At 67.1% G+C, this 113,164-nt stretch carries 108 protein-coding genes and 1 pseudogene (2 of these 109 only partly in view); 61 read left to right on the top strand and 48 right to left on the bottom strand.

Annotated features, from left to right (window positions below; all coding sequences use genetic code 11):
• The 9 genes from ABIC50_RS15450 to pilV form a co-directional block, all read left to right on the top strand.
• Nucleotides 1–108: the 3' portion of a toxin co-regulated pilus biosynthesis Q family protein gene (locus ABIC50_RS15450; protein ID WP_354165128.1), read on the top strand. The gene continues 1,104 nt to the left of window position 1, outside the view; only the last 108 of its 1,212 coding nucleotides appear in the window; its start codon lies beyond the left edge, outside the window; its stop codon occupies nt 106–108.
• Entirely contained in the window at nt 108–1,841 is a 1,734-nt protein-coding gene (gene pilN / locus ABIC50_RS15445) for a PilN family type IVB pilus formation outer membrane protein (RefSeq protein ID WP_165754144.1), read from the top strand. The genes ABIC50_RS15450 and pilN overlap by 1 nt, the downstream gene beginning before the upstream one ends.
• Before the next feature lie 25 nt (nt 1,842–1,866).
• The gene (pilO2, locus tag ABIC50_RS15440; protein WP_354165125.1) at nt 1,867–3,183 is read left to right on the top strand and encodes a type 4b pilus protein PilO2; all 1,317 of its coding nucleotides are present in this window, start codon (nt 1,867–1,869) and stop codon (nt 3,181–3,183) included.
• 115 nt (nt 3,184–3,298) lie between these two features.
• On the top strand, nt 3,299–3,760 hold the full coding sequence (pilP, locus tag ABIC50_RS15435; protein ID WP_354165122.1) for a type IV pilus biogenesis protein PilP: 462 nt from the start codon (nt 3,299–3,301) through the stop codon (nt 3,758–3,760).
• Between the two features lie 4 nt (nt 3,761–3,764).
• On the top strand, nt 3,765–5,549 hold the full coding sequence (locus ABIC50_RS15430) for a GspE/PulE family protein (RefSeq protein WP_354165119.1): 1,785 nt from the start codon (nt 3,765–3,767) through the stop codon (nt 5,547–5,549).
• The gene (locus ABIC50_RS15425) at nt 5,539–6,615 is read left to right on the top strand and encodes a type II secretion system F family protein (RefSeq protein ID WP_011660767.1); all 1,077 of its coding nucleotides are present in this window, start codon (nt 5,539–5,541) and stop codon (nt 6,613–6,615) included. Before ABIC50_RS15430 ends, ABIC50_RS15425 begins: the two co-directional genes overlap by 11 nt.
• A 114-nt stretch (nt 6,616–6,729) precedes the next feature.
• Entirely contained in the window at nt 6,730–7,284 is a 555-nt protein-coding gene (locus ABIC50_RS15420; protein WP_354165116.1) for a type 4 pilus major pilin, read from the top strand.
• A gap of 52 nt (nt 7,285–7,336) precedes the next feature.
• Nucleotides 7,337–7,816, top strand: a complete 480-nt coding sequence (gene pilM, locus ABIC50_RS15415; RefSeq protein ID WP_354165113.1) for a type IV pilus biogenesis protein PilM — start codon at nt 7,337–7,339, stop codon at nt 7,814–7,816.
• Complete coding sequence (pilV, locus tag ABIC50_RS15410; protein WP_354165110.1) at nt 7,809–9,506, top strand: shufflon system plasmid conjugative transfer pilus tip adhesin PilV; 1,698 nt, start codon at nt 7,809–7,811, stop codon at nt 9,504–9,506. Before pilM ends, pilV begins: the two co-directional genes overlap by 8 nt.
• Nucleotides 9,507–9,639: 133 nt before the next feature.
• Here the strand turns inward: pilV and ABIC50_RS15405 are convergent, their stop codons facing one another.
• Nucleotides 9,640–10,740, bottom strand: coding sequence for a type IV pilus twitching motility protein PilT (locus tag ABIC50_RS15405; RefSeq protein WP_006750710.1), 1,101 nt, complete (start codon nt 10,738–10,740; stop codon nt 9,640–9,642).
• Nucleotides 10,741–10,849: 109 nt separating this feature from the next.
• Here ABIC50_RS15405 and sctC point away from each other — a divergent pair, with 109 nt between their 5' ends.
• From sctC to ABIC50_RS15385, 4 genes are all read left to right on the top strand, one after another.
• Nucleotides 10,850–12,619, top strand: a complete 1,770-nt coding sequence (sctC, locus tag ABIC50_RS15400; RefSeq protein WP_354165107.1) for a type III secretion system outer membrane ring subunit SctC — start codon at nt 10,850–10,852, stop codon at nt 12,617–12,619.
• Between the two features lie 40 nt (nt 12,620–12,659).
• A complete protein-coding gene (locus ABIC50_RS15395) occupies nt 12,660–13,868 on the top strand; it encodes a sensor histidine kinase (protein ID WP_354165104.1) in 1,209 nt (402 codons plus the stop codon).
• 88 nt (nt 13,869–13,956) lie between these two features.
• Nucleotides 13,957–14,757, top strand: a complete 801-nt coding sequence (locus tag ABIC50_RS15390; protein WP_354165101.1) for a response regulator transcription factor — start codon at nt 13,957–13,959, stop codon at nt 14,755–14,757.
• The gene (locus ABIC50_RS15385; RefSeq protein WP_354165098.1) at nt 14,754–16,181 is read left to right on the top strand and encodes a type II/III secretion system family protein; all 1,428 of its coding nucleotides are present in this window, start codon (nt 14,754–14,756) and stop codon (nt 16,179–16,181) included. Before ABIC50_RS15390 ends, ABIC50_RS15385 begins: the two co-directional genes overlap by 4 nt.
• Before the next feature lie 131 nt (nt 16,182–16,312).
• On the opposite strand, the gene ABIC50_RS15380 is transcribed toward ABIC50_RS15385, so the two are convergent.
• The 11 genes from ABIC50_RS15380 to sctU form a co-directional block, all read right to left on the bottom strand.
• Complete coding sequence (locus tag ABIC50_RS15380; RefSeq protein WP_011660759.1) at nt 16,313–16,768, bottom strand: CesT family type III secretion system chaperone; 456 nt, start codon at nt 16,766–16,768, stop codon at nt 16,313–16,315.
• A 123-nt stretch (nt 16,769–16,891) separates the two neighbouring features.
• Nucleotides 16,892–17,101, bottom strand: a complete 210-nt coding sequence (locus ABIC50_RS15375; RefSeq protein ID WP_011660758.1) for a hypothetical protein — start codon at nt 17,099–17,101, stop codon at nt 16,892–16,894.
• Nucleotides 17,102–17,274: 173 nt separating this feature from the next.
• A complete protein-coding gene (locus ABIC50_RS15370) occupies nt 17,275–17,535 on the bottom strand; it encodes a hypothetical protein (protein WP_011660757.1) in 261 nt (86 codons plus the stop codon).
• A gap of 23 nt (nt 17,536–17,558) precedes the next feature.
• Nucleotides 17,559–18,689: an HrpD5 family protein gene (gene hrpD5, locus ABIC50_RS15365; RefSeq protein ID WP_354165096.1), complete on the bottom strand. Its 1,131-nt coding sequence runs from the start codon at nt 18,687–18,689 to the stop codon at nt 17,559–17,561.
• Between the two features lie 32 nt (nt 18,690–18,721).
• Nucleotides 18,722–19,930, bottom strand: coding sequence for a helicase (locus ABIC50_RS15360; protein WP_354165094.1), 1,209 nt, complete (start codon nt 19,928–19,930; stop codon nt 18,722–18,724).
• Nucleotides 19,927–20,190, bottom strand: coding sequence for a type III secretion system export apparatus subunit SctS (gene sctS / locus ABIC50_RS15355; protein ID WP_011660754.1), 264 nt, complete (start codon nt 20,188–20,190; stop codon nt 19,927–19,929). Before sctS ends, ABIC50_RS15360 begins: the two co-directional genes overlap by 4 nt.
• A 10-nt stretch (nt 20,191–20,200) precedes the next feature.
• Entirely contained in the window at nt 20,201–20,857 is a 657-nt protein-coding gene (gene sctR, locus ABIC50_RS15350) for a type III secretion system export apparatus subunit SctR (RefSeq protein ID WP_006750699.1), read from the bottom strand.
• A complete protein-coding gene (sctQ, locus tag ABIC50_RS15345) occupies nt 20,844–21,899 on the bottom strand; it encodes a type III secretion system cytoplasmic ring protein SctQ (protein ID WP_354165091.1) in 1,056 nt (351 codons plus the stop codon). Before sctQ ends, sctR begins: the two co-directional genes overlap by 14 nt.
• A 76-nt stretch (nt 21,900–21,975) precedes the next feature.
• Nucleotides 21,976–22,902, bottom strand: coding sequence for a type III secretion system protein SctP (gene sctP, locus ABIC50_RS15340; RefSeq protein ID WP_354165088.1), 927 nt, complete (start codon nt 22,900–22,902; stop codon nt 21,976–21,978).
• 16 nt (nt 22,903–22,918) lie between these two features.
• Nucleotides 22,919–24,895, bottom strand: a complete 1,977-nt coding sequence (locus ABIC50_RS15335; protein WP_354165085.1) for an FHIPEP family type III secretion protein — start codon at nt 24,893–24,895, stop codon at nt 22,919–22,921.
• Between the two features lie 5 nt (nt 24,896–24,900).
• The gene (gene sctU, locus ABIC50_RS15330) at nt 24,901–25,959 is read right to left on the bottom strand and encodes a type III secretion system export apparatus subunit SctU (protein ID WP_175735354.1); all 1,059 of its coding nucleotides are present in this window, start codon (nt 25,957–25,959) and stop codon (nt 24,901–24,903) included.
• Nucleotides 25,960–26,351: 392 nt separating this feature from the next.
• Here sctU and ABIC50_RS15325 point away from each other — a divergent pair, with 392 nt between their 5' ends.
• From ABIC50_RS15325 to ABIC50_RS15285, 9 genes are all read left to right on the top strand, one after another.
• Nucleotides 26,352–26,921, top strand: a complete 570-nt coding sequence (locus tag ABIC50_RS15325) for an HrpB1 family type III secretion system apparatus protein (protein ID WP_175708869.1) — start codon at nt 26,352–26,354, stop codon at nt 26,919–26,921.
• A 28-nt stretch (nt 26,922–26,949) separates the two neighbouring features.
• Entirely contained in the window at nt 26,950–27,348 is a 399-nt protein-coding gene (locus ABIC50_RS15320) for a serine kinase (RefSeq protein ID WP_175711891.1), read from the top strand.
• A gap of 182 nt (nt 27,349–27,530) precedes the next feature.
• Complete coding sequence (gene sctJ / locus ABIC50_RS15315; protein WP_354165082.1) at nt 27,531–28,325, top strand: type III secretion system inner membrane ring lipoprotein SctJ; 795 nt, start codon at nt 27,531–27,533, stop codon at nt 28,323–28,325.
• A 52-nt stretch (nt 28,326–28,377) separates the two neighbouring features.
• Nucleotides 28,378–29,136 carry a type III secretion protein HrpB4 gene (locus tag ABIC50_RS15310; protein WP_354165080.1) on the top strand — a complete coding sequence of 253 codons (759 nt, stop codon included), beginning with the start codon at nt 28,378–28,380 and terminating at the stop codon, nt 29,134–29,136.
• The gene (gene sctL, locus ABIC50_RS15305) at nt 29,130–30,137 is read left to right on the top strand and encodes a type III secretion system stator protein SctL (protein ID WP_354165289.1); all 1,008 of its coding nucleotides are present in this window, start codon (nt 29,130–29,132) and stop codon (nt 30,135–30,137) included. Before ABIC50_RS15310 ends, sctL begins: the two co-directional genes overlap by 7 nt.
• A 50-nt stretch (nt 30,138–30,187) precedes the next feature.
• Nucleotides 30,188–31,579 carry a type III secretion system ATPase SctN gene (sctN, locus tag ABIC50_RS15300; RefSeq protein ID WP_354165077.1) on the top strand — a complete coding sequence of 464 codons (1,392 nt, stop codon included), beginning with the start codon at nt 30,188–30,190 and terminating at the stop codon, nt 31,577–31,579.
• Between the two features lie 15 nt (nt 31,580–31,594).
• Nucleotides 31,595–32,080: a type III secretion system protein gene (locus ABIC50_RS15295; RefSeq protein WP_354165074.1), complete on the top strand. Its 486-nt coding sequence runs from the start codon at nt 31,595–31,597 to the stop codon at nt 32,078–32,080.
• Between the two features lie 51 nt (nt 32,081–32,131).
• Nucleotides 32,132–32,938, top strand: a complete 807-nt coding sequence (gene sctT, locus ABIC50_RS15290) for a type III secretion system export apparatus subunit SctT (RefSeq protein WP_175792679.1) — start codon at nt 32,132–32,134, stop codon at nt 32,936–32,938.
• A gap of 67 nt (nt 32,939–33,005) precedes the next feature.
• On the top strand, nt 33,006–33,395 hold the full coding sequence (locus tag ABIC50_RS15285; protein ID WP_175704419.1) for an HrpB1 family type III secretion system apparatus protein: 390 nt from the start codon (nt 33,006–33,008) through the stop codon (nt 33,393–33,395).
• A gap of 119 nt (nt 33,396–33,514) precedes the next feature.
• Here the strand turns inward: ABIC50_RS15285 and ABIC50_RS15280 are convergent, their stop codons facing one another.
• A complete protein-coding gene (locus tag ABIC50_RS15280; protein ID WP_006753468.1) occupies nt 33,515–34,423 on the bottom strand; it encodes a LysR family transcriptional regulator in 909 nt (302 codons plus the stop codon).
• 128 nt (nt 34,424–34,551) lie between these two features.
• Between ABIC50_RS15280 and ABIC50_RS15275 the strand changes: the two genes are divergently transcribed.
• The 17 genes from ABIC50_RS15275 (at nt 34,552) to ABIC50_RS15195 (ending at nt 56,534) form a co-directional block, all read left to right on the top strand.
• Nucleotides 34,552–35,439 carry an NAD(P)-dependent oxidoreductase gene (locus ABIC50_RS15275; RefSeq protein WP_354165286.1) on the top strand — a complete coding sequence of 296 codons (888 nt, stop codon included), beginning with the start codon at nt 34,552–34,554 and terminating at the stop codon, nt 35,437–35,439.
• A gap of 53 nt (nt 35,440–35,492) precedes the next feature.
• Nucleotides 35,493–37,010 (top strand): aldehyde dehydrogenase family protein, encoded by a 1,518-nt coding sequence (locus ABIC50_RS15270; RefSeq protein WP_354165071.1) that lies wholly within the window; start codon nt 35,493–35,495, stop codon nt 37,008–37,010.
• 48 nt (nt 37,011–37,058) lie between these two features.
• Entirely contained in the window at nt 37,059–38,393 is a 1,335-nt protein-coding gene (locus ABIC50_RS15265; protein ID WP_354165068.1) for a DUF3100 domain-containing protein, read from the top strand.
• 79 nt (nt 38,394–38,472) lie between these two features.
• Nucleotides 38,473–39,663, top strand: coding sequence for a M20 aminoacylase family protein (locus ABIC50_RS15260; protein ID WP_354165066.1), 1,191 nt, complete (start codon nt 38,473–38,475; stop codon nt 39,661–39,663).
• A 370-nt stretch (nt 39,664–40,033) separates the two neighbouring features.
• Nucleotides 40,034–42,205: a catalase/peroxidase HPI gene (gene katG / locus ABIC50_RS15255; protein ID WP_354165284.1), complete on the top strand. Its 2,172-nt coding sequence runs from the start codon at nt 40,034–40,036 to the stop codon at nt 42,203–42,205.
• Between the two features lie 57 nt (nt 42,206–42,262).
• A complete protein-coding gene (locus ABIC50_RS15250) occupies nt 42,263–42,721 on the top strand; it encodes a pseudoazurin (protein WP_354165064.1) in 459 nt (152 codons plus the stop codon).
• Between the two features lie 340 nt (nt 42,722–43,061).
• The gene (locus ABIC50_RS15245) at nt 43,062–43,922 is read left to right on the top strand and encodes a transporter substrate-binding domain-containing protein (RefSeq protein WP_041491764.1); all 861 of its coding nucleotides are present in this window, start codon (nt 43,062–43,064) and stop codon (nt 43,920–43,922) included.
• Nucleotides 43,923–44,014: 92 nt separating this feature from the next.
• Entirely contained in the window at nt 44,015–44,737 is a 723-nt protein-coding gene (locus ABIC50_RS15240; RefSeq protein WP_011660732.1) for an ABC transporter permease, read from the top strand.
• A gap of 12 nt (nt 44,738–44,749) precedes the next feature.
• On the top strand, nt 44,750–45,496 hold the full coding sequence (locus ABIC50_RS15235; protein ID WP_175664559.1) for an ABC transporter permease: 747 nt from the start codon (nt 44,750–44,752) through the stop codon (nt 45,494–45,496).
• A 28-nt stretch (nt 45,497–45,524) separates the two neighbouring features.
• Nucleotides 45,525–46,316 carry an ABC transporter ATP-binding protein gene (locus ABIC50_RS15230; protein ID WP_011660730.1) on the top strand — a complete coding sequence of 264 codons (792 nt, stop codon included), beginning with the start codon at nt 45,525–45,527 and terminating at the stop codon, nt 46,314–46,316.
• A gap of 7 nt (nt 46,317–46,323) precedes the next feature.
• A complete protein-coding gene (locus tag ABIC50_RS15225; RefSeq protein ID WP_354165061.1) occupies nt 46,324–47,817 on the top strand; it encodes an HAL/PAL/TAL family ammonia-lyase in 1,494 nt (497 codons plus the stop codon).
• 61 nt (nt 47,818–47,878) lie between these two features.
• Nucleotides 47,879–48,634, top strand: coding sequence for a histidine utilization transcriptional repressor HutC (gene hutC / locus ABIC50_RS15220; protein WP_229064609.1), 756 nt, complete (start codon nt 47,879–47,881; stop codon nt 48,632–48,634).
• Nucleotides 48,635–48,722: 88 nt separating this feature from the next.
• Complete coding sequence (locus ABIC50_RS15215) at nt 48,723–52,178, top strand: adenylate/guanylate cyclase domain-containing protein (RefSeq protein ID WP_354165058.1); 3,456 nt, start codon at nt 48,723–48,725, stop codon at nt 52,176–52,178.
• Nucleotides 52,179–52,254: 76 nt separating this feature from the next.
• Nucleotides 52,255–53,304 carry a patatin-like phospholipase family protein gene (locus ABIC50_RS15210; RefSeq protein WP_354165055.1) on the top strand — a complete coding sequence of 350 codons (1,050 nt, stop codon included), beginning with the start codon at nt 52,255–52,257 and terminating at the stop codon, nt 53,302–53,304.
• Nucleotides 53,305–53,441: 137 nt separating this feature from the next.
• Nucleotides 53,442–53,981, top strand: coding sequence for an HD domain-containing protein (locus tag ABIC50_RS15205; protein ID WP_354165281.1), 540 nt, complete (start codon nt 53,442–53,444; stop codon nt 53,979–53,981).
• Between the two features lie 148 nt (nt 53,982–54,129).
• Nucleotides 54,130–55,059, top strand: a complete 930-nt coding sequence (locus tag ABIC50_RS15200; RefSeq protein ID WP_012371999.1) for a hypothetical protein — start codon at nt 54,130–54,132, stop codon at nt 55,057–55,059.
• Nucleotides 55,059–56,534 (top strand): alginate export family protein, encoded by a 1,476-nt coding sequence (locus tag ABIC50_RS15195; RefSeq protein ID WP_354165052.1) that lies wholly within the window; start codon nt 55,059–55,061, stop codon nt 56,532–56,534. The genes ABIC50_RS15200 and ABIC50_RS15195 overlap by 1 nt, the downstream gene beginning before the upstream one ends.
• 18 nt (nt 56,535–56,552) lie before the next feature.
• Here ABIC50_RS15195 and ABIC50_RS15190 read toward each other — a convergent pair whose 3' ends face one another.
• A complete protein-coding gene (locus ABIC50_RS15190) occupies nt 56,553–57,458 on the bottom strand; it encodes a LysR family transcriptional regulator (RefSeq protein ID WP_105830922.1) in 906 nt (301 codons plus the stop codon).
• A gap of 194 nt (nt 57,459–57,652) precedes the next feature.
• On the opposite strand from ABIC50_RS15190, the gene ABIC50_RS15185 reads away from it, so the two are divergent.
• On the top strand, nt 57,653–58,642 hold the full coding sequence (locus ABIC50_RS15185; protein ID WP_471685659.1) for an MBL fold metallo-hydrolase: 990 nt from the start codon (nt 57,653–57,655) through the stop codon (nt 58,640–58,642).
• A 120-nt stretch (nt 58,643–58,762) separates the two neighbouring features.
• Here the strand turns inward: ABIC50_RS15185 and ABIC50_RS15180 are convergent, their stop codons facing one another.
• Nucleotides 58,763–59,671 carry an AraC family transcriptional regulator gene (locus ABIC50_RS15180; protein WP_175664565.1) on the bottom strand — a complete coding sequence of 303 codons (909 nt, stop codon included), beginning with the start codon at nt 59,669–59,671 and terminating at the stop codon, nt 58,763–58,765.
• A gap of 391 nt (nt 59,672–60,062) precedes the next feature.
• Between ABIC50_RS15180 and ABIC50_RS15175 the strand changes: the two genes are divergently transcribed.
• The 3 genes from ABIC50_RS15175 (at nt 60,063) to ABIC50_RS15165 (ending at nt 65,693) form a co-directional block, all read left to right on the top strand.
• Nucleotides 60,063–62,909: an ATP-binding protein gene (locus ABIC50_RS15175; RefSeq protein ID WP_354165049.1), complete on the top strand. Its 2,847-nt coding sequence runs from the start codon at nt 60,063–60,065 to the stop codon at nt 62,907–62,909.
• A 157-nt stretch (nt 62,910–63,066) separates the two neighbouring features.
• Entirely contained in the window at nt 63,067–64,947 is a 1,881-nt protein-coding gene (locus ABIC50_RS15170; protein WP_175670477.1) for an amidohydrolase, read from the top strand.
• 74 nt (nt 64,948–65,021) lie between these two features.
• Nucleotides 65,022–65,693, top strand: coding sequence for a phosphohydrolase (locus ABIC50_RS15165; RefSeq protein ID WP_175662456.1), 672 nt, complete (start codon nt 65,022–65,024; stop codon nt 65,691–65,693).
• 64 nt (nt 65,694–65,757) lie between these two features.
• Here ABIC50_RS15165 and ABIC50_RS15160 read toward each other — a convergent pair whose 3' ends face one another.
• The 7 genes from ABIC50_RS15160 to ABIC50_RS15130 all read right to left on the bottom strand — a co-directional run bounded on the left by ABIC50_RS15160 (nt 65,758) and on the right by ABIC50_RS15130 (nt 74,670).
• A complete protein-coding gene (locus ABIC50_RS15160; RefSeq protein WP_354165046.1) occupies nt 65,758–66,870 on the bottom strand; it encodes an alkene reductase in 1,113 nt (370 codons plus the stop codon).
• A 165-nt stretch (nt 66,871–67,035) separates the two neighbouring features.
• Nucleotides 67,036–68,253 (bottom strand): MFS transporter, encoded by a 1,218-nt coding sequence (locus ABIC50_RS15155; RefSeq protein WP_126223882.1) that lies wholly within the window; start codon nt 68,251–68,253, stop codon nt 67,036–67,038.
• 241 nt (nt 68,254–68,494) lie between these two features.
• A complete protein-coding gene (locus ABIC50_RS15150; RefSeq protein WP_011660714.1) occupies nt 68,495–69,412 on the bottom strand; it encodes a LysR family transcriptional regulator in 918 nt (305 codons plus the stop codon).
• A 67-nt stretch (nt 69,413–69,479) separates the two neighbouring features.
• Nucleotides 69,480–71,741 (bottom strand): xanthine dehydrogenase family protein molybdopterin-binding subunit, encoded by a 2,262-nt coding sequence (locus ABIC50_RS15145; RefSeq protein ID WP_354165044.1) that lies wholly within the window; start codon nt 71,739–71,741, stop codon nt 69,480–69,482.
• Complete coding sequence (locus ABIC50_RS15140; RefSeq protein WP_006760329.1) at nt 71,741–72,241, bottom strand: (2Fe-2S)-binding protein; 501 nt, start codon at nt 72,239–72,241, stop codon at nt 71,741–71,743. Before ABIC50_RS15140 ends, ABIC50_RS15145 begins: the two co-directional genes overlap by 1 nt.
• The gene (locus ABIC50_RS15135) at nt 72,238–73,518 is read right to left on the bottom strand and encodes a c-type cytochrome (RefSeq protein ID WP_354165041.1); all 1,281 of its coding nucleotides are present in this window, start codon (nt 73,516–73,518) and stop codon (nt 72,238–72,240) included. The genes ABIC50_RS15140 and ABIC50_RS15135 overlap by 4 nt, the downstream gene beginning before the upstream one ends.
• A 330-nt stretch (nt 73,519–73,848) precedes the next feature.
• Nucleotides 73,849–74,670, bottom strand: a complete 822-nt coding sequence (locus ABIC50_RS15130; RefSeq protein WP_354165276.1) for an alpha/beta fold hydrolase — start codon at nt 74,668–74,670, stop codon at nt 73,849–73,851.
• A 556-nt stretch (nt 74,671–75,226) separates the two neighbouring features.
• Here ABIC50_RS15130 and ABIC50_RS15125 point away from each other — a divergent pair.
• The 3 genes from ABIC50_RS15125 to ABIC50_RS15115 all read left to right on the top strand — a co-directional run bounded on the left by ABIC50_RS15125 (nt 75,227) and on the right by ABIC50_RS15115 (nt 78,682).
• Nucleotides 75,227–75,652, top strand: a complete 426-nt coding sequence (locus ABIC50_RS15125; RefSeq protein ID WP_354165038.1) for a DUF3331 domain-containing protein — start codon at nt 75,227–75,229, stop codon at nt 75,650–75,652.
• Between the two features lie 69 nt (nt 75,653–75,721).
• A complete protein-coding gene (locus tag ABIC50_RS15120; RefSeq protein ID WP_175697005.1) occupies nt 75,722–76,543 on the top strand; it encodes an alpha/beta fold hydrolase in 822 nt (273 codons plus the stop codon).
• Nucleotides 76,544–76,906: 363 nt separating this feature from the next.
• Entirely contained in the window at nt 76,907–78,682 is a 1,776-nt protein-coding gene (locus ABIC50_RS15115; RefSeq protein ID WP_354165035.1) for an ATP-binding protein, read from the top strand.
• 106 nt (nt 78,683–78,788) lie between these two features.
• On the opposite strand, the gene ABIC50_RS15110 is transcribed toward ABIC50_RS15115, so the two are convergent.
• The 3 genes from ABIC50_RS15110 to ABIC50_RS15100 form a co-directional block, all read right to left on the bottom strand.
• The gene (locus ABIC50_RS15110) at nt 78,789–79,697 is read right to left on the bottom strand and encodes a LysR family transcriptional regulator (RefSeq protein WP_011660706.1); all 909 of its coding nucleotides are present in this window, start codon (nt 79,695–79,697) and stop codon (nt 78,789–78,791) included.
• 75 nt (nt 79,698–79,772) lie between these two features.
• Complete coding sequence (locus ABIC50_RS15105; RefSeq protein ID WP_165754098.1) at nt 79,773–80,054, bottom strand: XapX domain-containing protein; 282 nt, start codon at nt 80,052–80,054, stop codon at nt 79,773–79,775.
• Between the two features lie 171 nt (nt 80,055–80,225).
• Entirely contained in the window at nt 80,226–80,363 is a 138-nt protein-coding gene (locus ABIC50_RS15100) for a hypothetical protein (RefSeq protein WP_166488193.1), read from the bottom strand.
• Between ABIC50_RS15100 and ABIC50_RS15095 the strand changes: the two genes are divergently transcribed.
• The 5 genes from ABIC50_RS15095 (at nt 80,362) to ABIC50_RS15075 (ending at nt 84,522) form a co-directional block, all read left to right on the top strand.
• Nucleotides 80,362–81,048: a hydrolase gene (locus ABIC50_RS15095; RefSeq protein ID WP_011656592.1), complete on the top strand. Its 687-nt coding sequence runs from the start codon at nt 80,362–80,364 to the stop codon at nt 81,046–81,048. The genes ABIC50_RS15100 and ABIC50_RS15095 overlap by 2 nt on opposite strands.
• Before the next feature lie 165 nt (nt 81,049–81,213).
• Nucleotides 81,214–81,381 carry a DUF1427 family protein gene (locus ABIC50_RS15090; RefSeq protein WP_011660704.1) on the top strand — a complete coding sequence of 56 codons (168 nt, stop codon included), beginning with the start codon at nt 81,214–81,216 and terminating at the stop codon, nt 81,379–81,381.
• A gap of 18 nt (nt 81,382–81,399) precedes the next feature.
• The gene (locus ABIC50_RS15085) at nt 81,400–83,292 is read left to right on the top strand and encodes an amidohydrolase (protein WP_354165032.1); all 1,893 of its coding nucleotides are present in this window, start codon (nt 81,400–81,402) and stop codon (nt 83,290–83,292) included.
• 1 nt (nt 83,293) lies between these two features.
• A complete protein-coding gene (locus ABIC50_RS15080) occupies nt 83,294–83,740 on the top strand; it encodes a DoxX family protein (protein WP_354165029.1) in 447 nt (148 codons plus the stop codon).
• An 89-nt stretch (nt 83,741–83,829) separates the two neighbouring features.
• Nucleotides 83,830–84,522 (top strand): YoaK family protein, encoded by a 693-nt coding sequence (locus ABIC50_RS15075; protein ID WP_354165028.1) that lies wholly within the window; start codon nt 83,830–83,832, stop codon nt 84,520–84,522.
• Between the two features lie 317 nt (nt 84,523–84,839).
• Here ABIC50_RS15075 and ABIC50_RS15070 read toward each other — a convergent pair whose 3' ends face one another.
• From ABIC50_RS15070 to ABIC50_RS15030, 9 genes are all read right to left on the bottom strand, one after another.
• Complete coding sequence (locus tag ABIC50_RS15070) at nt 84,840–85,124, bottom strand: hypothetical protein (protein ID WP_175670467.1); 285 nt, start codon at nt 85,122–85,124, stop codon at nt 84,840–84,842.
• 134 nt (nt 85,125–85,258) lie between these two features.
• The gene (locus ABIC50_RS15065) at nt 85,259–85,474 is read right to left on the bottom strand and encodes a hypothetical protein (protein WP_006759567.1); all 216 of its coding nucleotides are present in this window, start codon (nt 85,472–85,474) and stop codon (nt 85,259–85,261) included.
• Nucleotides 85,475–85,531: 57 nt separating this feature from the next.
• Nucleotides 85,532–85,873 (bottom strand): hypothetical protein, encoded by a 342-nt coding sequence (locus ABIC50_RS15060; protein ID WP_012371977.1) that lies wholly within the window; start codon nt 85,871–85,873, stop codon nt 85,532–85,534.
• Nucleotides 85,874–85,925: 52 nt separating this feature from the next.
• The gene (locus tag ABIC50_RS15055) at nt 85,926–86,132 is read right to left on the bottom strand and encodes a hypothetical protein (RefSeq protein ID WP_126223869.1); all 207 of its coding nucleotides are present in this window, start codon (nt 86,130–86,132) and stop codon (nt 85,926–85,928) included.
• 9 nt (nt 86,133–86,141) lie between these two features.
• Nucleotides 86,142–86,354, bottom strand: coding sequence for a 30S ribosomal protein S21 (gene rpsU, locus ABIC50_RS15050; RefSeq protein ID WP_006754722.1), 213 nt, complete (start codon nt 86,352–86,354; stop codon nt 86,142–86,144).
• Nucleotides 86,355–86,387: 33 nt separating this feature from the next.
• Nucleotides 86,388–86,597: a hypothetical protein gene (locus ABIC50_RS15045; RefSeq protein ID WP_041491858.1), complete on the bottom strand. Its 210-nt coding sequence runs from the start codon at nt 86,595–86,597 to the stop codon at nt 86,388–86,390.
• 46 nt (nt 86,598–86,643) lie between these two features.
• Nucleotides 86,644–86,928, bottom strand: coding sequence for a hypothetical protein (locus ABIC50_RS15040; RefSeq protein ID WP_011660698.1), 285 nt, complete (start codon nt 86,926–86,928; stop codon nt 86,644–86,646).
• 338 nt (nt 86,929–87,266) lie between these two features.
• Complete coding sequence (locus ABIC50_RS15035) at nt 87,267–87,422, bottom strand: hypothetical protein (RefSeq protein WP_012371974.1); 156 nt, start codon at nt 87,420–87,422, stop codon at nt 87,267–87,269.
• Between the two features lie 239 nt (nt 87,423–87,661).
• Nucleotides 87,662–87,865: a cold-shock protein gene (locus ABIC50_RS15030; protein ID WP_011660696.1), complete on the bottom strand. Its 204-nt coding sequence runs from the start codon at nt 87,863–87,865 to the stop codon at nt 87,662–87,664.
• Nucleotides 87,866–88,239: 374 nt separating this feature from the next.
• On the opposite strand from ABIC50_RS15030, the gene ABIC50_RS15025 reads away from it, so the two are divergent.
• Complete coding sequence (locus ABIC50_RS15025) at nt 88,240–88,575, top strand: hypothetical protein (protein WP_354165025.1); 336 nt, start codon at nt 88,240–88,242, stop codon at nt 88,573–88,575.
• Nucleotides 88,576–88,767: 192 nt separating this feature from the next.
• On the opposite strand, the gene gfa is transcribed toward ABIC50_RS15025, so the two are convergent.
• The 5 genes and pseudogenes from gfa to ABIC50_RS15000 form a co-directional block, all read right to left on the bottom strand.
• Nucleotides 88,768–89,343, bottom strand: a complete 576-nt coding sequence (gene gfa / locus ABIC50_RS15020; RefSeq protein ID WP_354165022.1) for an S-(hydroxymethyl)glutathione synthase — start codon at nt 89,341–89,343, stop codon at nt 88,768–88,770.
• 22 nt (nt 89,344–89,365) lie between these two features.
• A pseudogene (locus tag ABIC50_RS15015) lies at nt 89,366–89,524 on the bottom strand (S-(hydroxymethyl)glutathione dehydrogenase); the annotation flags it as partial.
• A gap of 390 nt (nt 89,525–89,914) precedes the next feature.
• Entirely contained in the window at nt 89,915–90,328 is a 414-nt protein-coding gene (locus ABIC50_RS15010) for a cupin domain-containing protein (protein ID WP_354165020.1), read from the bottom strand.
• A 4-nt stretch (nt 90,329–90,332) separates the two neighbouring features.
• A complete protein-coding gene (locus ABIC50_RS15005; RefSeq protein WP_229083188.1) occupies nt 90,333–90,812 on the bottom strand; it encodes a carboxymuconolactone decarboxylase family protein in 480 nt (159 codons plus the stop codon).
• Between the two features lie 179 nt (nt 90,813–90,991).
• Nucleotides 90,992–91,492 (bottom strand): Ohr family peroxiredoxin, encoded by a 501-nt coding sequence (locus tag ABIC50_RS15000; protein ID WP_011660691.1) that lies wholly within the window; start codon nt 91,490–91,492, stop codon nt 90,992–90,994.
• A 535-nt stretch (nt 91,493–92,027) separates the two neighbouring features.
• Between ABIC50_RS15000 and ABIC50_RS14995 the strand changes: the two genes are divergently transcribed.
• Nucleotides 92,028–93,581, top strand: coding sequence for a DHA2 family efflux MFS transporter permease subunit (locus ABIC50_RS14995; protein ID WP_354165017.1), 1,554 nt, complete (start codon nt 92,028–92,030; stop codon nt 93,579–93,581).
• 83 nt (nt 93,582–93,664) lie between these two features.
• Here ABIC50_RS14995 and ABIC50_RS14990 read toward each other — a convergent pair whose 3' ends face one another.
• Entirely contained in the window at nt 93,665–94,666 is a 1,002-nt protein-coding gene (locus tag ABIC50_RS14990; protein WP_175699001.1) for a bestrophin family protein, read from the bottom strand.
• Between the two features lie 120 nt (nt 94,667–94,786).
• Entirely contained in the window at nt 94,787–95,287 is a 501-nt protein-coding gene (locus tag ABIC50_RS14985) for an Ohr family peroxiredoxin (protein WP_011660687.1), read from the bottom strand.
• A 92-nt stretch (nt 95,288–95,379) separates the two neighbouring features.
• Here ABIC50_RS14985 and ABIC50_RS14980 point away from each other — a divergent pair, with 92 nt between their 5' ends.
• Nucleotides 95,380–96,432, top strand: coding sequence for an RNA-guided endonuclease InsQ/TnpB family protein (locus ABIC50_RS14980; protein ID WP_354165014.1), 1,053 nt, complete (start codon nt 95,380–95,382; stop codon nt 96,430–96,432).
• Between the two features lie 307 nt (nt 96,433–96,739).
• On the opposite strand, the gene pdxR is transcribed toward ABIC50_RS14980, so the two are convergent.
• Nucleotides 96,740–98,239, bottom strand: coding sequence for a MocR-like pyridoxine biosynthesis transcription factor PdxR (gene pdxR / locus ABIC50_RS14975; protein WP_175715017.1), 1,500 nt, complete (start codon nt 98,237–98,239; stop codon nt 96,740–96,742).
• Nucleotides 98,240–98,444: 205 nt separating this feature from the next.
• Here pdxR and ABIC50_RS14970 point away from each other — a divergent pair, with 205 nt between their 5' ends.
• From ABIC50_RS14970 to ABIC50_RS14955, 4 genes are all read left to right on the top strand, one after another.
• Nucleotides 98,445–99,188, top strand: coding sequence for an SDR family oxidoreductase (locus ABIC50_RS14970; RefSeq protein WP_175664585.1), 744 nt, complete (start codon nt 98,445–98,447; stop codon nt 99,186–99,188).
• Nucleotides 99,189–99,272: 84 nt separating this feature from the next.
• On the top strand, nt 99,273–100,310 hold the full coding sequence (locus tag ABIC50_RS14965; RefSeq protein ID WP_011660684.1) for a LysR family transcriptional regulator: 1,038 nt from the start codon (nt 99,273–99,275) through the stop codon (nt 100,308–100,310).
• A 307-nt stretch (nt 100,311–100,617) separates the two neighbouring features.
• Nucleotides 100,618–101,337: a response regulator transcription factor gene (locus ABIC50_RS14960; protein ID WP_011660683.1), complete on the top strand. Its 720-nt coding sequence runs from the start codon at nt 100,618–100,620 to the stop codon at nt 101,335–101,337.
• On the top strand, nt 101,337–102,830 hold the full coding sequence (locus tag ABIC50_RS14955) for a sensor histidine kinase (protein ID WP_354165011.1): 1,494 nt from the start codon (nt 101,337–101,339) through the stop codon (nt 102,828–102,830). Before ABIC50_RS14960 ends, ABIC50_RS14955 begins: the two co-directional genes overlap by 1 nt.
• Before the next feature lie 26 nt (nt 102,831–102,856).
• On the opposite strand, the gene ABIC50_RS14950 is transcribed toward ABIC50_RS14955, so the two are convergent.
• Entirely contained in the window at nt 102,857–103,957 is a 1,101-nt protein-coding gene (locus tag ABIC50_RS14950; protein ID WP_354165008.1) for an AraC family transcriptional regulator, read from the bottom strand.
• Between the two features lie 114 nt (nt 103,958–104,071).
• Here ABIC50_RS14950 and ABIC50_RS14945 point away from each other — a divergent pair, with 114 nt between their 5' ends.
• The 3 genes from ABIC50_RS14945 (at nt 104,072) to ABIC50_RS14935 (ending at nt 107,077) form a co-directional block, all read left to right on the top strand.
• A complete protein-coding gene (locus ABIC50_RS14945) occupies nt 104,072–104,212 on the top strand; it encodes a hypothetical protein (protein WP_164714696.1) in 141 nt (46 codons plus the stop codon).
• Between the two features lie 64 nt (nt 104,213–104,276).
• Nucleotides 104,277–105,911 (top strand): AMP-binding protein, encoded by a 1,635-nt coding sequence (locus ABIC50_RS14940; protein WP_354165005.1) that lies wholly within the window; start codon nt 104,277–104,279, stop codon nt 105,909–105,911.
• Nucleotides 105,911–107,077 (top strand): AraC family transcriptional regulator, encoded by a 1,167-nt coding sequence (locus ABIC50_RS14935; protein ID WP_354165002.1) that lies wholly within the window; start codon nt 105,911–105,913, stop codon nt 107,075–107,077. Before ABIC50_RS14940 ends, ABIC50_RS14935 begins: the two co-directional genes overlap by 1 nt.
• Nucleotides 107,078–107,234: 157 nt before the next feature.
• Here the strand turns inward: ABIC50_RS14935 and ABIC50_RS14930 are convergent, their stop codons facing one another.
• The 5 genes from ABIC50_RS14930 to ABIC50_RS14910 form a co-directional block, all read right to left on the bottom strand.
• Nucleotides 107,235–108,305: an NAD-dependent epimerase/dehydratase family protein gene (locus ABIC50_RS14930; protein ID WP_354164999.1), complete on the bottom strand. Its 1,071-nt coding sequence runs from the start codon at nt 108,303–108,305 to the stop codon at nt 107,235–107,237.
• A 109-nt stretch (nt 108,306–108,414) separates the two neighbouring features.
• Complete coding sequence (gene pntB / locus ABIC50_RS14925; protein WP_012371937.1) at nt 108,415–109,827, bottom strand: Re/Si-specific NAD(P)(+) transhydrogenase subunit beta; 1,413 nt, start codon at nt 109,825–109,827, stop codon at nt 108,415–108,417.
• A gap of 13 nt (nt 109,828–109,840) precedes the next feature.
• Nucleotides 109,841–111,442 (bottom strand): Re/Si-specific NAD(P)(+) transhydrogenase subunit alpha, encoded by a 1,602-nt coding sequence (locus tag ABIC50_RS14920; protein ID WP_354164996.1) that lies wholly within the window; start codon nt 111,440–111,442, stop codon nt 109,841–109,843.
• A gap of 548 nt (nt 111,443–111,990) precedes the next feature.
• Complete coding sequence (locus ABIC50_RS14915) at nt 111,991–112,581, bottom strand: dimethylsulfoniopropionate lyase (protein ID WP_354164994.1); 591 nt, start codon at nt 112,579–112,581, stop codon at nt 111,991–111,993.
• Nucleotides 112,582–112,816: 235 nt separating this feature from the next.
• Nucleotides 112,817–113,164 carry the final stretch of a pirin family protein gene (locus tag ABIC50_RS14910; protein ID WP_354164991.1) on the bottom strand. Its footprint extends 360 nt past the window's final position, so the window shows 348 of its 708 coding nt (coding positions 361–708); its start codon lies off the right edge, out of view — the gene reads right to left on this strand; its stop codon occupies nt 112,817–112,819.

The following is a 113,164-nucleotide window of genomic DNA, read 5'->3' as shown; positions in this document are numbered from 1 at the left end:
GCGCTGCGTCAGGTGACCAATGCGCTCGCCGGCTCGCAGGTGCCGATTCAGGTGGTCTTGTACCAGCGCAACCACGTCATGCGCGTCGTTCCCAAAGGAGCAAGTTGATGAGCGTCCTCCGTCGTCCTTTCGTCATCCTGGCCGCATGCCTGTCGCTGCTCGCGGGGTGCACCGGTCTCCTGGACAAGATCGAGCGCAGCTCGCAATCCGATACCGCGCGTGCGGGGCAATTGCTCGGCAAGCTCTCGAACGGCGATAACCGCGCGGTGCCGGGCAGTGACGACGTCGTCGTCAAGGACGAACTCTGGCTTTCGGGCAAGACGATCAAGATCGCGACGAAATCGACGCTGCCGAAGCTCTTCGACGAGCCGGCGAGCTTCGACGGCACGGTCGATTCGCTGCGCATGTTCGCCGATCGCATTTCGCGCCTCGCGCACCTGCCGGCCAAGGTTGCGCCGGGCACGAGCGAAGCGGCCGCGCGCGCGACGCAGACCGCGGTCGATACGGGGGGCGCCGGAGCCTATCCCGGCGTGCCGCCGCTGCCCCCCGGCCTGCTGCAGGGGCCCGCGCCGAGCACGAGCGCCGCGACGATGGCCGCGCGCGTGCCGAGCGTATCCTCGCCCGTGCGCATCGCGTATTCGCGCGGCACGCTGCGCGGGCTGCTCGACACGGCGTCGGCTCGCTTCGGCGTCTATTGGAAGTACGAGGACGGCGCGATCGTCTTCTTCTACACGGCCACGCGCGTCTATCAGGTCGTCGCCATTCCGGGCGACTCGAAGCTGGATACGAACGTCGTGAGCGGTGCGAGCAACAGCGGCGGCGCCTCGAGCAACAGCACGGGGGCCGCGGGCGGATCGGGCGCCGGCGGCGCGGGCATCGGCGGCGGAGGCGGCGGGACGTCCGGTTCGCCCTCCGTGTCGTCGGACAACACCGCGAATATCACGATGAACGCGCAGCTCTCGGTGTACAACGGCTTGCAGACGGCGATCAAGGCGATGCTCTCTCCGGCAGGCTCGGTCATCACGTCGCCAGCCACGGGCTCGATCGCGGTCACCGATACGCCCGATGTGCTCGAGCGCGTGGGCGAGTTCATGGAGCAGCAAAACCGCGTGCTCGCGCGGCAGGTGCTCATCAACGTGACGGTGCTCTCGGTCACGCTTTCCGCGGCGGACAGCTACGGCATCAACTGGCACGCGGTCTATCAGGCGCTCGGCACGCAGTTCGGCATCACTACCGCGTTCACGAGCATGATCCAGAACCCGAGCGAGCTCTCGGCCTCGGTCATCACACCGTCGAGCCGCGCGTCGAGCACGACGGCCGTCATCGATGCGCTTTCGACGCAGGGTACGGTGCACCGCAAGACCTCGGCCTCGATCACGACGCTCAACGATCAGCCCGTTCCCGTGCAGGTGGCCGAGCAGCAAGGCTATCTCGCGCAGATCTCGACGACCAACACCGTCAACATCGGCAGCCAGACGTCGCTCACGCCGGGCACGATCACGACCGGCTTCAACCTCACGGTGCTGCCGCACATCCTCGACGACGGCACGATCATGATGCAGTTCTACAGCAACATTTCGTCGCTCGTGAACCTTGTGCCGTTCGGCCCGGCGAACCAGCAGATCCAGCTGCCGACCGTCGATACGCGCAACTTCCTGCAGCGCATCGCCGTGAAGTCGGGGCAGACGCTCGTCATCAGCGGCTACGAGGGCATCACCGATCAGGATAACCGGCAAGGCGTCGGCCATCCGTCGAACTACGCGATGGGCGGGTTCAACGCGTCCGGCACGCGCGAGGTGATCGTCATCCTGCTCTCGCCGATCGCAATCAACGGCGCTTGAAGCGCGCTCGGGCACAGGATCCTTCATGGCGACGCAAGTCATCCAGATCGGCCGGCAGCGGTTCATATGCGGCCTTTTCTGGCAATCGCTGTCGCGCCGGCACGCGCTGCGCGCGGAGGCCGTGGAACTCGCCGCGCGCCTGAATTTCGATGCGATGGTGCTGCGTATCGACCGCACCTTCGCGGGCGCGGGTTTCGCGAGCACGCGCGAGGGCGCGCAACTGGGCTTGCCGTCGCTCGGCGCGCTCGTGTCGAAGACGATCGCGGCCGAAGGCGCGTTCTACGACGGACGCCAGCAGCCGGCGCCCAACTGGCTCGGTGCATTCCATCTGCCCGACGGGCGCTGGGCCTATTTCGCGGTGCGCGACGGCGCATTCCTGCCGAACGGCGATCGGATCGGTTCCAGCGAAGAAGTGTTCGAGCGGCTGCACAGCGATTACAGCCTCGGCGGCTGGAACGTCGTCATCGGCGATCCGCAGCTGGAAGTGCAGGGGTTCCACAACTTCTACGCGCGGCGCATCGAGGACATGATCCCGCGCCGGGGCGGCAAGCCGCATTTGCCGCGCTGGCTCAATCTGTCGCGTGTCTCGCGGCGCGCACCGCGGCGCGAGGTGCTGCTGGCCGCCGTCGCGATCGTGGTGGCGGCAGCGGTTGTGGCCGGCATCGTCGCGTACCGGCGCCACCGTTTGGAACTCGAGCGGCAGCAGGCGTTCGAGCGGATGCGCGCGGAGCTCGCGCTGCATCCGCCCAAGCCCGCGGCACCGCCCGAAGCCGCGCATCCGTGGGCCGGCGAGCCGCGGCCCGATGCGTTCGTTCGCGCGTGCGTCGATCACTTCACGCACATCGCGCCGGGCGGCTGGGAACTCGACGACTACGTTTGCCGCGCGTCGAACGTCAGCTACAGCTGGTCGCGGGACGGATCGAACGTGGCGATGCTGATGGCGGCGGAGCCGCGCGCGACGATCGACGGCAACGGCGAGCATGCGAGCTACGTGGAACCGCTGGCATTGCCTGCGGGGGGAGACGAAGTGATCGATGGCGTGCGCGGCGTGCGCTTGCGCATGCTTTCCGCGTTCCAGTTGCTGGGCATCGGCCTGACGTTCACGCTGCAGCCGGCAAGCGCGCCGCAGCGCAGCCTCGCTTCGCAAACGCTGGACCGGCTGCATCCGGGCGGCGGCCCGCCCCCGGCGCCGAGCTGGCAGACCTGGCGCATGTCGGCGCAACTGGGCGGCGTGCGGCCCGACAGCCTCATCAGGTATCTCGACGAGCCGGGCGTGCGCGTCGAGACGCTTTCATACAAATCCGGGCAGTGGACGCTCGACGGAGTGCTCTATGAGAAATGACGATGCATTGACTGTGCTGGTGCTCGCCTGCTGCTGTGCGTGGCCGTTGGCCGCGTCCGGCGCGGCCAGCGCCGCGGCTGCCACGGCCGCCGCGCCCGCTGAAGCGGCGCCGCGCATGAACGTCGTTCCGACACCGGCCGCCGTGCAGGCAGCCAACGAACTGATGCGGCTACAGGAGGAAACGATGGTCCTCAAGGCACAGCTGAAAAAGCTCGATGCGCAGGCGCAGGTGGCGGAGCGGCAAGAAGCGCTGCACCGGATGGGCAGTACCGTCTCCTCGTATTCGGACGTGTCGCTCGTGGCGACACAAGGGCTCGGCAAGAAGCTCAGCGCAACGGTGGCGACGAGCGACGGCGCGGAGTTCGACGTCGGGCCCGGCGATACGCTGCCCAACGGCATGCGCGTGGCGGCCGTTCGCCCGGGTGCGATCGTCCTCGCATCGCAAGACGGACGGCGCACGACGCTGACCGTCTCCGCGAGCGCGCGGCAGCAGCCCGCGCGCAACGTGGCGTCGACAGGCTCGCCCGGCGTGCCGCCGGTGCCGACGCTGCCTGCCTTGCCGATGCCTGCGAGGTGATGCCATGAGTTCGTCTCCGACACCTCCGGGCAAGACGCCCACAAGCGTGACGCCACTGATTCTCTCGCGCGCCGTGAAGCCGGTCGAAACCGATCCGTCTGTTACGCAGGGTCAGCCGGCGGCCGCGGCCGGGCCGGCTCTCGCGCCTGTTGCGCGGCCACGCGAGCCGGTGCTGAGCGCCGTGGCCGCTGCCGCCGCCGCTTCGGTGCAGCCCGCGCAAACAGCGTCGCAAAGCCAGCCGCCGGGGCAGGCGCTGCCGCTCGCCGCAGTGGCACGCCCGCTTTCCGACAGCGGCGAGTTCGCCGCGAGCGAGGAGGAGCGCAAGTTTCTCTGTCTGCTCGACGACGGCACGCTGCTCGTTGCCGAAGGGCACGAAATGAATCCGTTCGTGCTGTCGTACTGCGCGAGGCTCGAACGGCTCAATTGCCACTATACGACGCGGCTCGTGACACTCGATGCGATCAGACGCAGCTATCAGGGCCCGCGCCGCGACGGCAGTGCCGAGCGCATCGATCACACGCGGATGCAGGTCCTCGCGAAGAACCTGATCGCGCGGGCGTGCGACGAGCGTGCGTCGGATATCCATATCCGTGTGAACCGCTTCAGCACGGAGATTCTTTTTCGCATCCACAACGAACTCGTGCGCATTTCGGAGCAGACGCGCGAGTACGGCGAGCGGCTGCTCGCCACGCTTTATGCGGCGATGTCGAGCGTATCGGACAACACCTACAAGCCGAACGAACGCCAGGACGCGGCCATCGGCGATCGCGACAAGCTGCCGGACCGGCTTTTCGGCGTGCGGATCGCGACGGCGCCCACGAGCGTCGGCAGCGTCATGGTGCTGCGGCTGCTCTACAACGATGCGGGCGAGGCGACGGCCCTGACCGAGCTCGGCTTCACGGTGGCGCAGGCGAACGCGTTCGAGCTGCTCGCGCAGCAGCCGCACGGCATGAACATCATCAGCGGCCCGACCGGCTCGGGCAAATCCACGACGTTGCAGCGCGTGCTGACGAAGCAACTGTGCGAGATGGCCGGCTCGATCCACGTCATCACCGTGGAAGACCCGGTGGAGTACCCGATCGAGGGCGCCGTGCAGACGCCCGTCGTCAACGCGCCGACGGAAGAGGCGCGCTCGCTCGCGTTCGCCGCCGCGATCGCGAATGCGATGCGGCTCGATCCCGATACGATCATGATCGGCGAGGTGCGCGACCGCGCATCGGCGCAAAGCGCGTTGCGCGCCGCGATGACGGGCCATCAGGTCTGGACGACGGTGCACGCGAACGGCGCGCTCGCGATCGTGGACCGTCTCGTCGATCTCGGCTTGCCGATCGCGATGGTGACGGACGAATCGCTCGTCACGGGGCTCATCAGCCAGCGGCTCGTCAAGCTGCTGTGTCCGCACTGCTCGCGCCCGCTGGCCGAGGCGATGGCGCAGCTCGACATGGGGCTGGTCGCGCGCGTGAAGCGGGCCGTCGGCGCGCGGTTCGACGCGGTGCGCGTGGCCGGGCCCGGTTGCCCGCATTGCAAGAACGGCACGGTCGGCCGGACCGTGGTGGCCGAGATCGTGCGCACCGACGCGACGGTTTGCGAATTGCTGCGCGCCGGGCGCAAGCCCGACGCGCAGGCGTACTGGCTCAGCGAGCTCGCGGGGCAGACGGTCGCGCAGCACGCGCTCGAAAAAGTGGCGGCGGGCCTCATCGATCCGCGCATGGCGGAGCGCGTGGTCGGCCCGTTCATGCAGGGCAGCGGGGGGCGGCCGCAGCCGCTCGGAAGCGGCTATGGCACTTGAGCTCAACCGGCGCTGGGCGCGCCTGCAATTCACGACGCAGGCGCGCCTGCGGCTCTATCGCAAGATCGCGAAAATGCTCGCGAACGGTTTGCCGTTGCTCAAGATTCTCGAGGAGCTCGAGTTGCGTGCGTCGCACGAGGGCCGCAAGCCGAACGAGCCGCTGGCCTTGACGCTTGCGGACTGGCGCAGCGTCGTGCAAAACGGCGGCATGCTGGCCGAGGCGATGGCGTGGTGGGTGCCGCATACCGAGCAGATGATCGTCATGGCCGGCGAGCAGTCGGGACGCCTCGAGGCCGCGCTGCTGAACGTGTGCACCGTCGTGCAGTACAGCCGCCGGATCCGCACGGCCATCGTCGGCGGGTTGACCTACCCGTGCGTGATCGTGGCGATGACGATCGGGTACGTGTACCTGTTCGGCAAGCTCGTGATTCCGCGCTTCGCGTCGATCGTGAGCCCCGAGCGCTGGCACGGCGTGGCGAAGTCGCTCTACGAGCTGTCCCGGTTCGTGCAGGGCGGCATGATCTACTGCCTCGTGGTGCTCGCGATCCTCGTCGCGGCACTCTTTTACTCGATGCCGCGCTGGTCCGGCAACGTACGGGTCTGGCTCGACCGCTACCCGCCTTACTCGATCTATCGGCTCATTACGGGCTGCGGTTTTCTCGTCGCGTTTTCGTCGCTGCAGGCGGCGGGCTTCACGGTCGAACGCTCGCTCGCGCGGCTGGCCACCGATGCGAAGCCGTGGCTCAGGCAGCGAATCGACGACATGCTCTTCGGCGTGAAATCGGGGCTCAACGTCGGCGAGGCGATGAAGAACGCCGGCTACCGGTTTCCTTCCGAGGAGATCGTCGACGATCTGTGTGTGTATGCCGAATACAAGGGCTTCGCCGAGGCGCTGCACGCGATCGCCAGCGAATGGATGACCGACGGCGTGGAGACGATCGAGGCGCAGATGCGCGTGGTCAACGGCGCGGCGATCGTCGTGCTCGCGCTCGTGCTGTCGTGGCTCATCAGCGGCTTCTTCGGAATTCAGCAGGAAATTGCGGCTTTGGCTCGGAGTCTGCATTGAGCGTGCCGTGTAATGACGTGCAAGCGCAGTGCGGACGCAGTGCAAGCGAACGGGTGTTGAAAGCAGATGGCACATCTTTCTCTAGTGTCGATTGAGGAAACCAAGGAGAGCAACATGAATGTCAAGACCGTCGCATCGATTCGCGCAAGGGTGGGCAGCCGTAGGTCGCGGCGCACGCAACGTGGCGCCACCCTGCTCGAGGCGATCGCCTATCTCGGGATCGCCGCAATCGTCGTCATCGGTGCCATTGCGCTGCTGCGCGGCGCATTCGGCAGTGCTTCGTCGAATCAGACGGCCGAGCAGGTGACGGCCATCCAAACCGGCGTCAAGAAGCTGTATATGGGGCAGACCAACGGCTACACCGGGTTGACGACGACCGTCGCCATTGCCGCCGGCATCATCCCGACTACGCTCGTCATCGACACCGCGGCAAATACCGTCACCGATGCCTGGGGCGGCGCAGTAACCGTTACGGGAGCTGGCACCGGTACATTCACGATCGAATTCGATTCCGTGCCGACGGACGTATGCATCAACGCGGCATCTGCTGGCGGAACCTGGACAGCCGTCTCGATCGGCGGTTCGGTGCAAACCGTGCCGGTAACGCCCGCCGCCGCTCAGGCAGCGTGTGCCGGTGGTGCGAAGAAGATCATCTGGACCTCCGCCTGATCGAGGCCCGAGTATCGGCCTTCGCTCCGATTGACGCCACGAGCCGCCCGCCATGTTCCTGATCTGGATCGTCGCCGCCTTCGCGATGCTTACCGGTGCCTACGCGCTGCTCGGCGCCGAGGCGGCGCCGGCACCGCTCGCGCCGTCGGCGATGGCGCTCGCGGCGAACATGAGCGCCTACCGGCAGGCCGTGGTGGCCTTCGCGCGCGCCAACCCGTTGTTCGCCGGCAGCGTGCCGGCGGCGAGCCTCGCGCCCTACCTCGGGGCGACCGTTCCCAATCCGGTGTGGCGGAACTACGTTCAGCCCAATACCGGCTATGTGGGCAGCGTGGTCGTGGTCTATGCGGCGTCGGCGTCGGCCGCGGCCGCGGTCGACGGCATCGAGCAGATTGCGCAGGGCTCGGCGCTGGCCGGCGTGGCGCTTGGCGCCAACCTCGTGTCCCCCGGCAACCCGGCCGTGCCGCTGCCGGCCGCATTGGCGAACACGATCCCGAACGGCATGCCGGTATGGATGGCGCAAGCGTATGACTGAGCGCACCCGTACCCTTGCCCGCAACGGCATGCGGCGCCCCGGCCCCCGCGTGCGGCCGGCTCGCCGCATGTCCGGCTTCACGATGGTGGAGATGCTGGCCGTGCTTGCGCTCGCCGCATTGATGATGGCAGGCCTCGTCACGCTCACGAACTCGTCGCTCGACGATACGCGCGCGCAGCAGGCCGCGCTTTATCAGTCGCAGCTGACGGCGGCTGCCACGCGGCTCATTCAACAGAACTACACGGCGCTCGCGGCCCAGGCCACGACCACCTCGCCGGTGATCGCGAAAATGACCGGCTCGACGTATCAGCTGTCGACCTACCTGTCGAACGCGTTGAGCGGCACGAACCCGTATGGTCAGGCGCCGTGCCTGCTCGTCTACGCGGCTCCGGGCGGCGCCAACCCGGTGGCGTTGCAGGCGCTGCTCGTCACGGAGGGCGGCCGGATCATTCCCGATCCCGAACTCGGCTACATCGCGGCGAACGCCGGCCCGGGCGGCGGTTCGATCCAGGCGGCGAACAATGCGATCGGCGCGGCCATCGGCGCCTTCGGCACCTGGAAGATCGATGCGCCCAACCCGGCGAATACCTCCTGCACAAGCTCGAAAACGGGCACGGGACATCTGGCGAGCCTGATTTTCTACGACGGCACGCAGGCGCAGAACGTCGACTATCTGTACCGCGTGGCCGTGCCGGGCAATCCGCAGGCGAACACGATGCAAGTGCCGATCGTGCTCGCGCGGCAGATCGACTATGCCGCCTGCACGCAGCCCGGCGCCATCGCGGCCGACGCTTCGGGCAACGTCCTGAATTGCGATGGAACGCAGAACCTCTGGGTGCCGCAGGCGGCCTATCACTGGCGCGAACCGGTGGCCGACGAAGCGGCGCTCGGGGGCGTTGCCGCGCATCAGGGCGACGTGCGGCTCACCACCGCGACGAATCGGGCCTATGCGTACAACGGCGCCACATGGCAGGCGCTGGCGGTGGACGAAGCGGGCAATCTCGCGCTCGGCAACGCGCACAACGTCGGCGACCCATGCCCGCCCGCGCCGCAGAATTCGGCCATCGCCCCCGCGTCGGCGAGCACGACGCTCGTCTCCACCGATGCGAACGGGCGCGTGCTGTCGTGCCGCGGCGGCAAGTGGCAAACGCAAAGCGAAATCGAGCCGGCGTCATCGCTCACGGGCTGTCAGCTCGTGATGGCCAACCCGAACGGCGCGGGCGATTACTCGGCCTGCACGGGCCAGCCGGCGACGAACTTCCAATCGGGCGCCTATTCGTACAACGGCAGCAACGGTACGTACTCGTATACGTTCAGGACGACCGTCAACCTCACCAAGCCGGGGATCATCGTCGCGTCCACCTGGGCGCACTTGAACGACGGCATGTGCAACGGCCCCACCGGCAACCGGGCGCAGCTCTCGCAGAGCATCGACATCACCGACAGCGGCAACCACAACCTCGGGCATACGGAGAGCCAGACGCCGACGCTTCAGGACGATTCGGGCGGGATCAACAACGCGCTGTCCCAGGCGGGCACGCCTGGCACCTATACGATCGTCGTGACGACGAACTGGGCGACGTACGCCGGTATCACGACGCCGTGGGTTAGCAGCTTTTGCGGGGAGTCCGGCCAGATGGTCTGGAACACGCCCGTCGCGGCGGGCTGGACGATCAACTCCTACTACTGAGCGCCCAACCGTGAGCCCATCGACACCGCACACCTTCGCAGCACCGCCACGCACGGCGCGACCGGCGAAAGCGGCGAAAGCGGCGAAAGCGGCGAAAGCGGCGCCATTGCGCCGCCACCGTCTTCGCGCGGGCTCAGTGCGGCGCGAGCGTCTGCAGCATTTCGTGCAGCTCGAGCCGGTTGTAGGTCGCGCGCAGCACGTCGCGCGGCAGGCATTGCTGCTTCGATACGAGGCTGAAGAGGTGGTCGTTGAGCATGCGCGACATGTTGTCTTCCTTGCGCTTCATGAACTCGGCAAGGTACGGCAGCTTGCCCGGATCGGTCAGCAGGCCGCTGATCTGCTGATTGTTGTTGAAGAGCAGTTCGCTTGCGAGCACGAAGTTTTCGCCATCCTCCGTCGGCACGAGGCATTGGCAGATCACGCCGATGAGGCAGTTCGCGAGCGCGGCCGCATAGCGCTCGCGCTGCTCGGCCGGAAAAAACGACAGCAGCCGCGTGAGCGTGCCGATCGCGCTGCCCGTGTGCATCGTCGCGAGCACGAGGTGGCCCGATTCGCCGGCCTGCAGCGCCGTCTCCGCCGTCTCGGGGTCGCGCACCTCGCCCACCATGATGACGTCGGGTTTTTGCCGCAGCGCCTCGCGCAGGCCGGCCGAGAAGCTCGGCGTGTCGGTGGGCACTTGCCGCTGCGAGACGATCGACGTGCGGCCCTCGAGTTCGTATTCGATCGGCTCTTCGATCGTGACGATGTGGCTGTTGCGCGTGCGGTTGATGTGCTCGAGCAGCGACGCGATGGTCGTCGTCTTTCCCGAGCCGGTCGGGCCCGTCACGAGGATCAGCCCCTTGGCGCTGTCGATCATCGAGCGCACGTAGGCGGGCAGGCCGAGCTTGTCGAGCGCGAGCGGCTGCAGCGGCAGGCGGCGGATCGAGATGACGAGCTTGCGGCCGCCATTGGTGCGGTAGATGTTGCAGCGAAGGCGGCAGCGCGTCAGCACGAACGGGCGATCGATCGCGCCGTGCTGAAGCAGCGCCTCCCAGTCCGGTTCGATCGAGGCCAGCGTGGGCAGCATTTCGTCGTGGAGCACGGGCTCCTCGCCGACGGCGAGCCAGCCGCGCGGCGCCTTGATCATGATCGGCCGGTCCTGCTCGATATGGATGTCGGTGAAAGTCTGCCGCAGGTCGATCAATTCGAGAATCTCGCGCGTCAGGTCGCGACGTTCGTGACTCGGAACGTTCATCGTCAATGCCCTTCCTATGAAAGATAGTCGGAACTTACATGAAAACTTTGTCTATGTGTCGGAGAAGCACCGGGCGGCGCCGCGTACGTTTCATCGCAGGCAGCGCGTCATGAACTGGGCTCGCCGACTGGGCACCGTGGCCCTCGCCGCCGCGCTCGCATTCGGGGCGACGGCCCCCGTCGCCGAGGCGGCGGCCGTGCGCTGGAAGGCGTCGATCGTCGATTACGAAGCGCAGGGCAAGGACATCAAGGATGTGCTGCGCGACTTCGGCGCGAGCCAGGGCATCCCCACGCGCATCGCCGCCGACGTGAGCGGCACCGTGAGCGGCAAGTTCCATCTGCCGCCGCGGCGCTTTCTCGATACGCTCGCGGCGTCGTTCGGCTTCGTGTGGTACTACGACGGCGAAGTGCTCGACATCACGACGGCCGCCGAACTGCAGAGCACGCTCGTGAAGCTCGATTCGGCCGATACGGGCGCGCTGCGCGATGCGCTCGACCGCCTGCGCATCTCCGACGAGCGCTTTCCGATCGTCTACGACAGCGCGCAGGGCACGGCGCTCGTGAGCGGGCCGCCTCGCTACGTGCAGATGGTGACGAACGTGGCCTCGCGGCTCGACAACAACGCGGCGCATCGAAGCGGCACGCAGGTACGCGTCTTTCCGCTCTTTCACGCGTGGGCGCACGACCGCACGGTGCCCATCGACGGCCGGCAGGTCACGCTGCAGGGCGTGGTGGCCGTACTCAACGGCATCTACCACCCGCACATGGCCAAGGCCGCCGACAAGCGCGGCGAGGGCGAGGGCGGCCGCCCGGCGGGCGGTGTGAAGCGCAACACGCCGATCAACGACGTGAACGGCAATGCCTACAACGGCCCGTACATTCCGCCGCCGGTGCCGTCGGGCGCGGCCGGCAAGGGCATGTTCGCCGGGCTCACCGGGCAGCCTTCGCCGGCCGTGGCGGCGGCGGTGGGCGAGCCGCCGCCGCCGCAGAACACGAGCACGGCGCCGGCGAGCGACGATCAACTGCCCGTCATCGTCGCGGACCAGCGCACGAACTCCGTCGTGATTCGCGATACGGCCGACCGGATGGATCAGTACGGCAAACTGATCGATCGCCTCGACGTCAAACCGCAACTGATCGAGATCGAGGCGCACATCATCGAGATCGACGACGACGCGCTGCGTCAGCTCGGCGTCGACTGGACCGCGCACAACAGCCACATCGACGTGCAGACCGGTACCGGCACGCTCGGACAGAGCACCTACAACGGCACGCTCTCGCAGAACTTCGGCCAGACGGCGCTGGCGGGCAACGTGCTCGCGGCGGCAACGCCCGTGGGCGCATCGGTGGCCGCGGTGCTCGGCGACGCCGGCCGCTATCTGATGGCACGCATCTCGGCGCTGCAGGAGACGAAGGCCGCCAAGATCGACGCGAGCCCGAAGGTCGTCACGCTCAACAACATCGAGGCCGTGATGGACAACCAGACGCAGTTTTTCGTGCCGGTGTCGGGATACACGTCGGGCGACCTCTACAGCGTGTCGACGGGCATCTCGCTGCGTGTGCTGCCGATGGTCGTGGAGGAGGATGGGCGCACGCGCATCAAGCTCGACGTGGCGATTCAGGACGGCCAGCTCACCGATCGGACTGTCAGCAACCTGCCGGTGATCCAGAACAGCACGATCAACACGCAGGCGTTCATCGAGGAGGGACAGGCGCTGCTCATCGCCGGCTATCGCGCCGACAGCGCGACGATGGGCGTGACCGGGGTGCCCGGGCTCTCGAAGATTCCGTTGATCGGCGCGCTCTTCAGAACCGACAGCCGCCAGAAGAGCCACATGGAGCGGCTCTTCCTGCTGTCGCCGCGCGTCATCTCGCCGTGATTCACCGCAACCGCCCGCGCCGGGGAATGCAGGAGGCCATGTGAACGAATTCGATGCTCAGCCGCATTCGCTGCCCGGCGTGCAGCCCGGGCAGCAGCCCGAGCCGCGGCCCACTCAATCGGGCTTGCCCGCCGACGCATGCGGCGTGGGCGCCGCCGATCGCCGCCTGTCCGACGACGACGCGCGCCGCCTGCGCGGCACGCTGCACGGGCTGCCGTGCGGGGTGATCGTGCTCGATCGCGCGGGCGCGGTCGTTCACGCGAATGCGCGCGCGCTCGAGATGCTGGCGATGACGCTGCCCGCGGGCGTCGATTTCAGCGTGGCGCTGAGCGAGCGCTTCGAGATGACGGACGTGCCGCGGCTGCGCGATCTCGAAGCGGGCCGCGAGGTACGCGTGGACGATTCGACCTTCTGGATTCAGGCGGGCCCCGCCGGTGCATGCGCCGGTGCGGGGATGGGCGAATCCGTCATCGCCGTGACGGACGTGACGCCGTTCGCGCGCTCGCTCGACGAGCGGGCCATGTCGCTGCGCTTTTTGCTGCACGATCTGCGCTCGCCGCTCAATTCGATCAGCGCGCTCACGCAGCTCGATGCGAGCGACCCCGACGCGTTCGAGCGCTGCGGCGGCATGCAGCAGATCACCTCGCTCGCGCAGTACGTGCTCTCGCTCGGCGAGCAGTTCATCTTCTCGTCGGTGACCGAGCATTTGCAGGCGCGCGACTTCAAACGGTTCGATCTGCGCGCGACGCTGCGCCAGATCATCTCGCAGCTGGAGGTCACCGCCGTCTATTGCGGCGTCGCGCTACACTTGTGGCTGCCCGACAGCGCGCCGCTCTGGGTGAGCGGCATGCGCAACTTCGTGGCGCGCGCCGTCCAGAACGTCATCGACAATGCCGTTCGCGCGTCGCCGCGCGGCGAGGCGGTGACGGTGTCGGTCCGGCAGGCCGACGGTTTCGCCGAGGTGGTCGTCCACGATCGCGCGGGCGGGCTGCCGGGTCTCGTCGAGGGCGATCGACTGACCGACTTCGAGAAGCTCGGCAAGCGGACGGCAGCGGGCTTCGGTCTCGGGCTCAAGCTCGCCGTGCAGATCGTCGGCATGCACGGCGGCGCACTTTACGCCGAGCTCAACGGACAAGGCGGTACCATGTTCGTGCTGCGTCTGCCGTGCCTGAATCCGGTCGCCGTGAAGCCGCACGCGACATCGCTCGTCGATGCCGACCGCGCGTTGCGCGCGGCGGGCCGCGAGTGAGGTGTCAGAGCGCGGCCCGTATTCGTTTGGCACGCGTCGCGCGGACCGGGCGCCGGCTTCGCGCGGCCGTCAGAACCAAAGGTTCACAATGAAATCGCTTGCAGGCAAACCGGTACGCATTCTGTTCGTCGAGGACGACGTCGCGCATCACGCGCTCATCCATTCCTGGCTCAAGAGCGAGGGCTACCATATCGACGCTTTTCACAGCGGGCTCGACGCGCAGCAATTTCTCTCGGAGCAGTGGGCCGATCTCGCGATTCTCGACTGGGACCTGCCGGGCGTTTCCGGCGACAAGCTGCTGCAAAAGATCCGCAGCCGCTCGCAATCGATCATGCCCGTGATTTTTCAGACCGTGCACTCGGCGGAGTCCGACATCGTGCGCATACTCGATGCGGGTGCCGACGACTATCTCGTGAAGCCCTACGACAGGCAGGTGCTGCTCGCGCGCATGCGTGCCCTGCTGCGGCGCTTCGCGCCGATGAACGTGCAGGGCCGCAAGATGTTCGTCGACGACGAATGCGCGCTCGATCAGCAGGCGCGCTCGCTCGTGGTGGCGGGCGTCGCGCACAAGCTCGGCACCAAGGAGTTCGACATTCTCTGGCATCTCGCCCGGCACACGGGCGCCGTCGTGCTGAGGCAGGATCTGATGAGCGTGGTCTGGGGCTGGGATGCGGCCGTGCAAAGCCGCTCCGTCGACATGTACGTGAGCCGCCTGCGTGCGAGCCTGAAGGCGGCCGGCGTCGGCTGGACCGTGCAATCGGTCTATGCGACGGGTTACCGCCTGACCCTCAAGCCGGATGTGGATCAGTCGGGCGCCGGTGCGTCGGGTGCCGATGCGTCGGGCGCCGGTGCGTCGGGCGCCGGTGCGTCGCCGGAAGGCGCCGCATGAGCGTGGCACGAATGCGGGCGCTCGCGCGCGGCGCTGTCGCTGTCTTCGCCTGCGCGGCCGCCGTGCATGCGCAGGCGGCGAGCATGGAGTGGGCCGGCGGCCCCGGCGCCCGCTTCGTTTACGTAACGAACGGCGCGGGCCTCGCGGAGGTCCTGAATGCGTTCGCAGCGGGGCAGCACGTTGCCCTGCGCATCGACGGTCAGGTGGAGGGTGTCGTGAGCGGCCGCTTCGCCATGCCGCCGCAGCGCTTTCTCGATGTCATGAGCCGTTCGTACGGATTCGTCTGGTACTACGACGGTGCGGTCCTGCATGTGTCGCCCGCGAACGAGCAGGCGCATGTCGCCATCCGGCCTCACTTCCTTTCCGCGAAAGGGCTGCGTGCGTCTCTCGAGCAGGCAGGTCTTGCCGATACGCACTTCCCGCTGGCGGTGGATGCCGCCGCGCAAACGGTGAACGTGCGCGGGCCAGCGACCTACGTGGAGCGTATTCGTGCCGCGGCCGAGCGCTTCGAGCGCGACGCGCAAAAGCGCGTGCGTTTGTCCGTGCGGGTGTTTCGCCTGAATGCCGCGAATGCCGCCGACGAAACGCGCGTGGTCGATGGCCGCACGCTGGTCGTGCCCGGCGTGGCCACGCTCTTGCGGCGCCGTTTCGAGCGCCCGGCCGTGGCGAGCGGGACCGCCGTTTCCGATGCACCGCGGATCGTCGAGTTCGATGCGGCGTTGCCGGCGATCGAAGCGGATGCGACCACGAATTCCATCCTGATACGCGATCGCGCCGAGCGCATCGACGCCGACGGCGCGCTCGTCGCCAGCCTGGACGTGCGTGCGCAGCTCGTATCGGTCCAAACGTGGGTGGTGGATGTCGACGGCGACGCGCTCGACGCGTTGCGGCCCGCTCTGCCGCCGGCCATGGCCGATGGGGCAGGCGCGGCGCAGGCGACGGCGGACGCGCGCGAGCACCGCGATGCAGGTATCGCGCGCGACGGCGGCCGCGCGCTGCTCGCGCAGCTCAAGGCATTGGCCAGGAGCGGCCGCGCCGAAATCCAGGTGTCGCAAACGGCGCTGACGCACGACCGCTCGCCGGCCGTCATCGACCGCCACGAGGCACGTCTCGCACGCCGCGATGAGGATGACCGGCCCGATGACGGCGCCCGCGATCTCTGGCTGTCGATTGCACCGACGGTCGAAGGCGCCGCGTCGATGCCGCGTATCGGCTTGCGCGTGGAACTGGGGCGCCCCCGCGATGCGCGCGGCTATCGGGCCGTCGACGAAAGCCTGGCGCCGGGCGAGTGCCTCGTCATCGAGGGACCGGCGCGGCACAGCGGCGATGTCGCGCGTCGCGCGGACGATACCGATTCCGGCGGTGCGGGAGAGGGGGGCATGCGCCGCCACCTCGTCTTGCTGATACCGCGCGTGGCGGCATAGCGCCGATCGGGCGAGCGCCCGCGAGGGCGTGAGTGTGAAGCGACGTGCCGTGTCCGAACGGATGCGACGGCTGGCCAGGCATCGATGCGCGGATGCGCCCGTTGCCTGACGCGCGCTTGCGCTCACCGGGCTTACGCCCGTAGCCACATGAAATTGCCCGACGCGATGCCCTCGAACATTTCGTCGGGCGATTCGAGGATGTTGTTTTGCCAGTAGCGGCCGTGTTCGGCGTAGTGCGAGAAGAGATCGGCGAGATAATCGCCGGTGATCGTCGGGCCCATCGGCAGATGGACGAGCAGCACGACGTTGCCCGTATCGGATTCGAGGCACAGTTGCGCCTGGTCGTGCGCGTAGACGAGCAGGTTGGCCTCGAGCATGAGCCGGAAAACGACGAGCGACCGGCCGGGTGTGACGGCGCCGTAATGAAAGCTGACATAGACCGAATCGGGATCGGTCTCGTGGTGGTCGAGATGGACGTCGAACCCTTCGATCTCGAGCGTTTGCGTCTCGACGACATACTCGGCGTCGGGTAGCCCGACCACCGCGCAAACCTCGTGAATCAACTCGACGAAACGTTCCCTGCTCATGGGCGGCAATCTCCGGCGAAAGTATGGCGGCCCGGTTGCAAAAAAGCGGGGGCACGTAGCCGGAAAGCCGGGCTTTCCGCTTTCGTGCCCCTCGCGCAAACGGACTGCGGCAAGGCGAGTGGCTTACTGGCCCTTCGCGGCGTCGGCGATGTTCTTCGCGCCGTTGTTGCCGACGGACGCGAGCGCCGACGTTTCCTGCTGCTGCATGTTGATCTGCATGGCGGCCATCGTCATGGCGTTGTTCTGGTTGGCCATGGCCTGCATCTGGCCGACCATGTCGGCGTTTTGTGCACCAGCTTGCGAGACGCCCGAGCTTCCGATCGATGAAGACATGATGTATTCCCCTTAACAAGAAAGTGATGGAAAAAGCACTGCTATTGGTTGATGCCTGATGCTTCGGTAAAAGGCCCTTGGCCGTGGTGGCCGCCGGTCCGGACCGGCTGACGCGCAGCCGGATGCTGCAACTGCAAACTGTTTAACCGTCTTCCGTATCGCCGCGGATCCCGTCAAAGCGCCGCGCCACGGGCGCTGTGGCGCTCCTGCAGCGTGAGCACGATGCGGCGCGCCGCGATCATCCCGCGATAGAGCTTTTGCAGATCGAGCCGCTCGCGCTCGTCGGCCGCGGACTGCGTGGCCGTACTGATCCGGCGCGCGGTTTCGTCGAAGGCCGCCGCGATGCGCGCGACCCGTTGCGCGCCGTCGGGCGCCGAGAGCGTGGCATCCAGCGCGTTCAGATCCTGCGCGATGGGAAGCAATGCGTCGTACATGTCGGTTCCTTTGGTGGTCGAGGTCAATTGTTTGCTTCGTCCTTGCTGCCCGCGAACAGATGCTTCGTGCCGTCGGGCGTCTCGATGTAACGCAGCCCGCCCGTGGCGATCACCGCGGTGTACTCGACATCGGGCGCGAGCGCCTGCGCTTCCTTGACATCGACGTCGACGCGCTTGACGTTGTCGCCGAGGTCGGCCCTGACACCTGCTATCAGCGTGCGGAAGGTCGTCATCGACTGCACGTTGCCGCTCACGCGGAAGATGCCGTGGCCCTGGTAACTCACTGCCGCGCCCGTGCCGGCGAGCGACTGCTGGATGTTGTCCACGTCTTGCTGCGCAACGTCGTATTCGCGCCGCACCTTGCCGCGCGCGAGGCTGTCCATGATCCGCTGCGCCTTCGCGCTTTCGTCGGCGCTCGTCACGATGCCGCGCACCGCCACACTGTCCTTGCGTGCGATTGGCTGCAGATCGCCGAGGCCTTCGCGATGCAGGGCCTCCTGCAACTGCCGTGCGAGCGCATCGGCGTCGAACCTCACGCTCGCCGCTTCGCTCGACTGCGTGCCCGCGAACATCACACCGGTCACGGCGATGCCGCCGATCGCAGCGGTGCAGGCGAGCGCCAGCACGGCCGTGCGCCAGGGCACCTTGGGCGAAGCGGCCGGCGCATGGCCGGCGCCGGGTTCGTCCGCATGGGCCGGGTCCCGATCCGGCGCGTCTCCATCCGCGTCGGCCTCCGCCGCGGTGTCGGCGGCAGGCGGCTCGGCCGTCTTCCAGAGGCCCGCCAGCAAATCGAGATCGCGCGGCCAGTCTTCGCCATCGGGGCCCACGCACAACACGACATCGCCGAACGGCACGGCCACGAAGTCCGCCACGAGCACCTCATCGCCGTTCGCCGAGCGGATCCGCGCCACACCGTCCTCGCCCACGCAAAGCTCGATGTCCTCGACCGTCCAGTCGCTGATGCAGACATCCGAGTGCTCGGTCGCGCCGATCCGGTAGGTGCCGCTCGTGAGCCGGACCTGGGCTCCGGCGTGGGTGCCGGTCAGTACTCGAAGCGCTTTCATGATCGTGGTATCCGTGTATCCGACGTGGGTCATGCGGTTGCTCTTGCGGGTCGCCGCTCCGGCGTTTCGCTGCTGCGCTGCTTCGCGCATCGGGCCGCCGGGCCTTGACCGTCAAAATCAGTTTAGGGTTTTGCCGTTGGCGCAGCCGGCGCCATGCGAACTTCGAACGTCTTATCCGAAGCGCCGGCCGTGGGCTTGGCCGCCCCTTGCCGCGCGGCGCCGGCTTGACCACCGATCGCGCCGCCCGTGACGGCGGCACCGGCTTGTGCCGCGCCGGCCGGCAGCGCGGCTTGCGTGTCGAGAATGCGTTGCTTCACTGCCGCGATCGATTGATCGTCGTACGAGTATTCGATGCCCGCGCTCTGGCGCGCGAGCGTGTTGTCGAGCGATACGCCGAGAAGCCCCGCCACCGCGGCGGCCTTGCCCGGCGTCGCGGCGCTTTGCATCAGTGCCGCATGGCGGTGCGCGTGAAGCCGGGCAGCATTGCGCCGGAGCGCCATCGGCGAGCGCATCGCGAGCAGCATCGGCACCGCCAGCAAGGGCCCCAGCTCGATCTGCGCGGCAAGCCGCAGCACCTCCTTCGTGCACGCCGCCGCGAGTTCGGCCGGCAAGTCCGGCGCACCGAGCCTTTGCCTCGCGAGCAGCTGCATCGTGGCCGCGAGCGGCTGGCTGCGCGCGGCGGCCTTGGCCCGGCCCGCCTTGCCGATCGCGAACTTGCGCGGTTTGTCGCGGCCTTCGCCGGACTGACGGCCGTCGCGCCGAGGCTGCCCGTCGCGCGGCGCATTCTGCTGCGGCTGCCCCTGTCCGTGCTCTTCGCCCTGAGGATTCGAGCCGTGATCGTGCCCATGGCCGTTGCGATGCTGTTGCTGCCCGTCGCCGTGTTGCTGATCGCGCTCGCGCTTTTGCTGCTGTCCTTGCTTTTGCTGCCGACCCTGCTCGTGCTCGCGTTCGCGCTCGTGCGGGTGTTCGTGCTCGTGCCTGGGTTCGAGCGCGTGCTGGCCGTCCGGCCGTTCGCGAGCCGATGCCTCTTTGCCTTGCGCCTTCGCCGAGCCCGCCGGCCGCGGCCGTTGGCCGAGCTGGCGCATCAGCTTTTGCGCGGAAGGGGGCGGCGGCTTGTGCATGCCTTCGGCAAAACGCTTGCCGCGGTAGAAAGCGGCGGCGAGCATCTTGTTGTGCTGCATGCGCGCGCGCTGCATCTTCGTGTGCTGCACCTTGACGCCCGTGAAGCCGCGCGCCTGGGTCAGCTGCCCCATGTGCTCGGCGCCGGCCTGCGCCTGCTGCGCGAGATCGGCGGCGTGGTGGCCGTGGTTGTTGCGGATCGGCGAATTCATGATGGCACCGCGAGCGTGATGATCTGATTGGCGAAGCGCAGGATCGCGGCGGCGCCCCAGGCGCCGGTGATGAGCACGGTGGCCACGACGGCCACGAGCTTTACCGCGTACGAGATGCTTTGGTCCTGCATCGACGTGATGGCCTGCACGAACGAAATCGCGAGGCCGGAGAGCGCGGCGACGGCCACCACCGGCATCGAGACGGACAGGCAGAGCAGCAGGCCCTGCGAGGTGATGCGAACGAGCGTATCGGTTTCCATGGCGCGTGCCTCAGCGATAGGTCATGACAAGACCGTGAATCAATGTGGACCAGCCGCTCATGACGACGAACAAGAGCAGCTTGAACGGAATCGCGACGTTCGTCGGCTGGACCTGATTCAGGCCCATCGCCATCAGCACGTTGGCGATGACGAGATCGACGACGATGAATGCGATGTACAGCAGGAAGCCGATCTTGAAGGCGTCGGCCATCTCGGTCAGCGTGAAGGCCGGGGCGAGGACGATGAGGTCGTCCTCACGGATCTTCGCCGCCATGTCCTTCGGCCAGACCACGGTTGCCGAGCGCACGAAGAACCGCTTTTCGCGCTCGTGCGCGTGCTTCTTCAGAAAGGCGCGAAACGGCTCCTTTGCCGCATCGAAGGCATCGAGCACGACGAGCGACGTGTCGCTGCCGGGGGTACGGTGCATCGTCTGCATGGTTTGCATGGCCTGCATGCCGATCGGCGCCATCACGTAAGCGGAGACGAGGACCGCGATGCCGTTGAGCACCATGTTCGGCGGCACCTGCTGCACGCCGAGCGCGTTGCGCAACAGCCCGAGCACGACCACGATCTTCGCGTACGAGGTCGCGACCATGGCGACGAACGGGATCAGGCTGATCGCGACGACGGTGATCAGCAGCCCGGTGAGATCGCTAAACTGAACCATGGCCGCGCGACAGCTGAACGAGACGCACGCCGAGATGATCGCCGACGCTCACGAGTTCGCCGAAGCCGATCGTCTGCCCGTAGGTGACGAGCCGCACGCGCGCATCGGGCAGCGCGGTGGGAAGCTCCAGCACGTAGCCCGCGCGCAGCGCCGAGAGCTGGGCGACCGGCATCGAAACCGTGTCGATCTCGAGCTTCAGCGGCAGGTCCAGCTGGCTGATTTCGACGGGCGTGTCGATCGAATCGGTAAGCGGCGCGTTGAACTGCGTGTCATGGCTCATGGTGGGGTCCTCGCTCAAGGTCATCAGATGGTGGGTGACGTCTGCCACGGCGCGCAGTTGCCGCGTCCCGTAGCGGCCCCAGACAACTTGCATCGGGGCGGATGGGCGCGCGCTCGCGAAGAGCGCGCGGGTGGCTTCGGGTACGGCACGCAAGATGACGTCCCCCGTGCGCAGCGAATCGAGCGTCGTCACGTTCATCGTTTTCTCGCCGATCTGCAGCCGGCCGGGAACGGCGATCTCGCTGACGTGCGTGGCGAACGGCGTGCATTGGCGGGCCACGAGTGCCTCGAGTGCGTCGAGCCAGCCACCGTCGATGTGCTCGATGGCTGCGTCGAAGCGTGCGTCGCCCACGCGGAACGTGAACGCGCAGCAAGGCGCACGCAGCGTCTGCGGCGCGGCGCGTTCGAGCGAGAGCACTTCCACGCCGTCGAACCCGAGCGCCTGCAGCGCGCGTCGCACCGGCTCGAGCAGAATGGCGCACACGGCCTGGCGCAGCGGCTCGTTGGCGGGCTCGTCCGATGCGGTCACGCTCGCGAGCCCCGCGTGCTGTCCGACGTCGATGCGCACCGCTGCCATTTCGATGCCCCAGCGCAGGCGCACGATGGCGGCGCGCGCCGGGTCCACGAGATCGCGCGCGCCGACGCCGAAGCCAGAGACGCCGAGCGTGTGCGTGAGAAGCGCGCTCAAGCGCTCGTCGACGGCGAGCCGATGCTGGCGCGCGGTGGCGGCCGCAAGCGCGGGCAGCCGCGCGGGATCGAGCAAAACGGCAACCGCGTGCGGTTGGCCGCCTGCGGGAACGTCGTTGGTCGGTAGCGTTCGAGTGATGTCCATATTGGCTTTACGTGACGATGATTTCGACGCTGCGCGTGCCGTCGAAGCGGCTTTGCATCACTTCCTCGAGGCTTTCGCGCAACGTCGTCGCATGTTGTGAGATTAGTTCGCGCGACCGTTCGTCCGTGGTGTCGAAGCGAAGCGTCAATTGGAAATGCGAAAGCGCGAGGTTCAACGTACAGCCCGGCAGCAGCGCCGGATCGATGGGAATCGTCAGTTGCCAGTCGCCGCTTTCGACGACGATCGGATTGGCGCAGAAGTCGGACACTTCGGCGACGATCGAATCGACGAACCGGTTCATGTCCTGGCCCGTGCGCGCCGGTGCCCGCACGGCGACCACGGCGTGCGCGCCGCCTGCTTCGGGGCGCTGCGGCTCGCGCGTGGCTTGTACGCGCGGCATGTCCGGCGCAGCGATCGATGGCTGGGCGTTGGGCGGCCTCTGCGGGGAAAGCGGCGCCGCGCCGCGCGCCGGCATCGGCGTCGGCGTCGGTGCGGGCATCGTCGAATATGCCGGCACATGCATGAGCTCATGCATCGTCGAATGCATGGGCGGATGAATCATCGCAGGTACCGGAGCCCGCACCGGCGCTGCCGATCGAGCGTGCGCGGTAGCGTCATCGCGTTCGTCGCCGGAGCCGGCCTGTGCGTCGTCGTCGCGCTCGCCGCTGCCGGCATCGTCGCGATGTTCGTCTGCGGCGAACCCGGCGACCGGGTAGAGCGGATCGGCTTGCTCGGCGAATGGAGGCTCGGCCGGTGCGGCGCAGGGCTGCTCGTCGCCGTCCGTTTCCCACGCGTGGGCGCGGGCGCCATCGCGCAGGCGCTGAAACAGGGCGGCCTGGCGGTTCAATTGCGCGGCCGGCATGTCGGGTGCCGGCTCGTCATGCTTCGTCGGCGCGGCGATGATGCGTGCGCGATGAGGGGCGGAGGTGTGCATGGCGTGGCTCCCTCCATCACATCGCCAGGCGGCCGACGGGCTGGAGATCGACGTGAGCGCCGAGCTCCTGGTACGAGTAGACGGGCAGCCAGGGCAGCCGCGCCTCGATCATGCGCTTGATGTAGCGCCGGATATCCATCGACGCGACCAGCGCGAGCGGCTGGCGTGGCGTGTCGCCGACGAGTTCCGCGATCTTGCCGACGAGCCCGGCGATCTCGTCGGGCGGCAGCGCGAGGAAGTTGCCCGTGGGCGTCTGCTTGATCGACTGCCGGATGTGCTGCTCCAACTGAACGTCCACGAGCAGGACGGGCAGATCCCGTGGGCCGCCCGTCGCGCGATAGGCGATGAGCCGGCCGAGCTCCATGCGGATGTATTCGGTCAGCATCAGCATGTCCTTCTCCTTCGGCCCCCAGACGATCAGGCTTTCGGTAATGCTGCGAATGTTGCGCACGGGCACGTCCTCCTCCAGCAGCCGGCGCAGCACGTCCGCCATCTTCTGCAGCGGCAGCGCCTTTTGCACCTCGGCGACGAGGCCTGGATAGTCCTCGTTGAGCTGATCGAGCATCCACTGCGCTTCCTGGATGCCGAGAAAGAGATGGGCATTGCGCCGCAGCAGGTCGATCGTGTGGCGAGCGATCAATGCTTCCGGTGTCGGCGCGGCGGCAGGCGCGCCCGCGGCGGCGCCGTCGGCCGCCGCGTGTACCGCGCGCGTTTCGGCGAGCGTGGTGCGCCCTTGCGGCACGTCGAAGATGAGCACTTCGTAACTGTCCTCGGGCAGCGTGCCGTCGGTCCACATCATGATGCCCGGGAACGGCAGGCCAACTTCCGACTGCAGCGCATGGCGCTGTGCATCGAACGCGCGGTCAAGGGCATCGGCCGCGAGACGCGCGCTGACATCGGCTGCGAGCCGCACGCCGAGCGGGCAGGTGAACTGCGGCGGGCGCGGCAGGATCGAGGGCGCGTCGCCCCTGGCGCCGGCACGCTGCAGCGCGACGACGGGCTTGCCGCCGCCTTTGGCCGTGCCGTGCTGCTTTTTCTGCAGACGGTAGCCGACGAAGCCGAGCAGCCCGGCGAGCAACGCGAAGAGCGCCGCTGGAAAGCCGGGCACGGCCGCGAAACCGAGCAGCAGCAGCGACGCGAAGTACAGCGCGCGCGAGCTGCTCGTAAACTGGCGCCGGATGTCCTCGCCGAGCGAGGCGTTGCCGTGCTCGCCGCCTTCGTCCACGCGCGTGATCATGACGCCCGCGGCCACCGAGATCAGCAGCGACGGAATCTGCGAGACCATGGCGTCGCCGATCGAGAGGACCGAGAAGCGGTTGGCCGCCTCGCCGGCGGACATGCCGTGATAGGCGACGCCCACGGCAATGCCCGCGACGATGTTGATCATCGTGATCATGAGGCCGGCGATCGCATCGCCTTTCACGAACTTCATCGCACCGTCCATGCCGCCGTGCAGCTGGCTTTCGATAGCGAGCCGCGCGCGTTTGCTGCGCGCCTCCTCCGGTGTCAGGATGTTCGCGCGCAGATCGGCGTCGATGCTCATCTGCTTGCCGGGCAGCGCATCGAGCGTGAAGCGCGCCCCCACTTCGGCGACGCGTTCCGAGCCTTTGGCGATGACGATGAACTGCACGACCGAAATGATGACGAACACGACGAGGCCGACGACGAGATTGCCGCCCACGACGAGCTGCCCGAAGCTCTCGATGATTTCGCCGGCATCGGCATGCAGCAGGATCGACTTCGTCGACGCGATGTTCAGCGAGAGCCGGTAAAGCGTCGTGAAAAGCAGTACCGACGGGAACGCCGACAGCGTCGCGATATGGCCGACGTACATCGTCACCATGAGCAGCGTGATGCTGATCGCGATGTTGATGGCGAGCAAACCATCGATGATGGCGGGCGGCAGCGGCAGGATCATCAGCGAGACGATCGCGATCAGCAGGATGGCGATGCCGGCCTCGCCGATGCCGGGCAGCTTGATGGTCTTCAGCATGTCCACTACTCCGTGATGGCGGTTTGAGGCGCGAGGCCGTCCACCCAGCGAAGAATCGCGGCGACGACTTCGAACAGTTCTTCCGGAATCGGCTGATTGAGCGGTACCTTGTGCAGCATCCGCGCGACGGGCGGGTTCGCGACGATGGGCACGCGCGCGTGCATCGCCTGCTGGCGCAGCCGCAGCGCCTGCTCGTCGACGCCCTTGGCGAGCACGACGGGCAGCGGAAACTCCGTCGGGTCGTAGCGCAGCGCGACGGCGTAGTGAACCGGGTTGACGACCACGACGTTCGCGCGCGATACGCCGCCTTTCGGGCCTTCCTGCGACATTTCCCTGGCCATGCGCTTGCGTTCGCCCTTGACTTCCGGGTTGCCGTCGCTTTCCTTGTGCTCGCGCTTCACCTCGTCTTTCGACATCCGGTTCTTGCGGATGAAGAGCCACTTCTGCAGCTTGTAGTCGAATGCGCCGATGGCGATGAACACGCCGAGCGCGACGACGACGACATGCATGAGCACGGACCACAGCACGGCGATCAACTGGGGTACCGACCGGTCGAGCGCGCTCGCGACGACGGGCATCGCGCTTTTGATCGTCTGCCACATGACGGCGACGAGAATCGCGGCCTTGACGACCATCTTGACGAGATCGATGGCCGAGTTCATCGAGAAGATCCGCTGAAAGCCGGACCCGGGGCTGACCGACGCGAGCTTCGGCATGACGGCTTTGAGCGAGATCTTGAGCCCCGTTTGCGGGGCAAGCGCGAGGAAGGCCGCGACGAGCGCGACGGCCGCGATCCCGCACAGCAGGCCGAGCGCCTGCAGGCCCATATGAACGAGCGCGACCGAGAGGTCCTGCAACTCGCGCGGGCCGTGCGTGAAATCGATCGCCTCCTTGACGACCGCGCGCAGCGTATCGGCAAGGTAGTGCTGGCCCGCCGTCAGCACGAGCACGATCGAGCCCAGCGACGCGACTTCGACGAGGTCGGAGCTCTTCGCGACCTGGCCTTCCTCGCGGACTTTGTCCAGCTTCTTGTCTGTGGGCTCTTCGGTTTTCTCGTCGCTCATGACGGACTGTCCTTTGCTGTTCGCAGGCGGGCACCCGGGATGGGGCGCCCCGATGCAACGTTAGCGGCGGCGCCGCGGCCGGCGCGATGGCGATGCGAAGCAAGGGCAAGGGCTGCGAAGCGAGGTGACGGAAGGTCGCTTCACGGCAAGCGCGGACTGCGCGAATCGGGCAACGCACGAGGCAACGTGCAACGCGGCGCAGCGCGAGCGCGGACGGAAGCGAAAGCGACGCTGGCCGTCGCCTGTCGCTTGCGGCAGCTTCGCAATTCGTTGTGCGACTTCGTGCGCGGCACGCGGCACCCGCGTCGCGTTGCGTAACTTAGCGTCAACGGAAGGCCGCCCCCCATCGGGTGCGGCTCATCGGATCGAATCTGATTTCCTTGGGGGAAAGGATGGACGTTCTGAAGGATCGGCCGCAGTGCCCGTCGGGAGTCGTCGGCGCGATCGTCGACCTGGTCAGGGTGGCATTGGCCCGCGCCGGCACGCCGGAGCAAGTTGACATCGACGATCTGGAGCACCTCGTCGAAGGGCTGCATCTGCTGCGCCCTGATTCCGCCGAATTCGCGTTTTTCGACGGCTGGCTGCATATGGTGCGTCAGGAATGGAGCGAAGCCGAATGGCTCTTTCGAGACCTGGTCGAGCGTTCGGTGTGCCTGCCGGCGAGCAAGGGAATGTTGCTGCAGTGCCTGAAGGCCCGCCAGGAGTTCGGGTGGCAGGAGGAGGCCCGGACCCTGCTGGAGGAGGGCGGCAACAAAGACGTCGAACGGCTCGCCAAGGTGTTGCTCGCGAGCGAGGAACTGAAGCAGGCAGTCGCGACGGCGAAGCGCACGGGGCACTTCGTTGCGCCGGATTCCGCGCTCGCGTTCGAGAACGGAGCGCATGCCGAGGACAGCGTGGCGGACGCGACGCCGTCGCCCTCATCCAGCGACATGCTGCTGACGATGCAGTACATGCGCGTCTGAGCCTGTTGCCGCTACCAGGAGAAACGAAATGAGCATCACGACAGCATCGCAACTCGAGTACGAACTGGCCCGCGTGACCGGCACGTCGTCCGCGGCGCCGAATGCGGACGCCGTGTCGCAACCCCTCGTCGATAAATTCCAGGCGATGATGGCCTCGGCGCAGCAGCACGCGGGAGCCGTTCACCCGACCGAGCGCGCGGACCTCGTGACGAAGGCGGTCGAGGAGCAGGCCGACTATTACCGGCAGGTGCCGAACGACGTGCTCTACATGACCCAGCACATGAGCGCGCTGTCGATGGAGCGCCTCGCCGCCGCCGATATGACGATCCAGCTCGAGATCGCGAGCCTGAACGCCGACCTGCAGGTGAAGATGGCGACCGTCCAGTCGTCGAAGGACGCCGTGCAGACGCTCATGAAGAACCAATGACTTGACGTCCTCACCCGCCTAAAGGCAGGTGATTCCCACACCTGGCGATGCACGTCCGCATCGGAGAATGTTCACAGCAGCGTTGGTATCTCGATCATGCTCGACACCACAGTCCTTCCCGCCATCCGCCCCGAAGGAAGTCCCCTTGGGGGAAATGGCGGGGTTTCTCGGAGCAAATTCTGATGAAATCGAACCTCTTGCCTTCAAGGCCGCGCGCTTCATGGCGGCTCGTCGCGGCGGCGGTGCTCGTGCTGTCGCTCGCGGCCTGCAAGCAGGAGCTGTACGGCCAGTTGAGCGAAAGCGACTGCAACGAGATGGTCGCCGCGCTGCTGAGCTCGGGCGTCGATGCGCAAAAGAGCACGCCGGACGGCGGCAAGACCTGGTCGGTCAGCGTCGACGAAAAGCAGATAGTGCATGCCGTGGAAGTGCTGCGCGCACGCGGCATTCCGCGCAAGAAGTTCGACGACCTCGGCTCTCTCTTCAAGAAGGACGGACTCGTATCCACGCCGACCGAGGAGCGCGTGCGCTTCATCTACGGGCTGTCGCAGGAGCTCGACGATACCTTGTCGAAGATCGACGGCGTGGTCGTGGCGCGCGTGCAGATCGTGCTGCCGAACAACGATCCGCTGGCGCAGTCGGTCAAGCCGTCGTCTGCGTCGGTGTTCATCAAGTACCGGCCCGATGCGAATCTCGAGCGGATGACCCCTGCGATCAAGAACCTCGTTGTGCACAGCATAGAGGGGCTGACCTACGATCAGGTCAGCGTGACGAGCGTGCCGGCCGATGCACCCGATGTGCCTGCACGCCCGCGCCGGCAGGGCGGGTGGATCGTTTATGCGGGCGGCGCGCTCGGCATGCTGTTGTTGATGATCGCCGGCGGCTTTGCGCTGTTGCGCGGCACCCTGCTCAAGGGCGGCGGCGGCCTGGCGGGCCTGCTCGCGCGCCGGACGGGGCGCGCGGCGAAAGCGCCGGCATGACGGGCGGCCCGCGCGATCGCACGACTGGCATGGCAAGCAGGATGAGCCCACGATGAGCACATACGAAGCCACTGACGACAGCCTCGCCGCGGCAAGCGGCGCGACGGCGCTTGACTGCGTCGCGGTGCCGGCGGCCGTTGCGGCCCGGCTGGATAGCCATCATCGGCGCCGGCGCACGCTATTCGACTGGATGCATCCTGCCCGCCGCGCGCAGGTGCCCTGCGCGGCCCTGCTCGACGCATGTGGCCCGGGGCAGGTCGAGGCGCTTGCCGCCGCGCTGCTCGACGAATGGGGCATGCCGGTGCCGCCGCTCGCCGCGTTCGACGCGCCGGACTCGGCACTGGCCGTGCTGCCGGCACAGGATTGCGTGACCGTGTTCCGCTTGCGCGCGCTCGTGGAGCAGGCCGACGCGTTGCGCACCTGGATCGACCGGCCGCGCCGCGAGAAATTGGCGAGCTGGATCGGGGCGCGCGGCGTGAAGCTGCTCCTCGCGCGCGGGCGCGACCTTGGCGGGGATGCCCGCTTGCTTGCCGCGCACACGCATGGCACGTCATCGGCGATGCACGTGTCGGTCGACTCGGCTGATGGCGATGCGCTTGCCTGGCTCGGTTTTCGGCTCTTCGAGCGCGACTGCCGGTGGGCGCCGAGCGGCCCGCTCGCGATCATGCAGTTGGCCATGCCGGCGCGCGACGACGCGGGGGCGCTGCCGCCACCTTCGTTGCCGCCTTCATTACTGCCTTCGGAGGGCTCGAACCCGAGCCTTTCGATCGTCTCGCAACTGCCCGACTTGTTTCCGGAGTGGTCATGGTGATCTGGTTACGCAATCCGCAGGCCGAAGGCACGGGCCTCGGCGCGGGTGTCGAAGGCGACGTGCTGCGTCATGCCGATCTCGCGGCGATCGTCGAGATCGATGCGGCGTATGCCGAAATGCATCGCCAATGCGACGAAGCGCTGGACGCGGCGCGCGCCCGAGCGCGCATGCTGCTCGACGATGCGCAGGCCCGCGCGGACGACCTCGTCGAGCGAGCCATGCGCGAGTTTGCGCAGGCGGCCGAGCGGGGTTACGACGACGGCTTGCGGCGCGGGCTGACCGATTGGCACGAACGCGCGGCGGCGGCGCGCGCCGAAGCCTGCCGGATCGAGCCCGGGCAGCAGAACCGGCTGGCCGAACTCGTGACGCTTGCGGTGGAGCAGATCATTGCGTCGGCGGATCCCAAGGCGCTCTTCGCGCGCGCGGCCGCGACGGTCGAGCGCATCGTCGCGGACGGCAGCCCGATTCATCTGCGCGTTCATCCGTCGGATCTGGCCGCGGCGAGCGCGGCGTTCGAGGAAGCCGCGTTGGCATGGCGCGAGGCCGGGCGCGCCGTGCGGCTGCGCGCCGTGGCCGATGCGGCGCTCGCGCCCGGCGCGTGCATCGCCGAAACCGATCTTGGTGCGATCGACGCGAGCTTGTCGTTGCACCTGGCCGCGATGCGCGGCGCACTGGCGCGCGCGGTGCGCAGCGTGGCGCCGGCACCCGGGTGTGACGCGCCCGATGCGCGGCCGGAGGGTGATGCACACGTCTCCGACGAACGCGATTTCGGCGCGTTGGCGGATGTCGCGGCGCACGCCGACACGCTGACCGGCGAGCACGCCATCGGCGCTGGCGAGGGCCGCGACGAAGCAGATGAACGCGCTGGCGACGACGCGGGCGGGAACATCGGCATCGAAGAAGGCTGGCAAGACGGTGGCGCCATGCAAACGGCGGCCGACCTGCCCGCCGACGGTTCGGCCGACGTCGCGCATGAAGACGCCGACGCGATGTCCGTCTGAGCGCGCTTCACACGGCACACGGAAGAGCACATGACAACGAAGGAAGCGCCATGATCGACAGCGCGGACGATCTCCGAACCGGCAAAGCGAGCGGGACGCCGGAAGCGCAACACCATGCCGTGCGCGGTTTTTCGGCGCTGGCGGATGCGATGGAGCGTGAACTGCGCGCCCGCGCGCAACCCGCGGCATGCGGCAAGGTGCAGGAAGTGATCGGCACGCTGGTACGCGTATCGGGCCTCGACGCGACGCTCGGCGAGCTGTGCGAGCTGCGCTCGCCCGAAGGCGCATTGCTGCAGCGTGCGGAAGTGGTCGGATTCTCGCGCGACGTCGCGCTGCTTTCGCCGTTCGGCCGGCTCGGCAGCGTGTCGCGGGCCACGCGCGTGGTGGGGCTTCGGCGGCCGCTTTCGCTGCGCATCGGCCCTCGCCTGCTCGGCCGCGTGATCGACAGCCTCGGCGAGCCGATCGACGGCAAGGGGCCGCTCGAATGCGACGAGTGGCAGCCGGTGATCGCCGATCCGCCCGATCCGATGTCGCGGCCCGTCGTCGACACACCGATGCCCACGGGCGTGCGCGTCGTCGACGGCATGATGACGCTGGCCGAGGGGCAGCGCATGGGCATCTTCGCACCGGCGGGCGTCGGCAAGAGCACGTTGATGGGCATGTTCGCGCGCGGTGCGCGCTGCGACGTCAACGTCATCGCGCTGATCGGGGAGCGGGGCCGTGAAGTGCGCGAATTCTGCGAGCACATTCTCGGGCCCGACGGAATGGCCCGCTCCGTGGTGGTCTGCGCCACCTCGGACCGCTCGTCGATCGAGCGCGCGAAGGCCGCTTATGCGGCAACGGCGGTGGCCGAATACTTCCGCGACCGCGGCATGCGCGTGCTGCTGATGATGGATTCGTTGACGCGCTTTGCGCGCGCGCAGCGCGAAATCGGCCTCGCGATGGGCGAGCCGCCGACACGGCGCGGCTTTCCGCCGTCGATCTTCGCGGAGCTGCCGCGGCTGCTCGAGCGTGCGGGCCGCTCGGCGCTCGGCTCGATCACCGCGCTCTATACGGTGCTGGCCGAGGACGAATCGGGCGGCGACCCGATCGCCGAGGAAGTGCGGGGGATTCTCGATGGCCACATGATTCTGTCGCGCGAGATCGCCGCACAGAACCGCTATCCGGCAATCGACGTGCTCGGCAGCCTCTCGCGCGTGATGACGCAGGTCGTTTCGCGCGAGCACGTGGCGGCGGCCGGGCACGTGCGGCGGCTGATGGCCAAGCACAAGGAGGTCGAACTTCTGCTGCAGGTGGGCGAGTATCAGAGCGGCACCGATGCGCTTGCCGACGAAGCCATTGCAAAGATCGACGCGATTCGGGATTTCCTCGGGCAGCCGACCGATCTGCTCGTCGATCCGGACGACACACTCGCGGCCCTGGGCGAAATCGTCCAGTCCTGATGCCGGAGGCGAGCGATGAAAGACCGCCGCGTTGCCGCGTTCGAGCGCGTGCTCTCGCGCCGCCGCCAGCTCGATCGCAAGCTCAATGCGGCGCTCGGCGCTTTGCGCGGCGAGTTGCAGGCGCTCGCGGGCGTATTGGAAGAGTGCCGGGCGGCGGTGCGCGCGCATGCGGCCGAGCTGGCTGCGCACGACGGCAAGATCGACACGATGCTCGGCGGCGCTTCGTTCAGGGCGGACGCGTATCTGAAGCTGCGCGAATTCCGCTCGCATGCGGCCGAGCAGCACGCGATGCTCGAAGCACGGGCGGATCAGGCAGGGCAGGCGCTGGCGGCGAAGCAGGCGCAGATCGGCGCGATGCGCACGGACATTCTGCGCAACCGCGCGCGCATCGACATCTACGGCAAGCGGCGCGACGCGCTCGTCAAGGCCATCGAGCTGGCGATCGAGGACGCGCAGGACGAGGAAACATCGGAGAACCGCCGGCCCAGTCCGGCGTTTTGAAGCAGCGAGCTTGCTCGCAGGCAAACATCCTTTGAACGACAGACGACCGACATGAGCGACATCACCTTTGCATCGATCGAATCGAGCCACCAACTGGTCAGGTTTCTGATCGTGCTCGGCCTTTGCAGCGAGCGATTGATGGTGCTGATGATGATCTTTCCGCCCACGTCCGACAACGTCGTGCAGGGCCGCGTGCGCACCGCGCTCGCGCTGCTGTGGGGCAGCTTCGTCGCATACGGGCAGCGCGGCCTGCTCGAGCAGGGGGATGCGACGATACTCGTCGGTATCGGCTTGAAGGAGGCGCTGATCGGCGTTGGACTCGGCTTCGCGGCATCGACGGTGTTCTGGGCCGCGGAAAGCGTCGGCACGTACGTCGACGATCTGACCGGCTTCAATCAACTGCAGATGCAGAACCCGAGCCAGGGGCAGCAGACGTCGCTGACGTCGACGCTCCTGAGCCAGTTCGCGATTGCGGCGTTCTGGTGTCTCGGCGGCATGACGTTTCTGCTCGGCGCGATTTACGAGTCGTACACCTGGTGGCCGCTCGGCAGCCTCGCGCCCGCGGGCGGCTCGGTACTCGAATCGTTCGTGCTTTCGAAGACCGATTCGCTGATGGAAACGGTGGCGAAGCTGGCAACGCCGATGATGCTGATGCTGCTGTTGATCGACATCGGCTTCGGCTTTACGGGAAAGGTATCGCAAAAGCTCGATCTGCCGTCGCTCGCGCAGCCCGTGAAAGGCGCGCTCACGATTCTGATGCTTGCGCTGATGGCGGCCATCTTCATCGATCAGGTGCGCGATCAGCTTTCGCTCGTGGGCGTGGCCGCCGAGGCACGGGCGATCGCGGGCGGCAGATAAAGCGCGCGCCACCGACACGGCGTGCACGCGTCGGATGGTCATTGCGTGCAGCAGCTTGGAGAAGAATATGATCGAGACGTTGAAAGACGACCAGATCGCTACGGGAATGATGCACGTGCTGTGGGCCGGTGCGGCGCTCGATACGTTGTCCGACGTATTGGACCTGCTCGACGCCATGGCGGTGCTGCGCCCCGGGAACGGGGGGATGCGCGAGGTGCTGGCGTGGTGGCATGTGCGCGCGCGTGCGTGGGGCGAGGCGCTGAGCGAATTGCGCCGCGTCGAGCGCGGCGGCGTGCTTTCGTCGCGCGGCATGGCGCTCGCGGCCGTTTGCCTGTATGCGCTTGGCGATGCGGCGTGGCGCACCTATGCCTATGCGGCGGCTTACCGATCCGACGATGTCATGGCGACGCGCACCGCTCACGCGTTGCTTGCGGCGCCCGTCGTGGAGCGCCCGTAAAACGCAAGGCGATCATGGAAGTGCGGGTGCATGACGGCGCACCCCGCGTGCACGTGACGCTTCGCCGGGAAGGCTGGCGAGACAGCCCGGCCTCGCGTCGCCGGCAGGAACAGGAGGCGCTAACGGAACGCCCGCATCTGCCCCGTCATCATCTGCAGCATCTTGTTGGCGGCCACCGAGAGCTTGCGGCCCACGCGCGTGACCATGTGCGCCTCGGCGTTCTCGAGGATCGGATGCGCGATCTCGATCGCGAACAGTTCCTTCGCCTGCAGTTCGGCCGCCACCGCGAAAGCCGGCATCACCGAGATGCCGAGCCCCGATTTCACGAATTCCTTCAGGATCGCGAAGGAATTGGTGGTGATGATCGGCGCGAGCCGTACGCGCTCGGCGTATTCCACGGCCTCCATCATCTGCCGCGTGCCGTAGGACGGATGGGTGGCCGCCAGCGGGTAGGTGGCGAGCTGCTGCACCGTCAGCACCTTGTGGCTGCGGCGCGGGAAGTCGGGGCCGACGATCGCCATCATCGGCTGCCGCTTCGACGCGCGCGACACCAGCTTGGGCTCGGCGGGCGGGTTGTAGACCAGGCCAATCTCGCCCTCGTCGTTCGAGATTTTGCGGATCACGTCGTTGGTGCTGCCCACGTCGAGGTTGACACGGATCCCGGGGAACTGCCGGCAGAACTGCTGCATCGGCCCGGCCAGTAGATCCGAGACGAAACCCTCGCCGAGCACCAGGCTGACCTGGCCGGTCTTGAGCCCGCGCAGCTCCTGCAGGCGCGAGATCAGGTCGTCGCGATGCGCGAGCTGCTCGCGGAAATACTCGATCACGCAGCGTCCAGCGTCGGTGGGCGTCACGCCGCGCGCGTGGCGCTCCACCAAGGTGGCGTCGAGCTCCTTCTCCAGCAACCCGATCTGGCGGCTCACGGCCGAGGGCGCCACGTCGAGCCAGTCGGCCGCGGCGCGGATCGTGCCGCAGCGCACGGCCTCGTAGAAATAGACGATCCGGCTGTCGGTAAGGGTGTCGCTCATAATCCCGGTGTTCTAAAAAAGAGAACAATCTCAATATTGGCGTTGATTGATTATACGGATCGCCGGACCGAACATCGTAGCCATGCAAGGCGGCGCCAAGCTGGCGCGCCGGCCTCGAACCAACAGCTATCAGGAGTCGTCGGATGAAAACGGTGGGCGTGATCGGTCTGGGCAACATGGGGCGCGGCATGGCAGGTTCGCTGCGGCGCGGCGACTACACGGTGCTGGGCTACGACGCGGCGCCGGGCGTGGCGCTCGCGCTGGCCGAGCAGGCGGTGCTGTCGGCGCGCGATTCGGTGGCCGAAATCGCGCGCGATGCCGACGTGCTGCTGCTGTCGTTGCCGACGTCGGCGGTGGTCGAGGCGGTGGTGCTGGGCGCGGGCGGCGTGCTCGAGAACGCTAGACCGGGCAGCATCGTGATCGACACCACCACGGCCGATCCGGACAGCACGCGGCGCGTGGCGGCGGCCCTGGCCGAGCGCGGCATCGGCTTCGTCGACGGCCCGGTGAGCGGCGGCCCGAAGGGCGCGGCCACCGCCACCATGACCATGGTGCTGGGCGGCTCGGACAGCGATATCGCGGCCATCGAGCCGATCCTCACGGCGATCAGCGCGAAGCGCGTGCATGTGGGCCCGGTGGGCGCCGGCCACGTCACCAAGCTGCTCAACAATCTGCTGACCGGCGTGCACCTGCTGGCCGCCAGCGAGGCGGTGCGCACCGCGCGCGCGGCCGGCGTCGATCCGGAAAAGCTGGTCGAGGCGCTCAACGGCGGCTCCGGCCGAAACAGCGCGACGCTGACCAACTACCCGACGTGGATCTTCAACGGCAAGTTCGATTCCGGTTTCACCATGAAGCTGATGCGCAAGGACGTGCGGCTCGCGCTCGGGTTGCTCGACCAGTTCGACAGCGTCGCTCCCGTGGCGCGCGAGGCGGCGCGCGTATGGGCCGCCAGCGAGGTATCCGTCGCCGACGGCGAAGACTTCAACCGCATCGTCGACTTCCTCGACCCCGCCTGAGGCCGGCAGCCCGCGCCACGATCCCGCTCGACCCACCGATACGGAAACCTGACATGACCCAGCACGCAGACCAGTTGCTCGCCGCCTTCGCGCATTTCTTCCCCGGCGCCGCCACGATCGGCTCGTATATCGACGGCGAGCTCGTCGCCGGCCAGGGCGACACGATCCAGCTTTACGATGCGGCGACGGGCGAGGCCACGCTCGCCTATCGCGACGCCGGCGCAGCCGTGATCGACCATGCCGCCGAAAGCGCGCGCCGCGCGCAGCGCGAATGGTGGGCGCTCACGCATGCCGCGCGCGGCCGCGTGATGCAGGAGGTGGCGCGCGCGATCCGCGCCGAGGGCGAGGCGATCGCGCGGCTGGAGGCGCTGGGCTCGGGCAAGCCGATCCGCGACTGCCGGGGCGAGGTGGGCAAGGTCGCCGAGATGTTCGAGTACTACGCGGGCTGGACCGACAAGTTCTACGGCAGCGTGATCCCGGTGCCGACCTCGCACCTCAACTACACGCGCCGCGAGCCGGCCGGCGTGGTGCTGCAGATCACACCCTGGAACGCGCCGGTGTTCACCTGCGGCTGGCAGGTGGCGCCCGCGGTGGCGATGGGCAACGGCGTGCTGCTCAAGCCCTCGGAGCTGACGCCCTTCACCTCGCTGGCGGTCGCCCGACTCGGCGAGCGGGCCGGATTGCCGCGCGGCCTGGTCAACGTGCTGGCCGGCTTCGGTCACACCGCCGGGCAGGCCGCGATCGCGCATCGCGTGGTGAGCAAGGTGGTGTTCGTCGGCTCGCCGGCCACCGGCGCGCGCATCGCCGAGGCTGCCGCGCGCCGCGTGCTGCCGTGCGTGCTGGAGCTGGGCGGCAAGTCGGCCAATATCGTGTTTGCCGACGCCGACCTCAAGCGCGCCGCGCTGACCGCCCAGGCGGCGATCTTCGCCGGCGCGGGCCAGAGCTGCGTGGCCGGCTCGCGTCTGCTGGTGCAGCGCGCCGTCTACGACGAATTCGTCGCGATGGTGGCTGCCGGGGCGAAGAAGATTCGCGTCGGCGCGCCGCTCGACGATGCGACCGAGGTGGGCCCGATCAACAATCGCAAGCAGTACGACCACGTGATGTCGATGATCGCGCGCGGCGTGGCGGCTGGCGCCACGCTCGCCTGCGGCTCGGCCGAGCGCGTCGGGGAGGGCCGCGGCGGCTACTTCGTGGCGCCGACCGTGCTGACCGGCGTGTCGAACGCGATGGAGGTCGCGCGCACCGAGATCTTCGGGCCGGTGGTGGCCGCCATCCCGTTCGACACCGAGGACGAGGCGATCGCGATCGCCAACGACACCGACTTCGGCCTGGCCGGCGCGGCCTGGACCACCGACGTGGCGCGCGCGCATCGCGTGGCCGCGCAGGTGAATGCCGGCACCTTCTGGGTCAACGGCTACAAGACCATCAACGTGGCCTCGCCGTTCGGCGGCTACGGCATGAGCGGCTACGGCCGCTCGAGCGGGGTCGAGGCGCTGTACGAATACACGCAGACCAAGAGCGTGTGGGTCGAGACGGCCGAAGCGCCGCCCACCGCGTTCGGTTATCTGTAACCACCGGCCCGCATTCGACGGCAGCCGGGCTTCAAGGGGAGATTCGTCATGGAACACGCACTGGGTATCGAGCGCCGCGAGCTTGGCGGCGCGGCCACCGCCAAGGTCCTGCTTTACGCGGCCGGCATCCTGCTGGTCGCCGAATGGATCGGCTCGTTCACGTTCAAGCTCGGGCCGGGCAAGGTCGTGCTGCTGCCGATGATCTGGGCACTGCTGCTCGGCGCCGCGGTGGGGCTGGCCAGCGCGCGCTGGAACAGCAGCGCGCGCCTGAGCGTGCCCGACCAGTTCTTCGCGGCTGCGATCCTGCAGCCGGCGCTGCTGCTGTTCGTCTCCAAGCTCGGGCTGATGGTGGGCAGCGCGCTGCCCAAGCTGGCGTCGGCGGGCTGGGCGCTGGCCTTCCAGGAATTCGGCCACTTCGTCGGCACCATCCTGCTCGGCCTGCCGCTCGCGTTGCTGCTCGGCATCAAGCGCGAGGCGATCGGCGCGACCTTCTCGGTGGGCCGCGAGCCGAGCCTCGCGATCATCGGCGAGAAGTACGGCATGGATTCGGCCGAGGGCCGCGGCGTGCTGGCCGAGTACCTGACCGGCACCGTGTTCGGTGCGGTGTTCATCGCCGTGTTCGCGGGTTTCGTGAGCAGCCTCGGCATCTTCGATCCGCTCGCGCTGGCGATGGGCTCGGGTGTCGGCTCGGGCAGCATGATGGCGGCCGCCTCGGGCGCCATCGCCGCGCAGCAGGACCCGGAGACGGCGAAATCCGTGCTCGCCTTCGCCGCGGCCAGCAACCTGATCACCACCACCATCGGTACCTACTTCACGCTGTTCATCTCGCTGCCGCTCGCGGTCTGGGGCTATCGCGTGCTGGAGCCGCTGATCGGCCGCACCACCAAGGCATCGGCGCAGCCCGAAGTCGCCAGCCCGTCGCTGGGCGACGTGCGGACCGACGCGCCCGCGCTCGGCTACGGCGGCAAGCTGCTGGCCTGGATCGTGACGGCCGCGATGGCGCTGGTGTGCGACTGGATCGCCCACGGCACCACACCGCTGGTGGGACTGCCGGGGATCGCGATCATGGTGTGCGCGACGATCGTCGGCGATGCGCTGGCGCGCGTGACGGGGCGGCGGATTCCGGCGGTCTGCTGGGTATCGGTGGTGGCGATGTTCCTGACCTCGCCGTGGTCCCCGTGGGCTTCGCAGATCGCCGCGCTCAGCTCGCACAACGATTTCCTGGGGGTGACCACGCCGATGCTGGTGTTCGCGGGGCTGTCGATCGCCAAGGACATTCCGGCCTTCCGGCGGCTTGGCTGGCGCATCGTGCTGGTGTCCTTCGTGGCCAATGCCGGCACCTTCATCGGCGCGACCCTGGTGGCGCAGCTGTTCCATATCTGATGCGTCGCGGCACGGCGGCGGGCGGCATGGGCTGGCCCGCCGCCGTGCCGCGACGACCGACAAGAGCGCTTCCATCCGCATGAAACTGATCGATTCCATCGTCGCTCACGCCGACGAACTGACGGCGCTACGCCGCGATATCCATGCCCATCCCGAGGTGGGCTACGACGTGTTCCGCACCGCCGAACTCGTCGCCGAGCGGCTCGAGCAATGGGGTTATGCCGTCACGCGCGGCGTCGGCCGCACCGGCGTGGTCGGCACCTTGAAGCGCGGCGGCAGCGCGCGCGCGATCGGCCTGCGCGCCGACATGGATGCGCTGCCCGTGCAGGAGGCCAACACCTTCGCGCATCGTTCGACGGTGCCCGGCGCGATGCATGCGTGCGGCCACGACGGGCACACCACCATGCTGTTGGGGGCCGCGCGCCATCTCGCGCGGCATGGCGAGTTCGACGGCACCGTGCAGCTGTTCTTCCAGCCGGCCGAGGAGGCGGGCGGCGGCGCGCGCGCGATGATCGAGGACGGCCTGTTCGAGCGTTTCCCGGTGGATGCCGTGTTCGGGCTGCACAACTGGCCCGGCATCGCGGCCGGCGATTTCGCGGTGCGGCCGGGGCCGCTGATGGCATCGACCAGCCTGTTCCGGATCAACTTGCGCGGTGCCGGCTGCCACGCGGCCATGCCGCACCTGGGCCGCGATCCGGTGTTCGCGGCGGGGCAGGTGCTGAGTGCTCTGCAGGGGATCGTCACGCGCAACCGAAATCCGATCGACGGCGCGGTGCTGTCGGTCACGCAGGTGCATGCGGGCGAGGCGATGAATGTGGTGCCGACCGATGCGTGGCTCGGCGGCACGGTGCGGACCTTCTCCGATGCGGCGCTCGACCTGATCGAGACGCGCATGCGCGCTGTGGTGGCCGGGACGGCCGCGGCCTTCGATTGCGAGAGCGAGGTGGATTTCCAGCGCCAGTATCCGGCCACCGTGAACGACGCCGAGCAGACCGCGGTGGCGGTGGCGGTGATGCGCGAGCTGGTCGGCGACGCGCATGTGAACGCCGCCGTCGATCCGACCATGGCGGCGGAGGATTTTTCGTTCATGCTGCGCGAGAAGCCGGGGTGTTATGCGTTCCTCGGGAACGGGGTGGGCGATCATCGCGTGCATGGGCATGGCGGCGGCCCTTGCCTGCTGCATAACGCCAGTTACGACTTCAACGATGCGTTGCTGCCGGTGGGGGCGAGTTATTTCGTGAGGTTGGCGGAGCGGTTTCTGGGGTGCTGAATGTTCCCTTCGGGCGGTTAATGGCGCTCGGCGAAGTGACATCTTCATTTCGCAAACGGCGACAACTTTATTTCTGTCTACGCGAGGCTCGCGCGGTCTGACACGGTAGCTCCGGCTACATGCTCACCGCGGACGGTTCGCATTCTGTGTGAGCGCCTTCGTTCGCGCCCGGTGCCATCTGAACCTGCGGCCTCCGAATCGCGCCCATAGTCCGCATTAATCGGAAGAATAAAAACTACCGATTGGCCGACGAATTCCATCAAAGACCACAATCCTCCGGCATTCCAACATTACGCCCAATTACGGAGGGGTCAATATGCAGAAAAAACGTATCGGAAAATCGGTCGTGGCCGCGCTCGCCATCATCGCAATGAGCGCCGGCACCGTTGCCGCGTGGGCCGACGGTGCGCCGCGCACGAATGACTTCTGGTGGCCGGAGCGGCTCGATCTTTCACCGCTGCGCCAGCACGACGTCGAGTCGAATCCGTACGGAAAGGATTTCGACTATGCGCAGGCATTCGACAAGCTCGATATCGAGGCCGTGAAGAAGGATATCCGCGCGACCCTGACGACGTCGCAGGACTGGTGGCCGGCAGACTACGGCAACTATGGACCGTTCTTCATCCGGATGGCGTGGCACGGAGCGGGCACCTATCGCACGTACGATGGCCGTGGCGGCGCCGGCGGCGCACAGCAGCGATTCGAGCCGCTGAACAGTTGGCCGGATAACGCCAATCTCGACAAGGCGCGCCGTTTGTTGTGGCCGATCAAGAAGAAATATGGCGAGAATATTTCGTGGGGCGATTTGATGGTCCTCACCGGCAATGTCGCGCTTGAATCCATGGGTTTTCAAACCTTCGGCTTTGGCGGCGGCCGGGAAGACGACTGGCAATCGGATCTGGTTTACTGGGGCGCCGGCACGAAATTCATGTCGGATAACCGCGACAAGAACGGCAAGCTCGAGAAGCCGCTGGCGGCCACCCAGATGGGGCTGATCTACGTGAACCCGGAAGGTCCGAACGGCAACCCCGATCCCGTCGCCGCGGCAAAGGACATTCGCGACGCGTTCGGCCGCATGGCGATGAATGACGAGGAGACCCTCGCGCTGATCGCGGGCGGTCATACCTTCGGCAAGGCCCATGGCGCGGCGTCGCCCGACAAATGCGTGGGCGCGGCACCGGCGGGCGCGGGCGTCGAAGCGCAAGGCCTGGGCTGGGCGAACAAGTGCGGCACCGGGAAGGGCGCCGACACGATCACGAGCGGCCTTGAAGGCGCATGGTCGGTCGACCCCGTTCACTTCACGATGCAGTATCTCGACAATCTGCTCGAACACGATTGGGTGCTGACGAAGAGCCCGGCAGGCGCTCATCAGTGGATGCCGAAGGACGCGCAGGACATCGTGCCGGACGCACACGATCCGTCGAAGCGACATCCGCTGATGATGTTTACGACCGATATCGCGTTGAAGGTCGATCCCGCGTACAGCGCGATCGCCAAGCGCTTTCACGCGCATCCCGAGGAATTCAAGCTGGCGTTCGCCAAGGCGTGGTTCAAGCTGACGCACCGGGATCTCGGCCCGAAGGCGCGCTATCTGGGCAAGGATGTGCCCAAGGTCGATCTGATCTGGCAGGATCCGTTGCCCGTTGCCGGTTACCAGATGATCGGCGACGCCGATATCGCGGAGCTGAAGCGCAGGATCCTCGCATCGGGGGTGCCGAAGTCGGAACTGATCAAGACCGCGTGGGCCTCCGCGGCCTCGTTCCGCGCCACCGACTATCGAGGCGGCGCGAATGGCGCGCGCATTCGCCTCGCGCCGGAAAACGCCTGGGCGGTGAATGACCCGGCGAGCCTGTCGAAAGTGCTGAAGTCGCTGGAAGGCATTCAGTCCGGCTTCAACAGGAACAGAACGGATGGCAAGCAGGTGTCGCTGGCCGACCTGATCGTGCTGGGCGGCAGCGCGGCCGTCGAGGATGCGGCCCGCAAGGCCGGCTACGACGTCAAGGTGCCATTCTCGCCGGGACGCGTCGATGCGACGCAGGCGCAGACCGATGTCGCTTCCTTCGCCGTTCTCGAGCCGACCGCCGACGGGTTCCGCAACTTCTATCAGAAGAGCAATGAGCGGTCGCCGGCCGAGTTGATGGTCGACCGCGCGAGCAAGCTGGATCTCACCGTTCCGGAGATGACCGTTCTCGTGGGCGGGCTGCGTGCGCTGGACGCCAATGCGGGCCATTCAAGGCTCGGTGTCCTGACCAATCGTCCCGGCACGCTGAGCAACGACTTCTTCGTGAATCTGCTCGACATGTCGACCCAATGGACGAAGTCCTCCAGTGCAGACGGGACTTACGAAGGGCGTGACCGCAAGACGGGCGCGCTCAAGTGGACGGCAAGCCCGGTCGATCTGGTGTTCGGTTCCAGTTCGGAGCTGCGGGCCGTTGCCGAAGTCTATGCGTCGGACGATGCGCACGAGAAGTTCGTGCGCGACTTTGTCCAAGCGTGGACGAAAGTGATGAACCTCGATCGCTTCGATCTGAAGCGCAGCTGATACCGTGATCGGGTTGGCCGGGGGAGCGATCCCGCGGCCAATCCGTCGGAGAACGAAATGAAGAAATCTGGATTGACGTGGTTGATCGTCGGGATGGGAGTGCTGTGGTCGCTCGGTGCTTACGCGGCTGAAATCGAAGTCAGGATGCTGAATCAGGCGTCGGACGGCCAGCGCGGGTTCGAGCCGGCCCTCGTCCATATCAACGCGGGCGATAGCGTCCATTTTGTGGCGGCCGACAGCGGTCATAGCGTCGAAAGCATTCCCGGGATGGCGCCGGACGGGGCCGGGTCGTTTGCCGGAAAGATCAGCGAAGACCTGACCGTGAAGTTCGATACGCCCGGTGTTTATGGCTATCGCTGTCTCCCTCATCACATGTTGGGCATGGTCGGCTTGATCGTGGTCGGACGGCCGACGAACGAAGCCGCGGCCCGAAGCGTTGCACAACCGCGCGATGCAAAAGCGCGTTTCGATCAGCTCTTTGCGGCGCTGGACCGCGAGCAAACCACGCAGAAGTAGCGCCCGCCGCCCCGGGGCTGGATCGGCACGGACGTGATTCATCGTCAGATGAATTGTGATGGCCGTCCGCGCCGAGTCCCAGCCCCGCTCCCGATCGAATTCAAAATTTGTCTAGTCATCCTGGCGATTGGATCGCCGGAATTGCACCAAATCCGTGCCCGGATTCCCCTCGATGACGCACGTCAGAGCCCTGAAATTAGGGGATTTCCCGCGTTTACGCAGTTTTTTTTGATCGCTGCTTGTCTCGCTGTTTTTCTTCTTGCATGCTTGTATAGACAAATTCCTGAGGCGGCTTGCTGCACCGAAGGGATGGCGAACTTCAACGCAAGGAGAAACTCTCGTGAACGGCAAGCGCATCAAGTGGGCAATCAGGACGATCGGCGCCATCGCGGCCGCGGCGGCAACGCTCGCCGCACCGGTGCAGGCAAAGGAATGGAAGACGGTGACGGTCGCGCTCGAAGGCGGCTACGCACCGTGGAACCTCACGCTGCCGGGCGGCAAGCTGGGCGGTTTCGAACCGGAACTGCTCGCCAACGTGTGCGAGCGCATCAAGGTGCAGTGCAATATGGTCGCGCAGGACTGGGACGGGATGATTCCCGGTCTGCAGGCCGGCAAGTTCGATGTCCTGATGGATGCGATCTCGATCACGCCGGAGCGCGAGAAGATCCTGCTGTTCTCGCGCCCGTATGCGGCCACGCCGGCGACCTTCGCCGTCACCGATACCAAGATCCTGCCGAAGGCCGCGCCCGGCGCGCCGATGGTCAAGCTGACCGGCGACGCGAATGCCGACAAGCCGACCGTCGACACGCTGCGCAAGCAGCTCAAGGGCAAGACGATCGGCATCCAGTCGGGCACCGTCTATACGAAGTTCATCAACGACAGCTTCAAGGACATCGCGTCGATCCGCGTGTACAAGACCTCGCCGGAACGCGATCTCGACCTCGTCGCGGGCCGCATCGACGCGTCGTTCGACGACGTCACGTACTACGCGGCGAACAACACGAAGAAGGACAACGCGTCGATCGTGCTCGCGGGGCCGAAGCTCGGCGGACCGATCTGGGGCCCGGGTGAAGGGCTCGCGTTCCGCAAGCAGGACGCCGATCTGAAGACGAAGTTCGATACGGCGATCGGCGCGGCGCTCGCGGACGGCACCGTGAAGAAACTCGCCGACAAGTGGTTCAAGACCGACGTCACGCCGTAAGCGCGTGGCCGGCCGCCGCCGCGTGAGCGGCTCGACCGACACGCGGCGGCACGCATCCTGCGGATTCATCCAACACTTGCCGGGAGGCACGCATGGCGATTCTTGAAATGCTCGGCTTCGGTACCGAGGGCTGGGGCGGCGTGCTGTTGCTCGCCGCGCTGATGACGGTCGCGCTGACGCTTGCCGCGCTCGCGGTCGGCGCCGTGATCGGCGCGGCGATCGCGGCGGCCAAGCTGTCGCGCCACCGCAGCGCCCGCCTGCTCGGCGACCTGTACACGACGGTGTTTCGCGGCGTGCCCGAACTGCTCGTCATCTATCTGTTCTACTTCGGCGGCTCGACGCTCGTCACGACCGTCGGCCAGTGGTTCGGCGCGGAAGGCTTCATCGGGGTGCCGCCGTTCGTGATCGGCGCACTCGCCGTCGGGATGATCTCGGGCGCCTACCAGGCCGAGGTGTATCGCGCGGCGGTGCTCGCGGTGTCGAAGGGCGAGCTCGAAGCGGCGCGCGCGATCGGCATGCCGCGCGCAATGGTGCTGCGCCGCATCCTGGTGCCGCAGGTGCTGCGTTTCGCGCTGCCCGGCATCGGCAACGTGTGGCAACTGAGCCTGAAGGATTCGGCGCTGATCTCGGTCACCGGCCTCGCGGAGCTGCTGCGCACGAGCCAGATCGCGGCGAGCTCGACGCATCAGTACTTCGTGTTCTTCGTCGCGGGCGGCGCGCTGTACCTGGTGATGACGGGCCTGTCGAACCGCGTGTTCAACCGGGCCGAAGCGATCGTCGGCCGCTCGTTCCGCCGCAATTTCGCGCGCAACTGACGGAGAGCACGCATGACATTCGATTTCGATTTTCTCCTCGGCACGCTGGGCCAGCTGCTCGCGGCCGTGCCGACCACGCTGGGCCTGTTCTTCGCGTCGCTCGTGCTCGGCGGCCTGCTGTCGCTCGTGATCGTCACGATGCGCGTGTCGCCGCACTGGCTGCCGAACCGCTTCGCGCGCGCGTACATTCTCGTGTTTCGCGGCTCGCCGCTGCTGATCCAGATGTTCCTCGTGTACTACGGGCTCGGCCAGTTCGGCGTGATCCGCGAAAGCTTCGTCTGGCCGCTGCTGCGCGAGCCCTATGTGTGCGCGGTGCTGTCGCTCGCGTTGTGCACGGCAGGCTACACGGCCGAGATCCTGCGTGGCGGGCTGATGGCCGTGCCGGTCGGGCAGATCGAGGCCGGTTATTCGATCGGCCTGTCGGGCTTCGCGCTGCTGCGCCGCGTGATCGGCCCGATCGCGTTGCGCCAGTGCCTGCCCGCGTATTCCACCGAAGCCGTGCTGCTGGTCAAGTCGACCGCGCTCGCGAGCCTCGTGACCGTGTGGGAGGTGACGGGCGTCGCGCAGCAGATCATCCAGCAGACCTACCGGACGACCGAGGTGTTCGTGTGCGCGGCGCTGATCTACCTGGGCCTGAACTTCATCGTCGTGCGCCTGCTCGGCGCGCTCGAATGGCGACTCTCCGGCCACCTGCGTGCGCCGAAGCCATCCGGTGCGCCCGCCGCGGCGGCACGCAATCCCCGGCGCGTTGCGTCCTGAGCATCCCCGTCCTTTCCCGGAGAATCCGATGAACACCGCTGCTCCCGTTGCGCTGTCGGTCAAGAACATCCACAAGTCGTTTGGCGATCATCACGTGCTGAAGGGTATCTCGCTCGACGCGCACGAGGGCGACGTCATCTCGATCCTCGGCGCGAGCGGCTCGGGCAAGAGCACCTTCCTGCGCTGCCTGAACCTGCTCGAAACGCCCGACGACGGCTCCGTCGCGCTTGCCGGCGAGGAACTGAAGATGAAGCGCGCACGCGACGGCAAGCTGCAACCGGGCGACCGGCGGCAGGTCGATCGCATCCGCTCGCAGCTCGGGATGGTGTTCCAGAACTTCAACCTGTGGTCGCACATGACGGTGCTCGACAATCTCGTCGAAGGGCCGCTGCGCGTGCTCAAGCGCAGCCGCGCGGAAGCGGTCGAGGAAGCCGAGGCGCTGCTCGCGCGCGTCGGCCTCGCGGACAAGCGCGGCTACTATCCGGCGCACCTGTCGGGCGGCCAGCAGCAGCGCGTCGCGATCGCCCGGGCGCTCGCGATGCATCCGAAGGTGATGCTGTTCGACGAACCGACGTCGGCGCTCGACCCGGAGCTGGTCGGCGAAGTGCTGCGCGTGATGCGCTCGCTCGCGGAGGAAGGGCGCACCATGCTGGTCGTCACGCACGAAATGGGCTTCGCGCGGCACGTGTCGAATCGCGTGATGTTCCTGCATCAGGGCGAGGTCGATTCGGACGGGCCGCCCGACGCGCTGTTCGGCGGCCAGTGTTCGGAGCGCTTCCGCCAGTTCGTGTCGAGCCATCACGACCGCGCCGCGAACTGAGGACGTCATGACCGTATTCCGTTCTGCACGGCCGCTCGACTGGCGGCACATTGCGGCCGTCGCGGCCGGCGAACCGCTGGCGTTGACCGACGATGCGCGCGGGCGGATCGCCGCGGCGCGCGAGCTCGTCGACGAGATCGTCGCGCGCGGGATTCGCGCGTACGGCGTCAATACCGGCGTCGGCGCGCTGTGCGACGTGATCGTGTCGCCGGCCCAGCAGAGCACGCTGTCGCGCAATATCCTGATGAGCCACGCGGTCGGCGTCGGCATGCCGCTCGGCGCGCCCGAAACGCGCGCGATCATCGCGGCGGCGATCAACAACTTCGCGCATGGGCATTCGGGCGTGCGTGCCGACGTCGTCGAACAGCTCGTCGCGCTGCTCGAACACGATTGCCTGCCCGAGGTGCCGGCGCACGGCTCGGTCGGCTACCTGACCCACATGGCGCATGTCGCGCTCGTCTGCATCGGGCAGGGTCATGCGCGCCATCGCGGCGAGCGCATACGCGGCGACGAGGCACTGCGCCGCATCGGTCGCGAACCGCTCGCGCTCGGCGCGAAAGAAGGGCTGAGCCTGGTCAACGGCACGCCGTGCGTGACGGGGCTCGCCGCGTTCGCGCTGGCTCGCGCGGAGCGGCTGCTCGACTGGGCCGACTGGATCGCGGCGGCGAGCTTCGAGAATCTCGGCGGGCAGCTCGCCGCGTTCGACCCGGCGTCGCTCGCGCTGCGGATTTCGCCCGGCATCGGGCACGTCGGCGCGCGCCTGCGGGCAATGCTCGCCGACAGCCCGATGCTCGGCGCGGCGAGCGGGCGGCATACGCAGGATCCGCTCAGCCTGCGCACGATTCCGCACGTGCACGGCGCGGCGCGCGACGTGTTCGCGGTGACGGCCGAAGTCGTCGACCGGGAGCTCGCGTCCGTCACCGACAATCCGATCGTCGCCGGTACGCGCGACGCACCGGTCGTTCATTCGCAGGCGCATGCGGTCGGCGCGGGCATCGCGCTTGCGATGGACAGCCTCGCGGCCGCGATGGCGCAGGTGGCGGCCATCGCCGAGCGGCGTCTGGACCGTCTCGTCAATCCGCTCGTGAGCGGGCTGCCGGCGTTTCTCGCGGCGCCCGGCGGCACGTGTTCGGGCTTCATGATCGCGCAGTACACGGCGGTCGCGCTCGTCGCGCAGAATCAGCGGCTCGCGGCACCGGCGAGCCTCGACGGCGGCATTACGTCGGGGCTGCAGGAAGATCATCTGTGCCACGCGACGCCTGCCGCGCTGAAGGCGCTCGACATCATCGAGAATACGACGCGCGTGCTCGCGATCGAGCTGCTGGCCGCCGCGCAGGCCTACGATTTGCAGGCGAGCGGCGCGGCGCGTGCCGCGTCGACCGATGCGCTGTGGCGGCAGTTGCGCGAACGTGTGCCCGCGTATCACGACGACCGGCCGCTTGCCGACGACATCGCGATCGCGGCCGGGATCGTCGCGGGCGTGCCGCCGTCCGTGCTGTAGCGGTGCGAGGGTAACGGGCGATGGGCGGCGGGGCATCCAACCTTCAATCGGTCGAGGGCGCATGAACGAAACGGAACGATATACACCGGCGCGCCGGACGGGCACGTCGGGCGACGACGTGCCGGCACGCGCGCTGCCGGCGTACCAGCAGATCAAGCGCTACGTCGTCGAGCGGATCGCGAAGGGCGACTGGAAGCCGGGCGGCGCGATTCCGACCGAGGCCGAGCTGGTCAAGGAGTTCGGCGTCGCACGGATGACGGTGTCGCGCGCGCTGCGCGAGCTGACCACCGAGCGCGTGCTGACGCGCATCCAGGGCGCCGGCACGTTCGTCGAGCGCCGGCATTACGAATCGACGGTGCTGGAGATCCGCAACATCGCGGACGAGATTGCGGAACGCGGTCATCGGCACAGCGCGCGCGTGTTGCTGCTCGAGCGCAGCGTCGAGCCGGAGGCGATCGAGGCGCTGGCGCTTCGCACGGGGCCCGTGTTTCATTCGCGCATCGTGCATTACGAGGAGGACGAGCCGATCCAGTTCGAGGATCGCTACGTGAACCCGGCCTTGTTTCCGGACTACCTGGAGCAGGATTTCACGCTCGAGACGCCGAATCACTACATGGTGCGGCTCGCGCCGATCCAGCGCGCGGAGTTCCGGATCTACGCGGAGAAGCCGAATGCGCAGGTGCGTCGGCATCTCGTCATGGAGATCGGCGAACCGTGTCTGCTATTGCGGCGCCGCACGTGGGTCGGCGAGCAGGTCGCCACGTCGGTGAGGCTGTGGCATCCGGCGTCGCGGTTCCATCTGGCGGGGAAGATGTAGGGTTAACTGGTGCCGGTTGGCCCTGAATACCCGCGGAGAGTGGCGCATAATGTTTTGAGGTCGACCCTTGGCAGGAAGAGAGGGTTTTATGCGCTGCACACTATGCGGGTCCGAGAATCCTCCCGGTGCGAGGTTCTGCCAGGAATGTCAGGCCGTGCTGTCCCGCACGTGCCCGCAATGCGGACATGACGCCGACCCCGCGGCCCGCTTCTGCAGCAATTGCGGAGCGTCGCTCGAGACGCCCGCTGCGGCACCGCCACCTTCCCGGCCATCGGCCGCCGAGCCCCCGCCAACCCCCGTTCATTACACGCCGGATCATCTTGCCGAGCGAATCCGCGCCGAGCACGCGGCGATGGAAGCGCGCGGCGAGCCCGCCGGCGAGCGCAAGACCGTGACCGCGCTGTTTGCCGACATGGCCGGGTCGACCGCGTTGATCCACGATCTCGATCCCGAAGTGGCGCATCGCCTGATCGTGCCCGTGGTCGAGCTGATGATGGAGGCGGTCCATTACTACGAAGGGTATGTAGCGAAATCGCTCGGCGACGGCATCCTCGCGCTGTTCGGCGCACCGATCGCCCACGAAGACCATGCGCAGCGCGCGCTCTTCGCCGCGTTGCGCATGCAGCAGGCGATGCGTCAGCATGGCGACCGCATTCGTCTGCAGGAAGGCATTCCTCTGCAGATTCGCGTCGGCGTTCACACGGGCGAGGTCGTCGTCCGTTCGATCCGCACCGACGACTTGCACACCGAGTACGATCCGCTCGGGCATACGATCCACATCGCGTCGCGGATCGAGGGCATCGCGGCGCCGACGTCGATTCTCGTCAGCGAGTCGACCCACAAGCTGGCCGAGGGCTATTTCGAATTCAAGGCGCTGGGCGCGACACAACTCAAGGGCATTCCCGCGCCGCTGTGCGTCTACGAGGTGCTGGGCCTGGGCGCGTTGCGCACGCGCCTGCAACTGGCGGCGCACCGCGGCCTCGCGCGCTTCGTCGGCCGCGAAACGGAAATGGAGCACCTGAACCGCGCGCTGGACACCATGCGGGCCGGGCACGGGCGCGTGGTCGGCGTGGTGGGCGAAGCCGGCGTCGGCAAGTCGCGCCTGTTCCACGAGTTCAAGGAGCGTTCGCGGCGCGGCGCGCTGGTGCTGGAGACGTTCTCGGTATCGCACGGCAAGGCATTTCCGAATCTGCCGCTCATCGAACTCCTGAAGAATTATTTCCAGATCACGACCCAGGATGACGAGCGGCGCTGCCGGGAAAAGGTCATCGGCAAGGCGCTTACGCTCGAGCGCAGTTTCGAGGACCTCGTGCCGTACGTCCTCTATCTGCTGGGTATCGGTGAAGGCGGCCCGGTGCTCGCCGAGATGGATCCGCAGATCCGGCGCGAGCGCACCTTCGACGCGATCAGGCAGCTGCTCGTGCGCGAGAGCCGGAATCAGCCGCTCCATCTGCTGTTCGAGGATCTGCAATGGCTCGACCGTGAAACGGAAGCGTTCCTCACGTACCTGATCGACCACGTGCCCGACGCACGCATCCTGCTGCTGGTGAACTACCGGCCCGAGTATCGGCCCGCGTGGGCCGGCGCGGCGCACTGGAGCACGCTGCGGCTCGAACCGCTGGGCTCCTCGGATGCGCAGGGATTGCTCACGGCGCTGCTCGGCGAGGATCGCTCGCTCGTGCCGCTGAAGCAGCTCATTCTGGAGAAGACGGAGGGCAACCCGTTCTTCATGGAGGAAGTGGTCCAGACGCTCGTCGAGGAGAAGTCGCTGCTCGGCGAGGCCGGCCGCTATCGGATCGAGGAGACACCGGCGACGCTGCACATTCCCACCACCGTGCAGGGCGTGCTGGCTGCGCGGATCGACCGGCTGCCGCTCGACGAAAAGGAACTGCTGCAAGCGCTCGCGGTGATCGGCCACGAGTTTCCGTTCAGCCTGATCCGGCGCATTTGCGGCGAGGCGCCGGCACGGGACGACGAACTGCGGCGTCTGCTCGCGCATCTGGAAGCGGCGGAGTTCATCTACGAGCGTCCCGCCTTCCCCGAAGTCAATTATTCGTTCAAGCACGCGCTGACCCAGGAAGTGGCCGGGCGCTCGTTGCTCACGGAGCGGCGTACCACGCTGCACGAGCGCACCGCGCAGGCGATCGAGATGCTGTTTCCGACGCGCATCGCCGATTACTGCAGCGAGCTTGCGCATCACTACAGCCAGAGCGGCAACATTCCGAAGGCGGTCGAATACCTGCATCGCGCGGCCCAGCAGGCGTTGCGCCATGCCGCCCATCACGATGCGATGAATCACCTCGGCGCGGCGCTGGCGTTGCTGAAGGGCTTGCCCGACACACCCGTGCGTGCGCATTGGGAGCTGACACTGCTGCTTTCGCTCGGGCCGGTCCTGATGGACGTGCGCGGGTATGGCGCGACCGAGGTCGGCGCAGTCTATACGCGCGCGCTCGAGCTGTGCGAACGGACCGGCGAGGCATCGCCGCGCTTCGCGACGCAACTGGGATTGCGGATGCATCACGTGGTGCGCGGCGAGTATGCGCTCGCGACCGAGCTGGGCAAGCAGATGCTCGATACGGCCCGGGACGCGAACGATCCGGGCTTCCTCATCGAGGCACATAGCGCACTGGGGTCGTGCTTCTTTCTGCAGGGCGAATTCACTGCGGCTCGCACGCATCTGGAGCAGGCCCGTGCGATCTACGACCCGGAGCAGCATCAGGCGCACGTGTTCGCGCACGGCGTGGATCCCGGCATCCGGGCGCTCAGTTTCCTCGTGCTGACCCTGTGGATTCAGGGGTATCCCGACCAGGCGCTCGACTGCAGCGTCGAAGCACTGGCGCTCGCACGGAGTCTTTCTTACGGGCCTTCGCTCGCATTCAGCCTGACCTACACCGCGCACTTGCACCAACTGCGGCGCGAGCCGCTGCTTGCCGCCGAGCGCGCGGACGCGGTCATCGCCGTATCGACCGAGCACGGCTTGCCGTACTGGCTCGCGTGGGGAACGGTGCTGCGAGGCTGGGCGATGAGCGCGCAGGGAAACATCGCGGACGGCATCGCGCAGATGCGGCTGGGCCTCGACGCGCAGCGGGCAGCCGGCGGCGAGGACCAGCGTCCTTATTCGCTCGCGTTGCTCGCCGACAGTTACTGGCGCGCGGGCGACAAGCGCTCGGCACTGAGCATGCTGGAAGAGGCCAGGGCGATCGTCGAGCAATCCGGCGAGCATTGCTACGAGGCCGAGGTGTACCGGCTCACCGGACTCTATCTGGCTGACGGCGCGGGCAACGAAGGCGCGGCACCCGAACGAGACGACGAAGCCGTCGATTGCCTTCACAAGGCGATCGCGCGGGCGCGCCAGCAGGGTGCCAGGGCGCTGGAATTGCGGGCGGCGTCAGACCTCGCCAGGCTGTTGCAACGACAGGGAAAGACCGTGGAGGCGGCGCAAGCGCTGTCCGAGGTGTACGCGTGGTTCACGGAAGGCTTCGACACGAGCGACCTGCGAGAGGCCAAAACGCTGCTGGATGCATTGGGCGCGCGCGCGGGATGAACGGGCCCGCGGCGCACGACGACGCATCGTGTGACCGCGTGCCGCGCGCGCCCCGCCGCTGCTTGAGGAGACGGGCATGACAATCACGCATACAAGACGTCACCGCGATGTCCCGCGCAAACCGGTCGCGCTGGCGTTGCAGGGCGGCGGGATGCACGGCGCCTTCACGTGGGGCGTGCTCGACCGGCTGATCGAAGACGGCAGGCTCGACATCGAGGGCGTCAGCGCCACCAGCGCCGGCGCGATGAACGCCACGGTACTCGCGTACGGGCTGCTGCAGGGCGGCGAGGACGGTGCGCGTCAAGCGCTGCACGACTTCTGGGAGGCAGTCGCGAAATCGGCGGAGCACTACAACCCGCTGCGCTGGGCGCCCTGGCTGAAGGGCACGCACAGCTTCGGGCTCGATCATTCGCCGATTTATGCGTTCGCCGACATGATGCTGCGCATTTTCTCGCCCTATCAGTTCAATCCGAACAACCTGAATCCGCTGCGCGAGGTGCTCGAGCGCCGGGTCGACTTCGACGCGCTGCGCAAGCACTGTCCGATCCGGTTGTACCTGAGCGCCACCAACGTCGAGACCGGGAAGATCCGCATCTTCACGGGCGAGGATGTCAGCGCCGACGCGGTGCTTGCGTCGGCATGCGTGCCGACCCTGTTCCAGGCGGTGTCGATCGATGGCGAGTTCTACTGGGACGGCGGCTACATGGGCAATCCGGCCATCTATCCGCTGATCTACAACTGCGCGACGCGCGACGTCGTGATCGTGCACATCAATCCGCTCGTGCGCCGCGGGGTGCCGGTCACGGCCGCGGAAATCCTCAACCGTATCAGCGAGATCAGTTTCAACTCGTCGCTGATGCGCGAGATGCGCGCCATCGCGTTCGTCACCGACCTGATCCGGGACGGCACGGTCAAGCGCGGCGACATGAAGGAAATGCTGATCCATTCGATTCGCGCGGACGACGCGCTGAGCGCATTGAGCGTATCGAGCAAGTACAACGCGGACTGGGGATTCCTGAGCGAGCTGCGTGACCACGGGCGGCGCGAAGCGGACGCGTGGCTCGCGCATCATTACGGCAACATCGGACAGCGGTCCAGCATCGACATTCGCAGGGAATTTTTCTGAGCGCATCGCGCTAATGTCGGCCTGGGGCGATCGTGCGCGGCGCCCCGCGCCAAGGAGCGAACGTGAACCGGACGCAGGCGCGATTCGTTGCGTTGTGGTCATGCTGCGGCGGCGCACGTGCCGAGGATGTCTATCGCATGCTGGCGCGATGCTATGCGGAGCCGGCGCGCCATTACCATACGCTGTTGCATGTACGGCGCTGCTTACGCCATCTCGACCTCGCGCGCGGCGCGATTCCCGAACCGGACACCGTCGAGCTCGCGCTGTGGTTCCATGACGTGATCTTCGTCCCCGGCGCGCAGGATAACGAGCAGCGGAGCGCCGACTGGTTCCGGCGCCAGGCGGATGGACGCATCCGCGCGTGCGACCTTGTCTGCGCGATGATTCGCGCGACCACCCACGCGGGCCCCGCCGCGGAACCGGATACCCGTTTCGTGTGCGACATCGATCTGGCCGTGCTCGGTGCGTCTCGCAGCCGGTTTCGCGAAGACGGGCGGCGCCTGCGGGCCGAGCGTCCGGATCTCGACGACCGCGCTTACGACCGTCTTGAACGTGCCATTCTGCGCGGGCTGCTCGAACGCCCGCGCATCTATCTGACCGATTTCTTCTACACGCGCTGCGAGGCGCGCGCGCGCGGGAATCTGAGCTGGCGGCTGGGTTTGCCTGTTCCGGCGTGACGGCGGGCGTTAGGAGGAAGTCGTAAGGCCCGCGCGGCCTATTCAGAACAATTCAGGATGCCGCCATGACATTCAGGCCCGCCTTCACTAGTCTGTTTCGAATCGCCACACGGGCAGCATGCCTGTCGGCAAGCTCAAGGAGAACTCGATGATTGCACTGAAGTTGCGACAGGTATTGCTGACGACGGCCGTATTCGGCGCATTGCTGGCGAACGCGCCGGCCCACGCCGATACGACGCGTCTGGTCGAGTCCGCATCCGGGCGTGTACCGGCCGTCACGGTCGGTCCGCAATACGATACGACGCACGTCTGCGTCGCGCCGGAAGATTTCGACCGCTTTACCGACAGCTTCGTCGCGACGTTCGGCGGCAAGAAGTCGAAGCAGGGCGTGTTCCAGGTCACGCCGACGCCGAGCCAGACGATGTCGCAGCTCGTGCTCACGCCGGTCGGCACGGTGTCGGTGTTCGGCTTCAAGACGCCGATCCCGTATCCGTTCTGCGAGGAGCGCACCGGCTATCTCGTCACCGACATGGACGTCGCGGTGAAGTCGGCGCGCGCGCACGGCGCGGACGTGATCGTCGACACGTTCCCGGACCCGATCGGCCGCGATGCGATCATCCGCTGGCCGGGCGGCGTGAACATGCAACTGTACTGGCATACCGAAGCGCCGCACTACGATGCGCTGCAGACGGTGCCGGAAAACCGCGTGTACGTGTCGCCGGAAAGCGCGAACAAGCTGGTGCGCGATTTCGTCGCGTTCTCGCGCGGCAAGGTCGTGTCGGACGTGCGCCACGCGCCGGGCGTCGAGATCGGCCGGCCGAACGATACGTACCGCCGCATCCGGATCGAATCGGGCTTCGGCAAGATGACGGTGCTCGCGACGGATGGCCGTCTGCCTTACCCGTTCGGCCGTGAGATGACGGGCTACGAAGTGACCGATCTCGCCGCCACGCTGAAGCAGGCGCAAGCGGCCGGCGTGACCGTGCTGGTACCGACGTTTGCGTCGGACGGCCGCGACGCGGCGCTCGTGCAGTTCCCCGGCGGCTATGTCGCCGAGATCCACGCGCGGTCGAAGTAATGGGACATCGGTCGACGCAACGTGCGTGGCGGGGCGTCCTGCCGACCGCCATGCTGGCGGCGGGCGCCGCGACGTACGCCGGTACGGCGGCCGGTGCAGACGCATCATCGGCCGCGGCCACGGACCCGGCCACGGCCGCAGCCGCCGGCACGTCGTGCACCGCGAAGCGGCCCACGGTGCTGTTCAACCGCTGGCAGGAAGACTGGTCGGTGCTCGCGAACCCGTGCGTGCCGCGCAAGCCGCTCGACGCGTTGAAGTACATCCCACTCGGCGGCGATCCGTCGACCTACCTGTCGCTCGGCGCGAACCTGCGCGAGCGCTTCGAGCTGAACAACGCGCCGCTGTTCGGGCTGGGCGCCGCGCATGACGACAATTACGTGATCCAGCGTGCGAACGTGCACGCGGATCTGCGCTATGCCGGGCATTTCCAGGCGTTCTTCCAGCTCGTCGATTCCCGGCCGTTCGGCAAGGATACGGTCGGGGTGGTCGATCGCGATCAGCTCGACGTCGAACAGGCGTTCGTCGCGTATGTCGATCAGCTGGGCGGCGGCACCTTCAAGACGCGCATCGGCCGGCAGGAGATGGCATTCGACTTGCAGCGGTTCGTGTCGGTGCGCGACGGGCCCAACGTGCGTCAGGCGTTCGACGCGCTGTGGGCCAATTACGAAATCGGCAAATGGCGGCTGATCGGCTATGTGACGCGCCCGGTGCAATACCGCAACGACGCGGTGTTCGACGACGTCTCGAACCGACACCTGAGATTCGACGGCGTGCGCGTCGAGCGCAGCGGCACCGGTCCTGGCGACCTATCCGCGTACTGGTCGCGCTATACCCGCGACAATGCGCGGTATCTCGCCGGGGCCGGCACCGAACGACGCGACGTGTTCGACATGCGCTACGCGGGCAAATCGGGGCAATTCGACTGGGATGCCGAGGCGATGCTCCAGACGGGGCACATCGGACCGGACACGATCGGCGCGTGGGCCTTCGGCACGCTGGCCGGCTACACGTTCGCCAAAACGGCCGGCACGCCGCGCATCGGCATTCAGTTCGACGGTGCATCGGGCGACAGGCATCCGGGCGACGGGCGCATGGGCACCTTCAACCCGCTGTTCCCGAACGGCTATTACTTCACGCTTGCCGGCTACACCGGCTATAGCAACCTGATTCACGTGAAGCCGTCGCTGACGTTCAAGCCGGCCAGCAACGTGACGGTCATGACCGCGGTCGGCTTCCAGTGGCGCGCGACGACGGCCGACGCGATCTACGGGCAAGGGATGTCGGCGGTGCCCGGCACGGCCGGCAAGGGCAGTGCGTGGACCGGCATGTATGCGCAGGCCCGCGTGGACTGGCTCGTCAATGCAAACGTGGCGCTTGCCGTCGAAGCCGTGCACTTCCAGGTCGCCGATTCGATTCGCGCGCTCGGCGCGCGCAATGCCGACTATGTCGGCATGGAGGCGAAGTTCGGCTGGTAACACCGCATGCCGTGCGATTCAGCACGGCGTGCGAGCCTGCGCCTCGACAAAATCGATGAACGCCGTGACGCGCTTCGAGCCCCGCTGATTCGGCAGGTAGAGCGCGGTGACGATCGAGCGTGCCGCGTCGGGCACGACGTCGTACTGTTCGAACAGCCTGCGCAGGCGGCCGGCACGGACATCGGCATCGACCAGCCAGTCGGGCAGCAGCGCGATGCCGCCGCCATCGAGCGCGGCGGCGCGCAATACTTCGCTGTGGTTCGATTTCAGTCGCCCGGTGACGAGCACCTTCGTCGCGCCGTGCGCATCGACGAACGACCACGCCTGCTGATCGCCCCCGAAGTGAAAGCGCAGGCATCCATGATCGACCAGCTCACCCGGCATCGATGGCGTGCCGTGCGCGTCGAGATAGTCGGGGCTCGCCACGACATACCGCCGGAACGTGCCGAGCTGGCGCGCGACGACTTCCGCGGACGGCGCGGCTTCGCCGAGCCGGATCGCGACGTCGATCCGGCTGGTGACGAGATCGACGCGTGCGTCGGTGAGTTGCAGATCGAGATCGAGCCTCGGATAGCGCGCGAGGAACGCACCGACGTGCGGTGCGATGCGGTGCATGCCGTACGCGACCGGCACGGACACGCGCAGCGGTCCGGACGGTTCGTCGCCGCGATCGGCGACGAGTGCATCGGCTTCCGCGAGCGCCTCGAGCAGCTGCTTCGCCCGCGCATAGTAGACGGCGCCCGCATCGGACAACGTGACCTGTCGCGTGGTGCGGTTCAGCAGCACGGTGCCGAGCGATGCCTCGAGCGCGTCCACCGCACGCACCACCGACGAAGCGGCGAGATCGAGGCGGCGCCCTGCGCTGGAGAAGCCGCCGGCTTCCGCTACTTCAACGAACGCGCGCAGCGCGGAGAATTTGTCCATGTCGTCGTCGGGGTGCGTGTCGCTGTCGCGACGATGCGTTGCATGCCGTCCGCATTCTAGCGCCGGCCGGTGGCCGTGGATCGCACCGGGTCTCGCGTTCAGAACGATTCATGCGGCGCGCAGGATTATTCCCGGTCCTGACCGTTAAGCTCGGTGTCACGGCATCACGTCCGTATGCAAACCTTGGATCGCACATGAAGAAGAACCTGAACTGGTGTACACGCGCGGCGCGCGCGGGCCGCATGCTGCTCGTCGTGGGGTGTCTCGGCACCCTCGCGTCGGCCGCGTGCGCGGACGAGCCGGGCGGCGGGCGCCAGCCGCCCGGATTCTATCGGCAGCAGCTCGGCAGCCTGCAGATCGTCGCGTTGTCGGATGGGACGCATCCGTTTCCGATCGATACGGTGTTTCGCGACGTGTCGAAGGAGGCCATCCGGCGCGATCTCGATCGCGAATTTCTCGAGCCGCCGGTTCAAGGGTCGATCAACGCGTTCCTGATCGACACCGGGTCGAAGCGGATCCTCGTCGACACCGGCGCCGGCGCGCTCTATGGCGACTGCTGCGGCAAGCTGCTCGCCAATCTGCGCGCGGCCGGCTACGAGCCCGGGCAGATCGACGAAGTGCTGCTCACGCATCTGCACAAGGATCATGTCGGCGGCCTGGTTTCGAACGGCAGGATGACCTTTCCGAATGCGACCGTCCGCGTGAACGAGATCGACGCGAAATACTGGCTCGATCCGGACGGCAAGGCGCAGGCGCCGGCGTTCCTCGCGTCGTTTTTCGATGCGGCGGCCGCATCCGTCGCGCCTTACGTCGCGGCCGGGCGCTTCAGCACGTTTCGCGGCGAAGCGACGCTCGCGCCCGGCATTCGCGCGGTGCCGATGCCGGGCCACACGCCGGGCCATACGGCCTATCTGATCGAGAGCGGCAACGCCGGGTTGCTCGCGTGGGGCGACATCGTCCACGTCGCGGCGATCCAGTTGCAGGACACCGGCGCCACCGTCCAGTACGACACCGATGCCGATGCGGCTCGCCGCACGCGGCGCGACACGCTCGCGCGCGTGGCGGGCAAGCGGTATCTGGTCGGTGCCGCGCACATCGCGTTTCCCGGGCTCGGGCATTTGCGAAAGGACGGCGAGCGGTACGACTGGGTGCCGGTGAACTACGACGAGACGCCGCTGAAATAGCGCTTGTTCACGTTAGTAACGCAGGTTCCGCCGTGGGAAAAAATCGTTCGTCGCGCCGGGCGTGGCCGGTGGCCGTCGCAAGCCCGTGACCGGCGTGTACGACCCCTCGACACCGGCGGCTCAACGCGCCATGCCGCGCCGCCACGCACCGGGCGGATGGCCGACGATGCGAGCGAACAGGCGGTTCAGATGGCTCTGGTCCGAGAAGCCGCAGGCGGCCGCGATTTCCGCGAGCGTCATGTCGGTCGTCTCGATCAGTTGGCGTGCGCGGACCACGCGCTGTTCGAGCAGCCACTGATGCGGCGTGCGTCCGGTCGCGCGCGAGAACGCGCGGATGAAATAGCCGCGCGACAGATCGCATTCGTTGGCGACTTCCTCGATCGACACGCCGAGGTCCGCCTTCTCCATCAGCAGTTCCTTGGCGAGCGCGACCTTGACCGGCGACAGCGTGCCCTTGCGCTCCAGGTCGCGCGCGCGCGCATTGCCGTAACGGCAGGCCAGATGCGTGCCGATCGCGAGCCCCATCTGCTCGACGAACAACGCGTTCAGCGCGCCGGACCCGTCGAGGCTGTTGGCGACGGCTTGCGCGAGGTGGCCCAGCACCGCGTCCTGCACGTCGGGCGCGCAACTCAGGCCGCCGATTTCCAGACCGTCGTGCTCGCGGCCGAGGTCGCCGAGATAGCGATGCGACAGCTCGACGAGGACGAAATCGAACTGGCCGTAGAGGTCCGCGCGGAAATTCCGCGAAAAGTCGCGAATGTAGATGGAGTTGTGCTGAAACCGCCGCTCCGATTTGCCGGACCCGCGGTAGATCGTCCGGCGGTGGCCGGCGTTCAGCGATACGCCGATCAGGAAGCCGCGATCGCTGGCCGCCATCTCGATGCGCTCGAACTGTTCGTCGCGCATGCATTTGCGATGCAGCGTCAGGCCGCCCGCGGACCTTTCAATATCCTTGGATAGCAGGTTCGCGATGCAGCCGAGCGTGTCTTTCGGGGGTGCCGCGGCGGGCGCAGTGAGGGGATCTGGCATGGCGAAAATTCCTTCGGAGTCGGACGGCGGGCGAGCATCGTGGCGTCCGGTACATACAGCGGGCCCGATAGGCCGAAGATAACTTGAACAAATGTCCGCTGCTTGACGAAATGCTTGTCGCGGACAGTTTCGGGCGGTGCCGGGGCCTGACCAGCACGCGAACACGCTGGGGCGAATGATATCGCCGGATCCGCATTCCCGCCGGGCGGCGGCCGCCGGCGCGCCGTATCAGCGCATTTTCCTTCAAGATTTTTACGAAATCCGCGTATACACTCGGCCCGACATTTTCGAGACTTTGAACCCGCCCTGAACGGCAGGCCGGGTGCGGACTCCCGCCCCCGTGACCTGCTCCGTTCACATGGCGGTCATCGTGGGGAACCTGGAGGCGGCCATGATCCAGATCGGGGCTTTATCGGTGGATTTCGAGCAGCGGGACATTCGCCGTCACGGCGCGGCGCTGCGTATTGGCGCGCGCGCGCTCGACATACTTGAAGTACTGCATCGCGCCAACGGTTCCGTCGTGTCGAAGGACGACATCATGGATGCCGTCTGGCCCGGCCTGATCGTCGAGGAAAACCGGCTGCAGGTGCATGTCGCGGCGTTGCGCAAGGCGCTCGGCGCGAGCCGCGACCTGATCAAGACCGTCCCGGGCCGCGGCTACCTGCTGGTGGCGAATCCGCCGCTCCTGCACGCGGTGGCGCCGCACCCGGCTGCCGCGGCGCCAGGCGCCGAAGCCGTCCATCAGGCCCCGCTCGTCGGCCGTCGCGCCGAGCTCGAGCAGATCGTCGACATGATCGACCGTGCGCCGGTCGTCACGCTCGTCGGCGCCGGCGGCATCGGCAAGACGAGTCTGGCCGACCGCGTCGCGCACGCGTGGCGCGGCCGGGTCGGCGAGCGCGCGCTGTTCGTCGAACTGGCGCGAGCCACGACGCGCGACGACGTGCTGCTCGCGATTGCCGCGGAACTGGGGCTCGACACGCATGGCGTGCCGGCCGTCGACCGGCTCGGCGACGCATTCGCCGTGTCGCGCAGCCTGCTCGTGCTCGACAACGCGGAGCATGTGGTCGATCTGGTGGCCGACCTCGTCGAGTCGCTGACGGCGCGCGCCGCGCCGCTGCGGGTGCTCGTGACGAGTCGCGAACCGCTTCATATCTCGGTCGAAACCGTGTTTCGCGTGAGTCCGCTGGCGGTGCCCGACGGCGCCGCAACGGTGGACGAGATCGCGCGTCATTCGGCGGTCGAGCTGTTTCTGGCGCGGGTTCGCGCGGCCACGCCCGATTGCGTGATCGACGCGGCCGGTGTCCGGCTGATCGGCGATATCTGCCGGCGGCTCGACGGGCTTCCGCTCGCGATCGAACTCGCTGCCGCGCGCGTCGCGACGCTCGGGCTGGAAGTCGTCGCGTCGCGTCTCGACGACCGGCTGAACCTGCTCACGGGCGGCCTGCGCTCCGCGTTGCCGCGCCATCAGACGCTGCGCGCGACGTTCGACTGGAGCTACGTGCTGCTGGATGCGGCCGCGCGTGCGCTGTTTCGCCGGATGGCGTGCTTCGTCGGCCCGTTCACGTTCGATGCGGCCCGCGAAGTCGCGATGGATCCCGGCATGTCGCCCGCCGACATGATCGCGGTGCTCGGCGAGCTGATCGCGAAGTCGCTGGTGACCGTCGAATTCAACGGCGCGCAGGCGCGCTACCGATTGACCGAATCGACGCGCGCGTATGCGCTCGAGAAGCTGCATAACGAGGGCGAGTTCGAACGCATCGCCGAGCGTCATGCACGCCATGAACACGCGCAGGCGCAAGCCCGGATGCCGGCTCCCGTGCAAGCCGTGCGCGAACCCGCGGCGGCCGAGCCGCCTGTGGCGGAAGCCGACGCGCTGGCGCTCGCATTGCGGGAGCCGGCGCGCATGCGTGACTGTTCGATCCCGGCGAGGCGCGCGCTCGACGCGATCGAGGCCGGCGCGCTCGGGGCCGTCGACGCGTCGAGCGAGATGCGGTTGCGCGCGGCCTATGCGTCGGCGCTGCTGTATACGGACGGCGATACGCAGACGGCCGCCGCGATGTGGGAGCGCACGCTCGGCCTTGCCGGGCGCGTCGGTGACGACGCATTCGACGCCAGCGCGATGGTCGGGCTCTGGAACGCGACGCTGTCGCACGGCGACATTCACGAATCGCTGCGCTACGCAATGCGCTTCGAGCGGGCGGCCGAGCGGCGCGGTGACCGGCCGCAACGGCTGCTGGCGAACGCGATGGTCGCGACGTCGCTGCATTACTTCGGCGAGCATGCACAGGCGCGCGAGCGGCTGGAGGCGGCCACGGCCGAGCTGGCCGTGGCCGGCGAACCGCCTTGCGCGGCAGCGGCGCTCGGCATCGACGTCGCGACGCTTGGCCGCACGGTGCTGGCGCGGCTCGTCTGGATGCAGGGCGACGTGGACCATGCGATGCGGCTCGCCGCGCAGGCGGTCGAATCCGCGCGCCGCAGCGGGTCGGCGCTGGCGTTGTGCGTCGTGCTCGGCGCGGCGGCCGTGCCGATCGCGTTGCGCCATGGCGATCACGACATCATCTCCGACTATCTCGCGACGCTGCGCTCGGCCGCCGAGGCGAACGGCTTCGATATCTGGCTCGACCATGCGGAATGTCTCGCGGGGCAGTTCGACATGCAGGCCGGCCATCCGGGCGCCGGGCTGGCGCGGCTCGAACCCGCGCTGCGACGCATCGAGGCGAGCGGCTTCCGGCGCCTGCTCGCGCCGCTGGTGGTCGCGTATGCGGAAGGGCTCACGCGCACGGGCCGCGCGGCCGAGGCCCGCGTGAAGCTCGACGCGACGCTCGCGTGCTGCCGCGCGCAAGGCGAGCATCTGTTCGTGCCCGAGCTGCTGCGTGCCCGAGGTCTGGCGATGCTCGAACAGGCCCGCACCGCCGACGCGGAGCGCGCGGTCGCCTGCGAAGCGGACGGGCACCGGCATCTGCTGATGGCGATCCATGCGGCGGACGGGCAAGGTGCGGCCATGTGGGCGCTGCGCGGCACGCTCGATCTCGCCGATCATCTGATCGAGCGCGGGCGTATCGGGCAGGCATCGTCGCTGGTGGCGAACCTGTCGGGGCATTTCGACCCGCAATCGCGCGCGGTCGACGTGCGGCGCCTGGCGCGGGTGCAGAGCTTCATCCGCTCGGAGACGGCGCGGCCGACCGGTCCTGCGCACCTCCGCCACGAGACCCTCGATGCGATGCAATCGGCCGCGTGATGGCGCGCGTGGCCCGCTCAGGACGCACCCGCGCAGCGCGGCCGGCCGTCCGATCGATCAATATTCAACGGAGGGTGGATGGTGCTTGTAACGTCAAACCGCCGGCATGCCGCGTGCGGCCGGTTGCCGGCCTGCGGCGCAAGCGGGGAGGCTGACGGTGCTTAAGGCGACGCAATCCGCGGAATCGGCGGACCTCATCGTATTCAACGGCAAGATCGCGACGCAGGACGACAGGCAGTCGTTCGTGACCGCGCTCGCGGTGAAGGACGGCCGGATTCTCGCGGCCGGCAGCGCTGCCGAGGTCATGCGCCATGCGCGCGGCGACACGCTGCACATCGACCTGAACGGCCGCACCGTGATCCCGGGGCTGAACGACTCGCACCTGCACGTGATCCGCGGCGGCTTGAACTTCAACCTGGAACTGCGCTGGGACGGCGTATCGACGCTGGCCGAGGCGCTGCGCATGCTGCGTCGCCAGGTGCTGCGCACGCCCGCGCCGCAGTGGGTGCGCGTGGTCGGCGGCTGGACCGAATTCCAGTTCGCCGAAAAGCGCGGGCCGACGGTGGCCGAGCTCAACGCGATCGCGCCCGACACGCCGGTGTTCGTGATGCACCTGGGCGACAGCGCGCTGCTGAACGCGGCCGCGCTGCGCGCGATCGGCTATGGCCGCGACACGTGCGATCCGCCCGGCGGCGAGATCCAGCGCGATCGCGCCGGCCGGCCGACCGGCATGCTGCTCGCGCGGCCGGACGTGGCCGTGCTGCATGCGGCGCTGGAGAAGGGCCCGAGGCTCGGCTTCGACGACCAGATGAATTCGATGCGGCACTTCATGCGCGAGCTGAACCGCCTCGGCGTGACCAGCGCGATCGACGCGGGCGGCGATTTCCAGGCCTATCCGGACGATTACGCCGCGCTCATGGCGCTCGCGAAGCGCGGCGAAATGACGGTGCGCATCGCGTACAGCCTGTTCGTGCAGCATGCGGGACGCGAAATCGACGACTGCGCGCGCTGGATGACGCTGGCCAAGCCCGGCGACGGCGACGCGTTCCTGCGGCTGAACGGCGTCGGCGAACTGCTGGTGTATTCCGCGGCCGATTTCGGCAATTTCCTCGAGCCGCGCCCGGACCTGCCCGACGAGCTCGAGGCGGAACTGACCGCGGTGGTGCGGCTGCTGGTCGGCCAGCGCTGGCCGTTCAGGCTGCACGCGACGTACGACGAATCGATCGGCCGCTTCCTGAACGTGCTCGAAGCCGTCAATCGTGATGTCCCGTTCGACGGCCTGCGCTGGTTCTTCGATCATTGCGAGACGATTTCGGATGCGAACATCGCGCGCATCGCGGCGCTCGGCGGTGGCGTGACGGTGCAGCACCGGATGGCGTTTCAGGGCGAGTACTTCATTGCGCGCTACGGCGCGCAAGCCGCCACGCGCACGCCGCCGATCCGCGCGATGCTGGCGGCCGGGCTGCCGGTCGGCGCGGGCTCCGATGCGACGCGCATCGCGAGCTACAACCCGTTCGTGTCGCTGTACTGGATGGTGTCCGGGCGCACGGTCGGCGGCACCGTGCTCTATCCGGAGCGCAATCGGCTCAGCCGGATGGAGGCGCTGCGCCGCTATACGGTCGGCAGCGCGTGGTTCTCGAACGAAGACGATCGCAAGGGCGCGCTGTTGCCCGGCCGTTACGCGGATTTCGCGGTGCTGACCGACGACTACTTCACGATCGACGAATCACGCATCAAGCACCTGTCGTCGGTTCTGACGATCGTCGACGGCAAGGTCGTGCACGCGGACGACGAATTCGCGCCGCTGGCGCCGCCGCCGCTGCCGGTGAGCCCCGCGTGGTCGCCCGTGGCCGAGTTCGGCGGCATGGGCCGGTGGCGTCCGGTCGCGTCCGCGCAGCCGCGAGCCGCGGCCGACGGCGGCCGCGATGCCGGGTTCGCGCGCGAATATGGACGTCGCTGCGCGCAGCGCGTGGATGCGGCCGCGACGGAACTCGCCGAGCCGTGCAGCGCGTTCGGTTGCCTCGGCGCCGCGTTTTAGGCGACGGGTGCCGGCGCGCGCGCCGCGAAGAACAAGCAATTTTTCGGCCCCGGCACGGGGCAGAAGGAGACGACATGAATTCTGCGCACACGTGCGCATCGGCGAATGACGAAGTCGCCGGCGTTCGCATTCCGCGCACGCCGATCGCGATCGAGGCCGCCGAGGCCGCGCGCGCGTCGCTGCCGCGCGTGATCACCGACCACGCTTGCCGGGTATTCGTCCTCGCGTCGCTCGCCGCGCGCCGCGCCGGCGACACGTGCGATGCCGATGCGCTGTACGTGGCCGCCCTGTACGCGAACATGGGCCTGAGTGCCGCGTATTGCCGCTCGAGCGCGCGCTACGAGCTCGACAGCGCCGATGCCGCGCACGCGTTCCTGTCGCGGCACCGCACGCCGCAGCCGATATGCGACGACGTATGGCGCGCGATCGCGCTGCATACGACGCCCGGCGTGGCCGCCCGCGTGTCGCCGCTGGCGCGCGCGCTGTCGAGCGCCGTATCGACGGACCTGATGGCCACCGACGCCGACGCGTATTCGGCCGACGAGCGCCGCGCGCTGCTCGCCGCTTATCCGCGCGGCGACGGGTTCGGCGACGCGTTCCTCGACGCGGTCGCCCACGGGGTCGCGCACCGGCCGGCATCGACGTTCGGCACGTGGAGCGCCGACGTGCTCGAGCGGGCCGACCCGGATTTTCACCGGCCGAATTTCTGCGGGCGCGTGCTGGGTGCGCATTGGAAGGATGCCTGAAGGAACCTTTTCAAAGCGACGGCCCGCGCGGCCCGCCGGTCATGGCGCTGCCGTGCGACGCGGCTCAGGCGGTCGGCGCCGCCGCGTCGTGCCGCGCATAGTCGACGTATCCCGCGCGCTCGCCGCCGTACCAGCCGATCGACTTCGGCACGGCGAGCGGCGCATGCGTGGCGATGCGTTCGACGAGATCCGGGTTCGCGATGTACGCACGCGCGAACGCGACGAGATCGGCGTCGCCCGCATCGATCAGCGCATTCGCGGCGTCCGGCGTGATGCCGCCGTTGACGATCAGCGTGCCGCCGAAGGTCTTGCGCGTGTGCTCGATGATGCGCGGCAGGTCGGGCTCGCCGCTCCAGCCGTTGGTATCGGCCGCGTGCAGGTAGGCGACGCCCGCTTCGTCGAGCATGCGGCCGACGTACGCGTACGTTGCATCGGGATCCGCGTCCCGCACGTTGTTGTATTGCGCGTACGGCGAGATGCGCACGCCCACGCGGCTGAGCGGCATCACGTCGCCGACCGCGTCGACGATCTCCTCGAGAAAGCGCGCGCGGTTCGCGACCGAGCCGCCGTAGCGGTCGTCGCGGCGGTTCAGCGTCGACGACAGGAACTGGTGCGGCAGGTAGCCGTTGGCCGCGTGGATCTCGACGCCGTCGAAGCCGGCCGCCATCGCGCGGGCGGCCGCGCGGCCGAAGTCGTCGACCGTCGCGGCGACTTCGTCCGTCGTCATCGCGCGCGACGGCGTCGCGTGAATCTTCGTGTAATAGCCGTTCTGCAACCGGGCCCACACCTGCAACTGCTCGAGATCGTCGTTGACGCCGGACGGCGACAGCGGCGCGTCGCCGCCGAGCAGCGTCAGCGAGCTGACGCGGCCGCCGTGCCACAACTGCGCGAAGATGCGGCCGCCGTTCGCATGGACGGCGTCCGTGACCTGCTTCCAGCCGGCCGCCTGCTCGTCGGTGACGAGCCCGGGCGTCAGTTCGAACGCCGCGGACGTGTGGCTGACGTTGGTTGCCTCGGTGACGATCAGGCCGGCGGACGCGCGCTGCGCGTAATACTCGGCCATGAGCGCGGTCGGCAGGCCGCGCGATGGTGCGCGCGAGCGCGTCATCGGCCCCATCACGACGCGGTTGGGCAGCGGCAGGCCGCGCAGATCATAGGTGCTGAGCAGGGAAGACATGGTGGACTCCTTGTGCGTTGAGCAGGGGCGTCGCACATCGCACCGCAAGCGGTGGGACGGCGAAACAACGGCCCCGGTGGAAAGTCGGAATGACATGCCGGCGGCGCTCCGGCGCGCGCACGAGCCGGGCGGCATGCGTGCGCTCGACCGGCGGCCGGCGCCGGTTCAGGTGCGTGCGTGGCGTTGCGCGTACGGCCGGCCGATCGCGAGGTAGTGCGCGAGCGCGACGATCGGGAATGCGCCGGCGACCGCGGCGACGAGCGGCCAGCCGCCGTGTTCGTACAGCGGGCTCGCGAGCGCGGAGCCGATCGCGCCGCCGACGAAGATGCTGGTCATGTACAGCGCGTTCAGACGGTTGCGGCTCGTCGCATCCAGCGCGTAGATCTCGCGCTGGCCGAGCACCATGTTCATCTGCACGGCGAAATCGAGCACGATGCCCGTGACGACGAGGCCGTACAGGCCGACGCCGTGAAGCAGCGCGACCGCATACGACAGTGCGCCGGCAACCAGCGCGATCAGCGTCGCCCGCACGGTGTGGCCGGCATCCGCCAAGCGGCCGGCGACCGGCGCCGACGTCGCGCCGATCGCGCCGACGAGCGCGAACAGGCCGATGGCGGATTGCGACAGCCCGTAGTGACGCGTCAGCTCGACCGGCACGGCGGTCCAGAACAGGCTGAACGACGCGAACATCAGGCCCTGGTAGAACGCGCGATGGCGCAGCACCGGCATCGTGCGCACCAGATGCAGCAGCGAGCCGATCAGGTCGAAATAGGTCGCGCGATGATCGGGCTGGCGCGACGGAATCGTCAGCGCGAGCACGACCGTCACGAGCGTCATCACCCCCGCGGCGGCCGCGAACACGAAGCGCCAGCCGAACGCGTCGGCCACCACGCTCGACAGCGGGCGAGCGAGCAGGATGCCGAGCAGCAGCCCGCTCATGATCGTGCCGACCACCCGGCCGCGCGAATGATCCGGCGCGAGGTGCGCGGCGAGCGGGACCAGGATCTGGACGGCGACCGAACTGAAGCCGATCAGCAGCGAAATCGCGAGGAACAGGCCGGGCGTCCGCGTGACCGCGGCCGCGGCGAGGCTCGCGATCGAGATCACGGCCGTGACGATCATCAGCTTGCGGTTCTCGAGCAGATCGCCGAGCGGCACGATGAAGAACAGGCCGAGCGCGTAGCCGATCTGCGTCAGCGACACGATGAGGCTCGCCATCCCGCCGGACATGTGCAGCCCGGGCGCGATGAGCTCGGTGATCGGTTGTGCGTAGTACAGGTTCGCGACGATCGCGCCGCAACTGAACGCGAACAGCAGGATGAGGCCCTGCGTGAGCCTGGGCGCCTGCCCGTGGGCCGCGAGGGCGGGGGATTCCGTTGACATGGTCGACTCCTTGAACGAGATGTCGGACGCCCGTTTGCCGGGCAGCGCATTGCGATTTCGCAAGCGGCGAGCGATGCACGCCGCATTGCCGTCAAGACTATTGATCGAGCGATGACAACGGAATACGTCCGTCGCGCAATCGAGCATTGCGTGCCGCGCAAAGGCGCGCAGCGCTCGCGGTGTCAGGGGCGTGAAAACGGTCGGGACGCGGGCGTTCGGGCAGGGCCGACGGTGGCGGCGTTCAGCCGCGCTGGCCCTGCAGCGTCGGAATCTGCGCGAACAGGCTCGTGAGCCAGTCGACGAAGATCTTGAGCTTGACGGGCGTATGCCGATTCGGTGGATACAGGATCGAGATCGGCCGCGGCGGCGCGTTGAAATCGGTCAGCACCTCGCGCAAGCGTCCCGATTTCAGATACGGTTCGACCAGGTACAGCGAGGTCTTGATCAGGCCGATGCCCGCGACGCCGCACTCGATGTAGGTATCGGCGTCGTTCACCGCGACCGTGCCGCACATCTGCACGATCCGCGTTTCGCCGTCGACGACGTAGTCCCACGGCCGCGGGCGGCCGGTATCGGCCGAGATGTGGCTGATCGCGACGTGCTGCGCGAGTTCGTCGACCGTTTCGGGCGCGCCGCATCGGTCCAGATACGCAGGCGCCGCGCACGTGCAGGTGGTCAGGCTGCCGATCCGCCTGGCGATCATCCCCGAGTCGTCGAGCGCGCCGATGCGCACCACGCAATCGACGCCCTCGCCGACGAGGTCGATCTGGCGATCGGTCACGCCGAGTTCGATCGAGATGTTCGGATGGGCGGCGAGAAATTCGGGCAGCGCGGGCACCATGATCTGCTTGGCCATCGCGGGCGGCAGGTTCACTTTCAGACGGCCGCGCGGCACGTTGCGCGCCTGCGATACCGCCGCTTCCATGTCGTCGATTTCGCGCAGCACCCCGACGCAGCGCTCGTAGTACGCCTGCCCGTCCTCGGTCAGCGAGATGCGGCGCGTCGTGCGGTTCAAGAGCCGGCAACCGAGGTGCTGTTCGAGCGTGCTCAGCAGCGCGGACACGCGCGGTGTCGTCAGCCCGGTCGTGTCCGACGCGCGCGTGAAACTGCCCGTTTCGACGATGCGCGTAAACACGCGCATCGAAAGCAAGGTATCCATCGTTCAATCTCCAGCCTGTCGGTTGTCGGCGCCGGTTCGTGCCGGCGCGATCGGTTGTGTCGTGACGCTATGCGTCGATGCGTTTCCTCAGCCCGTCACCGGCAAACGGCATTTCGCGCAAGCGCTGGCCGGTCGCGTCGAAAATCGCGTTGGCCAGCGCGCCGGCGGTCGGCCCCATCGACGCCTCCGCCGCGCCGAGAAACGGTGCGCCAGGGCGATTGATCAGATGGACCTTCACGCTTTGCGGCGCCGCCGAGAAGCGCAGGATCGGATAGCTGCTCCAGTCGAAGCTGCGGATGCGCTGCGTATCGTATTTCAACGCCTCGTACAGCGTCCAGCTCGCGGCCTGCACGATGCCGCCTTCGATCTGGTTGCGGATGCCGTCCGGCGACACGACCTGCCCGGCGTCGACGGCGACTTCCGCGTGCTCGAGCGTGACCTGGCCTGTTTCCGGCACCACCGAAATCTCGATCGCCATCGCGACGTAAGCCATCAGGTTCTTGTATTTGCCGAACGCGAAGCCCACGCCGCGGTTGCGCGCGCGTGGCGGACGCGGCCAGCCGAACTTGGTCGCGGCAAGCTTGATCACCTGGCTCGCGCGGTGATCCTGCATGTGACGCAGCCGGAATTCGACGGGATCGACGCCGGCGGCGTGCGCGAGCTCGTCCATGAAGCTTTCGATCGACCAGATGTTCGTGTGCGCGCCGAGCGAGCGCATCGCGGACGTCTGCAGCGGCATCGTCGGCGAGAAGTTGTTGACGATGTGCATGTTCGGCAGCGCGTACAGCGGGATCGCGTTGCGATCGCCGCCGCCTTCGGGCTGCAGCATCGGCGTCGACGGCGCGGGGACGAACGGCGGCTCGAGCATCCGCGCGGGCAGCAGCCGGCCGGCATTGACGATGCGCTCGTTGTGCGAGCTGCTCCACAGCGCGTACTTCCAGTCGACGATGCGCCCGCTCGCGTCGAGCGACGCGCTGAGCTCGGTGACCATCGCCGGCGTGAAGTGATCCCACGTATGTTCCTGTTCGCGCATCCACTGGACGCGAATCGGCTTGCCCGGCATCGCGGCGGCGATCAGCGCCGCATGCGCGGCCGCGTCGTCCGCGCCGTTGTGCCCGTAGCAGCCCGAGCCCTCGGTATGGATGCAGCGGACGTTCGCCTTCGGCATCGACAGCATCTCGGCCAGCGCGTCGCGCAGCGGATACACGCCCTGCGAGTGGGTCCACACGGTCAGCATGCCGTTCTCGACACGCGCGACCGAGCAGGACGGCCCGATCGAGCCGTGCAGCAGGTAATTCTTCAGGAACGTGGCGCTCAGCGTCTTCACCGGCGGCGCGGCCGGCGCATGCGTATTGGCGATCTCGATGTGCTGCGTCGAGATCCGCTTGAGATCCTCATGAACCGTATTGCGATCGGGCAGCGCCCGACCGGGCGACCAGCGGCACGCGGCGGCCAGCGCGCGCTGCGCGACGACGGCCTGCCATTCCCCCTGCGCGACGACGGCAAGCATGCTGCCGTTGCGCACGATCCGGACGACGCCCGGCATCTTCAGGATCGCGGCTTCGTCGAACGACAGCAGTTTCGCGTCGTACACCGGCGGCATCACGACGCGTGCATGCAGCATGCCGGGCAGCTCCATGTCCTGCACGTAACTGACGCCACCGGTGACTTTGTTCGGAATATCGACGCGCGGCAGCGATGTGCCGATCACGGCGAACGTCGCGGGCGGCTTCAGCGGCGAGGTCGGCGTCGCGTTGCGATGCAGGTCGACGGTGCGGATCGCGTCGCCATAGCGCATCGTGCGGCCGTCCGGCGCCTTGATCAGCGCATCCGCGACCGTGAGCGTGCGCGGATCGACGCCGAACTGCTTCGCCGCGCCGTCGACCAGCAGCGCGCGCACCTGCGCGGCGGCGTTCAGCAGCGCGGAGCCGCTGTCGGCCATCGTATGGCTGCCGGCGGTCAGGCCCTCGTCCGGCGACGCGCCGGTGTCGGCCGTCAGGAACGTGATCAGCGAGGGCTTCATGTTCAGCTCCTCGGCCGCGACCTGCAGCAATGCGGTGCGCACGCCGGTGCCGAGCTCGACCTTGCCGGTAAACACGGTGACTTTGCCGTCGGGCGTGATCTTGATCCACGCATCCAGCAGCGGGTTGGTCTTGAGGCTGCCGGCCAGCGTTTCGGTGGCGCGCGATACATGCACGGCCGCGCCTTCGTCGGCGATCACGACCTCGGCGGCGGCGCGTGCGGCCGGCGCCAGGCTGAACGCGACGAAGAGCGCGCCGGAAACCATGAAGTGCCGGCGGCCTTCGTCGATATCGTCGGGTGCGTTCATTAGAGGCCTTTGCTGATCATGACCGGTGCGCCGGCCGGTTCCGGATCCGGCAGGCCCGCGACCTGGCGCACGGCCGCGAGGATCCGCAGGTGGGTGCCGCAACGGCACAGGTTCGGTTCCATGTGGGTGCGCAGTTCGCGTTCGGTCGGTTTCGGGTTGCGTTCGAGCAGCGCCTGCGCGCGCATGATCATCCCGGCGATGCAATAGCCGCACTGCGCCGCCTGATGATCGATGAACGCTTGCTGGAGCTTGCCCGGCCGCTCGGCGGTGCCGAGGCTTTCGATGGTCCTGACGCTGCGTGCGCCGATCGCGGCGACCGGGATCAGGCACGAGAACATCGGCTTGTCGTCGACGATCACGGTGCACGCGCCGCATTGTCCGAGGCCGCACCCGAACTTCGCACCGTGCAGGTGCAGGTCGTTGCGCAGCGCATAGAGCAGCGGCGTGGACGGGTCGATGTCGAGCGTATGCCGCGCGCCATTCACGGTGAGGGTGATCATCGCGGGCGGTCCTCCTTTCTGAGTTTCGCGGCCAGGGTTTCGACGTCGCTCCATGCGGGGCGATCGGAGTACGTTTCGCGGATGTACGCGGCGAGATCCGCGATTTGCCGGTCGTCGTACTGGTCGAGGTAGGACGGCATGTAGTTCAGCGTGTCCTCGCCATGCCAGCCGATACCGTTGAACATCATCTGGATCGCGTTGCGCGGCGTGTCGGCAGCGATCGCCGTGCTGAACGCGAGCGTCGGCCGCTCGCCGATCGATTGCATCGGTGCCGCCGGCCCGTGGCACTGCGCGCACGACGCCTGGAACAGCACCGCGCCGCGTTGGCCGGCGGGCGTCGTCGGGTTGTGTCCGGCGCCGGCCGTCGCCGGCCGCGCGCCGGCAGGCTTCTGGATCGACAGGATGTACGCGGCGATCGCCTCGACGTCTTCCGCGGGCACGGTCGCGAGATCGCGCGTGACGGGCAGCATCGGGCCGGCGGCCGCGCCATGCTCGCTCGCGCGGCCGGTGCGCAGATACGCGACCAGCTGGGCCTGCGTCCACGGGCGTGCCGCGTGGCCGAGCGTATTGAGCGGCGGGGCTTCCCATCCGTCGACGATGCCGCCGTCGAATGCCTTGCCCGCTTTCTCGCCGCCGATCGCATTCAGCGGCGAATGGCAGGACGCGCAGTGGCCGAGGCCGTCGACCAGCGCCTTGCCGCGATTCCACTGCGCGGATTGCGCGGGGTCCGGCGTGCTTGCGCCTTCGTGCAGGAACAGCACGTTCCAGAACGCGACGAGCGGGCGGAAGTTCAGCGGGAAGATCAGGTCGTTCTTCGGCGTGCTTGCTTGCACCGGCTCGCGGGTCATCAGGTACGCGTAGGCCGCCGTGATCTCGTCGTCGGACATCCGCGTGAAGTGGATGTACGGAAACGCGGGGTAGAGCGGATGCCCGTCGCGGGCGATGCCGGTGCGCAGCGCGCGCGAGAACGCGTCGCGCGACCAGCGGCCGATGCCCGTATCGGCATCCGGCGTGATGTTGGTCGCGTAGATCGTGCCGAACGGCGTCGCGAGCGGCAGGCCGCCGGCGAACGGCTTGCCGTCCTTCGCCGTATGGCAGACGACGCAATCGCCGAGCGCGACCACGCGCGCGCCGGCCCGGACGAGTTGCGGATCGAACGATGCGCGTGCGGGCGGCTCGATCGGCGCGATCGACGGCCGGACCATGATGCCGACGGCGATCGCGAGGCCCGCGATCGCGACGCCGGTCGCACCAAGCCAGAGTCGTTTGTGCTTCATGCGTGCTCCACGCGAATCGGCCGGTCGTACCCGATTCGATGCGCGAGACAAAATGCACCGAAAATCATTCGTCACTCCAGGAAGGGCGCCGCCGCGCGGGCAAGTGCCCGCACGTCGGCTCGTGAAACCAGTCTACGTGTGCGCGCTCGCCAATTCCTGAAGGCGCGCTGAAACGTTCTGAACATTCGGGTTCGCTCGACGCGGCCAGCCCGTTCATCGCGTCGAGCGCGTGGGTGACCGGATTCAGCGCTGTCGAACCTGCGTGCGATCGGCCATCACGTGGACGGCGTCGCAACGCAGGTCGACGCGCGGCGCGCCGTGCGGCAATGTTTACGCCTTCAGGAACGCGAGCAGCTCGGCATTGATGCGCGCCGCATCGACCACGCACATGCCATGCGCGCCGCCCGGGATGATCTTGAGCTGCGCGTGCTTCACGATCTTCGCGGACAGTCGCGCGGAATCGTCGATCGGCACGATCTGGTCGTCGTCACCGTGCAGGATCAGCGTCGGGACGTCGATCTTCTTCAGGTCCTCGGTGTAGTCGACCTCGGAGAATTCCTTGACGCACAGATACTGGCCATGGGCGCCGCCCATCATCCCCTGTGCCCAGAATGCGTCGATCGTGCCCTGCTGCACCTTCGCATTGGGACGATTGAAGCCGAAGAACGGCACGGCGAGATCCTTGTAGAACTGCGAACGGTTCTCGGTGACGTTCTTGCGGATGCCGTCGAATACGTCCATCGGCAGGCCGCCAGGATTGGTCGGCGATTTCACCATCTGCGGCGGCACGGCGCCGATCAGCACGGCCTTCGACACGCGCTTCGTGCCGTGACGGCCGATGTAGTGGGCGACTTCGCCGCCGCCGGTGGAATGGCCGACGAGCGTCGCTTCGCGCAGGTCCAGCGCGTTCATCAGCGCGGCGAGATCGTCCGCGTAGGTATCCATGTCGTTGCCCTGCGACGGCTGGCTCGAGCGGCCGTGACCGCGGCGATCGTGCGCGATCACGCGGTAGCCGTGCTGCACGAGGAACAGCATCTGCGGATCCCATGCGTCGGCGCACAGCGGCCAGCCGTGCGAGAACACGACCGGACGGCCGCTGCCCCAGTCCTTGAAATAAATCTGCGTACCGTCTTGCGTGGTGATCGTGTTCATCGGATGGGTTCCTTGATGGCCGGAAGACGCGCGTTTGGGGGCGGCAGCGGCGGCGGCGGCCGGCAGCGCGGCGGCTGCAACGGCGGTCGCGCCGGCCAGCAGCATGTCGCGGCGGCGTGCCGAGGGGACGGCGTCGAGGTCTGCGGGACGCATGGAGGCTCCTTGTACGTGCGGTGGAATGATGTCGTTTGGAATGGATGGTCCGGATCTGCCCGCATGCGGCACGCTGCGCCGGCAGCCGGCGTGCGTTCGCGGTCGCGGGCCGGCAGGCGCCCGACGCGAGCGAACGAACGTCGACCGGAGCCTATCGCGCGGCCCTGCGGCGTGTACTGAAATTCGGCTGAATTTTCATGAACCGGCCGGTCGGTGTGGCGCGCGAGCCAGGCCGCCAGAACAATTAAGCCTGGGAATCAAGACTCTTCAGCAGCCACTCGCTATCGTCAGCATCAAGCCGTCCCGTCGCGGGTCGCTGCCGGTTCGCGCGAGCGCATGACGATCGTGATGCGCGCGGATGCGAAACGTCCGAATCTCTCGCCACTTGCCTGGATACGCCGTCATGGACACATTCGATCGCTGGGAGCACGTGATGACGCTGCTCGATCCGTCGTCCGGCGCAAGCCGCTGCGCGTCGCTGAATCTTCGCGACCGGGACGCCGCGCGCCGCCGTCATCGCGACGACGCGCGCGGCGCGTCCAGCGGTGGCGCACGTCGCGGGTGCGCGATCGTCGCGGTCGAGCGGCAGACCGAGTCCTCGCTGCTGGTGTCGTGGAGCGATCCGACCCACTGCCGGTATGACGAGCAGCGCTGGATCAGCGCAAAGTGCCGCTCGCCGGGGCGCTGCGCCCTGACCGGCCTGCCGATTCGCCCCGGCGATGCGATCTACAAGCCGCAGTGGCGCGGCGCGAAGCGTCCCGCGAATTGCTGGGAGGCGATCCTCGCGTCCGAGCTGGACCGGTTCATCGTCAGGCTGTCCCGTTCCTGACCGGGAGCGGTGCGCCCCATTCACCGGCGGCGGCTGGCGCCGCTGCCTCTTCTTCGCCAAGGAAGCTTCATGAGTACGTTCACGACACGCGACGGCGTCTCGATTCACTACAAGGACTGGGGCGCGGGGCGCCCCGTCGTGTTCATTCACGGCTGGCCGCTGAATGCGGACATGTGGGACGTCCAGATGCATCATCTGGCATCGAACGGTTTTCGCGGCATCGCGTACGACCGGCGCGGTTTCGGTCGGTCCGGCCAACCGTGGACGGGCTACGACTACGACACGCTGGCGGACGATCTCGCGACGCTGATCGAGACGCTCGGATTGCGCGACGTGACGCTCGTCGGCTTTTCGATGGGCGGCGGCGAGGTGGCCCGATACATCGGCCGGCACGGCACGCGCCACATCGCGAAGGCCGTCCTGATCGGCTCGGTGACGCCGCTCATCGCGCGACGCGACGATCATCCGGACGGCGTCGACGTCGCGATGTTCGACGGCATTCGCTCGGCGATCGTGGCGGACCGCGCCGCGTTCTTCGAGCAATTCTGGCCGTTGTTCACCGGCTCGAACCGGGCGGATTCGACGATCTCGCGCGCCACGCTCGACTGGACGTCGTTCATGGCGCTGCAGGCCGGATTGAAGGGCACGCTCGATTGCGTCCGCGCATTTTCCGAAACCGATTTCCGGGCGGATCTCGACAAGTTCGACGTGCCGACGCGCGTGATTCATGGCGACGACGACCAGACGGCGCCGCTCGCGCTGACGGCCGCGGCCACCGTCGCGCGCGTGCCGGATGCGACGCTGAGTGTTTACGAAGGCGGCCCGCATGCGCTGTATCTGACGCATGCCCAACGATTGAACGACGAACTGCTGGCGTTCGTCAGCGCGTGACGTTGGCGTGACATAGCCGGGCGGCCACATGGCCGTCCGGCGTCCTTGCTGCGGCTCATCTCGAACCGCGCGTTCAAATATGGGCCGAACTGCGGCTCGCCCGAATTCCGCGTCAATCGAATCGCGGTTTAATCGTACGAAATCCGATTCATCGGTGAATCCCGGCTTCGCCGGTGGGGAATGAACGGCGCGATGCGTGTCATGCGCAGAAGATGCGAGGCCCGCGGATTTCAACGATTCAAAAAATTTGCTCTTTCCATTCTGATAATTTGAATCATCATACGTAGCAAATGCCGTAGCATTGGGTGTCAAATCGGTGTCATTTCGACTGACATCGATAAATGCCATCGATTAGACCCTCCCATGATCCGCATTGGAACGCTTCACGTTTTTCTCGACAGACGTGAAATTCGCGCGAACGGCGAATTGTTGCGCATCGGCAGCCGTGCATTCGAAATTCTCGAACTCCTGATTCAGGCAAATGGCGCGCTGGTCTCGAAAGACGAGATCATGCAGCGCGTGTGGCCGCACACGTTCGTTGAGGAAAACAACCTGCAGGTGCATATCGCGTCGTTGCGCAAGGCGCTGGGCCAGGACCGGCATCTGATCGTCACGGTGCCGGGGCGCGGCTATCGGCTCGTCAGCGAACCCGCCGAAGGCGCGGCTGCCGTGCGCCCCGCGACGTCCCGGCTCGCGCCCGCACCGACCGCGCTCGTCGGGCGCGAGCAGATGGTCGCCGATGTCCTCGCGGCGCTCGACGCGTCGCGCGTCGTGACGCTGGTCGGCGCGGGCGGCATCGGCAAGACGCGCGTCGCGGTCGAAGCCGCGCTCCGGGCCGAGGCGCGCTTTCCGGATGGCGCGGCGTTCGTGTCGCTGGCGACGGTCGCGTGCCCGCAATTCGTCCCCGCCGCGCTGGCCGACGCGCTGGGCCTCGCGCTGCCGGCCCGCCCGCTGACGCTCGAAGCGGTGCTCGCGAGCGTCGCGCATCGCAGGATGTTGCTCGTGCTCGACAATTGCGAGCATCTGCTGGATGCCGCCGCGCGAATCGCCGCCGTGCTGACCGAGTCCGATACCGGGCTGCGTGTGCTGGCGACCAGCCGCGAGGCGCTTCGGATCCACGGCGAGCGACAGTGCCCGGTGCCGCCGCTCGAGGTCGCCGACGAAGGTGCCGGCGCCGCCGACACGCTGGCCGCAAGCGCGGTGCAATTATTCGCGGCGCGCGCGTGCGCCGCCGATCCGCGCTTTCCGCTCGACGAACGCAGCGTGTCGCTGATGGCGTCGGTGTGCCGGCATCTCGACGGCCTGCCGCTGGCGATCGAACTGGCCGCCGCGCGCGCGGCCGTGCTCGGCATCGACGTACTGGCCGATCATCTCGACGACCATTTCCGGTTGCTGACCGGCGGCTTTCGCACGGCATTGCCACGCCACCGGACGCTGCAGGCGATGTACGACTGGAGCTACCGCCTGCTGGGGGGCACGGAGCGCGTGCTGTTGCGCTGGCTCGGCGTGTTCCGCGACGGTTTTTCGATCGAGGCGGTGCGAGACATCGTCGGCACGACCGGGCTGGCCGATGCGGACCTGCTCGACACGATCGCCGGCCTGGTGTCGAAGTCGCTCGTGAACGTCGAGAATGCGCACGGCGTGCCGCGCTACCGGCTGTTGACCACGACGCGCGCGTATGCGCTGCAGCAGCTGGAGAGCAACGGCGAAAGCGCGGCCGCCGCGCTCGCGCACGCGAACTACTTTCTTGCGTTGTTCACGCTGGCGCCCGACGGCGGCGATGGGTCGCCGGCCGAATCGCGGCGCGATCTGGTGCGCCGCGAACTCGGCAATCTGCGCGCGGCGCTCGACTGGGCGTTTTCGCCGGACGGCCACGCGGAGACCGGCATCGCGCTGGCGGCCGTGGCGGTGCCGTGCCTGCTGGACCTGTCGCTCGTGGACGAGTGTCGCGAACGTGCGCGCGTGGCGCTCGACGCGATGCGGGATCTGGATGCGACGCCTTCGCAAGACGATGCGCGCAAGCGGCTGCTGGCCGCGTATACCGCGGCGCTTGCGCATGGCGGCGGATCGAGCCGCGGCGTTCACGACGCGTGGCCCGAAGCGGATGCGCTCGCTTGCGAGACAGGCGACGAACCGTAACGACGCACGCGGCAGGTGCGATCACGACGTTCGGCGCGATGCGCAGATCCGGCTGCGCGACCCGGGATGGCGATGAAGCGCGTGCGCGGCGGGATCACCGGCGGGATCACGCAAGCGCGAGAAACCGGTCGACGAGATCGGGGCGATCGAGCTGCTCGACCCACCAGCGCAACGCGCGGCCGGCTTCGTCGGCGCGCCACGCCATGTAGCAATGCGTCGTGTCGCGCATGCCGGTCACCTGGCGCGCGACGAGCTTGCCCTGTGCGATCGCGCGCGCCGCGATGCAGTCCGGCAGCGTGCCCACGGCGAGCCCTTCGCACTGCGCGGCCAGTTTTGCCGCGAGGGTAGGGACCGCGAGCGTCGGCTGCCCGGCATCGACAGCGATCGAGCGCGGCTGCAGTTCGCGGGACGTGTCGCTGATCACGGCGCCGCGATACTCGACGATCGACGCCATCGACAGCGGTTCGGGCAGGGCCGCGAGCGGATGGGTGGGCGCGATCGCGAACACGTGCCTGAGCGTGCCGATCGGCCGCGTGACGATGCCCGGCAGCTCCGGCGGCTCGCCCGTCGCGCCGACGACGAGATCGGCGCGGCGCGCCACCAGCGCGTCCCACGTACCACCGAGGACTTCGGTCGAGAGCCGCAGCCGCGTGTCCATTTCGAGCCCGTAGAACGCATGCACGTGAGGCCATAGCGCGTCGAACGGCAGGATCTCGTCGATACAGATGCGCAGCTCGGTTTCCCAGCCTTGCTGCGCGCGCTGCGCCTTGAGTTCGAGCTGCTCGGCCGCATGCAGCAGCCGCCGGCCTTCTTCGACGACGACGCGACCCGCATGCGTGAGCTTCGCACGGCGTCCGCTGCGGTCGAACAGCGCGACGCCGAGGTCGCCCTCGAGCTTGTGCACGAGGTAAGTCAGGGCCGATGGGACGCGATGCAGCAGTTCCGCGGCTTCGGCGAACGTGCCGGTACGGTCGATCGCGTCCAGCGCTTCGAGCGCTTCGAATGACAGCTTCATGATGGATTTCACAGGCGGGGCGTCGGGCCGTCATGTTAACGCGCCGAGCCCCTTTGTCCAGTCAATGGCGATCCGTCAGGTCGGCGTCGACTCGTGGTGCTTCGCCGCGGCGTTGGATGGCTGCGCGCCGGGCAGCGAGCCGAACATGTGCTGCGTGCACTTCGCTTCGCTCCATGCGGCCTTCAGGTGGATGCCCGCGAGCATCCGGCGAGCGACCGGCAGGATCTGTTCGCCGGCCAGGATGCCCAACAGCCCGGCCAGCGCAATGGTGGGCGGCGCGGGCGCTTGCACGCCGATCAACGCGTAGACGGCGCCGGCGAGAATGCCGGCCAATAGCGACGAAACGTACGGTTTCATAATATAAATTGAAGTAGGTGACAACCGTGTGGAAGGTGCGAATAAATCCCCCGCCGATGAACCGACGAAGTCGAAAAACAGCCTATCAGGTCATCGCGGGCGCGGCGCGAAAATTCCCCCGATTTAAGATCTTTTAAGGATAGGTTTTCAGGCGGTTTTTAAACAGAACGATTAATTGGCATTGCTTCGAGTTTCCATGTTGAATGGAAGACGTTGGCAGGAAAAACCTCCCAGCACAGCACATCGGGCCCCCGGCTTGCCGGCGAGCCAGGCTTTATTTTTCTCCACGTCAAAGGACATGATCGCCATGAGCAATCCGAAGCTTGAAGTACTCACCCCCCAGAACAGCCAGCTGATCTTCATCGACCAGCAGCCGCAGATGGCGTTCGGCGTGCAGTCGATCGATCGCCAGGTGCTGAAGAACAACGTCGTGGGCCTGGCGAAGGCTGCGAAGGTCTTCAACATCCCGACCACGATCACGACGGTCGAAAGCGACAGCTTCTCGGGCCACACCTATCCCGAACTGCTCGACGTGTTCCCGAACCAGAAGACGCTCGAACGCACGTCGATGAACTCGTGGGACGACCAGAAGGTGCGTGACGCACTGGCCGCGAACGGCCGCAAGAAGGTGGTCGTGTCGGGCCTGTGGACCGAAGTCTGCAACACGACGTTCGCGCTGTGCGCGATGCTCGAAGGCGACTACGAGATCTACATGGTCGCCGACGCATCGGGCGGCACGTCGCAAGCCGCGCACGACATCGCGATGCAGCGCATGGTGCAGGCCGGCGTGGTGCCGGTCACGTGGCAACAAGTGCTGCTCGAATGGCAACGCGACTGGGCACGCCGCGACAGCTACGACGCTGTGATGGCGATCGCGAAGGAGCATTCGGGCGCATACGGGATGGGCGTCGACTACGCGTACACGATGGTCCACAAGGCACCGCAACGCACCGCGACGCCGCACGAGTCGATTCCGCCGGTGCCGGCGAAGTAACGCGCCCACTCGGGATTGTCTATGCCGCCGCGCCGTGCTCGATGAGCGCGCCGCGGCGGTGATACGTCAATGCGGGCGGCGTGACGCGGTTCATCCGCGCAGGCCGCCCGCGGAGCGTTTGCAGGGCATCCGCCTGCATTCCAATTTGTTCGAGAGATTGATCGTATGGAACCTTATCTGGTTTCCCTTGGTGCGGGCCTGCTGATAGGCGTGATCTACAGCGCTATCAAGGTTCGCTCTCCCGCACCGCCGCTGATCGCCCTGGTCGGGTTGCTCGGCATGTTGATTGGCGTGCAGGCGGTCCCCGCCCTCAAGCAGCTCATCGGCCTTTGATCGAAGTGAGGTGACGCAATGACCGCAACCGATACCCAACCGGATCTGATCCTGCACAACGGGCGCATCACGACGCTCGATCGTGCGAACCCCGTCGCCGCCGCGGTGGCGATCAAGGACGGCCGCTTCGTCGCGGTCGGCAGCAACGCGGACGTGATGCCGCTCGCGGGCCGCGCGACGAAGGTCGTCGATCTCGACGGCCGCGCGGTGCTGCCGGGCCTGACCGACAACCATACGCACGTGATTCGCGGCGGCCTGAACTACAACATGGAGCTGCGCTGGGACGGCGTGCGCTCGCTCGCCGTCGCGATGGAGATGCTCCGGCAGCAGGTCGCGATCACGCCCGCGCCGCAATGGGTGCGCGTGGTCGGCGGCTTCACCGAACATCAGTTTGCCGAGAAGCGCCTGCCGACGATCGACGAGCTCAACGCGGCCGCACCCGATACGCCGGTGTTCATCCTGCACCTGTACGATCGCGCGCTGCTGAACGCGGCCGCGCTGCGCGTCGTCGGTTATACGAAGGACACGCCGGAGCCGCCGGGCGGCACGATCCTGCGCGACGCCGCGGGCAACCCGACCGGCCTGCTGCTCGCGAACCCGAACGCGACGATCCTCTACGCGACGCTCGCGAAGGGCCCGAAGCTGCCGTTCGAGTATCAGTACAACTCGACGCGCCACTTCATGCGCGAGCTGAACCGGCTCGGCGTGACGGGCGTGATCGACGCGGGCGGCGGCTCGCAGAACTACCCCGACGATTACGAAGTGATCCGCCAGCTGCACGACGCAGGCGAGATGACGATCCGCATCGCGTACAACCTGTTCACGCAGAAGCCGAGCGCGGAGAAGGAAGACTTCGTGAACTGGACGAAGAGCGTCAAGTATCACGACGGCACCGACTACTTCCGTCATAACGGCGCGGGCGAGATGCTGGTGTTTTCCGCGGCCGACTTCGAGGATTTCCGCGTCGCGCGTCCGGATCTCCCGGCGCAGATGGAGGACGATCTCGAAGGCGTCGTGCGCGTGCTCGCGCAGAACCGCTGGCCGTGGCGCATGCATGCGACCTACGACGAAACGATCAGCCGCGCGCTCGACGTGTTCGAGAAGGTCAACGAGGACATCCCGCTCGAAGGGCTGAACTGGTTCTTCGATCACGCGGAAACGATCTCCGAGCGATCGATGGACCGGATCGCGGCGCTCGGCGGCGGCATCGCGGTGCAGCACCGGATGGCCTATCAGGGCGAGTACTTCGTCGAGCGTTATGGCGCGCAGGCGGCCGAGGCGACGCCGCCGGTCGCGAAGATGCTGTCCAAGGGCATCAAGGTGTCGGCCGGCACCGATGCGACGCGGGTGGCGTCGTACAACCCGTGGGTGTCGCTCGCGTGGCTCGTGACGGGCAAGACGGTCGGCGGCACGCGCCTGTATCCGCAGCGCAATCTGCTCGATCGCGAAACCGCGCTGCGCATGTGGACCGAGTACGTGACGTGGTTCTCGAACGAAGTGGGCAAGAAGGGCCGCATCGCGGTCGGGCAGTTGGCGGACCTGATGGTCCCCGATCGTGATTTCTTCACGTGCGCGGAGGACGATATCGCCGACACGACGGCGTTGCTGACGGTGGTCGGCGGCCGGATCGTGTGGGGTGCCGGGCCGTTCGCGTCGCACGATATGCCGATTCCGCCGGCGATGCCGGACTGGTCGCCGGTGCGCACCTACGGCGGCTATGGCGGCTGGGGCGCGACGCAGCGCGAGGGCGCGCCGCTGCAGCGCGCAGCAGCGGCCGCTGCCGCGTGCGGTTGTTCGACCGCGTGCGGGATGCACGGCCACGCACATGCGAGCGCGTGGGGCCGCACGTTGCCGACGTCGGACGCGAAGGGCTTCTGGGGCGCGTTCGGCTGTTCGTGCTGGGCGGTCTGACATGACGACCGTGACCGGCCGATGTAGCCCCGGGTGGATTCGCGCGCTCCTGTCGCCGGCGTGGGTCGGCGCGCTGGTTCGGCTCGCGCTGGTTTCCGCGTTCCTGATCGGCGGGGTGAACAAGGCGATGCACTTCGACGATGCGATCGCGGAGCAGGCGCATTTCGGCCTGCACCCGCCGGCGCTGTGGGCGGCGCTGGCGATTGCGGTCGAGATCGGCGGCTCGCTGTGCGTGGTGTTTCGCCGCTTCACATGGCTCGGCGCGGGCAGCCTCGGGATGCTGACGCTCGTCGCGATGGTCGTGGCGAACGATTTCTGGAACCGCTCGGGCGTCGAACATTTCATGGCGCTGAACAGCTTTTTTGAACACCTGGGCTTGATTGCGGCGCTCGTCCTTGTCACCATCGTCGGCGATATTCAACGGGGGGAGGGCGACGGCGATATCTGACCGCCGGGTCGGTCCTCCCGCGAACGCGACGCGGCAACCGTGCCATCCACGGTCGCCGCGTCGCCCAACCTTTACGCAAACATCACGAATTGAAATCTGAAGACACCCTTCTTTCCGCGGTCGCCGGGTTCGTCGATACGCTGAGCTTCGTCTCGCTGTTCGGGCTATTCACCGCGCACGTGACGGGCAACTTCGTGCTGATCGGCGCAGGCGTTGCCGGATTCGGGCAGGGCCTCCTGCTGAAACTGAGCGTGTTTCCCGCCTTCATATGCGGCGTCATCGCGGCGAGCCTGATCGCGCGCTCGTTGTCCGCGCGGCCGGCATGGCAGGGCGCGCGTGCGCTGTATGCGGTGCAGGCCGTGATGCTGCTCGGCTTCTGTGCGGCCGGTGTGTGGGCGACGCCCGTCACGCAGTCCGACAGCCTGCCGGTGCTGTTGGCCGGCATCGTCGGCACGTTCGCGATGGGCGTGCAGAACGCGCATCCGCGCGTGATCGCCCGCGCAAGCGTGCCGAACACGGTGATGACGGGCAACGTCACGCAGGCGATTCTCGATGTCGTCGACCTGTTGTCAGCCGGCACGGCCGACAGCGCGCGCGTGGCCGCACGCGCACGGTTCGGCAAGATGCTGCCGGCGATCGTCGCGTTCGCGCTGGGCGCAATGGCTGGCGCGCTCGGCTTTCGCTACATCGGATTCTGGGCGCTGCTCGCGCCGGCTGGCGCGCTTGCGGCACTGGCATTGACGTCCGGCGCGCATGACGCGGCGCCTGCCGTGCGGAGTTGAGATAGCCGGCACGCCGCGCGGCGGCTGGCAGGCCGTCGGCGCAAAGCGGTCTTCGTTGAGATGGGCGAGGGCGCTGCTGGAGCGTACGCGGCGGCGCTCTTCTTACGCCATCGACTCGAGGTCGTACGACGGCGACGGATGCGCTACCGGTCGCCGTCTCTTGGGTTGCCCCAAAACAGGAAGACGATCACACAGCACAACAATGCACCTACCAAAACCAGTTTCATGCTGGGCCTTGCGTGCGGTGGACGGAACGATCGGCATTCAGGTAGCGCGGTCGAATCTCCCCGCGCCGTGCTCCACTCGGAAATCCGATTTCAGAGAACGGCCAGCAACCGCAGCTGATGCTCGGTTTCGGTCCCTTTCACCAGTGCGTAGAACCGCGCCTGCCCACGCTCGAGGGTCGACAGGTTTTGTGCGTCGGAAAACATGTTCCATTCGTCACCGTCGATACGCTCGAGTTTTCCGCGCGTCCGCGCAAACGCAAGCAACAATCGACTGGCTTCCCGCCGGATCACGACGCGCTCCATATCCAGCACATAGGGCTGCCAGCCGCTCAGCAGGACGAGGTAGTGCGGTACGGATGTTGGGTCAGTGATCATCGCGGCGTGGCTTCTTCTCGGACGGCGTTGGCAAATCGGACTCCTTCCAGTCTGTCTTCAGCGCGGGGCGATCGCTGTGGAAGGAAGAGGCCGTCAGCGACATGCTTCACGTGCGTGCGCCGACTTTCCCATTTTCAGCCAAATTGCGCAGTCAACCAACCTTCTCCCCATTTCGCTGCGTACGCAACTGCCTCGTCGCGGCGGTCGAAAGCGGCCAGGTCGCCGCTGCAGAGTACCTGTCGCTCATCTCCGTCGACGAGCAACGTGGTAATCCTCGCATGTGCGATGTACTGTCCATCGGCCCGGCGTGGTGTCGGATCGATTCGGAACCGTGTCGAATTGAAGAGCATGTGCTCCTCCAGATTTAGGGTTGTCGCGGGCTACGTGGCCGTGCGCGCGCGCCACTGTCAGATATGCTCTCGAAGGTAGCGAATGCACTTTATCCGCAGGCCCGATCGATTGGCGATCGCGCCTCGGGGGCGGGCCGTCGAGTCGTCTTCCACGCCAGGAAGCCGCTCCGGCAGCGGAGGACCGTCCACGGCGTGGACGGACTTCGCGATCTGAAGAGACGCGTGTCCTATCCAGACACGATCGCGCCATTCGCATTTCGCGCGATGGACGACAAGCCATGCCTGCAGTGATTCCACGAGCTGAAACGGCGACAACCACTCGCGCGTTTTCCTTTTGGTGACCAGTTGAAGGGCAACAAGGAAACAGAGCAAGTCCACGTACCGGGTCGCGACGCGCATGGTTGGTCTTCTGCTTTTGATGCTTGTGAAGCGTCCGCGCCGGCGGCTCAGCTCAGCTCTGCACGCTGAGCGCTTTCTCGATGGCTGCAATCAATTTGAAGGCATCGTCCCGGCCGATCAGGAGGCCGCGGCTGGTGTACTCACAGCCGAACGCATAGAAGCTCGGCAGTAGCGTCACCATGTCTTTCTGTCGATCGAAATCCACCTGGCATTTCGTCAACGGGAAAAACGGTGGGGCATCGGCCGGCAGGTTGGACACGATGCGCTCCTAGTACATTTTGCGCGGGGGCAACATGCGCTTCGCGCGCAGGCGCTGCCTGGCAACGGCACTGGCCTTTTTGCGCTTGCGTTCCGTCGTCGGCTTTTCATAGCCGGTGCGACTGCGCAGCTCGCGAATCAACCCGGTTTTCTCGATGTCGCGGCGGAATCGGCGCAGTGCGACATCGATCGGTTCGTTGACTTTCAGTGTGACGGTTGTCATGGTTGCCCTGTTTGAGAAGGTTCGTATAAGAAGTTAGCCGAGCCGCGTCATGACGGCGCTCGCTATCTCGTCGGACTCGAATTCCGAGTGTCCGGCACCGATCGATAGCGCGCGTATCGCGCCGTACATTTGCAACTCTTGCTGGTGACACAGAGCCGAATCAGAGATTCCGGCAAGCGAGATCGTGTCGGCCCACGTAACCTCGTGCCGTCCGATCAATGCGAGTAGTTCGTCAATGACCATGTTGCTCTCCAGATTGCCGATGCATCGCATCGGCTGGGTAGCCGCCTCAGCCTGCGTTCGACAGGAACGCGTGTGTTTCGCGATTGTCGTCGATGATGTTCTCGGCATAGCGCACCGATGCGCGACGTGCGTCACCGGCCGTGCCGAACGGCGCGTTGTCGCGAAGCCGGTACGTCTGGCTTTGCGTTTGCGTGTCCGTCGCACCGCGAAGACAAATCCTGACTGCTGCGTCGAAGCCGGCATCGTAGTTGTGCGGAGCACCATTCGCTGCCGGTACGTGCGGGTAAATCAGTGGATAGATCTCGAATCCACGGTAGGAATGCATGCTCATGACAAACTCCTGTCGTTCGGCCGCGGCGAAAAGCACGGTCGAACTCGTCCGGCCAAGGTCCATCCATTGTCGGGCGGGCCGGCGGGGGTGAAAGGGACAAAATTGCAGCGCGGCGGAGGGGATGCAACAAGCGCGCGGTAGTGAAGGGGGGAGCGTTCGGAGGGCGGGTGATCGCTCGGATAAGCCCATCATACGCGCATCGTTGGCCGGGCCTTCAACTTATTCGGTATTACGTGCAGCAACCGGCACGCGCGCGGTGACGGATCGTGACCGCCTTCGCCCCGCGCCGCAACAGGTTGCGCGATGGTCGCCGCTGCCTGTGCAGCCGCGATTCGACGCTATTGCGCAGACGTCGTGCGCTTTTTCTGCTGCGTCTTCGTGATCGAGGACTCTTTCGGCGGCACCCAGTTCAACGCCGTGCCGAGCTTCGGCAGCATCGGGGGCTGCTTGGTACGCGGAGGCGCCTTGTTGCCGCGGGACTGATATTGGGTCATGGAAATTCTCCTGCTGCGTCGCGTGCGCGATCCTGCGAGGATGGCTGGTCCGGGCCCGGATGCGCGGTCGAACACGCGCACCATGACGGGCATCTGCCTGCGCGCAGGTTCAATGTCTCCCTGCGAAGCGGACGGACCAGTCGAGCCGGCCTCGAGACGCGTGGCGCCGCGAGGCCGTGCATGACACAAGGAGCGGCGGCAATGCGCCGCTCCTTGCGCGAAGTCGAGGCTTGAGACGGTTACAGCGGGGTGATGTTCGCTGCCTGCAGGCCCTTGGGGCCGTTCTTGGTCTCGTAGCTCACCTTCTGGCCTTCGGCAAGCGTCTTGAAACCGTCGCCGCGAATTTCGGAGAAGTGCGCGAACAGATCGTCGCCGCCTTTATCGGGCGTGATGAAGCCAAAGCCTTTGCCGTCGTTGAACCACTTGACAGTACCGGTATCCATATTAGATCTCCTGAGAATAGACGAACGGATGCGCCACGAATGGACGCGGGAAAATAATCAAGGAGGGAAAGGACAACGAATACCGCAGTTCGCGGTCGATGATGAGCAGCAGTCGCGCTTCTTGAATACTTCACGGCCGACAGTACGCGGCGGCGACAGAGGTGTCAAGCCTTTTCGGTCGAGGGTGAGAGATGGCCCGGGCGCGTTTCTGACGGATTTCGGGCCAGTTTGAGCGTCGCCGGTGCAGTGGATGGACAAGCCGTTGCGACGACCGTAGCCGCGGTGCGGGAACAGCGAATGCTCGACGTCTGATGAAATCAGCGCCGGCTCACTTGCGTATTGAGCTTGACGCAACACTGTGTGGGGAGGCGTCTGTGAGAACCGAACGAGAGCTGTTTGAGCAATGGTGGTTTCGCGATACGCCTAGCGAATATCGCGCCGACGTCGTCAACCGGGTTCGTGACCAGGACGGCTACGTCCGGGGCACGCGCGTGGCCGCTGCATGGGATGGGTGGCGGGGCGCACGCAAAAGCCAGAGCTGGATCAGGACGAGTCAGCACTGTCCGACGCGTCTGGATGCCGATCAGGCGCTTAACGTGCTGGCCTGGACTCCGGAAGGATTCGCGGTGGTCGCTTCATTCGAGGACGTGGCGAACGTGCAGTCCGGGTACACGCACTGGATTCCGCTTCCATCGGCGCCCGAGAATTAGGGGCCGGTCGGTGCGAAGGAGAGAATCGCCGTCCGGTGCATGCTGCTCGTCGAGGACGCGCCGGAATCGAAAACGCCACTGTAATTTGGGCAGCGTTGGTCCGTGCCGTTGAAAGCGGCACCGCGGTGCTCGCGAGCGCCACGATGGGGCGCGACGCGCAGCTCCGCAGCGCGTCGCCCCGTGGCGATGAACTCAAGCCTCCCGGTATGTCCCCTTGGCTTTCGCCGTTTGCGTCGCGAGCGCATCCATCAGCGGCGGATTCAGGCAATCGTAGGGCTCGAGCCCTTTGGCGCGCAGCGTGTCGCGCACGTCCGCCATCAGTGACGGCGGCGTGCCGCTCTCGATGATCGACGACACGAATGCAGCGAAACCGGGCCCGTCCCAACCGGTATCCGGCGACAGTTCGGTATGAATGAAATCCAGCCCGTAAAACGCATGGTCGGCATTTTCGATGCGGCCGAACAGGTGCGTGCCGCAGGCGGAGCACGCATGGCGCTGAATCAATGCCTTGTCGTCGACGACGCGCAGTTTCTCGCCATGTGCGGTCACGGTGACCTTGTCGCGCGGCACGACGCCCACGACGGAAAACAGCGCGCCGGCGGGCTTCCAGCACTTCGTGCAGCCGCACGCGTGATTGAATGCGACCTGCGCATCGACCCGAACCTCTACCGGATCCTGTGTGCACTGGCAGCTCAGCGTACCGCCCGCGAAATCGGCGGCGCCCTTTTGAATGCCGCGATCGACGGCGGGATGAATGGCGACGGACATGTTCATGCTCCTTTTCGATGCTTCACTGGTGAACGACGGCTCGGATCGACTTCCCGTTGCGTATCGGAGCGAATGCTTCGTTGATGCCGGAGAGCGATTTCGCGTGTGTCACGAACGGCGCAAGCTGAACCTTGCCGTTCGTTGCGTCCTCGACCATGCCGGGTAATTGCGAGCGGCGCTTGCCGGAAAGATCGACCCGTATTCGGCGCGTTGCTCCGGCACGCGCGAACGCATCGATCTGCCTTTTTGCACGACGTGCGCGCACGCAAGAACACGCCACGATTCTGCGCCTTTTAGGTTGCCGCTCGTGGTTCTGGTGAAACTGGGGGGGAGTATATGGCGATACTGGCGGGGAGTATACCCGGCGATGTCCCGATTCCAGGAATCATCGTGCCGGGAGAACGACGGTGGCCTGACGAAAGACGTCGACGTCGCCAAGGACGCGTCGTGATGCGGCGGTGCAAACGGCTGCATGGAGCCGCTTGCACCGCGCAGCTTGCGCACCGGATCGCGAGCAGGCTTCCGGTGCGCTGAGCGGGCCCGGCGTCGCCGGGCCTCCACGATGATCCCGCTATTTCACCGGTGTGAGGATCGGCGCACCCTGGTTCTTGATCATGAACACGACGAATTTTGCCGGCTTCGTGCTGCTGGCATTTCGTCCGACCGTGTGGATGTCCTTCGGGCCTTCGTGGTATGTGTCGCCGGCGTGAAGCGTGACCTCCTTCCCGCCGTTCAGGCCCATCACGATGCTGCCGTCGAGCACATAGACGAATGCGTGCGCGTCGTGACGATGAACGGGATCGACGCTGCCGGGCGGATAATCGACGACGATCATCTCGACCTCCTTGCCCGGATACTCGGGCAACGGCTCCGTGGTCAGCGTCGTAACCTTGGCTTGCGGTGCGGCGGCGGCGGCCGGCTGGACGGGCATCAACAGCGACAGCGTAAGCGGCGCGAGCGTGAGCGTGAGCATGATGCGTTTCATGTCGTTACTCCAGGTTGGCCTTGTCGAGCCCGAACATCTTGTCGAACGATCCGGGCACGATGCGGAACGCGACATTCAGCCGGTTCCAGCAGTTGATCGCACCGACGAGGAACGTCAGATCCGACAGCTCCTTCTCGGAATAGTGAGTCCGCACGCGTTCGTAGAGCTCATCCGGCACGCCATCCGGCTGAAGATGCGTCAGCGCTTCGGTCCATGCGAGCGCGGCGCGCTCGCGCGGCGAGAACAGCGTCGACTCGCGCCAGATCGCGACGTGATGCATGCGCAGTTCGCGCTCGCCGTGGATCCGGGCCGCCTTGACGTGCATGTCGACGCAGAACGCGCAGCCGTTCAGTTGGGATGCGCGAATCTCGACGAGCTCGCGGACCGGCACTTCGATCGTCGTCTTTTGAAACAACCCGTCGAGCTCGACGAGTTTCTTGGTGAATTCCGGCGATTGCTGAAAGTAGTTGATACGTTGCGTCATGATCCGTTCTCCTGATTTGTGGAAGCGGGTACCGCCGGCCCTGCGTATCGCGATCGATCGCACGACCCGCTTGGCAGCCATCGTAATCGCGGGCCTCGCGTGCCAGTAGTACCGGGCGCGTGCGCACTCTGTTGTCGCGTCGGCACCAATCGTCCGCCACGTATGTCGGCGTAATTCGGTCACGCCGACACCGCGAGAATATTGCAGATGCCCTGGCGCGCCATCTTCGTATAGGGGCACAGGCGCTCCGTGTCGCGCACCAGACGTTCCGCGACCTGTCGATCGATACCCGGCATGCGGACGGTGACATTCGCGATCAGCGCATATCCGCCATCCATCGGATCACGACCGAACGTCACTTCGACGGCCACGGTGGCGTCGCGAATATCGATCCGGTCGCGTTGCGCGAGCAGGCTCAGCGCGCCGTGAAAGCACGCGGCGTAGCCGGCGGCCAGCAACTGTTCGGGGTTGGTCCCGCCGCCCGGACCACCGAGTTCGGTCGGCAACCGCAGATCGAGGACGAGACAGCCATCGTCAGAGCGCGCGACGCCGGAAGCACGGCCGTGCCCGGCTTCGCCGCCGGACACGGTGACCGTCGTCGTGTAGAGCGGGGCGAATTCCCGCCCCCGGTATTTGTCGAGCAGTGTCAGCGGCGGAGGTTGCAACCTCTCGTTCTCCATATCTCTCCCGGTCTGTGATCGGCGAACGCGAACGTTCCGAACCTTGCGTGTCCGGACGGTGCGTGGTGCGTCGACGCGCATCGGCGCAAGGGTGCGGGCCCTGCCGGCAAATCGATCCCGATGACCGCCATTCCAACGATGGCCGACGCGCTCTTTGCCATGCTAGGCAAAGACGCGCCGCCGGACCAGATCAGCTTGGGATGCATGGTGTTGCCTACTCCGTACCAATACGGTGAGCGACGGGCGCGAGGGCGCATTGATCTTTTCCGCGACTGCAGTGGCGTGACCGATTGGTGCCGATGAGGAACGGGAAAGTGTTTCGATGCAGGTCTATCTGCGCATGAACGCCGCTCCTAGTATTCCGGCACGGCAAGGCGGTCGAGGCATCCGGTTTTCGATGGCGCCACCCGCCACGCCCCCGCGCGCCGGCTGAACCGTCGACCCCGTGCGCGTGATTGTCGCGCGCCGGTCGATCCCATCGTCTGACCGGCCGGATCGATACGCCGGCGCGGTCGTTACTCCGGAGTGAAGCCCGATGCATTCCTCAACGAAACCTTCACCGCCGCCGCTGACGGGCGGAAAGCTGATCCTTGCGACCCTCGCCGTCGCGCTCGCGACGTTCATGAACGTGCTCGATTCGTCGATCGCCAACGTCGCGATTCCGACCATCTCGGGCAACCTCGGCGTCTCCGTCGACGAAGGCACGTGGGTGATCACGCTGTTCTCCGCGGCCAATGCCGTCGCGATTCCGCTGACGGGCTGGCTTACGCAGCGCGTCGGGCAGATCCGGCTGTTCGTGGCCGCGATCGTGCTGTTCGTGTTTTCGTCGTGGTTGTGCGGTGTCGCGCCGAACCTGCTCGTGCTGCTCGCCGCACGCGTCTTGCAGGGCGTCGTCGCGGGGCCGCTGATTCCGCTGTCGCAAGCGATCCTGCTCGGTTCGTATCCGAAGGAGAAAAGCGCCACCGCGCTCGCGCTATGGTCGATGACCGCGACGGTCGGCCCGATCGCCGGTCCCGCGCTGGGCGGCTGGATCACCGACAGCTACAGCTGGTCTTGGATCTTCTACATCAACATTCCCGTCGGCCTGTTCGCGGCCGGCGTCACGTGGATGATCTATCGCGACCGCGAGACGCAGGTGCGCAAGGTCCCGATCGACAAGGTCGGGCTGATGTCGCTCATCGTGTGGGTCGCGACGCTGCAGATCATGCTCGACAAAGGCAAGGACCTCGACTGGTTCAGTTCGCCCGTGATTTGCACGCTTGCCGTCATCGCCGCCATCAGTTTCCTGTTCTTCCTGATCTGGGAGTTCACGGAGGGAAACCCGATCGTCGACATTCGCCTTTTCGCGTTGCGCAATTTCCGCGGCGGCACGATTGCGATCTCGGTCGCGTATGCGGTGTTCTTCTCGAACCTCGTAATCCTGCCGCAATGGATTCAGGGCTATCTCGGCTATCGATCGGTGGACGCCGGCCTCGTGACGGCGCCGCTCGGGATCTTTGCCGTGATGCTGGCGCCATTGATGGCGAAGATCATGCCGAAGTCGGACGCGCGGGTGCTTGCGACGCTGGCCTTCCTGGGCTTTGCGGGCGTGTTCTTCATGCGCTCGCATTACACGACGGGCGTCGACCCCTATACGCTGGTGCTGCCGACGCTGTTGCAGGGTATTCCGATGGCGCTGTTCTTCACGCCGCTGACCGCGATCATTCTGTCGGGGTTGCCCGCCGAGCGCATTCCGGCGGCCGCCGGCCTGTCCAATTTCGTGCGCGTGTTCGCGGGCGGCGTCGGCACGTCGTTGATCTCGACCGGATGGAACGACCGGACGATCCTGCACCATGCGCGGCTCGCCGAGCAATCGAGCGTGAACAACCCCGTCTATGCGAGTGCCATCGCCCAGCTGCAGGCGACGCTCGGCGGCGGCGCGGATCAGGCCACGACGTTCTTCGAACGCACGCTGAATGCCCAGGCCGCGATGCTCGCGCTGAACGATATCTTCTGGTTGTCGTCGATCATCTTCATCATGATCGTGCCGCTGGTCTGGCTCACCAAACCCGCCAAGGGCGGCGGCGGCATGGCGGGCGGCGCGCACTGAACGGGGCCGCAGGCAATCGTACGGAGGCGAACCGGGCATGGCGCCGCCTTCGGCGCCGATGCGCGCGAGCAACCGCCGGTTCCCTATAGCGCGATGACCGAGTGGCCGCACGGCTGGCCGGCCGGTTCTCCGAGCATCGCTTTCAGATCGCGCTCGATCGTGCCGCACAGCGTCGAAATGGGAACGTCGTTCGCGCCGCCTTCGAACGGATTCTCGGTGCCTTCGCCGACCTGATCGAGCGACGTATACATCCACGACACCGCGACGCTGCATGGCACCACCAGCCATACCATGTTGCCGTGCATGAAGCCGGTCACGCCATCGTTGAGCCGGTTGAATTCGTTCAGAAGACCGAACGGAAGGGACAGGCAGAAGAACCGGACGAACAGCGAGCTGACGGTCGCGTACTGTCGCGGATACGGGAAGTTCTTGAAACGCTCCGATCTCGACTGGAGCGCGATGAAATCCCCGATCGTCTTGTGAAGCTCCATGTAGAAGCTCGTATTCAGCTGACCGGCCGCGTGAAGTGTCTTGAGCGCACTGCATTGCAGGTTCAGCACGCATGTCGAAATGGACGCGGAAGAGAGCGCCTGTGCCGTTTCTGACGGCGACAGGTAGTTCGGCAACACGTCCGCGATGTCCTGTTCCCACTCCGGCACGCGATAGAACCGGCGGTATTCCGCGTTGTAGCGTTTGCTCGTGCTTTCCCAGACCCGCGGGCGACGCAGGTCGTATCGCAGCGCGGTCAGCCATCCGAGGTGCCGATCGATCAGCGTGCGGGAAATCGCTTCGTCGCCGGCAAAATCGCGCGCGAGCTGCCCCCAGCGACGGCTCTTGCTCACGATTTCGGTCCAGATATCCAGCGCGTCCGTTGCGCGGTTGTACGTCTGCACGTTCTTGAAGCCGACGATGAACGACGTCGCGGTGCCGAGCAGAACCACGATCGTCAGCGGGATCGACAACCATGTGACGCACAGGAACTTGTACAGAATGACCGGCACAGTCCCGAACACGAAAAGCTCGTAGATGTTCCAGCGAGTCCAGATCAGGAACTCCGACAGCTTGTACGATTTTCCGAGATGCATTTCATTTGCCTCATCGAGGACTCAGCGTGCCCCGAAGGCACGGCGCAGCGGCCACGCGCGAGGGAGCAGCAACGAAGGTCTTCAGCGGACAGATGCCGCTACCGCCCGACGGGCGTCGCGTCAGTCGACGACGGTCACGATATTGACGGTGCCTTGTCTGGCCATCTTGGCATACGGGCACAGGCGCTCCGCGGCTCGAACCAGTTCTTCCGCGATGCTTCGATCCACGCCGGGCATCCGCACCTGGACGTCGATGAGCAATGCATGGCCGCCGTCCATCGGATCGCGGCCGAACGACACCCGCACTTCCACGACCGTATCGGCGGGTTCGATGTCGGCGCGTTGCGTGAGCAGGTTCAGCGCACCGTGAAAGCACGCGGCGAAGCCCGCCGCGAACAATTGCTCGGGGTTGGTGCCGTTGCCGGGCCCGCCGAACTCGGCGGGCAGGCGCAGATCGACGGCGAGGTTCCCGTCGTCCGAGCGCACGACGCCGGAGGCGCGGCCGTGTCCGGTCTCGCCACCGGATACTGTCACGCTCGTCGTATAGAGCGGCTGGAATTCCCGGCCCCGATACCTGTCGAGGAGGGAAAGCGGAGGGGCCTGCAGCTTGTTGTCATTCATCAGAATTTGCTCCGAGAAACCCCGCCATCGATGGCGGGAAGGAAAGGCGTGCTGTTGACAGGCAGCTTCTTCCACGGGTTAGGATCACCGGCATGATCCTTGTCTACCGCTACCGCGTGAAGTCGCTCAACGGACTGCTCAACAAGCAGAGCCGTGCGGTGAACTACGTCTGGAACTTCTGCAACGACACGCAGAAGCACGCGCTCAAGTGGAGCAAGAAGTGGCCGACGGGATTCGATCTGAACGTGTTGACCACCGGCAGCAGCAAGGCGCTCGGCATCCACTCCGGCACGATCAACGCGACGTGCGAGCAATACGCGAAGTCGCGCAGTCAGCACCGTCGGCCCTACCTGCGCTATCGCGGCAGGAAATCGCTGGGCTGGGTGCCGCTGAAGGGGCGTGACCTGAAGCGCGAAGGCGACGCGTTTCGCTTCGCTGGCAACACGTTTCGCGTGTTCAACAGCCGGGCGCTTCCAGAAGGCAAGATCAAGGATGGGACCAACTTTGCGCAGGATGCACGCCGCAACTGGTTTCTCAACATCGTGATCGAGATGCCCGATATGCAGGCCCGCCCGGTCCGTTCCGGTGTTGGCATCGATCTCGGCCTGAAAGACTTCGCCACACTTTCGACCGGCGAGAAGCTGCCCAACGACCGATTCGGCCGACGCGCGGCGGAGAAACTGGCGAAAGCGCAACGGGCGCGCAAGCACAAGCGACATATCGCGAAGCTGCACGCCAAGGTCGCGAATGCCCGCGCCGATTTTCAGCACAAGCTCGCGCTCGATCTGGTGCGGCGTTTCGATTACATCGCGGTCGGCAACGTGTCGGCCGCGAAGCTCGCCAGAACCAGGATGGCGAAGAGCGTCTACGACGCGTCCTGGTCGTCCTTCCGAAACAAGCTCCGTTACAAGGCGATGGCGCACGGGGCCAGGTTCGAGGAAGTCGACGAAAGCGGTTCTACCCAGTCCTGTTCGTCGTGCGGATCGAGAGACAGCACGACGCGGCCGAAAGGTATCGCGGGACTGCGAATGAGAGAGTGGGCCTGTAGTGAATGTGGTGTCGAGCATGATCGAGATACCAACGCTGCGCTGAACATTCTCCGATGCGGACGTGCATCGCCAGGTGTGGGAATCACCTACCTTTAGGCGGGTGAGGACGTCAAGATGCGTGCTCGAGTTCAGCGACGCTTCGATCCCCGTCGTTCATTTGTCGAAGCGTGTTGCGAAAGGGGGCTGCATTGCCCGGGCAGATGGCGTCTTCACGAACAGGTGGAGCGAACGATCGTATGCGGAGCGCGGCGATCTTCCGGTGCAGCCCGAATCCGGGTTCGTCCACGGAGAAGGACGCCTCCATGCTAGCGGAGCGCACCGGGCGACGGTATGGCCGCGGCGGGCGATTCAATGTTTCCCGTCGGACACCAATCGGGCCGCTGACGCGCGACCCCGCTGCCCGTCAGCGGTCGAGACAGGCGCGCAGCGTGTTTGCGTGACGTTGCGCTTCGTCCGCGTCGACGATGTTCGCGAACCCGATGACGAGGCCGCGCGGCGTTTGCGGCGTGTGGCTATTTGTATACCAGATCGACAGCGGCACGACCGCGAGCCCGGCCTCGCGCGCGCGTGCGGCGACGGCGACGTCGTCGACCGGCCCATCGGGCCCGTCGGTGAATCGCACCGCGAACTGGATGCCGCCCACCGGCAATTCGACGATCAGCCGCTCGCCGAACGCCTGACGCAATGCGTGCACGATCAGCATGCGGCGCTCGCCGTACAGCGCGCGCATGCGCTTGAGATGCCGGGCAAAGTGCCCCTGTTCGATGAAATCGGCCAGCGCCGCCTGCAGCAGCGGCGGCGAACCGGCATTCATGCTGCACGCCACGCGTTCGACGCGCTCCACGGCGCGCTCCGGCACGACCGCGTAGGCAAGCCGCAAACCGGGGTACATCGCCTTGCTGAAGGTACTGCAATAGATCACGCGATCGCGCCGGTCGAGACTCTTCAACGCGGGCAGCGGGCGGCCGAGATAGCGAAACTCGCTGTCGTAGTCGTCCTCGACGATCCACCCTGACATTTTTTCGGCCCAGTCGAGCAGCGCGATCCGGCGGGACAGCGACAGCGTATGCCCGAGCGGGCTCTGATGCGACGGCGTCACCAGCGCGAAGCGTGCCTGCGCGTCCAGCTGCATGCCGCGCTCGACGTCGATCCCATCGGCGTCCACCGGCACGGGGACGAGTTGTATGCCGGTCTCGGACAGGAACCCGCGCGCGAGCAGATAGCCGGGATCCTCGAACCACACGCGCTCGTCCGCCCGTGCGAGGCTGCGCAGCACGAGTTCGAGCGTCGCGCGGTAGCCGCCGGTGACGAACACCTGTTCCGGCACGCAGGTGACGCCGCGCGACAGCGTCAGATAGGTCGCGATGTGTTCGCGCAGCGGCCGGTAACCGGCCGGATTCGGGTAGGCCAGCAGTGCGCGTTCGCTGCTGCGCGCGCGCTGCGACACGAGCCGGTGCCAGACCTTGCGCGGAAACGCGTCGAGCGCGGGGAGCCCCGGTTGCAGCGGGCGCGGCTCGCCGCTCAGCGCGACGGCGATCGGCTGCGGGCGCCGTGGCGGCGGAGTGTCGTTCGGTGCGACCGACGCACGCTGCGGGTCGGCATGGTCGGCGCGCGCGGGCGGCGGCTGCGTCAGCGAGGCCGGCAGCGACGGCGCGACGAACGTGCCCGCCGCGCCGCGCATCTGCAGATAGCCCTCGTCGACCAGGATCGTGTACGCCTGTTCAACCGTGCCGCGCGCGGTGTTGAGTTGCGTCGCCAGGCCGCGCAGCGCGGGCACGCGATCGCCGGGACGCAGATGACCGGCGGCGATCGCGGCCTTGAACCGCTCGCAAATCTGCAGATAGACCGGCAACTGGTGGTGCCGGTCGATTTCGATGGCAAGCGGGGGTGTCGGCGCAGACATCACGGTCTCTCGGGTAGCGTGAACAGGACAGGAACAGACGCGGTATGGACCAGTCCGATCGACGATTCTTGGCACTTATGAGATAGGACATGATTCTTCCACAATTGCGGCACGTGATGCGAGGTTACGGCCGCCTTTCAGCGGATCCGGCGCCGTCGCGTCCCTCTAGCAGTCCAATGCAATCCATTCGTCAGGAGATTTTGCGATGAAGATCGTTGTCATCGGTGGTTCGGGCCTGATCGGCTCGCGTGTCGTCACGCTGCTCGGCGAAGCCGGCCACCAGGTGCTGGCCGCGTCGCCGAGTACCGGCGTCAATATCATCACGGGCGAAGGCCTGGCCGACGCGTTGACCGGCGCGGACGTCGTCGTGGACGTGGCGAATGCGCCGTCGTGGGAGCCGCAGGCGGTGCTGGACTTCTTCCGCACGTCGGCACGCAATGTCGGCAAGGCGGAAGTGGCTGCAGGCGTGCGCCATCACGTCGCGCTGTCGATCGTCGGCTGCGACCGCATGCCGGAGAACGGTTACTTCGCGGCGAAGGTCGCGCAGGAACAGGCGATCGAAGCGGCGGGCGTTCCGTACACCATCGTTCGCGCGACGCAATTCATGGAATTCATCGGCGGCATCGCGGATGCCGGCGCGGAAGACGGCACGGTCCGCATCGGCGACGGGCTGTTTCAGCCGATCGCCGCGGAAGACGTGTCGGCATTCGTCGCACAGACCGCGCTCGCCGCGCCGCAGAACGGCACGATCGAGATCGCGGGCCCGGATCGCGCGCCGTTCGCGGAGATCGTCGCACGCTATCTGAAGTCGGTCGGCGACACGCGCGCGGTGGTGACCGATCGCGACGCCCGCTACTACGGCGGCCGCGTCGAGGAAAAATCGCTGGTGCCGCTCGGGGCCGCGCGGCTCGGCCGCATCGGTCTCGAGCCGTGGCTCGCCGCGCGCTGAGTCGCGTTCGCACACGCGGCGGTTCGCCGACGCCCGCCGACGGCGGGCAACCGGAATGATCGGCATCTCTTGGGGGCAGCGCAAATGAATCATTCGGAACCATCGGAGCACGGCGTGCGTCGCGACCTGACCGGTCGCGCCGATGCGCTGTCCGCGAGCTTTGGTGCCAGCTATGCAGGCATCCTTGCCTTCGTTGCCGTGGCGAGCGAAGGGAGCTTCACCAAGGCCGCCGAACGGCTCGGCGTCGGACGGCCGGCCGTGAGCCGCAACGTGCAGAAGCTCGAGGCGCAGTTGAGCACGCGGCTGTTCCAGCGCACCACCCGCACGACCGAACTGACGTGCGAAGGCCGGCGATTCTACGAGAACTGCCATCAGGGCGTGGCACAGATCGTGGAAGCCATGAACGACATGCTGGAGTTGCGGCAGGGGCCGCCGCGCGGCCTCATCCGCATCAGCTCGGCCGTGGGGTTCGGCCGGAAGATCGTCGCGCCGCTGCTGGAAAAGTTCGCGCAGGCCTACCCGGACATCATCATCGATCTGCTGCTCGACGACCGGCCGATCGACCTGGTGTCGGAGCGGATCGACGTGTCGTTTCGCAACGGGCGCATCGAGGATTCGAGCATCATCGCGCGGCAACTGATTCCGATGCAGATGGCGCTCTGCGCGGCGCCGTCGTACGTCGCGCGGCATGGCCTCCCGCAGCGCATCGAAGATCTCGACCGGCATGAATGCATCAATTTCCGCTTCGCGAGCGGTCGCGTGTTCGAATGGGAGTTCAATGTCGACGGCCGTATGCAAAAGTACCTGCCGACGTCGCGCCTCACGTTCAACGACGCGGATCTGGTGTTGCGCTCGGTGCTGAACGGAGCGGGCATCGCGCAGATGGCGGGCTATCAGATTCGCGACCATCTCGCGTCGAAGGAGCTCGTCGTCGCACTGGCGAAGCATGTGCCGGAGGATCGCGGCCACTACATCTGCTATCTGAGCCGGCAGCATCTGCCGACGCGCATCCGGATCTTCGTCGACTTCATGACCGAGCAGATTCGCGCGCTCGATCTCAATTGCATGACCCGGTTCAATCCTGACATGCAGGCGGTTCCGTCGGCGGGGCTGGCGGCTTGAGGCATGCGTGACGGACGGGCGGCCGTTCGCATCGCAGTGCGGGAAGACGGGCGTGCGTTGCTCGTTTCGGATGCTCCGGGGCTGGATCGGATAGCCTTGCCGGCATGGGCTCACGTCACGGGCGCGATTCAAACTTAAACGAATTGTGACCCCTGCCGCCGGCAAAATTTTGCACAATGGCGACAGCGCGGCGTTGTTGCCGCCATTCGCCTTCCCCGGCAGGCCGGCCTGCCGGCCCGGAGAGGGCGCCGGAAAGAACCTTCGCACCAACCGTGAGCCCCCGACCGACGTGCCGCCGCCGACCGCCATGGACCACCCCAAACGCATCCTCATCGTCGAAGACGACGCCGACATCGCCGACGTGCTGAGCCTGCACCTGCGCGACGAGCGCTACGAAGTCGTGCACAGCGCGGACGGCACGGAAGGCCTGCGCCTGCTCGAACAGGGCAACTGGGACGCGCTGATCCTCGACCTGATGCTGCCCGGCGTCGACGGCCTGGAAATCTGCCGGCGCGCCCGCGCGATGGCGCGCTACACGCCGATCATCATCACCAGCGCGCGCTCGAGCGAGGTCCACCGGATCCTCGGCCTCGAGCTCGGCGCCGACGACTATCTGGCGAAACCGTTCTCGGTGCTGGAACTCGTCGCGCGGGTCAAGGCGCTGCTGCGGCGCGTCGACGCGCTCGCGCGCGATTCGCGGATCGACGCCGGTACGCTCGACGTCGCCGGGCTGTCGATCGACCCGATCGCGCGGGAAGCGAGCGTCGACGGCACGCGCATCGACCTCACGCCGCGCGAATTCGACCTGCTGTATTTCTTCGCGCGGCATCCGGGCAAGGTGTTCTCGCGGATGGACCTGCTGAACGCGGTGTGGGGCTACCAGCACGAAGGCTACGAACACACGGTGAACACCCACATCAACCGGCTGCGCGCGAAGGTCGAGGCCGATCCGGCCGAGCCCGTGCGGATCCTCACCGTGTGGGGACGCGGCTACAAGCTCGCCGCGCCGGACCAGCGAGACGCATGATGAAACTCACCCTCACCCAGCGGCTGTCGTGCGTGTTCGCGGTGCTGCTGCTCGCGTGCTCGGGCGCGTCGGCGTGGCTGCAGATCCGTGCGAACGACATGCGCGAGAAGGAAGTGGTGCAGGGCCTGTCGCGCGATCTCGCCGCGCACATCGCGAGCAGCACGCCGCTGATGGACGCGAACGGGCTGCGCCCGGACGCCGTGCGCACGCTGTTCGGCCAGCTGATGGGCGTGAACCCGAGCGTCGAGGTGTACCTGCTCGACAACGCGGGGCGCATCGAAGGCGACGACGCGCCGCCGGGCCACGTGAAGCGCGAGCGCGTCGATCTCGCGCCGGTGCAGCGCTTCATCGCGGGCGACCCGCTGCCGATCCTCGGCGACGACCCGCGCAGCCCCGACGCGCGCAAGGTATTCAGCGCCGCGCCGCTGCAGCGCCCGGGACAGCCGCCGTCCGGCTACATCTACGTGGTGCTGCTCGGCGAAGCGCACGACCGGCTGGTCGCGCGCGTCGACGCCGGCAACGTGCTGCGCACGACGCTGTGGTCGATGGCGGTCGTCGCGCTGCTCGGCCTGCTCGCGGGCCTGACCGCGTTCAGCTTCATCACGCGCCCGCTGCGCCGGCTGACCGACGCGATGCGCCGCTTCGACGCGAACGGCGCGCCCGAAACGCAGCCGGCGGTGCCGCGCTCGCCGCCGGGGGCGCGCGGCGACGACATCGCGGTGCTCGAATCCGCGTTCGCGCAGATGGCCGACCGGATCGGCGAACAGTGGCGCGCGCTGACGCGCCAGGACCAGCAGCGGCGCGAACTGATCACGAACATCTCGCACGACCTGCGCACGCCGCTGACGTCGCTGCACGGCTATCTGGAGACGCTGTCGCTGAAGTCCGACACGCTCGCCGAGACCGAGCGCCGCCGCTACCTGTCGATCGCGCTCGCGCAGAGCACGAAGGTCGGCCGGCTCGCGCAGGCGCTGTTCGAACTCGCGCGGCTCGAATCGGGCGGCGTGCAGGCCGAGCGCGAGCCGTTCTCGCTCGTCGATCTCGTGCAGGACGTGTTCCAGAAGTTCGAGCTGGCCGCGCAGTCGCGCGGCATCGCGCTGCATGCGCGGATCCCGCCGCGCGTGCCGGTCGTCTCGGCCGATCTCGGGATGATCGAGCGCGTGCTGACCAACCTGCTCGACAACGCATTGCGGCACACGCCGCAACACGGCGAAGTCGAAGTGGCGCTGACGCCGCAGGACGATCGCGTGGTGGTGACCGTGTCGGATACCGGAGAAGGGATTCCGCAGGCGCGGCGCGAAGGATTGTTTCAGCGGCCGCAGCGGCCGATGAGCGGCGGCGCGGCGACGAGCGGCGGGCTCGGGCTGCTGATCGTGCACCGGATGCTGGTGCTCAACGGCAGCGGGATCCGGCTCGTCGATCGGGACGGACGCGGCGCGGTGTTCGAGTTCGCGCTGCCGGTCGCGCATCCGGCGCCGGGCGAAACGCGTTGAAATCCGGCGGCGATCTGCCCGCGCGTTTACCGGCCGCGCTTGCGCCGCACGTCGCTCGGCGTCGTGCCGGTCCAGCGCTTGAACGCGTGGCGGAACCCGACCGCATCGCTGAAGCCGAGCGTGAGCGCGATGTCCTCGGTGCTGAGCGTCGTGGTGCTCAGGTAGTCGATCGCGAGCGCCTTGCGCACGCTCGTCAGCAGCTCGCTGTACGACGTGCCTTCGGCGTCGAGCTTGCGGCGCAGCGTGCGCGACGTCATGCACAGCGTGTCGGCGATCGCGTCGATGTCCGGGAACTGCCCGGGCGTGCGCGTGAGTTCCTGGTACACGCGGCGCGTGACGCCGGCCTGACTGCGCAGTTCGTCGAGCAGGCGCGCGCAGTGCGACGACACCTGCGCGGCGGTGGTCGGGTTCGCGAGCTGCGGCGCGCGGGCGAGCCACGCGGCCGGGTAGCTCAACACATGGTGCGGCTGGTCGAACGCGATCGGGCATTCGAGCGCGTCGGCGAGCTGCGCCGCGTGCGCCGGCTCCGGCTGCGCGAACTGCGCGCGGGCCGGCACGCACCACGCACCCATCACGTCCTTGATGACCGTCACGTGCAGCGCGAACTGCATGTCGATCAGGAAGCGGTACAGCGGCAGGTCGGGCTCGGGCAGCGCGGCTTCGTGCGGATCCGGGAACAGCCACGACGCGGTGTCGCCCTGTTCGACCCAGCGGATCGCGAGCATCCCGTTCGCGAGTTGGTGATATTTGACGGCCGAATCGAACGCATGCGCGAGCGATTCCGAGCACAGCATCGCGTAACCGTACATCCCGTAGCTCGACGCATGCAGCCGGCGGCCGACGCGCACGCCGAGATCGGTGCCGTCGTAGCGGCCGAGCGCATTGCGCGCGGCGCTCAGGAACTGCCGCGACGACGTGAGCGTGAACGGATCGGTGACGGCGTCCGGCGACAGGCCGGTGCCGTCCAGCACCGCGGCCGGATCGAGGCCGAGTTCCCGGGCGACGCCGACGAGCACGGCCAGCTTGGCCGGCGAGAAGCGCTTCTCGCGCGACACGTGGGCGGGCGGGGCGTCGGGCAGCGACGCGGGGCCAGTGGCCGTCGGTTTCAAGAGCGCGCTGCGCGGCATGGCGGGTTCTACGTCCGATTCGATATCGTTCCGGTGCGCGATTCTGCGCCGGAACGCGCGGCGGCGCCATAGGGTTCACCCTGATGCGCAGCGGTATGCACGGACGGACACGGCATGACCGATGCACGGGCGGAAGCGGCGACAGGCGGGCCGCCGCACGCCCGCGTGTCCGTTTCGATCATCTTTTCGACCGCCCGGATCATTTTCAAAGCCGCGATGGCGGGCGATAGTCGCCGGTCAGGCGGCGGCTTTTGACCATACGGTGCGCGGGCCGCTGTGCGAACGGCGCTGCCCGGCGCCGTCCCCCGAGGAGCAGGACATGACGAAGAGACACTGGATCGGCTCGTACGGCTCGATCCCCGCCGAGATCGATGCCGATCGCCATCCTTCCGTAACCGCGCTGCTGGACGACGCGATGCGCCGCTTCGCGGAGCACCCCGCGTTCCGCGCGTTCGGCCGCACGCTCAGCTACGCCGACGTCGACCGCCTGTCGACCGCGCTGGCCGCGTACCTGCAGCAGGTCGCGGGCGTACGCAAGGGCGAGCGCGTGGCCGTGATGCTGCCCAACGTGCTCGCCTTTCCGGTGGTGTTCGTCGCGCTCGCGCGAATCGGCGCGATCCAGGTCAACGTGAACCCGCTCTACACCGCGCACGAGCTCGAACATCAGCTCAACGACGCGGGCGTCGAAGTGGCCGTGGTGTGCGGCGGATCGATGGGCACGTTCGCCGACGTGGTCGGCAGGACGCGCATACGAACCGTGCTGAGCGTGGGCCGCGCCGATCTCGGCGTCGTCGATGCGCCGGCCGGCGCGTGCGATGCGCTGCCGCCCGGCTCGATCGCACTCGCGCACGCGCTGGCCGCCGGCGAATCGCTCGCGCTCGAGCCGGTCGCGCTCGGCGGCGACGATCTGCTGCTGCTGCAGTACACGGGCGGCACGACCGGGCTGTCGAAGGGCGCCGCGCTGTCGCATCGCAACCTGGTCGCGAACATCGAGCAGTTCGGCGCGATCGTGCCGGATTCGCGGCGGCCGGGCGAGGAGGTCATCGTCACGGCGATCCCGCTGTATCACATCTTCGCGCTGACGGTGAACTTCCTGTCCTACTTCGCGATCGGCGCGGAGAACTGGCTCGTCGCGAATCCGCGCGACATGGACGGCTTCATCGATGTGCTGAAGGCCGCGCGGCCGACGGTGTTCGTCGGCGTCAACACGCTGTATGCGGGGCTCGTGGCCCAGCCGCGGCTGAACGAGGTCGACTGGTCGCGGCTGAAGCTGTCGGCCGGCGGCGGCGCGGCGGTGATCGACGTGATCTCGGCGCGCTGGAAGGCGGTGACGGGCAACTTCATTCGCGAAGGGTACGGGCTGTCGGAGACGTCGCCGGTGGTCACGTTCAACCCGCAGTCGATCGACGCGTTCACGGGCACGACGGGCCTGCCGCTGCCGTCGACCGACGTGAAGCTGCTGGACGACCAGGATCGCGAGGTCGCGATCGGCGAGGCGGGCGAGATCTGCGTGAAGGGGCCGCAGGTGATGGGCGGCTACTGGCGCAAGCCGGACGCGAACGCGGCCGCATTCACCGCGGACGGCTACTTCCGCACCGGCGACATCGGCGTGTTCGATGCGGCCGGCTTCCTGAAGATCGTCGACCGCAAGAAGGACATGATCATCGTGTCGGGCTTCAACGTGTATCCGAACGAGGTGGAAGCGGTGGCGACCGCGTTGCCGGGCGTCGCCGAATGCGCGTGCATCGGCGTGCCGGACGAGCGCACCGGCGAGGCCGTCAAGCTGTTCGTGGTGCCCGCGTCGGACGCGGCCTTGACCGACGCGCAGATCGTCGCGCATTGCCGCGCGAACCTCGCCGCGTACAAGGTGCCGAAGCTGATCCGCCTGATCGACCGGCTGCCGAAGTCGCCGGTCGGCAAGATCCTGCGCCGGGAACTCAGCCGCGCGGACTGATGGCGCCGACGCGCCGCGGCCGACATGCGGGCCGGCGTACCGGCGTGCCGGCGCAAGCCCCGAGAGTCCGGTCCGGGCCGCTCAAGTACAATGCGGGCGGTTCGACCGACGGGGACGCGATGACCGGTTCAGACTCACCTTCCGCCCAGCCAGGGCGTGCGCTGCCGTCGCCGAGCGCGACGGTGCCGATCTCGCTCGTCAACGGTTTTCTGGCGAGCGCGGGCGCGCAGCGCGACGTGGTCGAGCGCTACCTGCGCGGGGCCGGCATCCCGCTCGAGCTGCTCGGCGAGCCGCATGCGCGCGTGACGGAAGAGCAGTTCTCGACGCTGTACCGCACGCTCGCGATCGACCTCGACGACGAGATGCCGGGCATCTTCTCGCGCCCGTTGCGCGGCGGCACGCTGAAGTACCTGTGCCTGAGCCTGCTCGATGCGCGCAACCTCGAAACGGCGCTGCATCGTTTCGGCCAGTTCTTCCATATCCTGCTCGACGACTTCTTCGTCGAATCGAAGCGCGACGGCCTGGTCGCGCAGGTGCTGCTGCGACCGAACCCGGCCATCGGCCCGATCGGCGCGCTCGGCCAGGAGCTGATGCTCAAGCTCGTGCACGGCGTATGTTCGTGGTTGATCGGGCAGAAGATCCCGCTGCTGCGGATCGAGCTCGCGTGTCCGCGGCCGCGCCATGCGGTCGAACACCTGTACTTCTTCTCCGGCTCCGTGCAGTTCGACTGCGAACGCACGCTGATGCGCTTCAGCGCCAACTACCTCGACGCGCCGATCCGGCAGAGCAAGCGCAACCTGCGCAAGTTCCTCGCGCGCGCGCCGGGCGACTGGATCTTCGAATCGTTCAGCGAACAGCTCGTGTGCCATCGCGTGCGGCAATACCTGTCGGCGGCGCTGCCCGACCTGCCGGTGATCGACGAGGCGGCCGAGCATCTGCATTGCTCGGTGCGCACGCTGAGCCGCCATCTGGCCGCCGAAGGCACGACGTTCCAGGCGCTCAAGGACGAACTGCGGCGCGACATCGCGATCCAGCGGCTCACCGACACGCTCGACACGATCGCGGCGATCGGCGCCGACATCGGCTTCGACGATCCGAGCGCGTTTCATCGCGCGTTCCGGCACTGGACGGGGAGTACGCCGGGGACTTACCGGCGGCGCGTGTAGCGCGGTTTTTTCAAACCCGCTCCCATAACCGGCATCCTTCGTGCGATCCCATGGACGGCTCCCGTTGGTGCGCGAATCATCGTGCGTCCGGCGCGCGGCAGCCGTTCATCGACGCACACCCCGCGGCCGACCGGCAGGATCTGCCGGCCCGGTGAAATCACGAAGCGGTTCCTCGCCGCAACTGTCCGGTTTCGATCAACTGCTGAAAGAAGTCGTTCATCGACTCGGCGAGCGCGCGGTAGTGAATTCCGAGTTCGTTGCGGCTGCGGCTATTGTCGGCGCGCCACGGGAGTCCGACGTTGCGGGCGACGACGCGGCGCGTCACGCCCTTGTTCACCAGCGGGCCGGTCGACCACACGAGCCATTTGGGCAGGATGCGCCGCGGGATCGGATAGTCGGCGCCATACCGTTCGAGCAGCGTCGTCGCCATCGCCGGCAGGCTCGTGTTGTGCCCCGACACGATGTAGCGGCCGTTCGCGTCCGGCAGGAACGCGGCCCGCAGGTGCGCGTCGGCGACATCGCGGACGTCGACCGCGCCCATGCCGAGATCCGGCACGCCCATTTTCATCGTGCCGTCGCCCATCTGCCGGACGATCTCGAAGCTCTCCGACGTCGCGTATGGATTGATGCCCGGCCCGATGACGAGCGACGGATTGATGGTGACGAGACGCCAGCGCTGCTGCGCGCCGGCGATCTGCCACGCTTCGCGTTCGGCCACCGTCTTCGAATACGAATATGGCTGGTGCGTGAGCGATGAACTGGTATTCCAGTTCGCCTCGGTGAACACGCCGCTCGGCACCGCGTCGAGGTCGGCGTTGTCGCCGTAGATCGCGGCGCAGCTGCTGGTCAGCACGACGCGCCGCACCGACGGCGTGCGGTTCACCGTATCGAGCACGTTGCGCGTGCCGAGCAGCGCCGGGTCGACGAGTTCTTTCTGAGGGTCACGAACCGTAATGGTGAACGGCGACGCGGTATGGAACACGGTGCCGCAACCGGCCATCGCGTCCGCATACGATCCCGGGTCGAGCAGGTCGGCGCGGAAATAGCGGATCGTGCCGGGCTGGCCGGCCGCGATGCGCTGCAGATACTTGAGCTTGTCCGGATCGTCTGGATGACGAACGGCCGCATGCACCGTCAGGCCGGCTTCGAGCAACCGTTGCACGAGCCAGCCCGCGACGTAGCCGGTTGCGCCGGTCACCATCACCGGCAGGCCGGTATCGATATTCATCATGGGTTCCGTAACGGACGATGTCGAACATGATGCCGCCTTGTTGCTGCCTGCGGAGGCGGCGCGGCGCGGGAGCGGCTGGCTGCCCGCTCCGCGCGCGAGGCCGCACTCAGGCTTTCAGTGCGCCGAAGATTTCAGTGAGCATCGACTTCGCGTCGCCGAACAACATGCGGTTGTTGTCCTTGTAGAACAGCGGATTGTCGACGCCCGCATAGCCGGACGCCATGCTGCGCTTCATCACGATCGACGTCTTCGCCTTCCACACTTCCAGCACCGGCATGCCGGCGATCGGGCTCGACGGGTCGTCCTGCGCGGCCGGGTTCACGATGTCGTTCGCGCCGATCACCATCGACACGTCGGCCTCGGGGAAGTCGCCGTTGATCTCGTCCATTTCGAGCACGATGTCGTACGGCACCTTCGCTTCGGCCAGCAGCACGTTCATGTGTCCGGGCATACGGCCCGCGACCGGGTGAATCGCGAAACGCACGTCGACACCCTTTTCGCGCAGCAGCTTCGTCAGTTCGAACACCGTGTGCTGGGCTTGCGCGACGGCCATCCCGTAGCCCGGCACGATGATCACGCGTTTCGCTTCGCGCAGCAGCTCGGCCGTTTCCATCGCGCTCACCGCGACCGCCTCGCCGGCCGGCTGCGCCGCGCCGCCGGCTGCCGCCGGTGCGCCCGCGCCGCTGCCGAAGCCGCCTGCGATCACGCTGATGAAGTTGCGGTTCATCGCGCGGCACATGATGTACGACAGGATCGCACCGGACGAGCCCACCAATGCGCCGATCACGATCAGCAGGTCGTTGCCGAGCATGAAGCCGGTGGCTGCCGCCGCCCACCCCGAGTAGCTGTTGAGCATCGACACCACGACCGGCATGTCCGCGCCGCCGATCGCCATCACCATGTGCACGCCGAACAGCAGCGACAGCACCGTCATCACGAGGAGCGGCAGCATGCCGTCCTGGATGGTTTCCGCATGCAGGAACGCGCGGCCGTAGTAGATCACGATCAGCAGCGCGGCCAGGTTCAGCCAGTGCCGTGCCGGCAGCAGCAGCGGCTTGCCGCCGATCTTGCCGGACAGCTTGCCGAACGCGATGATCGAGCCCGCGAAGGTGACCGCGCCGATCAGGATGCCGACGTAGATCTCCACTTCGTGGATCGCCTTCTCGGCGCCGGTGAGCTGCAGCGACGTATCGATATAGCTCGCGAAACCGACCAGACAGGCCGCGAGACCGACCAGGCTGTGCATCAGCGCGACCAGTTCCGGCATCTGCGTCATCTGCACCTTCTTCGCGGCGTACAGGCCGACGGCGCCGCCGACGACCAGCGCGGCGATCACGTACGGAATGCCCGCGGCCGACACGCGCGGGCCGGCTACGGTGGCCAGCACGGCGATCAGCATGCCGATCATGCCGAGCAGGTTGCCGCGGCGCGCGGTCTCGGGATTGGCCAGCCCGCCGAGGCTGAGGATGAACAGGATCGCGGCGCCGATATAGGAGACGGTAGTCAGGTTGGAAGTCATTGTTGTCGTCCCCTTATTTGCGGAACATCGCCAGCATGCGACGCGTCACCGCGAAGCCGCCGAACATGTTGACGGCCGTGAGCGTCAGCGCGCCCACCGCGAGACCGAGGATCAGCCCGGACGGACGGTCGCCGGCATTGGCCAGCTCGCCCAGCGGCGGCGCGACCTGCACGAGCGCGCCGATCGCGATGATCGACGAGATCGCGTTGGTCACGCTCATCAGCGGCGTGTGCAGCGACGGCGTGACGTTCCAGATCACCATGTAGCCGACGAAGCACGCGAGCACGAACACCGTGAAGTGCGACAGGAAGCTGGCCGGCGCGAACTGGCCGACCAGCAGGAACGCCAGTGCGCCGAGCGCGAACACGATCGCGAGCGCCTTGGCCGACATCGGCTCGCCGCTGTGACCGTGGCCCTTGGACTTCGCCGGTGCGGCCGCGGCGGGTGCGGCCGCCGGGGGCTTCGGTGCGACGACCGCCTGCTTGATCGGCGGCGGCGGCCACGTGATGTTGCCTTCCTTGATGACGGTGAGGCCGCGGATCGCGTCGTCGTCGAAGTCGACGTTGATTGTGCCGTCCTTGCCCTTGCACAGCTCCTCGATCACGCGCAGCAGGTTGGTGCCGTACAGCGTGGACGCCTGCCGCGACAGGCGCGACGCGAGATCCGTATAGCCGACGATGGTCACGCCATGGCGCACGACCGCCTCGCCGGGCACCGTGAGTTCGCAGTTGCCGCCCTGTTCGGCGGCCATGTCGACGATCACGCTGCCGGGCTTCATCGACTGCACCATCTCGGCGGTGATCAGCTTCGGCGCCGGCTTGCCGGGGATCAGCGCGGTCGTGATGATGATGTCGGCGTCCTTGGCCTGCTGCGCATACATCGCGCGCTGCGCCTGCTGGAAGCCTTCGCTCATCACCTTCGCGTAACCGCCGCCGCCCGAGCCTTCCTCTTCGTAGTCGACCTTGACGAACTCGCCGCCCAGCGACTTGACCTGATCGGCCACCTCGGCGCGCGTGTCGTTCGCGCGCACGATCGCGCCGAGGCTCGCGGCCGTGCCGATCGCGGCGAGGCCCGCGACGCCGGCGCCCGCGATGAAGACCTTGGCCGGCGGGACCTTGCCGGCCGCCGTGACCTGACCGTTCAGGAAGCGGCCGAACGCATGCGCGGCCTCGATCACCGCGCGGTAGCCGCTGATGCCGGCCATCGACGTGAGCGCGTCCATCTTCTGCGCGCGCGACAGCGTGCGCGGCAGCGAATCGATCGCGAGCACCGTCGCGCGTTTCGCGGCGAGCTGCTGCATCAGTTCGGGGTTCTGCGCGGGCCACACGAAGCCGATCAGCGTGCCGCCCTCGCGCATCAGCGCGACTTCGTCGGCACTCGGCGGGCGCACCTTGAATACGATGTCGCTGCCGGACCAAAGCTCGGCCGCCGACGCGGCGATGCTCGCGCCGGCCGCGCGATACGCATCGTCGTCAAAATTCGCGCCGGCGCCGGCGCCGCTTTGCACGGCCACCGAAAACCCCAGCTTGATCAGTTTCTCGACCACTTCGGGTACGGTCGCAACGCGCCGTTCGCCGGTGGCTGTCTCCAGAGGAATCCCAATCTGTAGTGTCATAGTGTGAAAGATGGGTGATGGCCATTGCATTGCGCGCGGGCCGGTGCGTCAAGGTACCAGAATCATGTGTGTGTTTAGTGGTTCGCGCGACGGATGGCGTTTAAAAAAGAACGATCGTTCGATGTACGCAAATAGAGTATGCCTCATAACGACGGCGCGATCGGGGTGGGGCGCGTCGAGCGCGTGTTCCGTTCTACTGTTGCGTTTTATCCACGCGGGAGCGATATCGCGTCGGTCGAACGGATGTTGACCGCGTGCGCTTACTGCCGCTTTCGCGGTGGGGCGGTGTTGCTCGAGAGGGCCTGCGGGCGGCGGCACCCGGTGTGTTTTCCCATAACCGGGTTCCTTTGCGGGTTCCCATGGCCGGCTCCCCTCTGCGGCTGCCTTCGCGTGAAATCGTTCACATCTTCGCCGGAGACGATCGGGCTGGCTCCGAAACGCATATGCGCCTTTTAACAACGGCCTGAAGCGATGCCGACCGGTCGGTAGGTCAATGACCGGCCGCTGATCGCATGCAGCGCCGTCGGCACATCGCGTCGATCGCCGGATCAATTCAGCAGACACCAGATCGCGAGGAAGGGCGCGTCGCCGGAGCGCATCGCGTGCAACGCTCCCGGCGGGTTGTGGATGCCGCCACCGATGCCGGGATCGAACCACGCGCCGTTTTGCTGCCGGAATTCACCGGCGGTCATCAGCACGTACGCTTCCTCCGGCGCGTGACCATGATCCGGATATCTGACATTGGACATCATCAACGAGAAGCCGAGCTGGATGTCGTCGCGGCTCTCCGCGCCGCCGGGCCCGCAAATCATTCCGTTCACGTGCCCGTCGATATAGTTCGGACTACCGTCCTTTCCCGATGTGCGACGCGACCATCCCACGTCGGGCTCGAGCGACTTGATCAGTTGCGCGACGGTGGCGAACGTCGGGTCGACGCGCGCGACCGATTCGAGCGCCGGGTCGAGCCATTCGCATGCGGGGTATCGCGCCGCTAGCCGTGTTCCGTTATCCGACGGCTGCTGCAACCGGGCGAATACTCGCGGCGCGAACGCGCGCGCGGCAGGGGGAAGCTTGTCCGACTGGAACAGTCCGGCGGCGATCCGGACGAAATCCGCGATGGGCTTCGGGCGTTCATTCATCTTCGTCGCTGCTCCCGGTCAAGTGGCCTGATCAGATGAAAGTCTACGCAGAAACGCGTGCGTCCGGACAGCGAAAAAGGGCGGGCGATTTGGCAGCGACCGCCATGCTGTGGGTTCTTCGTGGATTTCCGTGGAGGTCGCCTGGCAATCCATTTCGGCCAGATGAACCATGTTGATGACTGCATTTCGGATTCAAGCCGCTGCTCAGACCGCGATCATCTGTGAAGCACCTGTCCTAGCGCAAGAGCTCGACAATCACGACATCCGTGTCGTCTTTCGCGCTCAACGTAACGCACGTTTCACCGCGTATGGCGATGCCGTCGCGTCGCGCCAGCGTGATATGCCCCACGTCCACTCGCCCATGTTCCACCACCAGATAGGCAGAGCCGGACAGCGGCAAAGCGTGCTGCATCGCCGTGCCTTCGCGCAGTGTCGCGATACGCATCCGTGCGTCCGCGTGAATGGGCAATGCGCCGGCGCGGACATCCTCCGGATCGCCACTCGCCAGCGTAACGAATCGACTCTCGCGACATCCGAGCGAACAGACGCGCGTCGCGCAGCGCGACGTACTGGCCGGTGCGCG

This window comes from Burkholderia sp. 567 (assembly GCF_040545115.1).
GTDB lineage: Bacteria > Pseudomonadota > Gammaproteobacteria > Burkholderiales > Burkholderiaceae > Burkholderia > Burkholderia ambifaria.
Note: the sequence above shows the minus strand (reverse complement) of the source record. Positions and strands in the feature narration are given on the sequence as shown.

Excerpts from the sequence above, each read along its gene's own strand:
- pilN (WP_165754144.1), top strand. The coding sequence starts at position 108 with ATGAGCGTCCTCCGTCGTCCTTTCGTCATCCTGGCCGCATGCCTGTCG.
- pilO2 (WP_354165125.1), top strand. The coding sequence starts at position 1,867 with ATGGCGACGCAAGTCATCCAGATCGGCCGGCAGCGGTTCATATGCGGC.
- pilP (WP_354165122.1), top strand. The coding sequence starts at position 3,299 with ATGAACGTCGTTCCGACACCGGCCGCCGTGCAGGCAGCCAACGAACTG.
- ABIC50_RS15430 (WP_354165119.1), top strand. The coding sequence starts at position 3,765 with ATGAGTTCGTCTCCGACACCTCCGGGCAAGACGCCCACAAGCGTGACG.
- ABIC50_RS15425 (WP_011660767.1), top strand. The coding sequence starts at position 5,539 with ATGGCACTTGAGCTCAACCGGCGCTGGGCGCGCCTGCAATTCACGACG.
- ABIC50_RS15420 (WP_354165116.1), top strand. The coding sequence starts at position 6,730 with ATGAATGTCAAGACCGTCGCATCGATTCGCGCAAGGGTGGGCAGCCGT.
- pilM (WP_354165113.1), top strand. The coding sequence starts at position 7,337 with ATGTTCCTGATCTGGATCGTCGCCGCCTTCGCGATGCTTACCGGTGCC.
- pilV (WP_354165110.1), top strand. The coding sequence starts at position 7,809 with ATGACTGAGCGCACCCGTACCCTTGCCCGCAACGGCATGCGGCGCCCC.
- ABIC50_RS15405 (WP_006750710.1), bottom strand. The coding sequence starts at position 10,740 with ATGAACGTTCCGAGTCACGAACGTCGCGACCTGACGCGCGAGATTCTC.
- sctC (WP_354165107.1), top strand. The coding sequence starts at position 10,850 with ATGAACTGGGCTCGCCGACTGGGCACCGTGGCCCTCGCCGCCGCGCTC.
- ABIC50_RS15390 (WP_354165101.1), top strand. The coding sequence starts at position 13,957 with ATGAAATCGCTTGCAGGCAAACCGGTACGCATTCTGTTCGTCGAGGAC.
- ABIC50_RS15385 (WP_354165098.1), top strand. The coding sequence starts at position 14,754 with ATGAGCGTGGCACGAATGCGGGCGCTCGCGCGCGGCGCTGTCGCTGTC.
- ABIC50_RS15380 (WP_011660759.1), bottom strand. The coding sequence starts at position 16,768 with ATGAGCAGGGAACGTTTCGTCGAGTTGATTCACGAGGTTTGCGCGGTG.
- ABIC50_RS15375 (WP_011660758.1), bottom strand. The coding sequence starts at position 17,101 with ATGTCTTCATCGATCGGAAGCTCGGGCGTCTCGCAAGCTGGTGCACAA.
- ABIC50_RS15370 (WP_011660757.1), bottom strand. The coding sequence starts at position 17,535 with ATGTACGACGCATTGCTTCCCATCGCGCAGGATCTGAACGCGCTGGAT.
- hrpD5 (WP_354165096.1), bottom strand. The coding sequence starts at position 18,689 with ATGCGCGAAGCAGCGCAGCAGCGAAACGCCGGAGCGGCGACCCGCAAG.
- ABIC50_RS15360 (WP_354165094.1), bottom strand. The coding sequence starts at position 19,930 with ATGAATTCGCCGATCCGCAACAACCACGGCCACCACGCCGCCGATCTC.
- sctS (WP_011660754.1), bottom strand. The coding sequence starts at position 20,190 with ATGGAAACCGATACGCTCGTTCGCATCACCTCGCAGGGCCTGCTGCTC.
- sctR (WP_006750699.1), bottom strand. The coding sequence starts at position 20,857 with ATGGTTCAGTTTAGCGATCTCACCGGGCTGCTGATCACCGTCGTCGCG.
- sctP (WP_354165088.1), bottom strand. The coding sequence starts at position 22,902 with ATGCACACCTCCGCCCCTCATCGCGCACGCATCATCGCCGCGCCGACG.
- ABIC50_RS15335 (WP_354165085.1), bottom strand. The coding sequence starts at position 24,895 with ATGCTGAAGACCATCAAGCTGCCCGGCATCGGCGAGGCCGGCATCGCC.
- sctU (WP_175735354.1), bottom strand. The coding sequence starts at position 25,959 with ATGAGCGACGAGAAAACCGAAGAGCCCACAGACAAGAAGCTGGACAAA.
- ABIC50_RS15325 (WP_175708869.1), top strand. The coding sequence starts at position 26,352 with ATGGACGTTCTGAAGGATCGGCCGCAGTGCCCGTCGGGAGTCGTCGGC.
- ABIC50_RS15320 (WP_175711891.1), top strand. The coding sequence starts at position 26,950 with ATGAGCATCACGACAGCATCGCAACTCGAGTACGAACTGGCCCGCGTG.
- sctJ (WP_354165082.1), top strand. The coding sequence starts at position 27,531 with ATGAAATCGAACCTCTTGCCTTCAAGGCCGCGCGCTTCATGGCGGCTC.
- ABIC50_RS15310 (WP_354165080.1), top strand. The coding sequence starts at position 28,378 with ATGAGCACATACGAAGCCACTGACGACAGCCTCGCCGCGGCAAGCGGC.
- sctL (WP_354165289.1), top strand. The coding sequence starts at position 29,130 with ATGGTGATCTGGTTACGCAATCCGCAGGCCGAAGGCACGGGCCTCGGC.
- sctN (WP_354165077.1), top strand. The coding sequence starts at position 30,188 with ATGATCGACAGCGCGGACGATCTCCGAACCGGCAAAGCGAGCGGGACG.
- ABIC50_RS15295 (WP_354165074.1), top strand. The coding sequence starts at position 31,595 with ATGAAAGACCGCCGCGTTGCCGCGTTCGAGCGCGTGCTCTCGCGCCGC.
- sctT (WP_175792679.1), top strand. The coding sequence starts at position 32,132 with ATGAGCGACATCACCTTTGCATCGATCGAATCGAGCCACCAACTGGTC.
- ABIC50_RS15285 (WP_175704419.1), top strand. The coding sequence starts at position 33,006 with ATGATCGAGACGTTGAAAGACGACCAGATCGCTACGGGAATGATGCAC.
- ABIC50_RS15280 (WP_006753468.1), bottom strand. The coding sequence starts at position 34,423 with ATGAGCGACACCCTTACCGACAGCCGGATCGTCTATTTCTACGAGGCC.
- ABIC50_RS15270 (WP_354165071.1), top strand. The coding sequence starts at position 35,493 with ATGACCCAGCACGCAGACCAGTTGCTCGCCGCCTTCGCGCATTTCTTC.
- ABIC50_RS15265 (WP_354165068.1), top strand. The coding sequence starts at position 37,059 with ATGGAACACGCACTGGGTATCGAGCGCCGCGAGCTTGGCGGCGCGGCC.
- ABIC50_RS15260 (WP_354165066.1), top strand. The coding sequence starts at position 38,473 with ATGAAACTGATCGATTCCATCGTCGCTCACGCCGACGAACTGACGGCG.
- katG (WP_354165284.1), top strand. The coding sequence starts at position 40,034 with ATGAGCGCCGGCACCGTTGCCGCGTGGGCCGACGGTGCGCCGCGCACG.
- ABIC50_RS15250 (WP_354165064.1), top strand. The coding sequence starts at position 42,263 with ATGAAGAAATCTGGATTGACGTGGTTGATCGTCGGGATGGGAGTGCTG.
- ABIC50_RS15240 (WP_011660732.1), top strand. The coding sequence starts at position 44,015 with ATGGCGATTCTTGAAATGCTCGGCTTCGGTACCGAGGGCTGGGGCGGC.
- ABIC50_RS15235 (WP_175664559.1), top strand. The coding sequence starts at position 44,750 with ATGACATTCGATTTCGATTTTCTCCTCGGCACGCTGGGCCAGCTGCTC.
- ABIC50_RS15230 (WP_011660730.1), top strand. The coding sequence starts at position 45,525 with ATGAACACCGCTGCTCCCGTTGCGCTGTCGGTCAAGAACATCCACAAG.
- ABIC50_RS15225 (WP_354165061.1), top strand. The coding sequence starts at position 46,324 with ATGACCGTATTCCGTTCTGCACGGCCGCTCGACTGGCGGCACATTGCG.
- hutC (WP_229064609.1), top strand. The coding sequence starts at position 47,879 with ATGAACGAAACGGAACGATATACACCGGCGCGCCGGACGGGCACGTCG.
- ABIC50_RS15215 (WP_354165058.1), top strand. The coding sequence starts at position 48,723 with ATGCGCTGCACACTATGCGGGTCCGAGAATCCTCCCGGTGCGAGGTTC.
- ABIC50_RS15210 (WP_354165055.1), top strand. The coding sequence starts at position 52,255 with ATGACAATCACGCATACAAGACGTCACCGCGATGTCCCGCGCAAACCG.
- ABIC50_RS15205 (WP_354165281.1), top strand. The coding sequence starts at position 53,442 with ATGCTGGCGCGATGCTATGCGGAGCCGGCGCGCCATTACCATACGCTG.
- ABIC50_RS15200 (WP_012371999.1), top strand. The coding sequence starts at position 54,130 with ATGATTGCACTGAAGTTGCGACAGGTATTGCTGACGACGGCCGTATTC.
- ABIC50_RS15195 (WP_354165052.1), top strand. The coding sequence starts at position 55,059 with ATGGGACATCGGTCGACGCAACGTGCGTGGCGGGGCGTCCTGCCGACC.
- ABIC50_RS15190 (WP_105830922.1), bottom strand. The coding sequence starts at position 57,458 with ATGGACAAATTCTCCGCGCTGCGCGCGTTCGTTGAAGTAGCGGAAGCC.
- ABIC50_RS15185 (WP_471685659.1), top strand. The coding sequence starts at position 57,653 with ATGAAGAAGAACCTGAACTGGTGTACACGCGCGGCGCGCGCGGGCCGC.
- ABIC50_RS15180 (WP_175664565.1), bottom strand. The coding sequence starts at position 59,671 with ATGCCAGATCCCCTCACTGCGCCCGCCGCGGCACCCCCGAAAGACACG.
- ABIC50_RS15175 (WP_354165049.1), top strand. The coding sequence starts at position 60,063 with ATGATCCAGATCGGGGCTTTATCGGTGGATTTCGAGCAGCGGGACATT.
- ABIC50_RS15165 (WP_175662456.1), top strand. The coding sequence starts at position 65,022 with ATGAATTCTGCGCACACGTGCGCATCGGCGAATGACGAAGTCGCCGGC.
- ABIC50_RS15160 (WP_354165046.1), bottom strand. The coding sequence starts at position 66,870 with ATGTCTTCCCTGCTCAGCACCTATGATCTGCGCGGCCTGCCGCTGCCC.
- ABIC50_RS15155 (WP_126223882.1), bottom strand. The coding sequence starts at position 68,253 with ATGTCAACGGAATCCCCCGCCCTCGCGGCCCACGGGCAGGCGCCCAGG.
- ABIC50_RS15150 (WP_011660714.1), bottom strand. The coding sequence starts at position 69,412 with ATGGATACCTTGCTTTCGATGCGCGTGTTTACGCGCATCGTCGAAACG.
- ABIC50_RS15145 (WP_354165044.1), bottom strand. The coding sequence starts at position 71,741 with ATGAACGCACCCGACGATATCGACGAAGGCCGCCGGCACTTCATGGTT.
- ABIC50_RS15140 (WP_006760329.1), bottom strand. The coding sequence starts at position 72,241 with ATGATCACCCTCACCGTGAATGGCGCGCGGCATACGCTCGACATCGAC.
- ABIC50_RS15135 (WP_354165041.1), bottom strand. The coding sequence starts at position 73,518 with ATGAAGCACAAACGACTCTGGCTTGGTGCGACCGGCGTCGCGATCGCG.
- ABIC50_RS15130 (WP_354165276.1), bottom strand. The coding sequence starts at position 74,670 with ATGAACACGATCACCACGCAAGACGGTACGCAGATTTATTTCAAGGAC.
- ABIC50_RS15125 (WP_354165038.1), top strand. The coding sequence starts at position 75,227 with ATGGACACATTCGATCGCTGGGAGCACGTGATGACGCTGCTCGATCCG.
- ABIC50_RS15120 (WP_175697005.1), top strand. The coding sequence starts at position 75,722 with ATGAGTACGTTCACGACACGCGACGGCGTCTCGATTCACTACAAGGAC.
- ABIC50_RS15115 (WP_354165035.1), top strand. The coding sequence starts at position 76,907 with ATGATCCGCATTGGAACGCTTCACGTTTTTCTCGACAGACGTGAAATT.
- ABIC50_RS15110 (WP_011660706.1), bottom strand. The coding sequence starts at position 79,697 with ATGAAGCTGTCATTCGAAGCGCTCGAAGCGCTGGACGCGATCGACCGT.
- ABIC50_RS15105 (WP_165754098.1), bottom strand. The coding sequence starts at position 80,054 with ATGAAACCGTACGTTTCGTCGCTATTGGCCGGCATTCTCGCCGGCGCC.
- ABIC50_RS15095 (WP_011656592.1), top strand. The coding sequence starts at position 80,362 with ATGAGCAATCCGAAGCTTGAAGTACTCACCCCCCAGAACAGCCAGCTG.
- ABIC50_RS15100 (WP_166488193.1), bottom strand. The coding sequence starts at position 80,363 with ATGGCGATCATGTCCTTTGACGTGGAGAAAAATAAAGCCTGGCTCGCC.
- ABIC50_RS15090 (WP_011660704.1), top strand. The coding sequence starts at position 81,214 with ATGGAACCTTATCTGGTTTCCCTTGGTGCGGGCCTGCTGATAGGCGTG.
- ABIC50_RS15085 (WP_354165032.1), top strand. The coding sequence starts at position 81,400 with ATGACCGCAACCGATACCCAACCGGATCTGATCCTGCACAACGGGCGC.
- ABIC50_RS15080 (WP_354165029.1), top strand. The coding sequence starts at position 83,294 with ATGACGACCGTGACCGGCCGATGTAGCCCCGGGTGGATTCGCGCGCTC.
- ABIC50_RS15070 (WP_175670467.1), bottom strand. The coding sequence starts at position 85,124 with ATGATCACTGACCCAACATCCGTACCGCACTACCTCGTCCTGCTGAGC.
- ABIC50_RS15065 (WP_006759567.1), bottom strand. The coding sequence starts at position 85,474 with ATGCTCTTCAATTCGACACGGTTCCGAATCGATCCGACACCACGCCGG.
- ABIC50_RS15060 (WP_012371977.1), bottom strand. The coding sequence starts at position 85,873 with ATGCGCGTCGCGACCCGGTACGTGGACTTGCTCTGTTTCCTTGTTGCC.
- rpsU (WP_006754722.1), bottom strand. The coding sequence starts at position 86,354 with ATGACAACCGTCACACTGAAAGTCAACGAACCGATCGATGTCGCACTG.
- ABIC50_RS15045 (WP_041491858.1), bottom strand. The coding sequence starts at position 86,597 with ATGGTCATTGACGAACTACTCGCATTGATCGGACGGCACGAGGTTACG.
- ABIC50_RS15040 (WP_011660698.1), bottom strand. The coding sequence starts at position 86,928 with ATGAGCATGCATTCCTACCGTGGATTCGAGATCTATCCACTGATTTAC.
- ABIC50_RS15035 (WP_012371974.1), bottom strand. The coding sequence starts at position 87,422 with ATGACCCAATATCAGTCCCGCGGCAACAAGGCGCCTCCGCGTACCAAG.
- ABIC50_RS15030 (WP_011660696.1), bottom strand. The coding sequence starts at position 87,865 with ATGGATACCGGTACTGTCAAGTGGTTCAACGACGGCAAAGGCTTTGGC.
- gfa (WP_354165022.1), bottom strand. The coding sequence starts at position 89,343 with ATGTCCGTCGCCATTCATCCCGCCGTCGATCGCGGCATTCAAAAGGGC.
- ABIC50_RS15010 (WP_354165020.1), bottom strand. The coding sequence starts at position 90,328 with ATGAAACGCATCATGCTCACGCTCACGCTCGCGCCGCTTACGCTGTCG.
- ABIC50_RS15005 (WP_229083188.1), bottom strand. The coding sequence starts at position 90,812 with ATGACGCAACGTATCAACTACTTTCAGCAATCGCCGGAATTCACCAAG.
- ABIC50_RS15000 (WP_011660691.1), bottom strand. The coding sequence starts at position 91,492 with ATGGAGAACGAGAGGTTGCAACCTCCGCCGCTGACACTGCTCGACAAA.
- ABIC50_RS14995 (WP_354165017.1), top strand. The coding sequence starts at position 92,028 with ATGCATTCCTCAACGAAACCTTCACCGCCGCCGCTGACGGGCGGAAAG.
- ABIC50_RS14990 (WP_175699001.1), bottom strand. The coding sequence starts at position 94,666 with ATGCATCTCGGAAAATCGTACAAGCTGTCGGAGTTCCTGATCTGGACT.
- ABIC50_RS14985 (WP_011660687.1), bottom strand. The coding sequence starts at position 95,287 with ATGAATGACAACAAGCTGCAGGCCCCTCCGCTTTCCCTCCTCGACAGG.
- ABIC50_RS14980 (WP_354165014.1), top strand. The coding sequence starts at position 95,380 with ATGATCCTTGTCTACCGCTACCGCGTGAAGTCGCTCAACGGACTGCTC.
- pdxR (WP_175715017.1), bottom strand. The coding sequence starts at position 98,239 with ATGTCTGCGCCGACACCCCCGCTTGCCATCGAAATCGACCGGCACCAC.
- ABIC50_RS14970 (WP_175664585.1), top strand. The coding sequence starts at position 98,445 with ATGAAGATCGTTGTCATCGGTGGTTCGGGCCTGATCGGCTCGCGTGTC.
- ABIC50_RS14965 (WP_011660684.1), top strand. The coding sequence starts at position 99,273 with ATGAATCATTCGGAACCATCGGAGCACGGCGTGCGTCGCGACCTGACC.
- ABIC50_RS14960 (WP_011660683.1), top strand. The coding sequence starts at position 100,618 with ATGGACCACCCCAAACGCATCCTCATCGTCGAAGACGACGCCGACATC.
- ABIC50_RS14955 (WP_354165011.1), top strand. The coding sequence starts at position 101,337 with ATGAAACTCACCCTCACCCAGCGGCTGTCGTGCGTGTTCGCGGTGCTG.
- ABIC50_RS14950 (WP_354165008.1), bottom strand. The coding sequence starts at position 103,957 with ATGCCGCGCAGCGCGCTCTTGAAACCGACGGCCACTGGCCCCGCGTCG.
- ABIC50_RS14945 (WP_164714696.1), top strand. The coding sequence starts at position 104,072 with ATGACCGATGCACGGGCGGAAGCGGCGACAGGCGGGCCGCCGCACGCC.
- ABIC50_RS14940 (WP_354165005.1), top strand. The coding sequence starts at position 104,277 with ATGACGAAGAGACACTGGATCGGCTCGTACGGCTCGATCCCCGCCGAG.
- ABIC50_RS14935 (WP_354165002.1), top strand. The coding sequence starts at position 105,911 with ATGGCGCCGACGCGCCGCGGCCGACATGCGGGCCGGCGTACCGGCGTG.
- ABIC50_RS14930 (WP_354164999.1), bottom strand. The coding sequence starts at position 108,305 with ATGAATATCGATACCGGCCTGCCGGTGATGGTGACCGGCGCAACCGGC.
- pntB (WP_012371937.1), bottom strand. The coding sequence starts at position 109,827 with ATGACTTCCAACCTGACTACCGTCTCCTATATCGGCGCCGCGATCCTG.
- ABIC50_RS14920 (WP_354164996.1), bottom strand. The coding sequence starts at position 111,442 with ATGACACTACAGATTGGGATTCCTCTGGAGACAGCCACCGGCGAACGG.
- ABIC50_RS14915 (WP_354164994.1), bottom strand. The coding sequence starts at position 112,581 with ATGAATGAACGCCCGAAGCCCATCGCGGATTTCGTCCGGATCGCCGCC.